This is a genomic window from Shewanella sp. KT0246, from assembly GCF_019654955.1.
Lineage (GTDB): Bacteria > Pseudomonadota > Gammaproteobacteria > Enterobacterales > Shewanellaceae > Shewanella > Shewanella goraebulensis.
In genome coordinates this window covers 1-115,343 of record NZ_BPEV01000003.1, presented here as the reverse complement: position 1 = coordinate 115,343, position 115,343 = coordinate 1, and the positions used below count along the sequence as shown (strand labels likewise).

Annotated in this window: 113 protein-coding genes, 4 tRNA genes and 1 pseudogene (1 of these 118 running past the window's edge); 36 read left to right on the top strand and 82 right to left on the bottom strand. The window is 41.0% G+C overall.

Going from position 1 to position 115,343, the window contains the following annotated elements:
• Positions 1–701, bottom strand: the 5' end (the start) of a protein-coding gene (locus tag K5Q58_RS02620; protein WP_220752235.1) for a GMC family oxidoreductase. It extends 889 nt beyond the left edge of the window; 701 of the gene's 1,590 nt are visible here — the first part of the coding sequence; its start codon is at positions 699–701; its stop codon lies off the left edge, out of view.
• Positions 702–742: 41 nt separating this feature from the next.
• Complete coding sequence (locus tag K5Q58_RS02615) at positions 743–1,243, bottom strand: TAT leader-containing periplasmic protein (protein WP_220752233.1); 501 nt, start codon at positions 1,241–1,243, stop codon at positions 743–745.
• Between the two features lie 154 nt (positions 1,244–1,397).
• Between K5Q58_RS02615 and K5Q58_RS02610 the strand changes: the two genes are divergently transcribed.
• The 3 genes from K5Q58_RS02610 (at position 1,398) to K5Q58_RS02600 (ending at position 3,664) form a co-directional block, all read left to right on the top strand.
• On the top strand, positions 1,398–2,360 hold the full coding sequence (locus K5Q58_RS02610) for a hydrolase (RefSeq protein WP_220752231.1): 963 nt from the start codon (positions 1,398–1,400) through the stop codon (positions 2,358–2,360).
• A gap of 18 nt (positions 2,361–2,378) precedes the next feature.
• Entirely contained in the window at positions 2,379–2,633 is a 255-nt protein-coding gene (locus K5Q58_RS02605; RefSeq protein ID WP_220752230.1) for a YheU family protein, read from the top strand.
• Positions 2,634–2,788: 155 nt separating this feature from the next.
• On the top strand, positions 2,789–3,664 hold the full coding sequence (locus tag K5Q58_RS02600; RefSeq protein ID WP_220752228.1) for a phosphoribulokinase: 876 nt from the start codon (positions 2,789–2,791) through the stop codon (positions 3,662–3,664).
• A 296-nt stretch (positions 3,665–3,960) separates the two neighbouring features.
• On the opposite strand, the gene K5Q58_RS02595 is transcribed toward K5Q58_RS02600, so the two are convergent.
• Both K5Q58_RS02595 and K5Q58_RS02590 read right to left on the bottom strand, forming a co-directional pair.
• Entirely contained in the window at positions 3,961–4,380 is a 420-nt protein-coding gene (locus K5Q58_RS02595; RefSeq protein ID WP_220752226.1) for a hypothetical protein, read from the bottom strand.
• A 250-nt stretch (positions 4,381–4,630) separates the two neighbouring features.
• On the bottom strand, positions 4,631–5,422 hold the full coding sequence (locus K5Q58_RS02590; RefSeq protein WP_374758471.1) for a sel1 repeat family protein: 792 nt from the start codon (positions 5,420–5,422) through the stop codon (positions 4,631–4,633).
• A gap of 376 nt (positions 5,423–5,798) precedes the next feature.
• On the opposite strand from K5Q58_RS02590, the gene crp reads away from it, so the two are divergent.
• The 4 genes from crp to K5Q58_RS02570 all read left to right on the top strand — a co-directional run bounded on the left by crp (position 5,799) and on the right by K5Q58_RS02570 (position 8,887).
• Entirely contained in the window at positions 5,799–6,434 is a 636-nt protein-coding gene (crp, locus tag K5Q58_RS02585; RefSeq protein ID WP_055024942.1) for a cAMP-activated global transcriptional regulator CRP, read from the top strand.
• Between the two features lie 86 nt (positions 6,435–6,520).
• Complete coding sequence (locus K5Q58_RS02580) at positions 6,521–6,865, top strand: PepSY domain-containing protein (protein ID WP_220752224.1); 345 nt, start codon at positions 6,521–6,523, stop codon at positions 6,863–6,865.
• Positions 6,846–7,520 (top strand): response regulator transcription factor, encoded by a 675-nt coding sequence (locus K5Q58_RS02575; RefSeq protein WP_102529218.1) that lies wholly within the window; start codon positions 6,846–6,848, stop codon positions 7,518–7,520. Before K5Q58_RS02580 ends, K5Q58_RS02575 begins: the two co-directional genes overlap by 20 nt.
• Positions 7,517–8,887: an ATP-binding protein gene (locus tag K5Q58_RS02570; RefSeq protein ID WP_220752223.1), complete on the top strand. Its 1,371-nt coding sequence runs from the start codon at positions 7,517–7,519 to the stop codon at positions 8,885–8,887. The genes K5Q58_RS02575 and K5Q58_RS02570 overlap by 4 nt, the downstream gene beginning before the upstream one ends.
• A 161-nt stretch (positions 8,888–9,048) precedes the next feature.
• On the opposite strand, the gene K5Q58_RS02565 is transcribed toward K5Q58_RS02570, so the two are convergent.
• The 7 genes from K5Q58_RS02565 to K5Q58_RS02535 all read right to left on the bottom strand — a co-directional run bounded on the left by K5Q58_RS02565 (position 9,049) and on the right by K5Q58_RS02535 (position 18,591).
• Positions 9,049–9,849 (bottom strand): DUF1338 domain-containing protein, encoded by an 801-nt coding sequence (locus K5Q58_RS02565; protein WP_220752221.1) that lies wholly within the window; start codon positions 9,847–9,849, stop codon positions 9,049–9,051.
• A 65-nt stretch (positions 9,850–9,914) separates the two neighbouring features.
• A complete protein-coding gene (gene astD / locus K5Q58_RS02560) occupies positions 9,915–11,375 on the bottom strand; it encodes a succinylglutamate-semialdehyde dehydrogenase (protein ID WP_220752220.1) in 1,461 nt (486 codons plus the stop codon).
• Between the two features lie 10 nt (positions 11,376–11,385).
• Positions 11,386–12,405, bottom strand: coding sequence for an arginine N-succinyltransferase (gene astA / locus K5Q58_RS02555; RefSeq protein WP_220752218.1), 1,020 nt, complete (start codon positions 12,403–12,405; stop codon positions 11,386–11,388).
• Between the two features lie 120 nt (positions 12,406–12,525).
• On the bottom strand, positions 12,526–13,743 hold the full coding sequence (locus tag K5Q58_RS02550; protein ID WP_220752216.1) for an aspartate aminotransferase family protein: 1,218 nt from the start codon (positions 13,741–13,743) through the stop codon (positions 12,526–12,528).
• A gap of 336 nt (positions 13,744–14,079) precedes the next feature.
• The gene (locus K5Q58_RS02545; protein ID WP_220752214.1) at positions 14,080–15,222 is read right to left on the bottom strand and encodes an HDOD domain-containing protein; all 1,143 of its coding nucleotides are present in this window, start codon (positions 15,220–15,222) and stop codon (positions 14,080–14,082) included.
• Between the two features lie 170 nt (positions 15,223–15,392).
• On the bottom strand, positions 15,393–17,876 hold the full coding sequence (locus K5Q58_RS02540) for a prolyl oligopeptidase family serine peptidase (RefSeq protein ID WP_220752212.1): 2,484 nt from the start codon (positions 17,874–17,876) through the stop codon (positions 15,393–15,395).
• A 142-nt stretch (positions 17,877–18,018) separates the two neighbouring features.
• Positions 18,019–18,591: an aminodeoxychorismate/anthranilate synthase component II gene (locus K5Q58_RS02535; RefSeq protein ID WP_220752210.1), complete on the bottom strand. Its 573-nt coding sequence runs from the start codon at positions 18,589–18,591 to the stop codon at positions 18,019–18,021.
• A 271-nt stretch (positions 18,592–18,862) separates the two neighbouring features.
• Between K5Q58_RS02535 and K5Q58_RS02530 the strand changes: the two genes are divergently transcribed.
• A complete protein-coding gene (locus K5Q58_RS02530) occupies positions 18,863–20,143 on the top strand; it encodes a hypothetical protein (protein WP_220752208.1) in 1,281 nt (426 codons plus the stop codon).
• 206 nt (positions 20,144–20,349) lie between these two features.
• On the opposite strand, the gene K5Q58_RS02525 is transcribed toward K5Q58_RS02530, so the two are convergent.
• The 19 genes from K5Q58_RS02525 to orn form a co-directional block, all read right to left on the bottom strand.
• Positions 20,350–20,823 carry a ClpXP protease specificity-enhancing factor gene (locus K5Q58_RS02525; RefSeq protein WP_220752206.1) on the bottom strand — a complete coding sequence of 158 codons (474 nt, stop codon included), beginning with the start codon at positions 20,821–20,823 and terminating at the stop codon, positions 20,350–20,352.
• Complete coding sequence (sspA, locus tag K5Q58_RS02520; protein ID WP_220752204.1) at positions 20,823–21,452, bottom strand: stringent starvation protein SspA; 630 nt, start codon at positions 21,450–21,452, stop codon at positions 20,823–20,825. Before sspA ends, K5Q58_RS02525 begins: the two co-directional genes overlap by 1 nt.
• A gap of 96 nt (positions 21,453–21,548) precedes the next feature.
• Entirely contained in the window at positions 21,549–22,247 is a 699-nt protein-coding gene (locus tag K5Q58_RS02515) for a cytochrome c1 (protein WP_220752202.1), read from the bottom strand.
• Complete coding sequence (locus tag K5Q58_RS02510; RefSeq protein ID WP_220752200.1) at positions 22,247–23,461, bottom strand: cytochrome bc complex cytochrome b subunit; 1,215 nt, start codon at positions 23,459–23,461, stop codon at positions 22,247–22,249. The genes K5Q58_RS02515 and K5Q58_RS02510 overlap by 1 nt, the downstream gene beginning before the upstream one ends.
• Positions 23,461–24,051: a ubiquinol-cytochrome c reductase iron-sulfur subunit gene (gene petA, locus K5Q58_RS02505; RefSeq protein WP_220752198.1), complete on the bottom strand. Its 591-nt coding sequence runs from the start codon at positions 24,049–24,051 to the stop codon at positions 23,461–23,463. Before petA ends, K5Q58_RS02510 begins: the two co-directional genes overlap by 1 nt.
• A gap of 398 nt (positions 24,052–24,449) precedes the next feature.
• Positions 24,450–25,340, bottom strand: a complete 891-nt coding sequence (hflC, locus tag K5Q58_RS02500; protein WP_220752196.1) for a protease modulator HflC — start codon at positions 25,338–25,340, stop codon at positions 24,450–24,452.
• Between the two features lie 3 nt (positions 25,341–25,343).
• Positions 25,344–26,501 (bottom strand): FtsH protease activity modulator HflK, encoded by a 1,158-nt coding sequence (gene hflK, locus K5Q58_RS02495; RefSeq protein WP_220752193.1) that lies wholly within the window; start codon positions 26,499–26,501, stop codon positions 25,344–25,346.
• 33 nt (positions 26,502–26,534) lie between these two features.
• On the bottom strand, positions 26,535–27,854 hold the full coding sequence (hflX, locus tag K5Q58_RS02490; RefSeq protein ID WP_220752191.1) for a ribosome rescue GTPase HflX: 1,320 nt from the start codon (positions 27,852–27,854) through the stop codon (positions 26,535–26,537).
• Between the two features lie 19 nt (positions 27,855–27,873).
• Complete coding sequence (gene hfq / locus K5Q58_RS02485; RefSeq protein WP_220752189.1) at positions 27,874–28,134, bottom strand: RNA chaperone Hfq; 261 nt, start codon at positions 28,132–28,134, stop codon at positions 27,874–27,876.
• 88 nt (positions 28,135–28,222) lie between these two features.
• A complete protein-coding gene (miaA, locus tag K5Q58_RS02480) occupies positions 28,223–29,149 on the bottom strand; it encodes a tRNA (adenosine(37)-N6)-dimethylallyltransferase MiaA (protein WP_220752187.1) in 927 nt (308 codons plus the stop codon).
• Between the two features lies 1 nt (position 29,150).
• The gene (gene mutL, locus K5Q58_RS02475; RefSeq protein WP_220752185.1) at positions 29,151–31,085 is read right to left on the bottom strand and encodes a DNA mismatch repair endonuclease MutL; all 1,935 of its coding nucleotides are present in this window, start codon (positions 31,083–31,085) and stop codon (positions 29,151–29,153) included.
• A 3-nt stretch (positions 31,086–31,088) separates the two neighbouring features.
• Positions 31,089–32,396: an N-acetylmuramoyl-L-alanine amidase gene (locus K5Q58_RS02470; RefSeq protein WP_220752183.1), complete on the bottom strand. Its 1,308-nt coding sequence runs from the start codon at positions 32,394–32,396 to the stop codon at positions 31,089–31,091.
• Positions 32,397–32,413: 17 nt separating this feature from the next.
• A complete protein-coding gene (tsaE, locus tag K5Q58_RS02465; RefSeq protein WP_220752182.1) occupies positions 32,414–32,872 on the bottom strand; it encodes a tRNA (adenosine(37)-N6)-threonylcarbamoyltransferase complex ATPase subunit type 1 TsaE in 459 nt (152 codons plus the stop codon).
• 172 nt (positions 32,873–33,044) lie between these two features.
• Positions 33,045–33,500 carry a hypothetical protein gene (locus K5Q58_RS02460; RefSeq protein WP_220752319.1) on the bottom strand — a complete coding sequence of 152 codons (456 nt, stop codon included), beginning with the start codon at positions 33,498–33,500 and terminating at the stop codon, positions 33,045–33,047.
• A gap of 389 nt (positions 33,501–33,889) precedes the next feature.
• Positions 33,890–33,965, bottom strand: a tRNA-Gly gene (locus K5Q58_RS02455).
• Positions 33,966–33,988: 23 nt separating this feature from the next.
• Positions 33,989–34,064 (bottom strand) — tRNA-Gly (locus K5Q58_RS02450).
• A gap of 92 nt (positions 34,065–34,156) precedes the next feature.
• Positions 34,157–34,232 (bottom strand) — tRNA-Gly (locus tag K5Q58_RS02445).
• Positions 34,233–34,323: 91 nt separating this feature from the next.
• Positions 34,324–34,399 (bottom strand) — tRNA-Gly (locus K5Q58_RS02440).
• Positions 34,400–34,526: 127 nt separating this feature from the next.
• A complete protein-coding gene (orn, locus tag K5Q58_RS02435) occupies positions 34,527–35,072 on the bottom strand; it encodes an oligoribonuclease (RefSeq protein ID WP_220752180.1) in 546 nt (181 codons plus the stop codon).
• A 113-nt stretch (positions 35,073–35,185) separates the two neighbouring features.
• Here orn and rsgA point away from each other — a divergent pair, with 113 nt between their 5' ends.
• From rsgA to K5Q58_RS02410, 5 genes are all read left to right on the top strand, one after another.
• Positions 35,186–36,241, top strand: coding sequence for a small ribosomal subunit biogenesis GTPase RsgA (gene rsgA, locus K5Q58_RS02430; protein WP_220752178.1), 1,056 nt, complete (start codon positions 35,186–35,188; stop codon positions 36,239–36,241).
• A 66-nt stretch (positions 36,242–36,307) separates the two neighbouring features.
• Positions 36,308–37,168, top strand: coding sequence for an archaetidylserine decarboxylase (gene asd / locus K5Q58_RS02425; RefSeq protein ID WP_220752176.1), 861 nt, complete (start codon positions 36,308–36,310; stop codon positions 37,166–37,168).
• A 9-nt stretch (positions 37,169–37,177) separates the two neighbouring features.
• Entirely contained in the window at positions 37,178–38,077 is a 900-nt protein-coding gene (locus tag K5Q58_RS02420) for a DMT family transporter (protein WP_220752174.1), read from the top strand.
• A gap of 51 nt (positions 38,078–38,128) precedes the next feature.
• Positions 38,129–41,332: a mechanosensitive ion channel domain-containing protein gene (locus K5Q58_RS02415; RefSeq protein ID WP_220752172.1), complete on the top strand. Its 3,204-nt coding sequence runs from the start codon at positions 38,129–38,131 to the stop codon at positions 41,330–41,332.
• A gap of 4 nt (positions 41,333–41,336) precedes the next feature.
• On the top strand, positions 41,337–42,062 hold the full coding sequence (locus K5Q58_RS02410; RefSeq protein WP_220752170.1) for a glycerophosphodiester phosphodiesterase: 726 nt from the start codon (positions 41,337–41,339) through the stop codon (positions 42,060–42,062).
• Between the two features lie 80 nt (positions 42,063–42,142).
• Here the strand turns inward: K5Q58_RS02410 and K5Q58_RS02405 are convergent, their stop codons facing one another.
• Entirely contained in the window at positions 42,143–42,475 is a 333-nt protein-coding gene (locus tag K5Q58_RS02405; protein ID WP_220752169.1) for a DUF3392 domain-containing protein, read from the bottom strand.
• Between the two features lie 36 nt (positions 42,476–42,511).
• Here K5Q58_RS02405 and K5Q58_RS02400 point away from each other — a divergent pair, with 36 nt between their 5' ends.
• Positions 42,512–43,438 (top strand): D-2-hydroxyacid dehydrogenase, encoded by a 927-nt coding sequence (locus tag K5Q58_RS02400; RefSeq protein ID WP_220752167.1) that lies wholly within the window; start codon positions 42,512–42,514, stop codon positions 43,436–43,438.
• Positions 43,439–43,665: 227 nt separating this feature from the next.
• Complete coding sequence (locus K5Q58_RS02395; protein ID WP_055023428.1) at positions 43,666–43,860, top strand: bacterioferritin-associated ferredoxin; 195 nt, start codon at positions 43,666–43,668, stop codon at positions 43,858–43,860.
• Between the two features lie 96 nt (positions 43,861–43,956).
• Here K5Q58_RS02395 and parC read toward each other — a convergent pair whose 3' ends face one another.
• From parC to nudF, 7 genes are all read right to left on the bottom strand, one after another.
• The gene (gene parC / locus K5Q58_RS02390; protein WP_220752165.1) at positions 43,957–46,251 is read right to left on the bottom strand and encodes a DNA topoisomerase IV subunit A; all 2,295 of its coding nucleotides are present in this window, start codon (positions 46,249–46,251) and stop codon (positions 43,957–43,959) included.
• Entirely contained in the window at positions 46,251–47,384 is a 1,134-nt protein-coding gene (locus tag K5Q58_RS02385; RefSeq protein WP_220752317.1) for a sorbosone dehydrogenase family protein, read from the bottom strand. The genes parC and K5Q58_RS02385 overlap by 1 nt, the downstream gene beginning before the upstream one ends.
• Positions 47,385–47,473: 89 nt before the next feature.
• A complete protein-coding gene (gene parE / locus K5Q58_RS02380; protein ID WP_220752163.1) occupies positions 47,474–49,360 on the bottom strand; it encodes a DNA topoisomerase IV subunit B in 1,887 nt (628 codons plus the stop codon).
• Between the two features lie 56 nt (positions 49,361–49,416).
• Complete coding sequence (locus tag K5Q58_RS02375; protein WP_220752161.1) at positions 49,417–49,992, bottom strand: YqiA/YcfP family alpha/beta fold hydrolase; 576 nt, start codon at positions 49,990–49,992, stop codon at positions 49,417–49,419.
• A 72-nt stretch (positions 49,993–50,064) separates the two neighbouring features.
• On the bottom strand, positions 50,065–50,904 hold the full coding sequence (cpdA, locus tag K5Q58_RS02370) for a 3',5'-cyclic-AMP phosphodiesterase (protein WP_220752159.1): 840 nt from the start codon (positions 50,902–50,904) through the stop codon (positions 50,065–50,067).
• Between the two features lie 32 nt (positions 50,905–50,936).
• A complete protein-coding gene (locus K5Q58_RS02365) occupies positions 50,937–51,395 on the bottom strand; it encodes a DUF1249 domain-containing protein (RefSeq protein ID WP_220752315.1) in 459 nt (152 codons plus the stop codon).
• A gap of 119 nt (positions 51,396–51,514) precedes the next feature.
• Positions 51,515–52,141, bottom strand: a complete 627-nt coding sequence (gene nudF, locus K5Q58_RS02360; RefSeq protein WP_220752156.1) for an ADP-ribose diphosphatase — start codon at positions 52,139–52,141, stop codon at positions 51,515–51,517.
• A 283-nt stretch (positions 52,142–52,424) separates the two neighbouring features.
• Between nudF and tolC the strand changes: the two genes are divergently transcribed.
• The gene (gene tolC / locus K5Q58_RS02355; RefSeq protein WP_220752154.1) at positions 52,425–53,732 is read left to right on the top strand and encodes an outer membrane channel protein TolC; all 1,308 of its coding nucleotides are present in this window, start codon (positions 52,425–52,427) and stop codon (positions 53,730–53,732) included.
• Positions 53,733–53,828: 96 nt separating this feature from the next.
• Here the strand turns inward: tolC and K5Q58_RS02350 are convergent, their stop codons facing one another.
• From K5Q58_RS02350 to K5Q58_RS02340, 3 genes are read right to left on the bottom strand one after another with little or no spacing between them, the layout of a single operon-like run.
• Positions 53,829–54,566, bottom strand: coding sequence for a TIGR04219 family outer membrane beta-barrel protein (locus K5Q58_RS02350; protein WP_220752153.1), 738 nt, complete (start codon positions 54,564–54,566; stop codon positions 53,829–53,831).
• 2 nt (positions 54,567–54,568) lie between these two features.
• Positions 54,569–55,540 carry a DUF2333 family protein gene (locus K5Q58_RS02345; protein WP_220752151.1) on the bottom strand — a complete coding sequence of 324 codons (972 nt, stop codon included), beginning with the start codon at positions 55,538–55,540 and terminating at the stop codon, positions 54,569–54,571.
• A 12-nt stretch (positions 55,541–55,552) separates the two neighbouring features.
• A complete protein-coding gene (locus tag K5Q58_RS02340; RefSeq protein ID WP_220752149.1) occupies positions 55,553–56,038 on the bottom strand; it encodes a copper chaperone PCu(A)C in 486 nt (161 codons plus the stop codon).
• Between the two features lie 35 nt (positions 56,039–56,073).
• On the opposite strand from K5Q58_RS02340, the gene K5Q58_RS02335 reads away from it, so the two are divergent.
• On the top strand, positions 56,074–56,811 hold the full coding sequence (locus tag K5Q58_RS02335; RefSeq protein WP_220752147.1) for an enoyl-CoA hydratase-related protein: 738 nt from the start codon (positions 56,074–56,076) through the stop codon (positions 56,809–56,811).
• A gap of 137 nt (positions 56,812–56,948) precedes the next feature.
• Here the strand turns inward: K5Q58_RS02335 and K5Q58_RS02330 are convergent, their stop codons facing one another.
• The 7 genes from K5Q58_RS02330 to dnaB all read right to left on the bottom strand — a co-directional run bounded on the left by K5Q58_RS02330 (position 56,949) and on the right by dnaB (position 63,165).
• A complete protein-coding gene (locus K5Q58_RS02330) occupies positions 56,949–57,155 on the bottom strand; it encodes a PspC domain-containing protein (RefSeq protein ID WP_220752145.1) in 207 nt (68 codons plus the stop codon).
• Positions 57,152–57,319, bottom strand: a complete 168-nt coding sequence (locus tag K5Q58_RS02325) for a hypothetical protein (protein ID WP_220752143.1) — start codon at positions 57,317–57,319, stop codon at positions 57,152–57,154. The genes K5Q58_RS02330 and K5Q58_RS02325 overlap by 4 nt, the downstream gene beginning before the upstream one ends.
• Positions 57,320–57,334: 15 nt before the next feature.
• The gene (locus K5Q58_RS02320) at positions 57,335–57,682 is read right to left on the bottom strand and encodes a hypothetical protein (RefSeq protein WP_220752141.1); all 348 of its coding nucleotides are present in this window, start codon (positions 57,680–57,682) and stop codon (positions 57,335–57,337) included.
• Positions 57,683–57,989: 307 nt separating this feature from the next.
• Positions 57,990–59,009 carry a tRNA dihydrouridine(20/20a) synthase DusA gene (gene dusA, locus K5Q58_RS02315; RefSeq protein ID WP_220752139.1) on the bottom strand — a complete coding sequence of 340 codons (1,020 nt, stop codon included), beginning with the start codon at positions 59,007–59,009 and terminating at the stop codon, positions 57,990–57,992.
• A gap of 168 nt (positions 59,010–59,177) precedes the next feature.
• Positions 59,178–60,503, bottom strand: coding sequence for an outer membrane protein assembly factor (locus K5Q58_RS02310; protein WP_220752137.1), 1,326 nt, complete (start codon positions 60,501–60,503; stop codon positions 59,178–59,180).
• A 38-nt stretch (positions 60,504–60,541) separates the two neighbouring features.
• Positions 60,542–61,621, bottom strand: coding sequence for an alanine racemase (gene alr, locus K5Q58_RS02305; RefSeq protein WP_220752135.1), 1,080 nt, complete (start codon positions 61,619–61,621; stop codon positions 60,542–60,544).
• A 134-nt stretch (positions 61,622–61,755) separates the two neighbouring features.
• Entirely contained in the window at positions 61,756–63,165 is a 1,410-nt protein-coding gene (dnaB, locus tag K5Q58_RS02300) for a replicative DNA helicase (RefSeq protein ID WP_220752133.1), read from the bottom strand.
• A 130-nt stretch (positions 63,166–63,295) separates the two neighbouring features.
• On the opposite strand from dnaB, the gene K5Q58_RS02295 reads away from it, so the two are divergent.
• Positions 63,296–65,494 (top strand): S46 family peptidase, encoded by a 2,199-nt coding sequence (locus K5Q58_RS02295; RefSeq protein ID WP_220752131.1) that lies wholly within the window; start codon positions 63,296–63,298, stop codon positions 65,492–65,494.
• A 143-nt stretch (positions 65,495–65,637) separates the two neighbouring features.
• Here the strand turns inward: K5Q58_RS02295 and rplI are convergent, their stop codons facing one another.
• From rplI to rpsF, 4 genes are read right to left on the bottom strand one after another with little or no spacing between them, the layout of a single operon-like run.
• The gene (gene rplI, locus K5Q58_RS02290; protein ID WP_220752128.1) at positions 65,638–66,090 is read right to left on the bottom strand and encodes a 50S ribosomal protein L9; all 453 of its coding nucleotides are present in this window, start codon (positions 66,088–66,090) and stop codon (positions 65,638–65,640) included.
• 28 nt (positions 66,091–66,118) lie between these two features.
• A complete protein-coding gene (gene rpsR / locus K5Q58_RS02285) occupies positions 66,119–66,346 on the bottom strand; it encodes a 30S ribosomal protein S18 (RefSeq protein WP_055023454.1) in 228 nt (75 codons plus the stop codon).
• A 12-nt stretch (positions 66,347–66,358) separates the two neighbouring features.
• The gene (gene priB, locus K5Q58_RS02280; RefSeq protein ID WP_102528004.1) at positions 66,359–66,661 is read right to left on the bottom strand and encodes a primosomal replication protein N; all 303 of its coding nucleotides are present in this window, start codon (positions 66,659–66,661) and stop codon (positions 66,359–66,361) included.
• A gap of 7 nt (positions 66,662–66,668) precedes the next feature.
• Positions 66,669–67,073, bottom strand: coding sequence for a 30S ribosomal protein S6 (rpsF, locus tag K5Q58_RS02275; RefSeq protein WP_220752126.1), 405 nt, complete (start codon positions 67,071–67,073; stop codon positions 66,669–66,671).
• Positions 67,074–67,412: 339 nt separating this feature from the next.
• Between rpsF and K5Q58_RS02270 the strand changes: the two genes are divergently transcribed.
• A complete protein-coding gene (locus K5Q58_RS02270) occupies positions 67,413–68,156 on the top strand; it encodes a YdiY family protein (RefSeq protein ID WP_220752124.1) in 744 nt (247 codons plus the stop codon).
• A 90-nt stretch (positions 68,157–68,246) separates the two neighbouring features.
• On the opposite strand, the gene rlmB is transcribed toward K5Q58_RS02270, so the two are convergent.
• From rlmB to zapE, 8 genes are all read right to left on the bottom strand, one after another.
• Positions 68,247–68,993, bottom strand: coding sequence for a 23S rRNA (guanosine(2251)-2'-O)-methyltransferase RlmB (gene rlmB, locus K5Q58_RS02265; RefSeq protein ID WP_220752122.1), 747 nt, complete (start codon positions 68,991–68,993; stop codon positions 68,247–68,249).
• Between the two features lie 4 nt (positions 68,994–68,997).
• Positions 68,998–71,493, bottom strand: a complete 2,496-nt coding sequence (gene rnr / locus K5Q58_RS02260) for a ribonuclease R (RefSeq protein WP_220752120.1) — start codon at positions 71,491–71,493, stop codon at positions 68,998–69,000.
• A 42-nt stretch (positions 71,494–71,535) separates the two neighbouring features.
• Entirely contained in the window at positions 71,536–72,147 is a 612-nt protein-coding gene (locus K5Q58_RS02255; RefSeq protein ID WP_220752118.1) for a tetratricopeptide repeat protein, read from the bottom strand.
• A gap of 239 nt (positions 72,148–72,386) precedes the next feature.
• Positions 72,387–73,682, bottom strand: a complete 1,296-nt coding sequence (locus tag K5Q58_RS02250; RefSeq protein ID WP_220752116.1) for an adenylosuccinate synthase — start codon at positions 73,680–73,682, stop codon at positions 72,387–72,389.
• Between the two features lie 67 nt (positions 73,683–73,749).
• Positions 73,750–73,938, bottom strand: a complete 189-nt coding sequence (locus K5Q58_RS02245) for a DUF2065 family protein (RefSeq protein WP_220752114.1) — start codon at positions 73,936–73,938, stop codon at positions 73,750–73,752.
• 157 nt (positions 73,939–74,095) lie between these two features.
• Positions 74,096–74,488 carry a 30S ribosomal protein S9 gene (gene rpsI / locus K5Q58_RS02240; RefSeq protein ID WP_102528011.1) on the bottom strand — a complete coding sequence of 131 codons (393 nt, stop codon included), beginning with the start codon at positions 74,486–74,488 and terminating at the stop codon, positions 74,096–74,098.
• 15 nt (positions 74,489–74,503) lie between these two features.
• Positions 74,504–74,935, bottom strand: coding sequence for a 50S ribosomal protein L13 (gene rplM / locus K5Q58_RS02235; RefSeq protein ID WP_055023464.1), 432 nt, complete (start codon positions 74,933–74,935; stop codon positions 74,504–74,506).
• Positions 74,936–75,285: 350 nt separating this feature from the next.
• Positions 75,286–76,398, bottom strand: coding sequence for a cell division protein ZapE (gene zapE / locus K5Q58_RS02230; protein WP_220752113.1), 1,113 nt, complete (start codon positions 76,396–76,398; stop codon positions 75,286–75,288).
• A gap of 236 nt (positions 76,399–76,634) precedes the next feature.
• On the opposite strand from zapE, the gene K5Q58_RS02225 reads away from it, so the two are divergent.
• Together K5Q58_RS02225 and degS are read left to right on the top strand one after the other, a co-directional pair.
• Complete coding sequence (locus K5Q58_RS02225; RefSeq protein ID WP_220752111.1) at positions 76,635–77,987, top strand: DegQ family serine endoprotease; 1,353 nt, start codon at positions 76,635–76,637, stop codon at positions 77,985–77,987.
• Positions 77,988–78,105: 118 nt separating this feature from the next.
• Positions 78,106–79,188, top strand: coding sequence for an outer membrane-stress sensor serine endopeptidase DegS (gene degS, locus K5Q58_RS02220; RefSeq protein WP_220752110.1), 1,083 nt, complete (start codon positions 78,106–78,108; stop codon positions 79,186–79,188).
• Between the two features lie 383 nt (positions 79,189–79,571).
• Here the strand turns inward: degS and K5Q58_RS02215 are convergent, their stop codons facing one another.
• From K5Q58_RS02215 to K5Q58_RS02170, 10 genes are all read right to left on the bottom strand, one after another.
• Positions 79,572–81,215, bottom strand: a complete 1,644-nt coding sequence (locus K5Q58_RS02215) for an Ig-like domain-containing protein (protein ID WP_220752108.1) — start codon at positions 81,213–81,215, stop codon at positions 79,572–79,574.
• A gap of 191 nt (positions 81,216–81,406) precedes the next feature.
• Positions 81,407–82,039, bottom strand: a complete 633-nt coding sequence (locus K5Q58_RS02210) for a response regulator (RefSeq protein WP_220752107.1) — start codon at positions 82,037–82,039, stop codon at positions 81,407–81,409.
• The gene (locus tag K5Q58_RS02205; RefSeq protein WP_220752106.1) at positions 82,032–83,435 is read right to left on the bottom strand and encodes a sensor histidine kinase; all 1,404 of its coding nucleotides are present in this window, start codon (positions 83,433–83,435) and stop codon (positions 82,032–82,034) included. The genes K5Q58_RS02210 and K5Q58_RS02205 overlap by 8 nt, the downstream gene beginning before the upstream one ends.
• A gap of 156 nt (positions 83,436–83,591) precedes the next feature.
• Positions 83,592–84,851 (bottom strand): UDP-N-acetylglucosamine 1-carboxyvinyltransferase, encoded by a 1,260-nt coding sequence (gene murA, locus K5Q58_RS02200; protein ID WP_220752105.1) that lies wholly within the window; start codon positions 84,849–84,851, stop codon positions 83,592–83,594.
• A gap of 14 nt (positions 84,852–84,865) precedes the next feature.
• Positions 84,866–85,117, bottom strand: a complete 252-nt coding sequence (locus K5Q58_RS02195) for a BolA family protein (RefSeq protein WP_153915444.1) — start codon at positions 85,115–85,117, stop codon at positions 84,866–84,868.
• Positions 85,118–85,142: 25 nt separating this feature from the next.
• The gene (locus K5Q58_RS02190; RefSeq protein ID WP_220752104.1) at positions 85,143–85,439 is read right to left on the bottom strand and encodes a lipid asymmetry maintenance protein MlaB; all 297 of its coding nucleotides are present in this window, start codon (positions 85,437–85,439) and stop codon (positions 85,143–85,145) included.
• The gene (locus K5Q58_RS02185; protein WP_220752103.1) at positions 85,436–86,101 is read right to left on the bottom strand and encodes a phospholipid-binding protein MlaC; all 666 of its coding nucleotides are present in this window, start codon (positions 86,099–86,101) and stop codon (positions 85,436–85,438) included. Before K5Q58_RS02185 ends, K5Q58_RS02190 begins: the two co-directional genes overlap by 4 nt.
• A 12-nt stretch (positions 86,102–86,113) precedes the next feature.
• A complete protein-coding gene (gene mlaD / locus K5Q58_RS02180) occupies positions 86,114–86,584 on the bottom strand; it encodes an outer membrane lipid asymmetry maintenance protein MlaD (protein ID WP_220752102.1) in 471 nt (156 codons plus the stop codon).
• A gap of 37 nt (positions 86,585–86,621) precedes the next feature.
• Positions 86,622–87,407: a lipid asymmetry maintenance ABC transporter permease subunit MlaE gene (mlaE, locus tag K5Q58_RS02175; protein WP_220752101.1), complete on the bottom strand. Its 786-nt coding sequence runs from the start codon at positions 87,405–87,407 to the stop codon at positions 86,622–86,624.
• Complete coding sequence (locus K5Q58_RS02170; RefSeq protein ID WP_220752100.1) at positions 87,394–88,221, bottom strand: ATP-binding cassette domain-containing protein; 828 nt, start codon at positions 88,219–88,221, stop codon at positions 87,394–87,396. The genes mlaE and K5Q58_RS02170 overlap by 14 nt, the downstream gene beginning before the upstream one ends.
• A gap of 177 nt (positions 88,222–88,398) precedes the next feature.
• Between K5Q58_RS02170 and K5Q58_RS02165 the strand changes: the two genes are divergently transcribed.
• From K5Q58_RS02165 to K5Q58_RS02105, 13 genes and pseudogenes are all read left to right on the top strand, one after another.
• Positions 88,399–89,361 (top strand): calcium/sodium antiporter, encoded by a 963-nt coding sequence (locus K5Q58_RS02165; RefSeq protein WP_220752099.1) that lies wholly within the window; start codon positions 88,399–88,401, stop codon positions 89,359–89,361.
• Positions 89,362–89,429: 68 nt separating this feature from the next.
• Positions 89,430–90,407 carry a KpsF/GutQ family sugar-phosphate isomerase gene (locus tag K5Q58_RS02160; RefSeq protein ID WP_220752098.1) on the top strand — a complete coding sequence of 326 codons (978 nt, stop codon included), beginning with the start codon at positions 89,430–89,432 and terminating at the stop codon, positions 90,405–90,407.
• Position 90,408: 1 nt separating this feature from the next.
• Positions 90,409–90,972, top strand: coding sequence for a 3-deoxy-manno-octulosonate-8-phosphatase KdsC (gene kdsC / locus K5Q58_RS02155; protein WP_220752097.1), 564 nt, complete (start codon positions 90,409–90,411; stop codon positions 90,970–90,972).
• On the top strand, positions 90,969–91,529 hold the full coding sequence (gene lptC / locus K5Q58_RS02150) for an LPS export ABC transporter periplasmic protein LptC (protein ID WP_220752096.1): 561 nt from the start codon (positions 90,969–90,971) through the stop codon (positions 91,527–91,529). Before kdsC ends, lptC begins: the two co-directional genes overlap by 4 nt.
• A 34-nt stretch (positions 91,530–91,563) precedes the next feature.
• Positions 91,564–92,046: pseudogene (gene lptA, locus K5Q58_RS21070) on the top strand (lipopolysaccharide transport periplasmic protein LptA); the annotation flags it as partial.
• Positions 92,047–92,360: 314 nt separating this feature from the next.
• Complete coding sequence (gene lptB / locus K5Q58_RS02140; protein ID WP_153915579.1) at positions 92,361–93,092, top strand: LPS export ABC transporter ATP-binding protein; 732 nt, start codon at positions 92,361–92,363, stop codon at positions 93,090–93,092.
• 203 nt (positions 93,093–93,295) lie between these two features.
• Entirely contained in the window at positions 93,296–94,780 is a 1,485-nt protein-coding gene (locus tag K5Q58_RS02135; RefSeq protein WP_220752094.1) for an RNA polymerase factor sigma-54, read from the top strand.
• 23 nt (positions 94,781–94,803) lie between these two features.
• A complete protein-coding gene (gene hpf / locus K5Q58_RS02130) occupies positions 94,804–95,091 on the top strand; it encodes a ribosome hibernation promoting factor (protein WP_102528030.1) in 288 nt (95 codons plus the stop codon).
• Positions 95,092–95,093: 2 nt separating this feature from the next.
• A complete protein-coding gene (gene ptsN, locus K5Q58_RS02125) occupies positions 95,094–95,537 on the top strand; it encodes a PTS IIA-like nitrogen regulatory protein PtsN (RefSeq protein ID WP_220752093.1) in 444 nt (147 codons plus the stop codon).
• Positions 95,534–96,379: an RNase adapter RapZ gene (gene rapZ / locus K5Q58_RS02120; protein WP_220752092.1), complete on the top strand. Its 846-nt coding sequence runs from the start codon at positions 95,534–95,536 to the stop codon at positions 96,377–96,379. Before ptsN ends, rapZ begins: the two co-directional genes overlap by 4 nt.
• An 8-nt stretch (positions 96,380–96,387) precedes the next feature.
• Positions 96,388–96,660, top strand: a complete 273-nt coding sequence (locus K5Q58_RS02115) for an HPr family phosphocarrier protein (RefSeq protein ID WP_220752313.1) — start codon at positions 96,388–96,390, stop codon at positions 96,658–96,660.
• 382 nt (positions 96,661–97,042) lie between these two features.
• The gene (gene mgtE, locus K5Q58_RS02110) at positions 97,043–98,404 is read left to right on the top strand and encodes a magnesium transporter (protein WP_220752091.1); all 1,362 of its coding nucleotides are present in this window, start codon (positions 97,043–97,045) and stop codon (positions 98,402–98,404) included.
• 777 nt (positions 98,405–99,181) lie between these two features.
• Complete coding sequence (locus K5Q58_RS02105) at positions 99,182–99,439, top strand: transposase (RefSeq protein WP_220752090.1); 258 nt, start codon at positions 99,182–99,184, stop codon at positions 99,437–99,439.
• A gap of 1,025 nt (positions 99,440–100,464) precedes the next feature.
• Here the strand turns inward: K5Q58_RS02105 and K5Q58_RS02100 are convergent.
• Positions 100,465–101,181, bottom strand: a complete 717-nt coding sequence (locus K5Q58_RS02100; RefSeq protein WP_220752089.1) for a hypothetical protein — start codon at positions 101,179–101,181, stop codon at positions 100,465–100,467.
• Positions 101,182–101,424: 243 nt separating this feature from the next.
• Between K5Q58_RS02100 and ubiD the strand changes: the two genes are divergently transcribed.
• Both ubiD and fre read left to right on the top strand, forming a co-directional pair.
• Positions 101,425–102,906, top strand: a complete 1,482-nt coding sequence (gene ubiD, locus K5Q58_RS02095) for a 4-hydroxy-3-polyprenylbenzoate decarboxylase (RefSeq protein WP_220752088.1) — start codon at positions 101,425–101,427, stop codon at positions 102,904–102,906.
• Between the two features lie 86 nt (positions 102,907–102,992).
• Complete coding sequence (gene fre, locus K5Q58_RS02090) at positions 102,993–103,691, top strand: NAD(P)H-flavin reductase (RefSeq protein ID WP_220752086.1); 699 nt, start codon at positions 102,993–102,995, stop codon at positions 103,689–103,691.
• Positions 103,692–103,816: 125 nt separating this feature from the next.
• Here the strand turns inward: fre and K5Q58_RS02085 are convergent, their stop codons facing one another.
• The 11 genes from K5Q58_RS02085 to K5Q58_RS02035 form a co-directional block, all read right to left on the bottom strand.
• Positions 103,817–105,106, bottom strand: coding sequence for a winged helix-turn-helix domain-containing protein (locus K5Q58_RS02085; protein ID WP_220752085.1), 1,290 nt, complete (start codon positions 105,104–105,106; stop codon positions 103,817–103,819).
• Between the two features lie 240 nt (positions 105,107–105,346).
• Positions 105,347–106,168 carry an ABC transporter permease gene (locus tag K5Q58_RS02080; RefSeq protein ID WP_220752083.1) on the bottom strand — a complete coding sequence of 274 codons (822 nt, stop codon included), beginning with the start codon at positions 106,166–106,168 and terminating at the stop codon, positions 105,347–105,349.
• 9 nt (positions 106,169–106,177) lie between these two features.
• Positions 106,178–107,080: an ABC transporter ATP-binding protein gene (locus K5Q58_RS02075; protein ID WP_220752081.1), complete on the bottom strand. Its 903-nt coding sequence runs from the start codon at positions 107,078–107,080 to the stop codon at positions 106,178–106,180.
• 6 nt (positions 107,081–107,086) lie between these two features.
• Positions 107,087–108,454 carry a nitrous oxide reductase family maturation protein NosD gene (nosD, locus tag K5Q58_RS02070; RefSeq protein WP_259651205.1) on the bottom strand — a complete coding sequence of 456 codons (1,368 nt, stop codon included), beginning with the start codon at positions 108,452–108,454 and terminating at the stop codon, positions 107,087–107,089.
• Positions 108,455–108,550: 96 nt separating this feature from the next.
• Positions 108,551–109,054 carry a nitrous oxide reductase accessory protein NosL gene (locus K5Q58_RS02065; protein ID WP_220752079.1) on the bottom strand — a complete coding sequence of 168 codons (504 nt, stop codon included), beginning with the start codon at positions 109,052–109,054 and terminating at the stop codon, positions 108,551–108,553.
• A 105-nt stretch (positions 109,055–109,159) separates the two neighbouring features.
• A complete protein-coding gene (gene nrfD, locus K5Q58_RS02060; RefSeq protein ID WP_220752077.1) occupies positions 109,160–110,107 on the bottom strand; it encodes an NrfD/PsrC family molybdoenzyme membrane anchor subunit in 948 nt (315 codons plus the stop codon).
• Between the two features lies 1 nt (position 110,108).
• Positions 110,109–110,816, bottom strand: coding sequence for a 4Fe-4S dicluster domain-containing protein (locus K5Q58_RS02055; RefSeq protein WP_220752075.1), 708 nt, complete (start codon positions 110,814–110,816; stop codon positions 110,109–110,111).
• A gap of 75 nt (positions 110,817–110,891) precedes the next feature.
• Complete coding sequence (locus K5Q58_RS02050) at positions 110,892–111,623, bottom strand: nitrite reductase (RefSeq protein ID WP_220752072.1); 732 nt, start codon at positions 111,621–111,623, stop codon at positions 110,892–110,894.
• An 86-nt stretch (positions 111,624–111,709) separates the two neighbouring features.
• The gene (locus K5Q58_RS02045) at positions 111,710–112,483 is read right to left on the bottom strand and encodes an FKBP-type peptidyl-prolyl cis-trans isomerase (RefSeq protein ID WP_220752070.1); all 774 of its coding nucleotides are present in this window, start codon (positions 112,481–112,483) and stop codon (positions 111,710–111,712) included.
• A 73-nt stretch (positions 112,484–112,556) separates the two neighbouring features.
• Positions 112,557–112,988: a rhodanese-like domain-containing protein gene (locus K5Q58_RS02040; RefSeq protein WP_220752068.1), complete on the bottom strand. Its 432-nt coding sequence runs from the start codon at positions 112,986–112,988 to the stop codon at positions 112,557–112,559.
• Positions 112,989–113,073: 85 nt separating this feature from the next.
• On the bottom strand, positions 113,074–115,098 hold the full coding sequence (locus tag K5Q58_RS02035; RefSeq protein WP_220752066.1) for a multiheme c-type cytochrome: 2,025 nt from the start codon (positions 115,096–115,098) through the stop codon (positions 113,074–113,076).
• Positions 115,099–115,343: the final 245 nt, after the last annotated feature.

The following is a 115,343-nucleotide window of genomic DNA, read 5'->3' as shown; positions in this document are numbered from 1 at the left end:
TTATGTTTTAAATCAATCACTTTGGCATTCGAGATTAAGGTTGCACCTTGCTCTAACGCACTGGGGATTGTGGTCACTAACATTGACTGTTTAGCATTTACCGGGCACCCCATACCGCAGTAGCCAGTATTCCAACAGCCTTTCACATTGCGCTTAATGACAGTGTAATCCCAACCCAGTTTCTCACAGCCTTCCTTTAAAGCGGCATTATTCAAATTAGGCTGAAACTGCCATTCACTAATATTAAGTCTGGTTTCCATTTTTTCAAACCAAGGCTTTAATGACTCGGCAGATAGTCCTGTTACAGACTTTTCTTTTTCCCAAAAATCTAATGCGTTACTTGGCGTTCTGATTGAAGTCGTCCAGTTAACAGTCGTTGACCCACCAACACTTCTACCTTGAAATATGCCAATACCTTTATCTGAAGTTTTCATTGCTGCAGCTTGTTGGTATAAATCAGGATAAGCTTTTCGTTCTTCCATATTAAAGTCACTAGAAGATTTCAATGGTCCACCTTCAACCATAATGACACTGAGTCCAGCTTCAGTGAGGATTTCAGCAGCTGTGCCGCCGCCAGCCCCTGTGCCAACTATCACTACATCAGCTTCAAAGTGTTGATTCTCAGTGAGTTGATTAGCATCTATGTGCTGCCAACCCGCAGCTAAACCAGTGGTAATCGGATCAATGATATTTGCAGCCATTTGTTACTCCAGAATTAATATTTTTTGAAAATACAAACAGCTTAGGCATCTAAAAAAGTAGGCTTAGCGTAATGAAGGCGTCCCCAATGCTCGGGGCAAGCGTAATAACTAGATATGATGAGTTCTCGCAGACCTATATACGCAGTTTGCATCATCTCAAGAAAATGATGTCGCCAATGTTCTAACATTTCATTTAACTGCTCAGGCGTTCTTAACATCAGCGGTGTAATACTACTGGTGAGGATCAGCAAGCCAAACCTTGACTCAAGCATCGTCAGTAATTGCTCTAACTCTTGCTTTTGGTGCTCAGGCAATACACTGATGGTTTGATTGATCGCGTTTATGGTTCTATTAAGAAATGCTTCGCGGTAGTTAGCAACCTCAGGTAGCGCACCATCCATAAAAACGGGTATTAGCACACCAAATAATAGACGGTGGGTATCATCAGGACTGTCAGTCACTTCAGGGGTATATAAACTCACCCCTAATGCGAGCGCAGCTGTACCAGTAAACGCACCGGTTAAAAAGGTTCTTCTTTTCATTGTTATCCCTTTTCTATTATTGATTTCCGTTAGTGCAAAGCAAAACTCAAAATGCCGCATTTGTTGCCATAAAAGCATCTATGGTAAAGTGAACTCAACCAACATTTAAACACACGTTTGAATATTAACAAACTATTGCATATAAAATACCCATATGAAAAAGCTTTTCTCTCCACCATGGTGGGCTGCAAGTGCCCATATTCAAACGATTTTACCCGTATTTTTCAAAGTGGACAAACCAGCAGTTTCTAGACAGCGACAAGAGCTACCTGATGGTGATTTCATTGATTTAGATTGGGTAGGAGAAGCTATTAACGGTCAAGCGATTCTAGTCATTTTGCATGGTCTTGAAGGTAGTAGTGACTCTCACTATGTTCGTCGAATGCTACAAACTGCCAAAGATAATAGCCTATGCGCTGTGGTACATCATCATCGTAGTTGCTCTGGCGAACCTAATCGACTAGCACGTAGTTATCATAGCGGCGATACCCAAGATATTCACTTCACCCTCACCCAGTTAAAGCAACAATATCCCGATTCACCATTATATGCAGTTGGTTATAGTCTCGGCGGTAATGTCTTAGCTAAATATCAAGGTGAACAAGGAAGCAACAGCCTGTTAGAAAAAACCATAATCGTGTCTGCGCCGTTATGTCTAGCTGCTTGCGCTAAAAAGTTAGAAAACGGCTTCTCAACCGTGTATCAACAGCATTTAATTAAACAGCTACAAGGTAAAATGCAGGCAAAAGTGGCTGAAGCGCAATTAACGAGCGACATGCCTGTTACTGCCAAAGAAATTGATAACTTAACAACCTTTCATCTATTTGATGATAAAGTAACAGCCCCGCTGCATGGATTTAGTGATGTTTTTGATTACTATACACGGGCAAGTGGTAAACCATTTTTAAAGCATGTTAAGAAGTCGACATTAGTCATTCATGCTCAGGACGATCCCTTTATGACTGATGCAGTTATCCCGTCGAACGCAGAATTATCTGAACATGTTCAATATGAGCTTCATAAAAATGGTGGGCATGTAGGCTTTATCTCAGGTGGCGTACCTTGGAAACCAACTTTTTACCTAGAATCCCGCATCATTCAATTTATTAAAAGTTAAGTTATTAAGAGTTAATTTATGCTAATTCCATACGAAGCACTGCTGCAATTGCCACAAGAAACCCTCAACAACCTGATTAAAGAGTACTTATTAACTCAGGTAGAAGACGGCTCCTTTGGCCAATTAGACGATCATCAGATTGAAGCAGCTATTGAGAAATGTAAACAATCTCTCAAACAAGGTGAACTCAAAGTTGAATTCAGCGAGGAAGACGAATCAATTGCTATAAGACATAAAGATCAAATCATTTACCCGACGGTAGAGGCCGATTAACATTGTAAGATTGACCTCAATCGATTCACCCCGTATAAATAGAGTCTGTTTTTCTTCAAGTTTAATCATGAAAGTGTTAACGATGAGCAGAACGATAAAACACTGAACTGTCTCAGTTATTTAGCTAATTTTCACGTTTGATCTAGGTAGGATAAATGTCAACAAAACATCCCATAATTGCTGTTACTGGTTCCTCTGGAGCTGGCACAACAACAACGACAACTGCATTTACTCATATCTTTCGTCAACTCGGCATCAATGCTGCCTTTATCGAAGGTGATAGTTTTCACAACTTCACCCGTGCAGAAATGGAAGTTTTGATCCGTAAGTCTCAAGCTGAAAATCGTAATATTAGCTATTTTGGCCCAGAGGCCAATAACTTTGTCAAACTTGAAGAGTGCTTTCAAAGTTACTCAGACACGGGCCAGGGCCAAACCCGCAGCTATTTACATACCTTTGATGAAGCAGTGCCATTTAACCAAATGCCTGGGACTTTTACCCAATGGCACCCACTGCCAGAAAACACCGATATGCTTTATTATGAAGGTTTGCATGGCGGCGTTGTCACCGAAGATGCTAATGTCGCTAAGCATGTTGATTTGCTTATTGGCATGGTACCGATTGTCAATTTAGAATGGATTCAAAAGATCATTCGAGATACTTCCGATAGAGGCCATAGCCGCGAAAAGGTGATGGGCTCAATTGTTCGCAGCATGGATGATTATATTAAACATATGACACCGCAATTTTCGCGAACGCACATCAACTTCCAGCGCGTACCGACAGTTGATACTTCTAACCCATTTAGCGCCAAAGATATTCCTAGTCTAGATGAAAGCTTCGTTGTTATTCGTTTTCGCGACATTAATAATGTCGACTTCCCGTATTACCTCAGCATGATTGAAGGTTCATTCATGTCCCGAGTAAACACCTTAGTGGTTCCTGGCGGAAAGATGTCATTAGCAATGGAGTTAATCTTAACCCCATTAATTAAAGAACTCATGCATAAAAAAGCCGCGGAAAACGCCTAAATAAATGATTATGCTTATGTATTAGGACAGAAAAGAGCGCTATTATCAGCATTAGAACGAGGTGCATATTTACGGTAAATAAGTTGTTACTGTTTAAGCTTGGTTTAAGCCATGGCCTATATCATTCTCGTTATCGGGACTTCAGGCGAAAGAACGATAGTTGATGTGCTCATGGGTGTTAATTCCCCCATCTTTATCTGTTAGCGCACTTGGGCATATCAGCAAACCCCTTTTTAATCCCCTTAGCAATTTAAAACGTTGTAAATCAAGCTTAACATCGTTAAGTTCACTCACCGCTAGTTGAGTGATACTAACAACAGCTTTATATCAGCCCGAACGATATCCACCTGTTCTATAATTTCATTTGCAGCTATTTCATTTTCAGCCATATCTTGCCACTGATTTGACCACACTTGAGTTAATTGCTTTGACGACTTAATAACAGATACTCCTGTCAAACTACTTAAGTCCTCAATCAAGCCGACCTTCACCCATCCGACTCTTGGACTGCCTAGTTTTAGGTCTTGATCATAGTGAGCGGTATAAACCAATTGTTGCAGCTGCGCCAACTCCAATAGCATTTCAAAACAGGCCGTTCTCACATTACTATTATGTTCGGTAATTTCCATCCGCCACACATTGTACGAAAAGCCCATAAGCGAAAATAATAAGCTGAAGATAACGGTTAGTTGATATAGTTTTAGTCTTTGATTCATCCTATACCCCTATAAGCGAAATGAACCACAAGCATAAATTCGGTGTAGAGTTCATCCTTAATCTCTATCAAGCATAGGCAACAAATGCGTGATCGGGAAAATCTGTTAAGAAATAATATAGATAAGCTGAATTTGGGTTAGATAAATAGAAAGGTTATTGCGGTTACAAAAGCAAAAAACGGCCAAGTGGCCGTTTGATGATTAATACTAAGTAGCCAATTAATATTAGCTAATAAGATCAAACTTACGCTTAATTCATTAACGGAATAATTTCACGATATGCTTGACCTTGACGGTATTGTTCAAGACGCATATTAAATTCGTCACTGAGGGCAACTTCAGGATCTTGCTTCAGTGCCTCAATCGCTTTTTGCTGCGTATCAACAGCTAATTCAAACTCACCCATTTCGGCATAACCAGCCGCTAGGTTGTCTAAATTGGTAGGGTCATTAGAATCACGCTCAAGTAATTTTAACGCTAACTCTACAGCTCTTGAACCATCTCGATACTGTGCTTCTGGGCAAGTGGCTAAAATCCAAGCCACATTACCTAGTGCAATAGTGTCACCTACTTGGTTGAACTGCTCTAATGCCTTGCCACAATTACGCTCAACACCATCGCCACCAGCTGAATAAATAAAACCTAAACGAAAATGTGCCCGTTGGTCACCATGCTGAGCCAAGGTTTGATACCACTGCTCAGCAACTTCTAAGTTTCTTGGTAATAACTTACCCTCGAATGATAAGTCTGCAATGGTTTGCTGGGCTTTAATATGATCTTGCAGTGCAGCTTGTTCGACCCAATAAAGGCCTTGTTCAGTATCTTGTTCGACAAATCTACCAGCCAAATTCATTAACCCTAATAAAAACTGGGCATCAGCATTGCCATCAGCGGCTCTTAACTGAATATGAACCAGTTTGGATTCTGCTTGAGATTCTACTGAGGCAGGGATAGAAAAAGCATGAGCAGGCTGAGTAGCACTACCAAGCATAAATAATGAGCATGCAAGCCCTACATTTAATAGCTTTTGAGAATATTTCAAATCAACCCCTACGACTTTACTTCACTTTGATAATCGAATTAACAATAACTATCAATTGGCCCTTTTACAATAATTGAAACCAGTTTAAATCTGCAAATTAATGTAAATTAACCCATCTAAAGCACAAAAAACACACAAAATATGTATTTTTTAGTAGCTTAAGTACTTGCCAAATAATTTAACAGCCACTAAATTAGATTGACATAGTTACCTAAAGTAGCAAAAATAAATCTTTAATTTAATAAGTTAATAGTGCCTTTGTAGCATTTTTCATAATGTTAAACTCGATCTTCATCAAGGTTTTGCTGCTACAAGTCAAGTACAATTACTTTATTAGATAGTCCTTACTTTCATTTTATCAATCGAGGAAATAAACATGGCTCTGATTGGCAAGCCTAAACCTGATCCAACTTTGGAGTGGTTTCTTTCACACTGTCACATCCATAAATACCCAGCGAAAAGCACCTTGATACATGCAGGTGAAGAGTCTGATACGCTTTACTACATAGTAAAGGGTTCAGTCGCTGTATTGATTAAAGATGAAGAAGGTAAAGAGATGATCCTTTCTTACCTTAATCAAGGTGATTTCATCGGTGAACTTGGTTTATTCGAAGAGCAAGCAGAACGTACTGCTTGGGTTCGAGCAAAACAACCATGTGAAATTGCAGAAATTTCTTACAAAAAATTCAAGCAACTGATTCAGGTTAACCCTGAAATCCTAATGAAGCTTACTGCTCAAATGGCTTACCGCTTGCAAAGCACTAGCCAAAAAGTAGGTGATTTAGCATTCTTAGACGTTGCTGGAAGAATTGCGCAAACATTATTACATCTAGCAAAACAGCCTGATGCAATGACTCACCCTGATGGCATGCAAATTAAGATCACTCGTCAAGAGATTGGTCAGATTGTAGGTTGTTCGCGTGAAACCGTTGGCCGTATTTTAAAAATGCTTGAAGAACAGAACCTTATTCAAGCACACGGTAAAACTATAGTCGTATATGGAACGCGTTAAGTTAAGCTTCAGCTTGATTTAAGAGTAATTAATTAAAGTGATAATTAGTCAATCTAATTATCACTTTTTTTATGGGAGTCGTTCCAATGAGGCTGCTGCCAGCGTTTTGTTTCAGTTTATTTGCATTTACTCTCACTCCAGTATCAAATGCAATAACAAACGAGCTTCAACATGATGAAGTTCAGCGCTTGGTCACATCTGGTAGCATTCGGTCACTTGATTATTCCCTTACTTTACTTGCACAATACTGTCATGGTGAATTAATTGATGCCAGCCTCTATCAAGAGGATGATAAATGGCGTTATGATTTACAATTGAAGTTAAAAAAAGGGCATGTTGTCCATTTAAATATCGATGCAACAAATGGAATGCCAGAGTCTATTGACCAACTACCAAGTGAATGCCGAATAAATGAAACTGTTACTCGTTGAAGATAATACCCTTTTAGTTGCTGAACTTGAAAAACAACTTAAACAAGCAGGCTACGTCACCGACGTGACTGATAAAGCTGTTGAAGCAGACTATCTGATTAAAGAAACCCAATACGACTGTGTTATTTTAGACATTGGCTTGCCTGATGGTAATGGCTTAACGCTAGTACAATCTTGGCGTGAAAAAGGCATTGATACACCGGTTATCATGCTGACAGCTCGTAGCCAGTGGCATGAGAAAGTTGAAGGTTTCAATGCTGGCGCTGATGACTACCTTGGCAAACCTTTCCACGCTCAAGAGTTATTAGCCCGAGTTCAAGCCCTTATACACCGTGCCCATGGCCGGTTAAATACCTCTTCGAAGCAATTGAGCTATGGTGGTATTACGTTAGATGAAGCTGAACAAAGAGTACATATTGGTGAGAACCATTTTGAGCTCACGGCAATGGAATTCAGATTATTGAAAATCTTCCTAATGTCGCCTAAAAAGTTACTCTCAAAAGCCCAACTGACTGACAAGCTATACCAATTTGATGATGAAAAAGAGTCAAATGTCGTTGAAGTCTACGTTACTCATTTACGTAAGAAGCTCGGTAAAACGGCTATTGAAACTCGTCGTGGTCAAGGATATATCTTTCACGGCATAGTGGAATGATATCAATCCGCAGTAAACTAAGCTTATGGCTTAGTGCGCTCATTATTATTGCAACCGTCATTGGGCTCATATTGTTTGAGTCCATGCTGCGTCAAGCCTTCCACGACTCCATTATTAATCGCCTTGAAGAAGATTTAGAACACATCATTTTGGCCAGTCATATTAATGCTGGTGAAATCATCATCGACCAGAATGAGCTTTCAAGCTTTTATAAACCCGCATATTCCGGGCGCTACTTTCAATTTAACTCAGAAAGCCAAGTTATTCGCTCTCGCTCCCTCTGGGATGTCCAACTCGATATTGAACTACTTCAGCAAAACCAAACTCGAGTGTGGCAAGCTAAAGGGCCTAAAAATAATGACATGCAGTTATTATCCATAGGTATAGGTTCCACTAGCGGTGAAAAAATCGCAACCCTAACCGTTGCACAAGATTTGAGTATTGGTAGGCGAGTGTTCAGCGAGGTGTTTGGCACTAAACTAGCAATAAATATTGCCATGTTACTGGCAATGATTTGCGGTATTTTTATCATCATCAGACAATCATTTAAACCAGTTAAGTCTATTCAAGACTCTTTGGCCAAACTGCGACAAGGTGAAATTAACTCTCTGGAAATTAATCAAATTCCAGTAGAAATAAAACCCTTAGCAGAAACCTATAACGAGTTATTAGATTATACAGCCAATCAAATTGAGCGAAGCCGCAATAATCTCGGCAATTTAAGTCATGGCTTAAAAACTCCACTTGCAGTCATGCAGCAACAAGTTGAAGTATTAGGGTTATCAAACCCTGAAACCGCCGAAGCGATGCAACAGCAGCTCGACCAAATCCGTAATATGATTGAACGAAAACTCGCAGCAGCAAGAATTACTGGCGACATGCTCCCAGCGGCACAAATGGTCATTCCGAGAGACTTTGAAGCACTCATCAGTACCTTGGACAAGGTACATCATCATAAGCGGATTGACTGTGCAGTGAACATTCTTGCTGATATCAGCCGTCTGCCCATTCATCGAGAAGATGGTATGGAATTATTTGGTAACTTACTTGATAACGCTTATAAATGGGCTGAATCGAGCATTTATGTCGATATCAACGTGTCTGATATTAGTCATCGCCAAACACTCAATCTCACTATCGAAGATGACGGCCCTGGTGTAAATGATGATCAACTCAGCCAGTTAACAAACCGAGGAAAACGATTAGATGAGGCTGTAGTAGGCCATGGGCTTGGCTTATCCATCGTAAAAGAGATTATTGAGCAGTATGGTTACAATTTGACATTTAACCGTTCTGAACGCTTAGGCGGCCTTAGAGTGACGATTGAATTTACTAATCCCAAAGTAAAAACTAACGTAGTTAGCTAATCTAGAGCGACTTCAAACTAAAAAAACCTGAACAACTCATATATCATGAGTTGTTCAGGTTTTTTTGATCATCACATTAGGTGGCTTTAACTTTAATAAAGCTGACTAGTATTTTTAACGTTAATGGAACACCAGTAATACCGAAGCCCTATCAACTTGATTTAGCCAGCCGCGTTGGTGCTTTCAAAAATCTTATCGGCAGAAGCAGCAACAAAACCGGTATACAAATTGCCATCAGCCATTGGATAACGACGAGCAAACTCATAGAAGCAAGTCGGAATTTCTAATTCACCATCTTCAAAGCTCACCATCATTCTGTCAGCCATTGTTGAAGACTGCTCAAGTAACACTTCAGCAGACCCTTTCACTTCACCGCCCGAGGTATTCAATTTAAAGCCAGCGCCTTTTAGGGCATCATTTACCGCTTCAATTTGCTCAAATTCAGGCAAGGCATTAATCGAAACAGTGAAGTGGTTGGCACGATAACCAATAGCGGCAACCCAAGCAGCATATTCACTTTCAGCTAACAGCGTTTTATAGTCCGCTAGGTTTACGTTCCAGTGACGGCCTGAATAAAGGAAGTTATCCGCTTTCGTAGCAGCAACTTCAACTTGCTCAATCAAACCATGGATAATAGCTTGAGCTTCTGCACTAAACTCTTCAACTAACAACTCAGAAATAAACACTTTAGGTTGATTCGCATCAGGATGCTCAAAGTGTTTTGCAATGAGCTTCTTTTGTTCAAAGTTGTAATCACCACAAGCCACATAACCAATAGATTCAAAATGTTCAGCTAACACTGACAAGTTCACTTTAGCAATATTGAACGTTCTCAAAGCAATATGATCGTTTATGATCGGCTCACCTTTGCTAAGTAACTGATGTATGCTGTCTGCTGATGGTGTCATATTGATGTAGTCTTGCCATAAAGCAGCAAATAAAGCATTTACGTCGGTATGCATAATAAAATCCTTCTTTATAAAAAAGGCAATGACTGAGTCATTGCCTTTGCAGAGTCATGGTTATGTTAGATTGAAAGCCCTGGGCTTAAGTTAGCTGGTAAACTCACACTGTCAGCTTCAACAGAAGCAACAGGATAAGCACAGTAATCAGCAGCATAGAATGCACTTGCGCGATGATTACCTGAAGCGCCAACACCACCAAACGGCGCTGAACCAGAAGCACCAGTAATCTGCTTATTCCAGTTAACAATACCGGCGCGAATACGTGCTAAGAAGTAATCATAATCTTCACGACTATCGGCTAAAATACCAGCAGACAAGCCATAACGAGTGTTATTGGCCATATCAATGGCTTGATCGAATTCTTGATATCTCACTAACTGCAACAATGGGCCAAAGTATTCTTCATCTGGCAACTCTGCAATTTCAGTCACATCAATTAACCCAGGAGAAACTAGGCCTGTTCCCGCTTCAACATGAGTTAACTCAACTAAAGATTGTCCGCCAAGGGCTTGTAGCTCAGCTTGAGCTGCAACCATGCCTTTCGCAGCGCCTTCTGAAATCATGGAGCCCATAAATGGTTGCGGTTGAGCATTCCAGCTTCCTACTTTAATTTGCTTAATCGCAGCAATTAACTGCTCAATTAAAGCATCACCAGCAGCGCCTTGTTCGATATAAAGACGACGAGCACAAGTACAACGTTGACCAGAAGAAATATATGCCGACTGAATAATGTCGTGAACAGCCGCTTTTGTATCTTTAACATCTTTAATGATTAATGGGTTATTACCACCCATTTCAAGCGCTAAGATTTTACCTGGGTGCCCTGCATATTGTTGATGCAGCAAATGACCAGTACGAGAACTACCAGTAAAAAACAAACCATCAATTTGCGGATGAGAAGCCAGCGCCTTACCCGTTTCTAGTTCGCCTTGAACAAGGTTAATTACCCCTTGTGGTAAACCAGCTTTATCCCAAAGTTTTAGCATTTCTTCGGCAACTTTTGGGGTCAACTCTGATGGCTTAAATACAACCGTGTTACCCGCAAGCAGTGCAGGAACAATATGACCATTAGGCAAATGACCTGGGAAGTTATAAGGGCCAAATACAGCAACAACACCATGTGGTTTATGACGTAATACCGCACGCCCAGCCGGAATATCGTTAGTTTCAGTACCAGTACGCTTATCGTGAGCAGCAGCAGATAGTCCGATTTTACCAATCATTGCACCAACTTCAGTAGCAGTTTCCCACTGCGGCTTACCCGTTTCTTGAGCAATCACTTCAGCAAGTTCAGCTTTGTTTGCTTCAAGCTCACTGCGGTAAGCTTCAACAATAGCTAAACGAGCATCATAACCCAGCATGAACCAATCAAATTGCGCTGCACGAGCAGCATCTATTGCCGTATTAACCTGTGCTGCAGTAGCTGTTTTACCACTCCAGATAACCTCACCGTTAGCTGGATTAACTGATGTTACTTCATGACCTTCGCCATTAGACCATTGGCCTTTAATAAATTGTGTCATTTGTGCTGTCCTAAAGTTCTAGTACGCGAATTTTGTCGCCATTTGCCACTTTCAATGCTTCTGCCAACTCTGGGCTTAGCGTGACTTTGTCATGCTTATCTGACACCTTTATTTTTGCTGCTGTCGCGCGGTAATCCGCGAGCAATGTATTGGCAACAATGTACTGGTGATCTGCATGTGGCATTTTTCCGATAGTCACCGTGAGTTCTCTGCTTTGCTGAACAGAACGAATATCGTTCAGTGCACACTCAACTGTTGGACCACCGTCAAAAATATCAACGTAATTTCTAAATTTAAAGCCTTCTGCTTGAAGCAGTTTCAATGCTGGTTTGGTGTTGCGATGAACTTCACCAATCACCTTCTGCGCTTTTTTAGGCAGTAGGCAAACATGAATTGGGCTTCGCGGCATCATTTCAGCCATAAAAGCTTTTTTGCCAAGACCTGATAAATAATCAGCTTCAACAAAGTCGATACCGAGGAAATGATCTTGTAACCATTCATAAAAAGGCGAATCGCCCTTTTCATCACTCACACCGCGCATTTCTGCAATAACAGTGCTACCGAAACGTTGTGCATGTTGCGCTAAAAACAAAAAGCGAGAACGTGACAGCATGCGGCCGTTATAACCGCGGCGGTATTCTTTGTTCAAAAATAAAGTGCACAATTCTGCTGCGCCAGTGTAGTCATGGCACAGGGTCAGAGTTTCTACTTCATTACGAACTGAGATTTGCTTTGAATGATAAACTTCAGTACCTAAACGGTAATGATAAAAGGCATCTTCCATTCCAACAGCCGCTTCAATACCACAGGTACCGACAACTTCATTGGTTTTCAGATCTTCAAGCACCATCAAATAACCTTCATCGAAAGGTTTTTCAACTTGCTTGGAAAAAGAGGCTTCTGCACGAGCGATTTTCGATCGCAATAGCTCTTCATTGACTGGCAAGGAAGTAAATCCATGTCCAGACTCAACAGCTACCTTGTATAGAGCATCGTAATCACTGGCTCGAATTGGTCGAATGATTAGCATCAAACTCTCCTAAATAACACCATATAAAATCAAGCATTCAACCCACTAGGTTCAAACACTTAACTCCATTGGTTACCCAAACAAAAAAGCGCAACCATAATAGCTGCGCAATCTTATCAATTAACCTGCTACTACTTTAGCTACAGCACGTTCAAAACGCGCTAAACCTTCAGCGATATCAGCTTCTGGGATCACAAGAGAAGGAGCAAAACGTACAACGTTAGCACCAGCAATCAGACTCATTAAACCTTCTGCAACGGATGCAACTAGGAAGTCACGGCTACGACCAGCGTATTGCTCGTTTAATACTGCGCCAAGTAACATACCTTGACCACGTACTTCTTCAAATACATTATATTTTGCGTTAATAGCAGCTAAACCATCACGGAATAACTGTTCACGATGCTTAACGCCATTAAGTACTTCTGGCGTGTTAACCACATCCATTACAGCATTACCAATAGCACAAGCTAGTGGGTTACCACCGTATGTAGAACCGTGAGTACCAATTTTTAAATGTGTTGCAATTTTTGCAGTCGTTAGCATTGCTGCAATTGGGAATCCACCGCCTAACGCTTTAGCGCTAGTTAAAATATCAGGAACGATATCTGTACCCATGTAAGCAAATAACTCACCAGTACGACCAACACCTGTTTGTACTTCATCGAAGATAACTAACGCGTCATGCTTGTCAGCTAAAGCACGTACCGCTTTTAGGAATTCTGGATCACCATTGATGATACCGCCTTCACCTTGAAGAGGTTCAAGCATGATGGCGCATGTGTTGTCAGAGATTACTGCTTCTAATGCAGCAATATCGTTAAAAGGTACATGAGTAACACTTTGTGGTTTAGGGCCGAAACCGTCAGAGTAAGCCGCTTGGCCACCAACAGTTACAGTGAAGAAAGTACGGCCGTGGAATGCTTTATCAAATGCAATGATTTGATCTTTTTGCGGGCCATGGTTTTCAAGTGCGTAACGACGGGCAAGCTTTAGTGCAGCTTCGTTAGCTTCTGCACCTGAGTTTGCAAAATATACACGTTCTGCAAATGTTGCATTAACTAACTTTGTAGCCAACTCTAATGCTGGTTCATTAGTCATAACATTTGAAAGATGCCAAAGTTTTTCACCCTGCTCTTTAAGCGCGCCAACTAATGCTGGGTGACAATGACCTAAACAGTTCACCGCAATACCACCAGCAAAGTCAATAAACTCGTTGCCTTGTTGATCCCATACTCGGCTACCTTCACCGCGAACAGGAATTACTGCTGCAGGCGCATAATTAGGCACCATGACTTCATCAAATTGGGCACGTGTTAAGTTCATTTCAACGCTCATTACTTTTCGTCCTTTGGTTATTAAGTGATTTTAAAATCACTCTATTCCGCTGTCTGTATTGATTTTGATTTAGTATCGCAGCGGTTGCTTGTCTAACTTGAAGGACATTATTAGCTAAAATGTGATCAAAATACCAGTTTTTAGCTGTTAACTATTCATTACTTAAATGATTAGTGAATAAAGAGTGAGAAAAATGCGCATACAAAGTGCTTATATTGCTAATTCACAGCATAAATAGTCATAAAAAAAGTTATTTGAGCTCAATATAGTTAGCTATTCAGCAAAAGTGCATAATTACACAAGATAATTAAGCCTGAGATGAACAGCTAACCATAGTTAAACTAGATCTAACTTACGATAGTTTTGAGCTTTCAGCCTAATAAGTTCTTGCTCGGTAAATTCATAGTAATCGAACATCAGACGCTTCTCTTGTGGCTCGATTAGGCGAGACTCTTCAAGTAAAAGCACTTTAACAAAGCAACTGGCTTTAGCCACGATAGCGCTTTCCACTGAAAACTCACTGAAGTGATAGTTGAAATCGAGCTCTTTTAATAGTTTGGTGAGCTTACTGTTTTCAAATTCAAGTAAGTCGAGCATTTGCCAGTTTAATTGCTCACCGTGAGCCATCACTTTTTCAAACACTTCATTGGCAGGAAATTCTGATGCCATCACTGCGTCATAAAGATTTTTATCCCCTTTCGCGCTTGTTTCTCGAAGCCAAGAGCCCCAAGTTTTTTCAAATTCGCGCGCGCTGGCATTCAATATGGTTGCGCTACCAAGCTGTTTCATTAATGAAGCGCTATATACCAGGGCTTCATCTTTTTCATGTAAAACTGCCAATGATTTTGCCGCTATAGCCGTCATCATGCTATATCGCCATAACTTTCTGGTGGTCCACACTAAATTAGCATTTCCAGCAGGTAACCAATTGCGCAAGCAAAAATAAGGGACAAGTGCTTGCAGGTTTTCGATACCAATATAATTGAGTACCAACTTAATATCTGTCACCTTAACTTCTGAACGTTGAGGTCTTCTATGGCTTGATGCCGGACTATTTATTAAATTAACTAAGTCGGTATACAACCAAGAGATATTTTGGACTAAAGGGCGGATACGACGTAAATCAGGGTCTTTGTTCAAAAGTAAATCGAGCAATAGAACCTGTGGCTCTGTTAATCCGGATTGTTCAAGCATTTGTTTAGGGGAACTTAATTGATGCTCTAAACTGTTCATAACTGTTAAAGTTAGCTGCTCTGAAATCCGCTTAAGCACCTGTTGCGCTTTAGCTTGCTCTTCCATCCGCGCTTTAATCGCTTGGCGCTCAACTTCTAACTTATTCGCATCGTCTTCGAGTTGTTTGTCACGATCATCAAACTGTTGGGTTAGTTTTTCCTTCCCAACAATCAGTTGTTTATATAAGCGGTTTTCAACTTCTATGACTTTACCTGGCCTAACTCCACCAGCTACTGATACTGCCACTACGATTTGCCCTAACCCTGTTACATTTATTATTGATAATAAAGGATATCGGCCAATTTATGTAACAATTGATAGTATTAAACTAAAAAGAAATAGATAAAAAAGGCTTCCAATAGGAAGCCTTCATTCAGTTGAGCTTGTGCATGTATTCTATGATGCTAATACTCTAATTATTTAAGCTCTTGTTCAAATAATTTGTAAATACGACGATATTCATCTAGCCAGCTTGATGGTTGTCTAAATCCATGTGGCTCAACTGGGTAAATCGCAGTTTCAAACATCGGTTTTTCAAGTTCAATCAAACGCTGCACAAGACGCACACTGTCTTGGAAGAACACGTTGTCATCCAGTACACCACTCATAATCAGTAAAGGTTTCTCTAACCCTTGAGCATGCTCTATTGGTGAACTACGTTCGTAAGCTATTGGGTCTACATCAGGCGTATTAAGAATGTTTGACGTGTATGGGGCATTGTAGTGCGCCCAATCCGTTACCGGTCTTAACGCTGCACCAGCTTGGAATAATTCAGGTTCATTAAAGAGAGCCATAAAGGTTAAGAAACCACCATAAGAGCCACCGTAAGTCCCAACTTTAGCCGCATCAACATGGGTATTCTTCGCCATCCAATTAACACCATCTTTTAAATCTTCGACTTCTGGGTGTCCCATATTACGGTATACCGCGGTGCGCCAATCACGGCCGTAGCCTTTTGAACCTCGGTAATCCATATCCATTACCACATAACCTTGTTGTGTTAGTAGGTTATGGAACATGAATTCACGGAAGTAACCAGAAAAACCATTATGGGCGTTTTGTAAGTAACCCGCACCGTGGTTGAAGATAACCGCAGGATACTTATCGGCATTAGCAGCGTCATAACCTTGTGGTAAGTATACTCTTGCATAGATGTCTTTAGCACCATGGCTAGAAGGAACTTTTACCACTTGAGGTGCTTGCCACGCATAATTGCTAAATGCTTTGCTGGTATATTGGGTTAATTGCTTAAGCTCACCGCCGATTGCTTGCACATAAAGTTCATTAGGGTTAATAGCTGTTGAAGCGGTTAACAATAACGATTGACCGTCAGGACTTAGTTCGTAATCTAAAGTACCATTCCACTGAGTTAACTGCTCAGTTTTACCTGTCGCAACTTCCACACGATAAACATTATAAGTTCCAGGGTGGTCTTTATTGGCGCGGTAATATAAATGGCTTGCATCAGGTGATAATGTCACTTGATCAACGACATATTCGCCATTAGTTAACGCCATCGTTTTGCCGTTAGATTTAAGGTATAGCTGAGAAAAGCCTGACTCTTCAGATAAGTAATAGAATTTATCAGTGCCAGTCACCCAACCAAATTGGTTGAAAGTGTAATTAATCCAAGCATCATCATGTAAACGATGCTCTGTGGTCAGTTTGCCATTTTCAAGATCAACACTAGCGATCCAGCGATCTTTATTATCAACCGCTTCCATCATCACTAATAATTTATTTTCAGTGTCGTGCCAGCGAATTGCGCTTTGGTTCCAACCCCAGTCTTGCATTAATTGCAGTAAGCGTGGCTCTGGCTTGCTTTTATAGCTGTTACCTTGTGCTGTTGCATTCTCAGCTTTTACCGAAGCTAAAACATCTTCATCAAAGCCTGTTAGACCTTCAATGGTAATATCTTTTTTCACATGTTCAGCCAAATCAAGCAAAACTAACCTTTCACCCGGATAGCTATCTTCAGCAACTCTGGCTCTAGCTGGCACAGCGTCGACATAGCCATCTTTACCGAGATAGTTAGGCATAATGTCATGCTCTGCTCGCCAGCTATAATTCTTATCTGACAACGCTACAACTAAGTAACGGCCATCAGCAGATAGACTCATTTCATTGACTTTTTCACTGTCACCTAAATACCAAGTTTTCGCGGCAAAGGTAGGGTCTTGGGCTGCAAGTTCTTCTGCATATTCTGCACGTGTTTTACTCTTATCATGTTGCAGCGCAACATAAGCAATTAAACGATGCTGTTGCTTAGCAATGTAAGATTCAGGATCTTTGACACCTTTTGGTGCTTTTGCCATTTGTATATCAGCAAGTTGCTCGGTCATGCCCGACTTTAAGTGTAATTTAAAAACACTGTTGCCTTGCATGTAGGCGATATCACCTGAAGTTAAGAACTTTACTTCGTCAATCGGGGTGTTTTGGCGGGTAAACTGTTTAACTTCACCTGAATCAAGCTGTTTTACAAAAATATTGCCTTTGTATAAGTAGGCCTTTTGGGTCTTATCAGTATTGAATACACCATGCTTTTGATCTGCTAAGTGCAACTGATTGAGTTTAATGATGCTGGCTTGGGTTTGATTAATCTCTTGATGGTAAACATCTGCTATCGGGGATTGATGCTCTTGGCGACTAAAGTAGATCGACTGACTATCGTCTGACCAATAGGCGTTCTTGGCTAGTAACCCCATCCAATCAGGATTTGCCATAATTTGATTAAGAGTCAGTGGTTGCTCAGCTTGCGGTGGCATAGCTAACGGAACCATTATGCTAGCTGATTGATTAGTTACCGTTGAAGTATCACTGTTGCTTGCTGTAGCGCTGCAACCTGAAATAATTGCGAGAGAAAGCGCGCTCAGTGCGGCATTTCGCAGTAGCCTGGTCATATTAAATCCCTTGTCATCAAAGATGAATGATATTTTCTCGCCTAAACGTTAAATAGTTTGGCAAGTGCTTTTATTATTGGCCTTTTATATCACAAAAAATGACAATGTTTGTGGGGATTTATCGCTTAAGTTGTAACAGAAGTTAGCTGTGAGTAAGAAAATTATTGAGAAGCTCGTGACCTTGTTCAGTCAAAATCGCTTCTGGGTGAAATTGTACCCCATAAATCGGCAAGGTTTTGTGGCTCATAGCCATAATTTCACGACCATGAATAGGGTCGTCGTACCATGCATCTAGCTGGAAGTTATCAGGCAATGACTCAACTAATAATGAATGGTAACGGGTAACTGTAAGTGGTTGGTTCAATTCTTTAAACAACCCCTCTTCCCTATGGGTTATCGCACTAGTTTTGCCATGCATGACACGTTTAGCTTTTATCACTTTTGCGCCAAACACCTGAGCAATTGCTTGATGCCCTAAACAAACACCTAATAGAGGCAGCTTTCCAGCAAAATGGGCAATGGCATCGAGTGAGATCCCTGACTCATTTGGTGAACAAGGACCTGGAGAGATAATGAGGTGAGTTGGATTTAGCGCTTCTATTTCGCTGATTGTAATCTGATCATTTCTTTTAACCATGATCTCATAACCCAAGCGCTGAAAATACTGCACTAAATTAAAGGTAAATGAATCATAGTTATCAATCATTAACAGCATTAAACATCCCAGCTTTAATATGGATTTCTGCAGTAGCAAAATATTTTGAAACCGATAAGTATTTTGAAACCGATGTTCGAAGCAGCGAAAAACTCAAATAGCTCATCAAAATATATCGCTTCAATCTTACAAGTGCTCTAAATCGCGGATAATAACATAGCTTAGTCTGTCACTTAAATAATTAGCGCTTGATATGAATTTTACAGCTGTAACGATTGCTTGCTAGGTTATAATCACTACCTCATTACTTCTTTACCACCTAGGTTTGATCATGCACAGCCACATACAAAAAATCGACAATACCAGCTTATATTTTATCGGAGACGTCTATGGTCGATTAGACAAGTTGCATGATTTGCTTACTGAAATAGATTTTGATGTTGATGATCCTGAATCAAGTATCCAATTTGTAAAATTGGTTTTTTGCGGCAACTTAATTGCATCCACTGAAGGTAAAAATATTGAGCACATTGCACTTCTGACTTTAGTGAAAGACATGGTTGATAAAGGCCATGCATATTGTTTGCTTGGCAGCAATGAGTTTGAAGTGATTGGTTGGAGTAAGCATCACCCGATCACTGACGCACCTTATTTACCAGTGAATTTAACCGTTGAAGTAAACAACACAAAACCGAAATTTCTATCTCAGTTCGCCCAAGGTGATGAAACACTATTCCAGTGGGTTGATTGGTTTATGGCGCTGCCACTTTATTTAGATTTCGAACACATTCGAGCAATTCACGCTTGTTGGGATAATAAAGTCATCAATGAGTTGAATCCATATTTAAACTTAACAAATCAAAAAACTGAAGATAGTCCTAACGGTATAAGTAGTAGTTTAACTGCCGTGATGACCAATGCTTTGGCACAACAGTTTTGGCCTGCAGCATTTGATACTAAGCATCCATTATCAACATTGATGAACTCGTGTTTAAACTACCCCCAATTTGAGATTAATGACTCACATCCGCACCAGCAATTAACGACGCCCGTCGTTATCGGTCATTATCCACAAGATAGTTTTCCTGATATTCACAACGAGCACTTAGTTTGCGTTAATTACAACGCTGGGGTTGATGATTATCCTTTAGTCAGTTTTGCTTGGCATCAGGGGCGTAAAAAGTCGATTGAGGTGAACGCCTCTGAGAATGCCAAATTAAGCTTAGGTGAGTTTTGTTTCATCGAACAGCCCACCGCAGAAGAGCATATTGCAGAAGGCGTAGAAAGTTTATTGGCGCGACTTATAACGGTGTTACCTCAACCAACAATCGCACAATCCGCACTGGATCAATTTCAGTCTCAAGTAGCAGAGTGCCTTTGTAATGATTGGGATCCATTAGAACTTAACCAACAAATGCATAGTCGTCACCCCTATGGCGAATTTATAGAGCTCATATCATTACTGGCATTATCTCAAGACTCTGAGCAACTTAGCGCTTACCTCGCAATTGTTGCCCGTTATCAGCTCGAAACTGAAAACGACAATTTGGAGAATCGCAGTTTAAAAGTCGCGTTTAAGCTGACCAGATTAGCGAAAGCTTATCAGGAGTGATTAGAAATAGTCTGATAATTTTTATGTAAACTAAATCCTGATTATTTAGCATTTTTACTGCTCAAAACTTTCAGTAATCGCCAAAAATGAAAAAACCAGTCATTTTTCAATGACTGGTTTTCTTATGAATCGAACATCCACATTACACAGTTTCTTAGCGAAAGTTTCTTAGCGATAGATAATTAACGACTATTGCTTAACGACTTTTACTTAACGACTGTTAAATGTGCACGTCCTTTTGGTTTTTCAGAATTGCTCGTAGGCTTTTCTTCTGTCACTTCAGTTTTTTCTGTTGTTTCAACTGCAGAGAAAGAGCGTGGCGCTGGAGATAAGTCTTCAGACTCTTCTTCAGGCATATAAGCATCTTCCATATCAAACACAGTTCCAGCACCGTTTTCGCGCGCATAAATCGCAACGATTGCAGCCATAGGTAAAACAACTTGCTGAGGTACACCACCAAATCGAGCGTTAAACTCGACAAATTCATTGGTCATTTGTAAATTGCCTACAGCACCGCCAGCAATATTAAGTACGATTTGACCGTCCTTAACAAACTCTTGAGGTACTTGAGTGCCTTTTACAAATGCATCCACAACAACATGTGGGGTAAAGTGATTATCCATCAACCACTCGTAGTAAGCCCGCAACAAATATGGACGGTTAGGTGTAATCGCTTTCATTACATACCCATGCGCATTTCGCGCTCAACCTCAGTTAACGATGCTTTAAATGATTCACGCTCAAAAATGCGTGTCATGTAAGCATGGATATCTTTAGATGTACGAACATCTAAGTTGATTCCTAACTCAGGTAAACGCCATAATAACGGACCTAAGTAGCAATCAGCTAAGCCGAATTCTTCACTCATGAAGTATGGCATTTCAGCAAATACTGGCGCTAAAGCAACTAAGCTTTCAGTCAACTCTTTACGAGCAGCGTCAGCTTTTTCACCTTTACGGATACGGTCAACTAGTACATACCAGTCAGTATCAATACGGTGCATCATTAGACGGCTTTGGCCACGAGCAACCGGATATACTGGCATCAATGGAGGATGAGGAAAACGCTCATCTAAATATTCCATAATGATACGAGATTCATACAGCACTAATTCACGATCAACTAGAGTCGGTACTGAGTTATATGGATTTACATCCAATAGCTCTTGAGGTCTCTCACTAGGTTCTACCTGCAATACATCAACAGTTACACCTTTTTCAGCCAAGACGATACGTACTTGGTGGCTATATAAATCATCGGCACCAGAAAAAAGTGTCATGATAGAGCGTTTGTTGGCAGCTACAGCCATTGTTACCCTCCAGAAAAACGGAAAAAACAAAACAAACGAGGGGCAAAGCCCCTCGTTTAAAGTATGCGAATAATGTATTTTACCCGTTATTCGTGTCTAGTGCACATCTTTCCAGTATTCTTTCTTCAACAAATAAGCAACGATGAAGAAAATAAACAAGAATCCGAGTACCCACCAACCTAAAGCTTCACGCTCTAACTTCACTGGATCTGCAGAATATGCAAGGAAACCAGTGATATCGCGAACAGCTTGGTCATACTCTTCAGCGTTCATAGAACCGCCAGTTGTCACAAACGTACCATCTTCTTGTTTAACAGGAATACCCTGTAAATCTTCAAGAACATGCGGCATACCCACTAATGGGAATACTGTATTATTGACACCAAATGGACGGCTTTCATCTTTATAAAAGCCTTTAAGGTATGAATACACCCAATCTTGTCCACGAACACGTGCTACTAGCGTTAAGTCAGGAGCTGCTGCGCCAAACCACTTTGCAGCATCTGCAGGTGGAATCGCATTTTCCATCAACTCACCAATCTTAGCGTCAGTGAAAATGTACTTTTGACGCATATCGTCTACTGAGATATCTAAATCTTCAGCAACACGACCATATCGTTGGTACTGAGTACTGTGACAGCCAGAGCAATATTGTTGGAATAAATTCAAACCACGCTCTAAAGACTCTTTATCATGAAAGTCTACATTGGCACTTTCTAAATGAACATTGCTGCCACCTGCTGCAATAGCAAGTGATGGTAACAATGTAACTAATGCAATTAATAACTTTTTCATTAGTGTGTCACCCTCGTAGGAACCGTTTTTGTCTTTTCATTTTTACTGTAAACCCACAGCGCAACAAAGAAGCCAAAATAAGTAAGTGTAAAGATACGAGCCGCAATAGTTAATGTTGGTGTTGCTGGAACAGCACCTAAGTAACCAAGGATTAAGAAAGACACAGTGAATTGTGCAATATTAATCTTGTGGATCAAGCCACGGTAACGGATAGATTTCACTTTACAACGATCTAGCCAAGGTAGTACGAACAATACAGCAATCGCAAGACCCATACCCACAACACCTAATAACTTGTCAGGAATCGCACGTAAGATTGCGTAGAATGGTGTGAAGTACCAAACTGGAGCAATATGTTCAGGAGTCTTCATTGGGTTAGCCGCTTCAAAGTTCGGCTTCTCAAGGAAGTAACCGCCACCTTCAGGCATAAAGAACAACACATAACAGAACACGATTAAGAAACCGGCCACGCCCATGATGTCTTTCACTGTGTAATAAGGGTGGAAAGGAATAGCATCTACTGGCCATCCGTTTTCATCTTTATTCTTCTTAACTTCAACACCGTCTGGGTTATTTGAACCCACTTCGTGTAATGCAATTAAGTGAAGGAAAACAAGTACAACAAGTACAAGTGGCAAAGCAATAACATGCAATGCAAAGAAGCGGTTTAGTGTAGCACCAGAAACAACATAGTCACCACGGATCCACAATGTAAGGTCATCACCAATAAACGGTATTGCCCCGAACAAAGAGATAATTACCTGTGCGCCCCAGTAAGACATTTGTCCCCAAGGTAGCAAGTAACCCATAAAGGCTTCTGCCATTAGTACTAGGAAAATCAACATACCGAACAACCAAAGTAATTCTCTTGGCTTTTGGTAAGAACCGTAGATAAGACCACGGAACATATGAAGATAGACCACCACAAAGAATGCGGAAGCACCTGTGGAATGCATATAGCGGAGTAACCAACCGTATTCAACATCACGCATGATGTATTCAACTGAAGCGAATGCACCTTCAGCTGTTGGCACGTAATTCATGGTTAGCCAAATACCAGTCAGTAATTGGTTAACTAAAACAAGTAGTGCTAATGAACCAAAGAAATACCAGAAGTTGAAGTTCTTTGGAGTTGGATATTGACCAACGTGGCGGTTATACGTCGCCGTCATTGGGATGCGAGCATCAATCCAATCAACAATATTCTTAACCATTATGCAGCTCCTGTGTCTACACCGATGAGTACCGTGCCGTCATCTACATATTGATGTGGCGGTACAACAAGGTTTAATGGTGCAGGTACACCCTGGAATACACGACCAGCCATATCAAATTTAGAACCATGACATGGACAGAAAAAACCAGCAGTCACACCTTCTACTTGCTCACCAAATGAATCTGGTAAGTAAGTTGGTGAACAACCTAGGTGAGTACAAATACCTACAGCAATGAAGAATTCAGGCTTGATTGAACGCGCAGGGTTAGCTGCATAATCAGGCTGTTGTAACTCTTCAGAGGCAGGATCGCGTAATTGACCATCTAACGAAGACAGTTCGCTCAGAATTGCATCTGTACGACGTACAACCCATACAGGTTTGCCACGCCATTCAACACGAATTAATTGACCTGGCTCTACTTTACTAATATTAACTTCAACCGGTGCACCTGCAGCTTTCGCTTTAGCGCTCGGATTCCATGACTTGATAAAAGGCACCGCTACAGCGACGGCACCAGCTCCACCTACTACGGCGGTTGCGGCTGTCAGGAATCTGCGGCGTCCGGTATCGACTGGCGCATTGCTCATCCACTTATCTCCCAGAGGGTGTTGGAATTCTTATATTTTAATAACTTAGCAACATTAGAATCACTAATCGCTAAATCTATACTTTGAGGCGGGGCTCATTATAGCGAAAAATTAGAACCAGATCATAGTAAAACACACAACTAAGTTGCGGGATTTGTATGTTTTTTTTATAGCGCACAAAAAACAACCAAGCCATTTCACCTATTTACAACAATATGCCTAGAAGTGAAATTTATAAGCTATTGTAAATAAATAATATTTAATGAAATACTCTTAATCTAAATTAGTCATGACTGAATAATTAGTCCAAAGGAGAGAAATTCAATTTATTTGAATAAAAAAGCCCAGGCATAAAAAAACCCGGTATAAACCGGGTTTTTATTCAAGCAAATTAGAATTTACTTACCATCAATTGACTTCATGTACTTGAAGAAATCACTATCAGGTTCTAAAACCATCACATCACTGTTGCCAGCAAAACTTTCTTTGTAAGCTTCTAAGCTACGCAAAAAACCATAGAATTCAGGATCTTTATTGTATGCATCTGCATAAATCTTAGCAGATAATGCATCACCTTCACCTCGAACTGTTAAGGCTTTACGTTCAGCTTCAGCAACTTTAACCGTTACATCAGCATCGATCGTTGCACGAATGATTTCAGATTGCTCTTTACCTTGTGCACGATGCTCTTTCGCAACAGCTTGACGCTCTGCTCGCATACGTTGGAAAATACTGCTACTCACGTTTGCTGGTAAGTTGATTTGTTTAACACGAACGTCAACCACTTCAATACCAAGGTCTTGTGAACTTTCAGCTGCATTTTCTAGTGCATCATTTTGCAGTTCATCACGTTTACCAGAAACAATTTCTTTAATGGTGCGACGACCGAACTCTGTACGTAAATCATTGTTGATTTTACGTTGTAGTAAGTCTTCTGCAGTCACGATGTTACCGCCACCTGTTGAAAGGTAGAAAGTTTCAAAGTCATTAATACGCCATTTAACGTAAGAATCAACCATCAAATCTTTCTTTTCAGAAGTCACGAAACGGTCAGCTGCGCCATCTAGAGTTTGAATACGTGCATCAAGATATTTAACCTTATCGATAGCAGGTATTTTAAAATGGATTCCCGGTGCAAGCACACGAGTAACAGCTTCGCCGTTAACATCATCTTTTAAAATCTCACCAAAACGAGAAACAATGGCACGTTCACCTTCATTTACTACCATCAAAGATGAAAAACCAACCCCTAACAGGATGACTACAATAATTAGTCCAAATCTACCCATGAGTTAGTCCCTCCCTTGGCGAGAACGAGACTCGCGTGTTTGGCGGCCATCAAGCGGCATTGACGAATCAAACAAGTTATTTGAAGGTGTATTGATATGCGTTTCCACAACAGGCTCAACCACTTTACGTTTAGTTTGATTATCCATCATTTTATCTAAAGGCAAATACATTAAGTTACCACTGTTTTTGGTATCTATAAGTACCTTGTTGGTGTCAGCCATGACTTCTTGCATTGCATCTAAATAAAGACGCTTACGAGTCACTTCTGGTGCCATTTCATATTCAGGTAATAACTGCTCAAATCGTGCAACTTTACCTTGGGCTTCTAATACTTCACGCTGTTTATAAGCACTAGCATCTTGGGCCATACGTTCAACTTGACCACGAGCTTTAGGTTCAATTTCACGTGCGTAAGCTTCAGCTTCACGAATAAAACGTTGTTCATCTTCTTGTGCAGAAATTGCATCATCAAAAGCATCTTTCACTTCTTCAGGTGGACGAGCAGGCAAGAAGTTGACGTCTTGAATTGATAAACCCAATTTGTATGGTTCAAGAATACGTTCGAGTTCAGACCAAGTATCACGACGAATTGCATCACGACCAGTTGTCAGGATGTCATCCATAGTGTTATGTCCAATCACATAACGTAAAGCACTATCAGTTGCTTCTCTTAAACTTGCATTGGCATCAACAGCGCTGAACAAATACAAATAGGCATCGTCTACACGATATTGAACATCTAGCTCAACTTTAACCAAGTTTTCGTCAGATGTTAGCATGCTGCCAGAAGATGGAATTGATCGAACCGCTTTAATATTTACAGGGAAAACCTCATCGACAAATGTCGCTTTCCAATGCAAACCAGGTCCAACTTCGCCTGAGTGCTGACCGAAACGTAATGTCACCCCACGCTCAGCTTCTTTAATGGTATAAAAACCTGAAGCGCCCCACACCAACAAGCCAATAACTAACACAACAATAATGCTGGTTGAGTTAAATGAAGGACTTGACGATCCACCAGAACCACCTTTACCACCGCCAAAGCGCTTTGAAAGATTACGAAATACTTCGTCTAGATCTGGTGGGCCTTTATCGTTACCGTTTTTGTTTCCCCAAGGGTCTTTATCTTTTCCCTTGTTACCGGGCTCATTCCAAGCCATTTAGCACTCCATAAGTGGATGAAATAAATGTTATTAGCAAGTAACGTCTACTTCTGAGTCTTCAATTGAATCCTCACAAATAAACGTCTCTAATTCGCCTTGACTCTGTTTTGTTAATCGACGCCAATTGGCTTCCGATAAACGAACAGACAAAATACAGTTCCCCAGATCGTCATACTCTTTCTGCTGTATCGCGTCCAGTCCATAAAACTGACCAAGATAATGCCCAGCCGTCGCTGGTATTTTCAATGTTTGCTCCACAATGACTTCACCGATTAACTCGTTGATAGCCTGTAATAGCAATTCAAATCCAATTTGTTTTTGTGCAGATACCCAAACTCGTTCAGGCATCCCCTCATCGTCGTAATCGATGCGAGGTACAAAGTCTTCCAGTAAGTCGATTTTATTACAAACAACTAGTTGTGGAATAGTATCTGCGTCAATTTCTTCAAGTACATTTTGAACTTGCTCGAAATTTTCCGTCATATTTTCATCAGCACAATCGATAGCATGCAATAACAAGTCAGCTTGACGAGTTTCTTGCAGTGTAGCTTTGAAGGCTGCGACTAAATCATGAGGTAGATGACGAATAAACCCAACAGTATCCGCTAAAATAACGGCCCCATCAGGTAAATTTAGCTTGCGCAGTGTTGGATCCAGTGTGGCGAACAACTGATCCGCTGCATACACTTCAGAAGCGGTTAACGCATTAAACAACGTTGACTTACCTGCATTGGTATAACCCACCAATGACACAGTGGACAAGTCACTGCGTTTACGCGAACGACGACTCTGTTCACGTTGCTTGTCTACTTTATCAAGTCGACGATTAATACTTTTAATTCGTCCACGCAGTAAACGTCTATCGGTTTCGAGCTGGGTTTCCCCAGGCCCTCGCATACCAATACCACCTTTTTGTCTCTCCAAGTGAGTCCAACCACGAATAAGGCGAGTCGACATGTGGCGCAATTGCGCTAGCTCCACTTGCAACTTACCTTCGTGTGTTCTCGCTCGTTGAGCAAAAATATCTAAAATCAGTGCTGTCCGGTCTAAAACTCGGCATTCACAAATTTGTTCTAAGTTTCTTTCTTGAGCAGGACTTAACGCGTGATTAAAAATCACGACATTTGCTTCAGTAGCAGCCACCATAGCGGCTAACTCTTCTACTTTACCTGTCCCTACAAAAAACTTTCGATCAGGTGAACGTCGACTTCCGGTAATAACACCAACAGAGCGAGCACCTGCTGATTCGACTAATAATTGTAACTCTGTAATGTCTTCTCTTCGGTCGTCATCAGAAAAGTCAATGTGTACAAGAACTGCGGTTTCACCCGCTTCATAGCGATCAAACAAGTAACAAACTCCTTAAAGATTATTCAGATGCTGGTGCTTCATCATGCGTTGTATGAGTAGTTTGAGCAGTCACATTAAATGGACGAGCTGGAACTACAGTCGAAATAGCATGCTTGTAAACCATTTGGCTTACTGTATTTTTCAACAAAATAACGAATTGGTCGAATGACTCAACTTGTCCTTGCAACTTAATACCGTTCACTAAATAGATTGAAACTGGTACACGTTCACGACGCAGCGCGTTCAAAAATGGGTCTTGTAAAGATTGCCCCTTAGCCATTTCGATTTCCTTTTTTTATTTTCAAAACAAATTTTTTGAATAATGTTTTATTGTTTAGTTTGAGTATTATACAGCAACGGCGAATAATCTAGCTCGAATGTCGTATAAGTGTAACTAAATTTCCTTCGGCTCCACTTTCAAGCCAATTTAAATCAGGCCAACTTCTCAACCATGTTAATTGACGTTTTGCCAATTGCCTAGTAGCAGCAGTCGCTTTTTCTACCAAAGTATCACAGTCAAACTCTTCATCTAAGTATTGCCAGCACTGTCTGTAACCAACACAGCGCATTGAAGGCATATCTAAATGCAAATCACCTCGGTCTTTTAATCGCTGAACTTCTTCGATAAAACCTTGTTCCATCATCAGTTTAAATCTTTTTGCGATTAATTCATGTAATACTTTTCTATCAAGTGGCGCAATGGCAAATTGCACCACATCATAAGGCAATGCTTCTGACTTTGTTGCAGTCAATTCAGTCATTGTCTTACCTGTTATTTTAAATACTTCTAAAGCACGCGATAATCGCTGAGGATCATTAGGGTGAATTCGCTCACCTGCAACAGGGTCAATTTCACACAGTTGCTGATGTAATGCATCCCAGCCTAGCATTTCTGCTTGTTTATTTATCTCAGCTCTGACGTTTTCGTCAGCTGCAGGAAGTGGCGATAAGCCTTCAAGCAATGCTTTAAAATACATCATGGTTCCGCCCACCAATAATGGTGTTTTACCACGAGCAATAATTTGTTCTATTTCATTAAGTGCATCGCGTCTAAAATCTGCTGCCGAGTAACTTTCACTCGGATCTAATATATCAATTAAGCGATGCGGAGCTAATGCTAACTCATCAGCATTAGGTTTAGCTGAACCAATGTCCATTTGACGATAAATCAGCGCAGAATCAACTGAAATAATTTCACAGTTGTGTTTTTGTGCCATTTCAATAGCTAAAGATGTTTTACCAGAAGCTGTAGGCCCCATTAAAAACAATACTTTAGGTTGTTTAAGTTGGTTCACATTAATTCTCTTCTAACCATGTTTTCCACGGTAACGACTTCGCTTGAGACTCTAGACTCGACTTCTGTTCGTTATCTAATTGACAGTATTTAAACCAAATATCAGATGCTGCAGCAAACGATTGCGTTTGATGTTTAGCTATCCACAGTGATAATGCTTCATCTGAAGGGGTTTCTAATTTAATCCAGTTTAATAATTCTGGAATTAATACCGCTAACTGGCTATCTCTCAGATATGGGGGCACATTCTTAATTATCAACTGTTGGTAGCGAATAGATAAGGTTAAACCCAGTCTGCGCAGCAATATATCTCGTTCCTCCAGCAATGCTTTCCAATCTACATCTGCTTGAATTGAAACCGGCATTAGCAAAGGTTGCCCTACCAAACCGGTTTTAATTTTAGCCAAAATTTCATTTTTGGTAACAATAACTGACACTTGTGAAATATCTAATAGTTGTAATTGACTATCTTTTACTAGCACCCAGTATTGGCCATCTAACAAAGGCGGCATGGTATTCAATGCTACTACATTTACTTCATTAACTTGTGTTAATGAAGTATTTTCACTATGAGTTTGCAACAGTTGGCCATAATTGGCGATTGCTGCCGGTGTTACTTCTGCAGAATCCACCGCTCTACTATTACCGCCTTGTGAACTGCCATACTGATGACCTTGGGCAGGTACAGACATATTGCCGAATCGATTACGGCTCACTTCCCTTGGCTGATATTCTCTGCTGCTATCTGTATGGCTAGCAGTAATTTGAGATAGGTACGAATTAGCTTGAGCCCCCTCTCCAGCGTATAAATCACCTGAGTGACCTTGATTATTTGGCTGACTTGCAACTTGCGGCTGGTTTTGTCGATGAGACGAAGAATCCTGAAGAGGCTGATGGTAGCTATCTTCATGTCCATGTTGCCCATTGGGATCTAATACTAACTCAGAAATTTGCTCTAAAACCGATTGCAGTGCCTGCAAAATAAAGTCATGGACCAACCGACTTTGATGAAACCGAACTTCATGCTTAGCAGGATGAACATTTACATCCACTTGATGAGGGTCGATCTCAAGCATCAACACATAACCGGGTTGATGTTGAATATTAAAGCGCCCAAAAGCTTGCTTAACGGCGTGATTAACTAAGCGGTCACGCACTAAGCGACCATTAACATAAAAATAGCAGCTATCCGTAACATGAGTATCACTAGGTGATTGTAAATAGCCTGATAAGGTTAGCCCATCATGCTCACATGCTAAATGTAATGCTTGCTCAGCAAAGCCACGGCCACAAATTTGACCTAGGCGTTGTTTATATTGAATTTCAGTATTAGCAGGGCGATATTGGCGAACTAATTTGCCATTATGGGTTAGAGTAAAATGCACATCTGTTCTAGCGATAGCAATGCGCTTAAGCCATTCGTCTATATGAGTAAATTCAGTTTTATCACTCTTTAGAAAGCGTCGTCTTGCTGGAGTATTAAAGAACAAATCCACCACATCGATGGTTGAGCCTTTTGGGTGAGCTGCAGGCGTAATTTTTACATCCATTTGTGAGCCAGCAGCGTTAGCCTGCCACGCTTCTGATTGCTCAGCAGGTTTAGAGGTTAAGCTAAGTCTTGCCACAGAACTAATACTTGCAAGGGCTTCACCACGAAAACCAAAGCTTAAAATAGCCTCTAAGTCATCTAGTGAATGAACTTTGGATGTTGCATGGCGCGATAACGCTAAGGCTAGCTCTTCTTTTGCAATGCCTTTACCATTATCACGGATGCGAATGAGCTTACTGCCGCCTTTGTCGATCTCTATATCAACCCGCGTTGCGCCAGCATCCAAGCTGTTTTCAACCAACTCTTTAACAACTGAGGCTGGTCTTTCAACAACTTCACCAGCCGCGATTTGGTTAGCAAGTTGTGGCGGTAAAATTTGAATCGCCATAAATTATGCCCTCGGAATGATCAGCTTTTGGCCTATTCGTAATACATCGGACTTTAAGTTATTACTTTTTTTAATATTGGCAACACTGACTTTATAGCGCTGAGCAATAACCGATAATGACTCACCGCTTCTAACCGTATGCTTAACGTTACTTTGCTTGGCAAAAGAGGTTCCAGATGGCGGATTAGACTCAAAATAATTCACAACGCCTTTATGAATAGCATTGGCTAATTTTTGTTGATGATTGCCATTAAGCAACAGTTTCTCTTCTTTAGGATTAGAGATGAAACCGGTTTCAATCAAAATAGAAGGGATATCGGTTGATTTTAAAACCGCAAAGCTCGCTGATTCAGGTTTATTCTTATGCAGTTTAGTGACTTTACCTAAACCAGAAAGAATGTCTGTTGCGATGCTGTGGCTTTCAGCCATTGAATGATCCATCGACATATCAATTAATGTCATCACCAAGTACTGTTCACTATCAGTATTTTGGATAATGTCACCAACACCGCCTAACAGCTCCGAGTGCTTTTCTTTATCTTCAAATACTCGACCAATTTCGGTATTAGCACGGCGTTTAGACAATACCCAAACTGAAGCACCTTTTGGATGCGGCGTAGTAAATGCGTCAGCGTGTATCGATAACAATAAATCTGCACGGCTATTTCTGGCTAATTCTGAACGCTGATTTAAGTTGACAAAATAATCGCCACTACGAGTCATTACCGCCTTCATACCTGGGGTTTCATTTATCTTACGCTCGAGTCTTTTTGATATTGCTAATACAACTTTCTTTTCAAAGGTGCCTTTCGGCCCAATAGAACCAGGATCTTCTCCACCATGGCCTGCATCAATAGCAACAATCACATCTGTCGAACGTTTACTGGTTTGCACGACTTGCTTTTTTGCTGTCGATTTATTGGTTGAATTGTCTAAATCAACGACTAAGCGATTGCCATATGGTGCTGTCGGTGAAAGCGAAAACAGATTTGCTTTAACTGGGGTGGCTAATTCTAGTACTAATCTTAAAGTGCCCTTTTTTGGCGGAGAACTGAGCCTAACTTTACTAATTAATTTGCTGCTTTTCGCTAAGTTTTCAAACTTAACCTTGGTTGAGGCATCTTTTAAATCAATGACCAGACGCTGGGGATTAGTTAACGAAAAATAACTATAGTCAGGCGCTTTAGATAGATCTAAAACAACTCGTGTCGAATCTGGTGCATCCCAAATTCTAACGCTATCTAATTTGTTCGCAGCTTCAACAATAAAACTGAAGCTAAGCAGAAATATAAAAGTAAAAATTCGAGTCATTTTATCTTAAGTCATTATTATTTTAATTTATCGACGATCAGCTGTCCTGAAGGTGTCAGCCCACTTAATTCAACTTGTCTTTGCTCACCTTGATACCTTAAATGTATTGCTAGATCAGCATCAGGTAGCAAACCGTGGCCTCTATCTGGCCACTCAATAATACTGATGCTTTTATCAGTAAAGTAATCACGGATCCCCATGTACTCAAGTTCTTCAGGGTCGAGTAAACGGTATAAGTCAAAATGAAACACATCCATATTTTTCAATTCATACGGCTCAACAAGCGTATAGGTTGGGCTTTTTACGTTACCTGCATGACCCAATCCCTGAATTAACCCGCGGCTTAAAGTCGTTTTTCCTGCACCTAAATCACCCGTTAGGTAAATAACCAGAGGTGCTGAAACCCATAACGACAAGGTTACGCCTAATTCTATTGTAGCTTGTTCATCTTGAAGATTTTTTGTTATTGAAGTCATGTTAACTTACCAGCACTTGAGGGATTAATCATATAAAAAGTGCAACTTTACAGAGATAAATAGCACCTCCAGTAATATTACTCGATTTAGATAGCAGAAAAAAATAGAGCCAGCTTAAAAAGCTGACTCTATTTTAAATATTAACATAAAATCGAAACGGCCAAAATATCTGTTAGATGTCGTCCATTCTCAGTGCGCTATGGACAAGCCTTTTTTGCTGAGTACGCTCAACCCGAACCAGATCCATTAAAGCCTCTTTAATTTCGGTCACTGCTGTGCTATTTGCCGTTTTCTCAATTAAACCAATAAGGCGATTTTCAAGATCTAAATGCAGCTCTAGTACATCGTCTTCAGTCATATTGGCCGCTAAAGCAGATTCATTACAGCGCTTTTTAAAATCTTCAAATGTGATGTCTTTATACCAAGTATCAAGCATTCGTGTCGGTGCTTCATCAATATAATTTTCAATGCTGTCATGCACATGCTGTTGATGTTGCTGCAAGTACTCCAACATCATTTTCACTCGAGTCGAATCAGCATTACGATGCAATCGACTATAAAGTTGTTTCATGTCTAATCGCGATGTTGCTATAAATTCAAGCAATTCACTTAGTTGTTGAATACGTATCATAAACACTCCACCAGTATCTGCACTCTCATGCAGCCAATAAATTAGTTTGTAAAAGCTTGTGTTTATTATGGTTCATAATTCGCAACTAATATTTGAGCAAGCTCATATTTTACATATAAAAGACAGGTAAATTAGTCAATATGAAATAAACCTAGCAAAACAGAAGAATTACTATGTCACAAGCGTAACTGAACTAATGATCTATTATTTAATGGTTTACTTAAGCTAAAACAGAGAGAAAGTTTGGAGCAACCTATTATTTTCAACAAGAATGGTTCGAACTGATGACCAATACCTTGGCAACAAAAAAGGTATCACTATGCTAAAAACGCAACTGAGCTATTGTTTATTTGGAAATTTTGCTTGGAATATACAGAGGGAAAGTTTGGAGCGACATATCAGGTTCGAACTGATGACCTATACCTTGGCAAGGTATCGCTCTACCAACTGAGCTAATGTCGCCTTACAAAACTTGCTATTGAAATTGGAGCGACATATCAGGTTCGAACTGATGACCTATACCTTGGCAAGGTATCGCTCTACCAACTGAGCTAATGTCGCATCTTGTTACGTTATCAACACATTTGGCAAGGTATCGTTTGAACCAAAGCCAACTGAGAAAATGTCGTATCTACATTTCAATTTTTAAAATTTGGAGCGACATATCAGGTTCGAACTGATGACCTATACCTTGGCAAGGTATCGCTCTACCAACTGAGCTAATGTCGCATCTTGTTGCGTTATCAACACATTTGGCAAGGTATCGTTTAAACCAAAACCAACTGAGCTAATGTCACATTTCAAATTTTATATTGAAAATTGGAGCGACATATCAGGTTCGAACTGATGACCTATACCTTGGCAAGGTATCGCTCTACCAACTGAGCTAATGTCGCATCTTGGTGCTGCAATTTTCAATTTTCAACTACATTCAGCAAGAGTCTTGCTGTAAAAAGTTGAGGCCGCATTATATGTAATATTCACTACACTGCAACCCCTAATTTGAAAAAAAAGTTTGTTTGCTTAAATTTTAAATACTTCTTGGCGATAAAACTGCAATTCAGCAATAGACTCTTTAATATCTTCTAATGCTTGATGGGTATTCTTTTTACTAAAGCCTTGCATGATTTCTGGCTTCCAGCGGTTCGTTAGCTCTTTAATCGTGCTGACATCAATATTGCGGTAATGAAAGAAGTTTTCTAATTCGAGCATATATTTATTCAAAAATCGGCGATCTTGCCCAATGCTATTGCCACACATTGGTGAAGCACCTTTAGGCACGTATTGCTCTAAAAACTCAATCGTTGCTTTTATAACATCTTCTTCAGAATGTTGACTGCTTTTAACGCGATCAATTAATCCAGACTCGCCATGATGTTTTTGGTTCCAGTCGTCCATACCTGCTAACACTTCATCAGATTGATGAACCGCCATAACAGGGCCTTGGGCAATAATATTCAATTCTTGGTCAGTCACAATCGTCGCAATTTCAATAATACGATCGATACTGGGCTCTAAACCAGTCATTTCCAAATCAACCCAAATCAGATTGCTCGAGTTTACAGCCATAATATCTGCCTTATTCTGTCAAAAGCCCTAAATTCAGGCTTTTTTATTAAAGAGGGTGTATCATACTGTTTTTTTATACGACAAAAAAACACCTAATTAATGAAGATTTGCCTGTGAGTAAAAAGAAACCACTTAGCCAAGGTCAAAAGCGCAGAATGCGCGACAACCAAAGTAAACGCCTAAAGCGTAAAGATAATCCAGATCAAGCCAACGATCTACAGGATAGTCTACTGGGACCAGAACAACAGGGAATCGTTATTTCACGTTTCGGCCAGCACGCAGACATCGAAACCGAAGACGGTACTGTGGCGCGTTGTAATATTCGCCGCAATATCACCAGTCTCGTAACCGGTGACAAAGTTCTTGTTCGCTTAGCCACTGAGACCGACCGTGGTATTGGCGGAATCGTTGAAGCAGTCCACCCACGTAAGTCTTCCCTCACCCGTCCAGATTTATATGACGGCGTAAAAATTATTGCTGCCAATATTGATCAGATTTTAATTGTCTCGTCAATTTTGCCAAGTTTTACCACGCAAATTATCGACCGATATTTAGTGGCCGCAGAAGATACCTCAATTCCACCGGTTATCATCCTTAATAAAATGGATTTATTAACCGATGAAAATCGTGAAGAAGTCGAAGTGGCTTTAGAGCGTTATCGCCAAATTGGTTACCCTGTTTATATGGTCAGCAGTCACACAGGTGAAGGTGTTGAACAAATAAAATCATTACTTTCTGATAGCATTAGTGTATTTGCGGGTCAGTCAGGTGTGGGTAAGTCATCATTGATCAATGCATTAATGCCCGAAGCAGACCTTCAGATTGGTGATGTATCTGGAAACTCTGGCTTAGGACAACACACCACCACAACCGCAAAATTATTGCACTTCGAAAGCGGTGGAGACTTAATCGATTCTCCGGGTGTTCGTGAATTTGCTTTATGGCATTTACCTGCGCCCCGCGTAGGTGAATGCTTTATTGAATTCAGAGAATACATCGGCACTTGTAAGTTCAGAGATTGTAAACACGGTAATGATCCGGGATGCGCCTTGCAAGCAGCACTCGCGGATGGGAAAATAACCGAAGATAGATTTAATAATTATCATCGAATTATTGCCAGTCTTGATGAACAACGTCATGCTCGACACTTCAGAGCTTTAGACGAATAAGCTAACAAATTTAGTTTTAAAAATATCAAGATAAGCACCAAATAAATAACTAAAAAGGGTACTCAATTGGATTCTGTTAAAATTGCTTTGCAATATATCTTACCTAAACATTTGCTATCACGCCTTGTAGGTAAGCTTGCAGCAGCGGAAGCTGGCGCGATAACAACTGCTGGTATTAAATGGTTTATCAAACAATATAAAATTGATATGTCAGAAGCGGCGCAGAGCGAACCAGAAACGTACAAAACATTTAATGCATTCTTTACTCGTGCTTTAAAACCAGGCCTTCGCCCTATTGTTGATGACGCTAAAACTATGGCTCATCCTGTCGATGGCGCTGTGAGTCAATGCGGCCCTATTGAAGCGGGTAAGATTGTCCAAGCCAAAAACCATGATTACACCACATTGGCTTTATTAGGCGGACAACAAAAAGATGCCGAGCGCTTTAATGGCGGTGATTTCGCTACTATTTATTTAGCACCAAAAGACTACCATCGTATCCACATGCCTATCACTGGTACCTTATCAAAAATGACCTACGTGCCAGGCGAGTTATTTTCAGTGAACCCGCTGACAGCGCAAAACGTACCTGGTTTATTCGCACGTAATGAACGTGTTGTAGCCATTTTTGAGACTGAAGTAGGTCCCATGGCTATGGTATTAGTAGGCGCAACAATTGTGGCAAGCATTGAAACCATATGGGCTGGTACAGTGACCCCACCATGTGGCAAGCAGGTCTTCACTTGGGACTACCCAACTGAAGGCACTGACGCTTTAACCCTTGAAAAAGGCGCTGAAATGGGCCGTTTTAAATTAGGTTCAACAGTTGTTATGTTATTTGGTCAAGATGCGATTGATACGTTTGCAGAAGGCGTAGAACCAACTGAGACGACTCGAATGGGTCAACCTTTCGCTCATTTAAAATAGATTTTTATAATGCCACTCGGCATAATTAGATCTGGACGCCCTGATTTATCTAATACATCAGGGTTAATTCAGCTTCATATTGCTGTGTTACTGTTTGGTGGCACGGCACTATTTTCAAAAATCATTCCTCTTAATGCGCTAGATATTACCGTTCTTCGCTGCGCTGTCGCTTTCTTTGTGCTCGCTTGTATCGTAAAGATAAATCGCCAAGCATTACTGCTATCAAAGCCAAAGCATTATTTAATCGCTGTTGGTTTAGGGCTTTTAGTGAGCTTACATTGGGTTACTTACTTTGCCTCAATGCAGTTATCATCGGTAGCCGTTGGCATGATTGCTTTTTTTACCTATCCAGTCATGACAGTGTTAATTGAACCCTTAGTCAATAAAACCCGCTTAAGGTTAATTGACTTACTCTCTGGTATCGCTGTGTTAACAGGGGTTTTTCTGCTCATTCCTGAGCCTAACCTAGATAATGATGTCACTTTAGGTATCGCAATTGGCGTACTTTCTGCCGCGTTATTTACTGCTCGTAACATATTGCATAAAAAATATTTTTCGGAATATAGCGGCCCCCAAGCGATGTTTTATCAAACCTTAGTCGCTGTCATTGTGTTAAGCCCTTTCTTAGAGGTAGAACTGAGCACTATTAGTATTGATATCTGGCTAACAATTGCTGTTTTAGGTGTATTATTTACCGCTGCCCCGCACGCATTATTCGCCTCATCATTGCGGCAACTGAGCGCGAAAACTGTCGGATTAGTGTCTTGCTTACAACCTTTTTACGGTACAGTGCTAGCGTTATTATTACTCAATGAACACGTCAACTTGAATACAGTGATTGGAGGGTTGATTATTTTAGCCACAGCAATATTCGAAACTCAGCAAAATCAGAAAAAAAATAAAGCGTAAACTCAGGTTTTTGTTACCATTGTATTAGTCTCTCACTAGCAATCATTCCCTATGTTACGTATTGCGTTTTTTATACTGTGCTTTATTCCTTTTTTTGCATCGGCAAACTCACCTCTGCAGCTTGATAAACGCCTGGGCCTTTCTCAAGGCAGCAATTCATCGCAAATCACAGATTTACAGACACAAATTGAAAACGTGAAAACCAGTATCGAAAAACTCGATATGGAAGAAAAAAGCTATCTTGAGCTTGAGAGAAATAGTGAAGTGATTATCCAAAAAATCACGACCGAGATTAATAAACCCACTGCCGAAATCTCTATCAGCACGGATGTAGATGAAGGACAGCAAGCTTCGATGGCCTACTATCACTTATCTGAACTCAAGCAATCAGAAAATGATTTAAGTGAACAATTAGTCAACTTAACCAAAAGGCAGCAACAATTGCCTAGTTTATTAAGACAGGCAAAAGACGCTTCAACTCAGTATCAAAGAACCCAACTAGCCCCTGCTGACACACCTTTAGGGCAACTTCATCGCTTGCAAGGCGAATTACTCGTACAACACATTGATACTTTGACCTCTGAGTTATCGAGCAGCCCCAAACAAAAACGAATCACCCAATTACAGTTACAGCTATTGCGTATTGAGCATGCGCAACAAGAAAAGTTAATTGAAACATTAAATAAGAAAAATAATCAGAACCGCCAACAGCAAGCAGCTAATACCATTGCTAATAATATTATTGATGAGCAACAGTTAGCCGATACCGTTTCGCAGCAAATAAGTCAGCAAAATCAGCAATACGCCCAAGAACTTATTCGAATAACCGACGGCATCACCCGCGTAATAACCCTGCAAGAAAAGACAGAAAAACAATATCAATCCTATGCCCTACAATTAACCAATGTGGAAGAACAAATCACTTGGGTTGAAACTAACTCAGCCTTCGGCGATAGATTCTTGCAAATGCTGCAATCTTTACCTAAGCCGCCAAATCAAGATCTGTTACTGTCTGAAATTGCCGACTCTCGCTTAAAGCGCTATCAAGCTGAGCAACAAAAAGCGTTAAATAAGCAACAAATCACCAATGAAGACTTTCTGAATCATACTCAAGTAAAGCTGCTTGAATCACAGCAAAGCTTAATTGAACAGTTGGTGCAAAACTACGATGTTTACCTCAATGAACAAGCTAAATTACGTAATAGTAATGAACAATTAAATCGCATTTATTTACGCTTAAAAAATACTCTCAATGAGCACTTATTTTGGGTACCAAACGCAGCCAGCATTTCAGGTTTATGGTTAATCGATTTAAAAAATGCCACTGTTTGGTTAACTCAAGCTCCTCAAAGAGAAAAGTTAAAACAAGCTTGGCAGGCTCAAAATATTTATTGGGCTTGGTGGGTAATTATTTTAATCCTCTGCTTAATGGCGCAAGATTTATTAACTCCTAAGTTTAGTCGAGCGATTGAAGATTATGGTCAAAATGTCGGTAACGTAACCCAAGATAAGTTCATCTATACAGCCAAGACACTCGGGTTGTCTTTGCTTTATTCGTTAGTAAAGCCTCTTCCTTTACTGCTTGCGGGTTTTATCTTTTTTTCCTCAGAACTCAATTTTGTTCACTCAATTGGTGTTGGAATACTGTCAATTGGCTGCGCTTATTGGGTGTATCGATTCTTCGCCTTATTGTCATTAGACAATGGTATTCTCATTAGTCACTTCAGACGCCCACAGCCTTTAGTTAAACGCCTACAAGAAAAAACCTTAAGATTTATTTTTGTGAGTTGGCCACTTATCGGCATTATGGGTTTCAGCGAGGCAATTGACGCATCTTTGATCCGTAATAGTATTGGCCGAGGTGCATTTTTAGTTTTCACTATCACCTTGCTTATTCTTTATCGTGATATGTACACGTTTATTAATGACTTTCGTGCGAATGCCAATGATGGCAAGAACATGAAACTATTAAACAAGCTCATGTGGGCATTCCTTATTGCCGTGCCTAGTGGTTGTATAGTTTTAGCTATTATTGGCTATTACTTTAGTGCCTTCCAAGTGTTATTACAGCTACAATTATCTTTACTACTCGGCTTAGGCTTTTTGCTGCTATATCAATTGATAAAACGTTGGATGTTAATCGAAAGACGGCTAATTGCTTTCGACCGCGCCAAAGCACGCCGAGCAGAGCGCCTTGCACAGCGTGAACGTGGTGACCTTAATAACGCTGCTGATGTTAACGATAACTATGAAGAGCCGATTGTTGACCTAGAAACTATTGCCAGCCAATCGTTAGGTTTAGTGCGGTCGCTATTAATATTGGCTTTCTTTGGTAGTTTACTGGCATTAGTATCTCAAACCCATACCGCATTATTTTCCTTTTTAGATGGCATCACCTTGTGGAATACTAACTCAGTAGTGAATGGGATTGAGCAGCAAATTCCAATCACACTTAAATCAATCCTGTTTTCATTTACTGTCGTCGGTTTCTCGGTAATGATTGCCAAGAATTTGCCTGGTTTGCTGGAGCTGACCATTTTGCAACGACTTGAATTACCCCCTGGTACGGGCTTTGCGATTACCACAGTGAGTAGTTACTTAGTCATATTGCTTGGCTTGTTAGTCGGGTTCTCAACCATCGGAGTTGAATGGTCGAAATTACAGTGGTTAGTTGCCGCTCTATCTGTCGGCTTAGGCTTTGGTATGCAAGAGATTTTTGCCAACTTTATTTCTGGTTTAATCATCTTATTCGAAAAGCCTATTCGTATTGGCGATACCGTCACAATCCGCGATTTAACCGGTACTGTAAGCAAAATTGAAATTCGGGCCACTACTATTGTCGACTGGGACAGAAAAGAAATCATTGTGCCCAACAAAGCCTTTATTACCGAACAACTCGTTAACTGGTCTCTATCAGATCCAATCACACGTGTAATCGTTAGCGTATCGGTTCAGCGTGATGCAGACCCATCAAAAGTTGAAGCGTTACTTCATCAAGCTGTAAGAGAATGCGATTTATCATTGACCTTCCCTGAACCAGAAGTTTGGTTTGCAGGCTTTGGCCAGCACACCCAAGATTATGAAGTGAGATCTTATGCTAAAGACATGAGTGATCGTTGGCCATTAAGACACAATTTACATAAGCGTATCTGTAAAAAACTAAAAGATAATCACGTTGAGTTGGCCTATCCACAAATGGAAATCCATATTAATAATGGTCAGTCTCGTGATATTAACCAAATTATTAAAGGCTAGATAAATGCTGATTTTTGCACACCGTGGCGCAAGTGGTTATGAAGTAGAAAACACCTTAGCAGCTATGGAGAAGGCACTTGCACTGAATGTGCAAGCTATTGAACTTGATGTTTATAACATTGAAGGTGAGCTCTATGTATTTCATGATCGCCGACTTGAACTCAAAACTTCAGGCTTCGGCTTAACTCACCTAAAATCGAAACAAGAAATCAATAACGTCACTATAAAGCAACATCCAATACCAACTCTGTGGCAAGTGATGGAGTTAATTAATGGTCGTTGTATTGTGAATATCGAATTAAAGGGCTATCGCACCGCTGAGCCTTTAATAGCTATTTATCCTAAGCTAATCAGTGAGCTAAACTTTACCGATGAGCAATTATTGGTTTCATCGTTTAATCAACCACATCTAAACCTTGTTAAACAACATTTTCCAAATGCCAGAGTTGCTCCAATTCTTGCTGGAGTACCACTGCATTACGCAGAATCAGTCACTGCATTAAATGCCTACTCTATTCATGTCGACATACATTTTGTTACCCATGAAATGGTAAAAGATGCTCACCAACGAGGTGCAAAGATTTATGTTTATACCGTCGATAATCCTGAAGACATTTGCGCACTTAAGGGCTTAGGTGTTGATGGTATTTTCAGTAACTATCCAGATAAAGCCGCAGCTGCGTTAATCGAATGCAATACTGATAATAGCCATAAACAGTGGTTTGAATAAGTTTTACCTATTCAGCTTTAGCAAATTAACTTCATCAATTCACGGTTGTTAGCCTGAGTCAGCAAGTCAAAGCAACTGCTTTATACCTGCCTGTTTCGTTGGGCCCAAGCACCGATGCCGAAAAATATCGCAATAACAATAAGTAACATCCATTGAGATGGTATCGCCCTTAGCTGACTTGCAAGCCATGGGCTGATACTTACAATCGCTAAACCATAACCAAACGCATTCACCAAAACAAATGCACAGGTTCTGATAAAAAAACCACTTCCTGATAATGCTCTTCTCAATACTCGATTTATATCGGTCGCAAAAATAACAATCGTACAGGCCACTAAAGCGGTGGCAATTTCAGTCATCCATGGATGTAACATAGCGCCTAATTTCGATAAAAATGCTATGATTTGATTCATTAACCTTCCTTTGTGATTTTGAAAAATGGAATATTTATGGCGCATAAATTACTGCTATTAACCCAAGAAAATGATAAATATCGCGAGTTATTAACTAGCTATAACTTACCAGATCTTATTATTTTAGGGGATGATCCTAGCAGTATTTGTGAAGCTAATATTTGGTTTGCAGAGCCCCAACTTGCGGCCCCGCTGCTAAACTTAGGCACTGAGCTTAAATGGTTACAGTCAACATTTGCCGGTGTTGATAAAATCACAGGTTCACGCCAACGCCGCGATTATAACCTAACAAATATCAAAGGTATTTTTGGTCCGTTAATGAGTGAATACTTGTTTGGCTATTTGCTTGCTCATCAGCGTGAGCATGCCAAATATAAGCAGCAACAACAGCAACAGCAATGGGCGCCTGGTAACTTCCGCACGCTTCAAGGTCAACAATTATTACTGCTTGGTACTGGTTCCATTGCACAGCATATTGCCCAAACCGCCAAACATTTCGGCATGAAAGTCACTGGATTAAGTAAAACCGGAACCAGCAAACCATTTTTTGATCATGTGGATACGATTGCTCATTTAGCAGAGTACTTACCTAAAGCTCACGCTGTAGCCAGTATTTTGCCTAGTACTTTAGACACTGAAAACATGCTCAATGAAACCATGTTAACACTACTACCTGCGGAATCAGTTTTGTTTAATCTAGGACGAGGAAATGTCCTAGATTTAGATGCCCTCGCTAAGCAGTTGCAGCAACAACCGCAGCAATATGCAGTATTAGATGTATTCAACCAAGAACCACTTCAAAGTGACCACGCAATTTGGCAATGCCCTAATGCCATTATTACACCTCACATTGCCGCACCAAGTTTTCCTGAACAAGTCGCTGAAGTCTTCGTCGAAAACTTCCATTTATGGAATAAACAGCAACCCCTCAATCACCAAGTTGATTTTATTAAAGGCTATTAGCTTGCCATCAAAAAGCACACTTCAGAGCTCGTTATTGCTGATTTCGTGAGCCAGTTTGCAGTTTGTAATAACCATTGCTTTTCGTTAATTGTCCGTTTTGTTTAAAAAGTTATTAGCAATGAGAACTGTTTTCATTTACAATTGCATTATTGTTGATTAGCTAGCATATTTAATTCGATTCATTCTTTTAAGCTTAAATATGTCATCAAACTTTACGAAGAGGCTTTATGTACGTTTGTCTTTGTCACGGAATTACTGATACCCAAATCAGAGAAGCAGTAAGCAAGCATGGCGACAGCTCTTTAGCTGACGTTAAAAAACGCTTAGGTGTTGCTGATCAGTGTGGTAAGTGTTCACGTATGGCGACTAACATCATTAAAGCGCAAGTCGATGTCGAGCCTAACTTCTACGAAGTCGCGTAATTTATCTTTATCGTTAATTCTTCAAAACCCATTCATAAAAAATGCTGCCCTTAGGCAGCATTTTTGTTTTAAAGCTTTTGGCCAGTAATTGTCACATTATTCAGAAGGTTCATCTGATTCAAGTTCGGTGGCTTGTGAGCCCTGCTCAATCTGCACGCTATCAACCCGCTGTAGACCTCTAGGCAGTTTGGCACCACGACGGCCTCTCTCACCACGATAATGCTCTAAGTCAGATGGTTTCAAGGTTAACTTACGTTTACCTGCCCATAAGGTCACTGAGGCGTCTTCAGGGATAATATCAAGATGGATAAGTAACTCTTCACGGCTCTTAGCACGATCCGTTGGAATACCAATGATCTTATTACCCTTACCTTTAGATAATTGCGGCAGTGCATCCACATCAAATATCAGCATGCGGCCTTCATTAGTAATCGCAATAATTGACTGTGTCACGCCCTTATTCACAAGCTTAGGCATTAACGATTGTGCATTAGCAGGTAAGCTGAGTAAGGCTTTACCCGCTTTATTACGACTTATCATATCGGCATAGGAACCAATAAAGCCATAACCTGCATCACTAGCAAGTAAATAGCATTGACTATCCACCCCCAATAATACGTGACGCATTACCGCGCCCGGTGATAAATTAAAGCGAGTTGTTATTGGTTCACCCTGACTTCTAGCTGAAGGTAAAGTATGGGTATCCGTTGCAAAAGCCCGCCCTGTAGAGTCAATAAATACCGTTGGCTGGTTACTCTTACCACTGGCACTACAAAGGAAAGCATCCCCCGCTTTATAGTTTAGCCCTTCGCCATCAACATCATGCCCCTTGGCGCAGCGAACCCAACCTTTATCTGACAGTACAACCGTCACAGATTCCGCTGGCGTAAGCTCTTGCTCTGTTAATGCTTTAGATTCTAAACGTTCAATAATTGGTGAGCGTCTGTCATCGCCAAATGTTTCACCATCTTGAATCAACTCTTTCTTAACTAAGGTTTTTAAACGACGTTCTGAACCTAAGATTAACTCAAGCTTGTCACGCTCAGCAGCCAACTCTTCCTGCTCGCCTTTAATTTTGAATTCTTCAAGCTTGGCTAAATGACGTAGTTTTAAGTCTAAAATAGCTTCTGCTTGCTTCTCAGATAACTCAAAACGCGCCATTAACTCAGCTTTTGGTTCATCATGGAAGCGGATAATTTCAATCACTTCATCAATATTCAAGAATGCGATCATTAACGCATCAAGAATATGAAGTCGCGCCAGCACTTTATCTAGTCGGAACTGTAAACGGCGAGTCACTGTTGAAATGCGGTAGGTCAGCCATTCAGTTAATAGCTCTTTTAGTCCTTTCACTTTAGGGCGGCCATCAAGACCTAAGACGTTTAAATTAACGCGAAAGCTCTTTTCTAAATCTGTAGTGGCAAATAAGTGCGCCATCAGTTGATCGCAATCAACGCGATTTGAACGAGGCACAACCACTAGACGAACTGGGTTTTCGTGATCAGATTCGTCACGTAAATCAGCCACCATTGGTAGCTTTTTGGCCTGCATTTGATTAGCGATTTGTTCAAGAATTTTGCCGCTACCCGCTTGATGCGGCAAAGCTGTAATAACCACTTCACCGTTATCAATATCGTAAACCGCGCGCATTTTGATTGAGCCACGTCCAGTTTCGTATATCTTAGCGATATCTTTACTTGGGGTAATGATCTCTGCGTAAGTTGGATAATCGGGGCCGGGGACAAACTCCATCAGACGTGCTAAGTCAGCCTTAGGGTTTTCGAGTAACTCAACACATGCTGATACTAATTCACGCACGTTATGCGGCGGAATATCAGTTGCCATACCAACAGCAATACCAGTAATACCATTAAGTAAAATATGTGGTAAGCGAGCAGGTAATGACTTTGGCTCTTTCATGGTACCGTCAAAGTTAACGCCCCAATCAACTGTGCCTTGGCCAAGCTCAGACAATAGTACTTCAGAAAATTTTGAAAGTTTTGCTTCGGTATAACGCATCGCAGCGAAAGATTTAGGATCGTCTGGAGCACCCCAGTTTCCTTGACCGTCTACCAAAGGGTAACGATATGAAAATGGCTGCGCCATTAATACCATGGCTTCGTAACACGCGCTATCACCGTGCGGATGGTACTTACCTAATACATCACCAACGGTACGGGCTGACTTCTTATGCTTTGACTGGGCTGATAAGCCAAGTTCGCTCATTGCATAAATAATACGACGTTGAACAGGTTTTAAACCATCGCCAATATGTGGCAATGCACGGTCCATAATCACGTACATTGAATAGTTTAAATAAGCCTCTTCAGTAAAACGGCGTAGAGGCATTTGCTCAACGCCATCAAGGCTTAATTCAATCGCATCACTCATTAGTTCTTATCCTGTGATTGTTCTGTCGCTTTGTAATACAAGCGGTATATATTGCCTTTTAAGTCATCAGAGATGAACATTGCGCCATCTGGTGCATTTATCAGGTCATAAGGTCTGGCGACGGGAAATTCTCCGTCTAAAAAGCTTACCACTCTTTCACGTTCAGTAATTTGGTCACCATCAAGAGTTAGCATGACAACTTGATAACCGATCTTACTTGAACGATTCCAAGAACCATTTTCGGCAACAAAAAGTTGATTGTGGTAACGCTTGGGAAATCGCTTACCTTCATAAAAAAGCAAACTTGTCGGCTTAACGTGAGCAGGAAGCTCAAATTCTGGTGCAGCTATATTTAACGTGTCTGGTTTATTAAATGCAGGCTCTTTGACGTCGGTTCCGTGAATATACGGAAAACCAAAATGGCTACCTTTAACATCAATCCGATTGATTTCATCAGCAGGCATATTATCACCCATCCAATTTCGGCCTTGGTCGGCAAACCATAATTTATCTGTAGACGGTGACCAATCAAAACCAATTACGCGACGAAGGCCAGAAGCCACTTGTTCGGTATCACCGGACTCAATATCAATAGCCAATAAGCTGCCAAAAGGTGCCGGCGCTTCACACACATTACAAGGCGAGCCTATAGACAAATATAAACGTCCATCAGGGCCAAACTCCATTCCTCTGGCGTGTTTTCTATCTATGCTCGGTAAGCCTGAGTAAACCTCTTTCGGCCTACCAGGTCTGCGTAAACGGTTTTCAACATCTTGATAGCGCAATATGCGATCGTCTTCAGCGACATATAAATCACCATCATGAAACGCAATTGCTTCTGGATACTCTAGACCTTTGCCAATCAAATAGCGTTTATTTACTTGGCCGTCGTTATCAGAATCCACTAATGCGTAGATGGTGCCACTCTTTCTTGAACCTACAAACAAAGTTCCTTGACTACCTATCGCCATCTGCTTGGAGTCGCCCAAGTCTGAAGCATATAAAGTGAGTCCAAATCCTTTTGTTACGGTAATCATCATAGGATCGGCAGCAAATGCCTTAACTGCAGCAAGCTGAGCTAAAGCTATGACAGACAGTGTTTTTAACGCTGTTGAAATTTGCTTGATATCCATTTTAATTATTATTCTCGACATTATATTTATTCTTTGCCTTTATCTTTTTGGGCAATGCACAAGGTTTCCATACGTATCTAACTACCGTGTTAGATCTCTGCTAAGTCGCCCTTTGACTCTAGCCAAACTTTTCGATCTGGTGAGCGCTTTTTAGCTAAAAGCATATCCATTAATGCCATCGTATCGTCATTATCATCAATCGTTAACTGGACTAATCGACGTGTATTCGGATCCATGGTGGTTTCACGTAACTGTAATGGATTCATTTCACCCAATCCCTTAAATCGAGTGACCTGCACTTTACCTTTTTTCTTTTCCGCAACAATTCTATCTAATATACCGTTTTTTTCGCCTTCATCTAGGGCATAAAATACTTCTTTGCCTAAATCGATTCGGAATAACGGCGGCATTGCGATATAAACATGGCCTTTTTCTACTAGGACGCGATAGTGCTTCATAAACAAAGCACATAGTAAGGTTGCAATATGCAATCCATCAGAATCGGCATCCGCTAAAATACAGATTTTGCCATAACGCAACTCTGAGATATCTTCGCTGTCAGGATCGCAACCTATGGCCACTGAAATATCATGAACCTCTTGTGAGGCCAGCACTTGAGATGCATCCACTTCCCAAGTATTTAAGATTTTACCACGTAGTGGCATAATCGCCTGAAACTCTCTATCACGAGCTTGTTTTGCACTACCGCCCGCTGAGTCACCCTCCACAAGGAATAACTCACCACGCATTGGGTCTTGACCACTACAGTCTGTTAACTTCCCTGGTAAAGCAGGGCCAGAGGTGACTTTTTTACGTGCCACTTTTTTAGCTGCTTTTAAGCGGCGTTGGGCATTACTAATGCATAACTCAGCTAATTGTTCAGCTTGTTCGGTATTCGAGTTTAACCAAAGCGCAAATGCATCACGAACAATCCCAGATACAAACGCCGAGCTTTGACGGCTCGATAACTTCTCTTTTGTTTGACCAGAAAACTGCGGGTCTTGCATCTTAATCGATAAGATAAACGATGCTTTATCCCAAATATCTTCAGGTGATAGCTTAATACCACGAGGTACTAGGTTTCTGAATTCACAGAACTCACGCATCGATTCCAACAACCCCTGTCTAAAACCATTGACATGGGTTCCGCCTAACGGCGTCGGGATCAAGTTAACGTAACTCTCATAAATACTGTTCCCACCATCAGGAAGCCAAGTAATAGCCCATTCAGCTGCGTCCGTTTTACCTGAAAACTCACCAATAAATGGCTCTTCTGGTAAAAGAACGGATCCTTTCACAGCTTCTTTCAAATAATCTGTCAAACCACTTTCGTAATACCATTCATTCACTTCACCACTTTGCTTATTAGTGAACTTAATACGTAAACCTGGACATAACACAGCTTTTGCACGTAATTGGTATAACAGTTTGGAAATTGAAAAATTACCCGAGTCAAAGTAGCTTGCATCAGGCCAAAAGTGCACACGAGTACCCGTGTTCCGCCTGCCACAAGTTCCTGTTACATGCAGGTCTTCTACTTTCTCACCATCCTCAAAGGCAATTTCATAAACTTGCGCATCTCGACGAACGCTGATTTCAACCCGTTTAGATAGCGCGTTGACAACTGAAATTCCCACACCATGTAAACCACCAGAAAATTGGTAACTATCATTTGAGAACTTACCACCAGCATGCAGTTTGGTCAGGATTAATTCGACACCAGGTATCCCTTCTTCAGGGTGAATGTCTACTGGCATACCTCGGCCATCATCGATCACTTCTAATGAATTATCCGCATGAAGTACCACATCAATTTTAGTTGCATGACCAGCTAAAGCTTCATCGACACTGTTATCGATGACTTCTTGACCTAAATGGTTAGGTCGAGTGGTATCGGTGTACATACCTGGACGGCGTTTTACTGGATCGAGTCCGTTAAGAACCTCGATGGCATCAGAAGTGTATTGATTGGTCATAGTCCACACATTTGGTCAATTGTCAGCCCACAATATTGGGCCATAATAAAAACTGATTAAGAAATCTTTAAAAATTCACATATCTTATCTAGCTGATTTTTATAGCCAATAAAACTGTGATCACCATTGGGCTCTAAATGCAGCTCACAACAATGATACTTAGATAACGCTTGACGATAATCTAACACTTCATCGCCAGTTTGCAAAAATACTAAGAAACGGTCAGGACGATATATCACTTCAGTATTGAATTCGGCCACATCTAATTTATGTTGCGGCAATACTTGATAATGCTCGTCGGTATACGGGTTATATTGAGGGCCGAGAAACTCATCAAATAACTCAAATGGTTTCACCGCAGGATTGACCAGAACGGCTTTTCCGCCATAGGTTTCAGCTAAATAGCTGGCAAAATACCCACCTAAAGAAGACCCAATAAACCTTAAAGGCTCACCTTTCGCTTTCTCGCGCTCTACAATACCACATAATAATGCCATCGCTTCTTTTGGCGATGAGGGTAATTGAGGTTGGATGAAGGGTAAATTGGGAAAACGGTGTTGAATGTACTGCGCCGTTTCTACTGCTTTATCTGATTGAGGAGAACTATTAAATCCATGTATATAGAGAAGCATGTTTCCTCTCGCATTAATTAGCCTAAAATGCCTAAGCATCTAAAAATCAGGCCAACACATGAAAATTAGCGTTTAGTATCCGCTAGCATCATTGTCTGGAGAGAACTTTTCACCAGGCACCCGATAAACATTAGTTTGAATGCTACCATTGCTAGCTAACTCCAGCAAACGATAGCCGGGTTGAAGTCCATCTAACGCAAAATATGATGATTTTGGTTTGAATTGTATGCAAGTAGAAGGCGTCGCCATTAAATGAATGCCAGCTTCTGCAGTTGGATAAACGGTATCTATGGTTTGATGAACATGTCCCCAAAGTGCGCCCTTTACCTGTGGGTATTGACTCACACGCTTTAAAAAGTCTTCACCATTACTCATACAGTGTTGATCAAGCCAGCTACACTCTACCAAAATAGGGTTGTGGTGCATAACGAGCAAGACATGCTTATTAGGATGAGCTTTTATAGCTGCATCAATTAGGGAAAATTGCTGTTCAGCCATATAACCACCAGGTTTACCCCGTACGGTAGAATCCAACATCAAAATTAACCACTTACCCGCAATAATCTGCTGCTGACCAAATAAATGGCTTCCTTGCATATGCAAGCTCATTAACCTAGGGTCATCATGGTTGCCAGGAAGATAATGACAAGGAAGGTTTAATTCAGCAATTGTGCTGGAAAAGTGTTGGTAAGACTGAGGGGAGTAATCTTGGCTAATATCACCCGTTGCTAAAATCATGTCAGCTGGGTATTCAGTCGCAAGAAAAGTATTTAACACTGCCTGAAAACTGGCAGCCGTATTTACACCTAATAGCTTAGCTTCAGGATCAGCAAATAAATGCGGGTCAGTAACTTGAATAAGTCGCACGACATCCGTTTCAGCAATTGAATAAGACACAGGCTCTTTAAGCACTAATTAATCCCAAAATAAATTAATTCAATGTTTCAGACTGATGAAGAACAGACTTGCACAGGGCGACATCCAATCTTTAACAACTCTTCTAGAAATGCATTAACTTGATACTTCTCATCCGTTTGATGCATATGTACATTTGGATAATCATACACTGCTTTTAACCGATAAATCTGTTGGCTAGTTAACACTTCTGCTAATTGGGCATCATGATAGACTCGCACACAAGCTTTAGGTGTGATAAGGAAATCACTACTGGGTAAATGACGTGTTATTTCAATTAATTGAGTATACTTTGTGTTCTCTAATATTGTGACATCTAACAGACCGAACTGCCCTTCTACAGTCCAAGAATCATTGACTTCTGCAACTTCTGGTAACCACTTTAGAATCAACGCATAATTACGTCCGCACAGGGCTAAGAACGCACTGACGTTAGGTTGGTATTTATCTTTAGTGTTTGGTTGCTTCAAACTTGATTGCTTCACAATTGTCTCACTTGCATACTTCTGTAATTGAACTATTGATTGAATTATTGATTGTTATTTCTGGCTAAATCACCGCTAGATGTAGCTCAATGTTAGTCGTTTCTCAATAGCAATAGTCAACTCTACTTACCATGTCTAACTTTAGCTAAGTTAAGCGCTAACCATTGTAAGCCCATAATGGTTGATGCGTTGTCTATTCGACCTGAGTTAACCATTTCCATTGCAGCATCAAAACCAACAACATGCACTTTAATATCTTCATGTTCATAATCTAAGCCGTGAATACCTTCAGCTTTGCGGGCATCAACTTTTGCCCAATAAAAATGAAAACGCTCAGAAGAACCACCCGGTGTAGCTAAATAACTATTAACAAAGTGCACTTCACTGGCAATCAAGCCAGTTTCTTCCAATAATTCACGTTCTGCCACTTCAGCAGGCACTTCATCGTTAGCAATCATACCTGCCACAAGTTCAAGAAGCCAAACAGAATTAGTGGTTGCTAATGCAGGTAGTCTAATTTGCTCAATCAAAACCACTTGATGTGTCGCCGGATCATAAGGCAATACGACCACTGCATTTCCCCGCTCAAACACTTCACGTGTGACAACCTCACTCCAACCACCAGAAAATAACTTATGCTTGAATTTATATTCGTCTAATTGAAAGAAACCTTTATATAGGGTTTTAGTAGAAATGACCTCAACATCGCTTATCGCGTTAAATTGTTCTATTAATTCACTATCTTTCATATTTTTTCTTACAGTTTGTAAGCCCTTTGAAATATTTAATGCATTATTATATTAGCTAAGCATTTAAGCATGAGTGTTTAAAAAAGTCTGTTACAACTTGAAAGTTGATATTTAGCTTAAAGATGATAGTCTTTTTATCATACACACTAGATACATAGCGGGATTGCAGAAAGTTTTAGCGGGTTCACAATAATGCTAAAGCGATCTTGCTTATAAATTTAAATCGTGAACAAACAAGATTATCTTACCTCCCAAGTGGAGACTATGTCTAAAAGGGCAGCAAATGAAATTTAAAATACGTTCTTTATACGCAGCACTAACACTAGCTGTTGCTGCACCTGCAGCTAACGCTGACGATTTATTGCAAATTTATCAGCAAGCACTGACTAGTGACACCATTGTCCTTCAAGCTCAGTCTCAACGTGATGCATTATACGAAACGATTGAAGAAAACCGTGCTCCCCTACTGCCAACTATTAGTGCAAATGTCGGTTATTCAAAAGCATGGAATGATTCTGAAGGTTCTCCGACAGAAAAACCTGAAGGCTTTACTGGTGGCTTAAGCTTAAACCAAGTTATTTATGACCATAGTGCATGGGTTGGACTAGACCTTGCTGAAATGGCAGCGTCTCAAGCAGACTCAGCTTATGCATCTGCCCTGCAAGCACTTATCATTCGTGTAACTACTGCTTACTTTGATGTATTAACCGCAAAAGATAACTTTGAATTCCAAGGCGCAGAAAAACGCGCTATTGAACGTCAGTTAGAGCAAACTAAACAACGATTCGCTGTAGGTCTAACGGCAATTACCGATGTTCATGAAGCGCAAGCACAATACGATTTAGCGTCAGCAACAGAGATTCTTGCTGAAAACACATTAGCAAACAGCTATGAAGCATTACGTGAAATCACAGGTATTGATCATAAAACCATTAATACACTCGATACTAACCGCTTCTCAGCTGGTGCGCCTAGCCCAACCACTTCATCTGAATGGTTAAAAATTGCTGAAACCAATAGCATCGATTTAATGACGCAACGTATTGGTCGTGATATCGCCAGCGAAACCATCACACTTTACAAAGCTGGCCACATGCCTTCGCTTAACTTAGGTGCTGGTTACACTAAAGGTTTTGACCAAAGCCCTGGCGCTGACTATGACAATGCCAACATTGCAGTGACATTGAGTGTACCTTTATTCGAAGGTTTCAAAGTCACCTCGCAAGTTAAACAAGCTCAGTTCCAGTATGTTGAAGCAAGTGAAAAACTTGAACAAGTTCATCGTGGTGTTGTTAAAGATGTACGTAATAACTTTAACAACGTAGGCGCATCAATCAGTTCAATCCGCGCATATGAACAATCAGTGGTTTCTTCAGAAAGTGCGTTAAAAGCCACTCAAGCAGGTTTTGAAGTCGGTACTCGTACTATCGTTGACGTACTAAACCGTACACGTGACTTATATGATTCAAAGCGTCAGTTATCAGATGCACGTTATGGTTACATCAACTCAATCCTAGCGCTTAAGCAAGCTGCTGGCACCTTGAGTGAAGATGACATCATCTCAATCAATAATGGCTTAATTGCCCAGTAAGTCTGCTAATGTTAGGCTGATTAAGTCGGCAGATAGCTGAAAGTAAGACATAAAAAAACCGCCAATTGGCGGTTTTTTATGTCGATAACTTACTGATTAGAAAGTCAGTTCAACACCAGCAAATGCGCCTTTAAAGGTCATATTCTGCGTAGTGCTAGAGAAGTCATCAACGTCAAAGTTGAATTCACGATAACCAACGCGAACTGCCGTATCTAAAGCTGTGCCATCAAACTTCCAACCAAGGCCCGCGTTGTAGTCGTATACACTAGTTTCATCTACACCTAACATCACGTCAGCAAATGCATATAAACCTAAACCAGGTACACCTACTTCTGCACTGGCGTAAACCATAACAATACCGCTATCTACGTCAACTTCTTCTGGGTGACCAGGATCTTGAACACGTAGAGAACCGTGCATTTGCTTGTAAGCCGCACCTAAGTCCAATGCCACTAAATCGTTATCTAGAATTTCGTAATATAGAACAAAGTCAGTATTACTTAGGTCGTTATATACAGTTGTGTCAGATTCAAACTGATGACCATTGAACATAAAGTTTGAGCCAACTTGACTGCCCTTACCTTCTAAGCGGTTTTCACGAATTTTAATGTTTGGCACTAATGGAATTGGATGTTCAATGGCAATCCATAAGCTACCTTGAGATTTAGACTCGTAGTTATAAGTTTGTGCTACACCATCATCGCTGTTGAATGAACCACTGGTATCTGCATCCCAGTAATCACCACCAACTTTAAAACCAACAACAGTAGCTGCATGAGCAGAAGAAACGCTCAACATACCTAATAAGGCAGTGGCAAGAAGTGTCTTTTTCATCATTATCCCTGAGAGAGTAAGTTAGTTAAATCAATCACCGCGGCATTCGCGCGGGATATATAGTTAGCCATCACCAATGAGTGATTAGCGACTAATCCAAATCCATCTCCGTTAAGAACCATTGGGCTCCAAACGGTTTGCTGAGTCGCTTCAAGTTCACGAATGATTTGACGTAAACTGACTTCAGCATTTTTCTTTTCTAACACGTCGGCAAAATCAACTTCGATGGCTTTCATGAAATTCAATAACGCCCAAGCAGAACCTCGGCTTTCATAAAGTACATCATCAATTTTCCACCAACTCGTCTTAATTTCAGCACTGGCAAGTGAAGGGGTTGACTGCCTTGCTGTTGAATCACCTGCTAAATCAGTGTTTAACCTGTCTTGACCAACACTGGCCGATAAACGTTGAGACATGCTACCTAAACGTTTTTGAACTTCTTTTAGCCATTCATTCAAGTTATCTGCACGGGCATAAAACTGGGCATTGCTGTTATTAGTATCGCTAATTTTTGCGCGATATAATTTCAGCAATTTGATTGCTTCGCGGTACTCGCCCTCTGCACTTGGTACTAACCAACTGGTATGTTCAATATTTAACTTTGAATGCGCGGCAAGTAAATCGCCATCGGCGGTTGATTGCGATTGCGAGCGACTGAACTCCTTACGCATTATCAAGGCTAAGTCACGAGATTGCTCAAGTGCACCAAATTCAAATGCCGGCATATTATCCATCATCACTGATGGTGGCATAATATCATTTGATAACCACCCACCTGGTTTGTCCAATAGGGTTTCCATGGTTGAAATAAGTGAAGATGTGGTCGCATAACCTACAATGTTCTCGCCACTTTCATTTTGCAGTACTTCAGGCTCGAGAATATCAGGCTCAATACTCCACCAAACCGCAATGAAATAACCAATTAATAAGATTATTCCTACGACGCCAAATACTTTATTCCTTGTCATTTGCATCAATACAACTCCTTAATGATGATGGTGGTGATGGCTCTCTTGAGTTTCGTTAGTCGATCTTTTCTCAACAGCCAATTCAATAGTGAGTGTTTTGCCATCTTTGAATGTCAAAACCAATGGGACAGTATCACCCATCGTTAGTGGTGCAGTTAATGATAGCAGCATAATATGATCACCTGAGGGCTGCAGCGTTAACGTGCTATGAGATGGAATATCAAAACCTTCAACTTGACGCATTTTAACCATGCCATTTTCTTCAACCAAGGTATGTAATTGCGCTTCTTTAGCTGCTGGCGTAGTCACAGAAACTAAAGTCACATCCTCATCAGAATGATTCATCAAGGTTAAATAAGCTGCGGTGTTTGGCACGCTCGCAGGCATTGCTCGTACATGTCCTTCACTCAGCATTATTCCGGCTGAAGCAGAAAAAGAAAATATGCTTAATGCTAAAAAACTAAACAGTTGTTTGAATATTGCTTTCAATGTCATAAACTCCATTTACACCCTACTCGTGTCCATAAGGAAAACAACGAATGAGTCAGATTCAGGTTAAGGATGATCAAGGCGTACGTATTATCAGTTTTAATCGTCCTGAAAAACGCAATGCATTTAATCTTAAAATGTACCAACAGGTTACAGAATACCTGATCCAAGGTGAAGCCGACAACGACATTCGTACCTTTATGTTACGAGGTGAAGATAACTGCTTCACTTCAGGTAACGATATCGCAGACTTCCTTGCCAGTGGTGAGTTAAACGACACTCACCCAACGGTACAATTTCTTCATTGTTTGCTTAACCTCAAAAAGCCGATCGTTGCTGCTGTATCTGGTGCCGCCGTGGGCATCGGTACCACAATGCTGCTGCACTGTGACTTAGTTTATGCAGATAACAGCGCTAAATTTCAGCTGCCCTTCGTTAACCTAGCATTAGTACCAGAAGCGGCCTCAAGTTTACTATTACCACTTATAGTCGGCCAACAAAAAGCCGCTGAATTAATACTTCTAGCCGAAAGCTTTAACGCGGAAACAGCTTGCGAACTTAACATTATCAATAACGTCATTGAGCAATCTGAACTTGATGCATTTGTTCTTAGCCAAGCCAAAAAGCTGGCAGCTCAGCCGCCACTTGCACTACAAGCATCTAAAAAGTTACTACGTTATAACCAAGCAGAGGTTAAGGCACAAATGCTGGCTGAATTAGAGGTGTTTGGCGAAAGGCTAAAAAGTGATGAAGCTAAAGCACGCTTCCAGGCCTTTTTAAAAAGATAATAGTCTCAGCAAAAGCGAGTAAAGAGGCTGATTAATAACGCTTTGAAAATTTAGTTTATTAATATTGCTTAAAGGCGGTAATACACTCTGCTTTACGTATCCATGATGTTAGGGGGAAGTTTATTTACACCCTAACATCAGTATTTTGTTTTTTGCTGGCTCACAACGATTGCAGTTACAAAATAAGCAATCAACCCCATAGTTGGGTTTAAACAAATAGCTAATAACGATAATACTCGTGTCCACATAACTGACCAGCCAAACTGTTTTGATACTGAGTTAGTTGCGCCGCATATAATGCTTTTATCAGCTTTTAAAAACTTTTCCACATCAGACATGTTCATTTTCTTTCTCCAGCGAAATCTAAACTTGTCATCTCTTTAGAAATCGCATCAACACTTTTAAATTGGTACCACTGCAACCCGCATATCAGTAATGAACAAACAATAAAGCTAACAACGGGAAGCAGAAGTAATGAAATTAATGGATCTGCTAAATGAAGTATCATCATTAAATCCATGAATTAGTCCTCATTGCTGGCTAAAACAGAATCAGTTGTTGCTTCTTGCTTCGTTTCAGCTAACTCCAGTGAGTTGTTTAACTCAAACACTTGCTCTGCAATTTGGCTATGCAGCGACAGGACAATTTCTTGTTTTGCTGTTTGCAGCATTTCAGTTGCAGTTTCACTAATGCGTGTTTCTAACACATCAATCATATCGGCACTATTTAAGTCATTTGCTTGAGCGCCCATACTTGCTGTTGCAAATAATGCGACTAAAGCCACTTTTTTCAATACACTTTTAGCTGATGAATTTGCGTTAGTGTTAGTAGTAGAAATTAAACCAGTTGTATTAGTTGTTGAGTTAAACATGATGTCTTCCTTTTCAATTATTGGGTACACCATGGTTATTACAAGCTACGTGCCAAGTTTTAAAAAATGTTTTTAAACACTGAATTTAAAGAGTTTTTTCGGCAAACAACATTTTTCAACCACAAAACCATATTGAGTGATTTTTAAACTATTAGCATTTTTAACCACTAAAATAGTGAATTTAGCTAAAACTTAATTAGCCAAATAAAACCCACAAAAAAAGCGCCATCAAAAGGCGCTTTTTAAAACTAAAAAATCATCCAGTAATTAGTATCGTTACACTGTTAGACCACGTTAGTTTAATTAATTAAACATTATTATTGGGGTAAAAAGTGACATCAGCTGGCGGGCGACTCTGCTCCATTCTCGCAACCGCATCCCAAATAACTGAAACACCCGCTCCAGCTTTATGGGCGTTCTCACTTAAATGTCTACGCCAACCTCTTGAACCTGGTAATCCTTGGAATAATCCAATCATGTGACGAGTTATATGGTTTAGTCTGCCACCGTCTTTTAAATGTAGTTCAATATACGGCATCATTTGCTCAATCACTTGCTCACGAGTGATAACGGGCTTGTCTTCCTTATATATCAATTGATCCACTTTCGCTAACAGATATGGATTCTGGTAAGCCTCACGCCCAATCATCACACCATCTATTTGCTCTAGGTGCGTTAACGAATCTTCTAAGGTTTTTACACCGCCGTTAATACTGATATTCAAATCGGCATAATCACGCTTTAACTGGTACACACGCTCATAATTAAGCTCAGGTATTTCACGGTTCTCTTTCGGGCTTAACCCTTGAAGCCACGCTTTTCTGGCATGCACAATAAAGGTATCACAGCCAACTGCTTTTACCGTATCAACAAAATCCGTTAAAAATTGATAACTGTCTTGCTCATCGATACCGATTCGAGTTTTAACCGTTACAGGGATATCAGCAACTTGCTTCATCGCATCAACACACTCAGCCACAAGTTGTGGCTCGCCCATTAAACAGGCACCAAAACGGCCATTTTGCACTCGATCAGATGGACAACCCACATTGAGGTTAATCTCATCATAGCCGCGCTCAAACGCTAACTTGGCGCACATAGCTAAGTCTTTTGGATTTGAACCGCCCAATTGAAGCGCGACAGGATGCTCTTCTTGGTTATAAGCTAGATAATCGCCTTGCCCATGAATAATTGCACCTGTGGTGACCATTTCGGTATACAGCACAGTATTTGCCGACATTAATCTCGCAAAATAGCGATAATGTCTATCAGTCCAATCAAGCATTGGGGCGATGGAAAGCGCTCTATTCAGTGTTGTTGAAGCCAAAAAAATTTACCTTATCGATGATAATCAGCGACTTAATGAACTTAACTTGCACTGACAATTAATTAAAATTGCCAGTCAAAATTGCAGCCGCACATTATATCACTATGCAGCTTTTAATAAATATTGTTTATGATTAATTTCTAATCTTCAGCGGAAAAACAAAACAGGTTAAAAAGGTTGATTAACCATCACCCAAAACTGACTTTCATCGCCGCCTGTGACAAAGTCACCACGAATAACGATATCTTCAACTTCAAAGCGTACACTAGCGCCATATGAGGTTTTCATGTCTTGATGCAAAGCACTCATACTAAACTCATCACTGACATTACCAGCCTCGAGCAATAATGCCCATTGCCACCAAGGTACATCATAGAGATTGAATACTGGCAGATTTTGTAATGGCTGCCAGCGAGGGGTAACACGGTACTCTAAGGCGTAATTAACTGCGCTTCGGCCAGTAAACTGCTTCGAGTCATAACCTCTTAAACGATCAAAGCCACCTAGAGATACCCCCGCAAAGCTTGGCGGACGCTTATAATCTTGGGCGTCACCATCAAAACTATCCCAGCTAGGGGTATCAGCTATATAAACATTTGCTGCTAATACTTGCTCTTCAAACCATGCATTACTACCTAAAGATAAAAATGCACTTTGCTCGAATTCCCACATGAACCAATTGGGGTCATCGTTAATTTCACTTCCGCGGGTTAATGTCAGATTCGTCTGACCACCTTGAGTCGTATTATTGGCAGAGTCTCGATTATCCCAATCAAGCGCAAACTCAAAGCCCCTAGCTTCGTCTGGCAAGTAGTCTAACGCTTCTAATTCACGGTATTTATTAAATGGCGTAAGCGTCACAGAGGTTACACCGGACTCTAATGGGTTCCAGTTAACTGCATTTTTCTTGCGAGCAAGTGATGCTGCAGCGCCATTGGCACCGCCGCCAATTGGCAGTACATATTTGATATGCAGTTTTGAAAAGCCTTCGTCACCGACACTGATAATTCGGTCAGTTTGTTGATCCTTTACTGACTGAGGTAAATAATAAATCCCTTGCTCATAATGACCACGAAATAATTCAGCACTAAACAGCCATTGATCTAATGTAGGGAGTTGATAATTATAAAAGCCTGCGTAGGTTAACCAGCTATCATTCGCCGAATATAGCCCTATCCCTAGCGCCACGGCTTGAGCCTGGCCAGCATGTTTAATCAAGCCAGCGCCGCCAAAAGTAGTACTCAGCGTTTCCGTTGAAAAAACAATGGGTACGGCAACAAATTCGGCATCATATTGTGGCATCGCTTTCGAATCGGCTTCATCAGTATTATCGCCTGATAGCTTTTGGCTTGGATCTGCCGATTCTTCCACTGGCAGTTCTACTGAAACAGCAGTGCCTTCTGTAGCAATTTGTTGAATGGTATTTGTCTGAGCAAGACTGTCTAAACTGAATAACACGCAATAAATCATTACGACTGATTTATACAACTGCACCTAAGGTTCCTTTTAACATTTCTTAGCAAATGACAATGTCATTCTTGTAGATCGACGACTACTCTTGGGGTTAGCTTAGTCACCAACTCATAGGCAATTGTACCTATGTGTTCTGCTACTTCTTCTACCGCTAATGCTTTGCCCCATAGCTGAACGAGATCGCCCACTTTGTCTGTAGCTTGAGCGCCTAAATCGACAGTTAACATATCCATCGACACACGACCAACTACAGGAACTCGACGTCCATTTAACCAAACTGGTGTGCCTTCTGGTGCATTGCGCGGGTAACCATCACCATAACCAATAGCCACGACACCAAGCTTAGTATCTTTTGTTGCAGTCCAATGCGCCCCATACCCAACGCTTTGACCCGCCTTGTGTTCGCGTACGGCAATTAAATTAGATACTAACTCCATTGCAGGAACTAAACCGTGATGAGTGCCTTTATCTCCATAAACAGGCGAAACACCATAAAGTGCAATACCCGGCCTTATCCAGTCACATTGGCTTTGAGGCCAAAACAATGTACCCGCAGAGTTAGCTAAAGTACGATCGCCAGGAAGATCTTCAATCAGTTGATTAAAAGCATCCATCTGCTGCAGAGTAAGGCTATTGTCAGGTTCATCAGCACAAGCAAAGTGAGTCATTAAATGAATAGGCTGCTTTACATTCGGACATGATTTTAAACGTTGATAGACATTTTGGAATTGCTCAATCCCAAAGCCCAGTCGATGCATACCTGAATCGACTTTAAGCCAAACAGTGATTGGCGCAGTTAAATTAGACAGCTCAAGCATTTCGAGCTGAGACTCATGATGGACGACAGTATCGATTTGATGTTGTACCAACAAAGGTAAATCAGATTGACGAAAACAGCCTTCAAGTAGCAATAACTTTGCCGTCACTCCGCCTTCACGGAGCTGTAATGCTTCTTCTAGTCTTGCTAATCCAAACCCGTCGGCATTGTCCACACATTGAGCTACATTGAGTAAACCATGGCCGTAACCATTAGCTTTAACCACAGCCATCACTTTACTATTAGGTGCAATCTCTCTAAGCCTTGTAAGGTTATCTTGCAGGGCTTGACGACTAATTTCAGCACGGGGAAATGGTTTCAAATAATTGACCTTATTTGGCAAACTAACTCAGGTAGTATCACCTGAAAGACTAAAAAATGAGCCTCTGTTTTAACAACAGAGGCTTGTTTTGATCATAGCAACTTACTGACGCATTTTAGCTTTGTGAAGCAGGATTAATCTTCATCAAATATTTGCGTACCAGAATAATTATCAAAGCGAGAGAATTGCCCCTGGAAGGTTAACGGCACACGACCAATTGGGCCGTTACGCTGTTTACCAATAATAATCTCTGCCACACCTTTTTGTTCAGAATCATCGTTATACACTTCATCACGATAAATAAACATGATCAAATCGGCATCTTGCTCAATCGAACCAGATTCACGCAAATCCGAGTTAACAGGACGTTTATCAGCACGTTGCTCTAGCGATCGGTTAAGCTGTGACAATGCGATAACTGGGATTTCTAGCTCTTTAGCTAACGATTTAAGTGAGCGTGAAATTTCTGCAATTTCTAAGGTACGGTTATCTTTTAACGATGGTACCTGCATTAACTGCAAGTAATCGATCATAATCATAGACAAACCACCATACTCACGCGCAATACGTCGAGCACGACTTCGAACTTCCGTCGGGGTTAATCCTGAGCCATCATCAATGTACATCTTGCCTTGTTCAAGCATAATACCCATAGTCGATGAAACACGCGCCCAATCTTCATCATCTAATTGACCCGTACGGATCTTAGTTTGATCCACTCGGCCAAGAGAGGCCAGCATACGCATCATGATTTGTTCTGACGGCATCTCCAAGCTGAAAATAAGCACTGGCTTGTCTTCATTCATGGCGGCTTGTTCACACAAGTTCATCGCAAAGGTGGTTTTACCCATTGATGGACGAGCGGCCACAATGACTAAATCGCCAGACTGAAAACCTGCAGTCATTTTATCTAAATCACTAAATCCGCTGGATACCCCAGTAACACCGTTATGAGGGTTATTATATAACTGCTCGATTTTATCGACGGTTTTTTCGAGAATTGATTTAATTCCTTCAGGGCCTTCGTTGGCATTGGCACGGGATTCAGCAATTTTAAACACTTTGGTTTCGGCTAAATCGAGTAAGTCACCCGAGTTTCGCCCTTCAGGGTTATAACCTGCATCGGCAATTTCATGTGCCACACCAATCATGTCGCGAACAACAGCGCGCTCACGTACAATGTCGGCATAAGATAAAATGTTACCCGCGCTTGGGGTGTTTTTAGCAATTTCCCCTAAATAAGCAAATCCACCGGCATCTTCAAGCTGATCTTCAACTTCTAAGCGTTCAGATACGGTGATCAAATCGATCGGTTGCCCCGTTTCGACTAAACGGCTCATGGCGGCATAAATCATTCGGTGTGAACGAGAATAGAAGTCATCTGCCACGATAGCTTCAGAAACTCTGTCCCAAGCTTCAGCATCAAGCATCAAGCCACCTAAAACAGATTGCTCAGCTTCAATAGAATGAGGCGGTAATTTAAGCGCATCGACTTGAGCGTCTTTTAACCTTTCCTTTGCCTTAAAAACACCTTTTTGTGACATTAAAACTCCCAATTCCCAACCTGTTTGTAAAATATGGTATAACACGTGGTCATGCAAACATGTTGCGCAACAAATGGCGCAACATTAACCGCTGATGCGGACTAACAATAATAATATTTAAGGAAAGAACATGCGTATTGCACTCGTTGCAGCCCTTGTGCTGTCTTCCGGGCTAGCCCAAGCCGATGAAGGCCAATGGCAACCCTATCAAATGCCTTCTATCGCAGATAAATTAGCACAACGCGGCATCGAAATTCCTGCAAAACAACTTGCAGACTTAACCCAATATCCAATGAATGCTGTTGTCGGTCTCGGCTATTGTACCGCCAGTTTCGTTTCGCCCCAAGGGCTAGTTGTTACCAATCATCATTGTGCCTATCGAGCAATACAATATAACAGCAAAACTGAGCATAATTACCTAGAAGAAGGCTTTCTTGCTAATACCAAAGCTGAAGAACCTTCAGCCGGCCCTAACGAGCGATTATACATCACTGAAGCTGTTACTGATGTAACTAAAAGCGTTAATGCCAATTTAAGCGAAGAACCATTGGCACGTTATGAAGATATCCAATCGAATCGCAAAGCATTAATTAAAGAATGTGAAACCGATGACAACTACCGCTGTTCAGTGAGTAGCTTTCACAACGGTTTAGAGTATTACTTAATTAAGCAGCTTATTATTCGTGATGTACGTTTAGTGTATGCACCACCAGAAAGCGTAGGTGCTTTTGGTGGTGATATTGATAATTATGAATATCCACGTCATTCAGGCGATTTTACCTTCCTACGCGCTTATGTTGGCAAAGATGGAAAACCTGCTGGATACGCTGAAGATAATGTCCCTTTCGAGCCTAAAAGTTACTTAAAAATTAATGCCGATGGTGTTAAAGCTGGCGACGGTGTATTTGCCGCAGGCTACCCTGGTTCAACAAGCCGTTATCGTCTCACCAGTGAATTAGAGTTTGCCAGTGATTGGATGTACCCAACTTACGCCAAACGCTACCAACTGCAAATCGACACCATCAATCAAATGGCCGCCGACAATAATACTATTGCGATTAAATATGCTGGCAGCTTAGCGTCAATGGCTAACCGCATGAAAAAGCTCAATGGATTATTAGACGGTTTTAAAGCCACTGACATTGTGGGTATCAAACAAGCACGCGAGAATGATTTCTTAGCTTGGCTTAAAAAAGATACTCAAGCGAATCAAAACTTAATCACTGAACTTGAAGCGCTACTTGCTAAGCAGCAAAATCAAATTCAAACGGATTACTTTTTTAATAACGCCCAATCTAGTTCGCTACTTTCTGCTGCGAAAAAACTGTATCGCTTAGCTAAAGAGAAGCAATTACCTGACGCTAAACGTGAGCAAGGTTTCCAAGAACGCGACATGAAGATGTTTGCGGCTAACCTTAAACGCTTAGAGCGCAGCTTTGATGTATCAGTGGATAAAACCTTGTGGCTTCAAGACTTGAATGCTTACATGGCGCAAAATCAGCGAGTGGCTATTTTAGATGAAGCACTCAATAAAATTTCAGACGCTGAGGCTTTATCTGCAAAACTTGATGGGTATTATGCGTTAACCAACCTAACCGATAAAGAACAGCGTTTAGCTTGGATGGATAAAGATGCCCAAGCATTTGAAACCAGTTCAGATCCGTTTATTCGTTTAGCCGTTGCCCTGCACGATACCAATATGGCGCAAGAGAAAACGGAAAAATCTTTAAAAGGACAGCTTTCAACAGCGCGTCCAGAGTATATGAAAGCCATTATTGCTTATTACAAAGCAAACGACTGGCCTGTATACCCGGACGCTAACCGCACCTTACGCATTACTTACGGCATGGTAGATGGATATCAATCTCGTGATGCGCTTTACAAACAACCATTCACTCGCCTTGAAGGAATTGTAGGTAAGCATACGGGTGAAGAACCATATAATGCCCCTAAGAAGCTGTTAGATGCTATCGCGACTAAAGACTATGGCAAACATACGGTTGCTTCTGTTTATCAAGACCCACGCTCATGGATTTGCAGCTTATTCTCATGCTTAGACAAACCTGAAGAGTTTAACTCTGTACCAGTTAATTTTTTATCAAGCGTAGACACGACTGGCGGTAACTCTGGCTCTCCAGTATTTAATGGAAAAGGTGAATTGGTTGGTTTGAATTTCGACTCAACTTACGAAGCAATTACCAAAGACTGGTTCTTTAATCCAACCATTACCCGTGCAGTTCATGTCGACTTCCGCTACATTCTGTGGATGATGGATAAAGTAGACCATGCAGATAATTTAATCCAAGAGTTGGATTTAGTAAGAAACTAATAACTCGCTAATACACAGTTCAACAGCCTCGATTAAGTGGTTAATCGGGGCTTTTTTATGTTTGAATCTTTAATACCAGACATAAATTTCAGGCATAAAAAAACACCGCCAATTGGCGGTGTTTTCTTTAAAGCAATTTGCTATTAGTCTTCTGCAACAACAGAAACTTTAACAACAGCTTTAACTTCAGTGTGAAGCTGAACTTCAACTTCGAAGTCACCTAAAGTGCGTAAAGCACCTAAAGGTAGACGTACTTCAGCTTTAGCAAGCTCAACGCCAGCAGCAGTAACTGCATCAGCGATGTCGCGAGTACCAACTGAACCGAATAGTTTACCTTCGTCACCAGCTTTAGAAGCGATAACAACTGCGTCTAATGCAGCAAGCTTTTCAGCTCGTGCAGCACAAACACCTAATTCAGCAGCTAATTTAGCTTCTAATTCAGCGCGACGTGCTTCGAAAACTTTAACGTTTTCGTCATTAGCAACAACAGCTTTGCCTTGTGGCAAAAGGAAGTTACGTGCGTAACCGGCTTTAACTGAAACTTGGTCACCTAGGTTTCCAAGGTTAGCGATTTTATCAAGCAGAATAACGTTCATTATCTAATTCCTCTGATTAATACTGCGATTACTGATGTAAATCAGTGTATGGCAGTAGAGAAAGATAACGAGCACGCTTAATCGCGCGAGCTAGTTGGCGTTGATATTTAGCACTAGTACCAGTGATACGGCTAGGAACAATCTTACCGCTTTCTGTTACGTAGTTTTTTAAAGTAACGATATCTTTGTAATCAATTTCTGCAACACCTTCAGAGGTGAAACGACAGAACTTGCGACGACGGAAATAACGTGCCATGTTGACAGTCTCCTAAGTTTTCAATTCGACATTTTCGGCATGCATAACCAATTTATTTTGGCCATTTCGTCCTTGCTGCATAGAGATAAACCCTTCAACTTGGACCTGCACGCCTGCTTTTAATTCTTCTGTAACGCTATTAAAACGTTGGCCACTTAATATGACTTGGATGAGGCAATAAACGTTTCTCAACATCTGGCCTTCATATCGCTGCGCTTTGTGCTCTAACGTGATTACCTTATGTGGAATCCCGCTCGGACTATCAAACCGCTTAGAACGAGTTATCGTTCCCGACAATACTAAGTGATTAACCACAGATTAATTATTCAGCAGATTCTTCAGCGCTTGCTTCAACTTCTTTTTCAGCAGCTGGTGCAGCAGTAGGAGCACGACGTGAATCACGCTCATCTTTTGCTTTAGCCATTGGAGAAGCTTCAGTAACAGCAGTTTTAGTGCGCATTACCATGTTACGCAGAACAGCGTCATTGAAACGGAAAGCTGTTTCTAACTCTTCGATAGACTCTGCAGTTGCTTCTACGTTCATAAGAACATAGTGAGCTTTATGTAGGTCTTGAATTGGGTAAGCCAATTGACGACGACCCCAATCTTCTAGACGGCTGATAGTACCGTTAGCATCAGTGATTAGACTGCTGTAACGCTCGATCATACCTGGGACTTGTTCACTTTGATCTGGGTGAACCATAAATACGATTTCATAATGACGCATTTATTGCTCCTTACGGTTAATTAGCCTCACGTGTGGCTCAGTCAGACCAAGTTGGAGGCAAGGAACGAAATTAAATGACTGATTTGAGCGCGACATAGTACATAAACACAACACCAAACTCAAGTAATACTTTACCCACAAGCTTATTAGTTATTAATCCCCTGACTCTTCATATGCCTTTTAAATTAACAGCGCAAAAATACACTATAAAAGTGAACGCCTTAAGGCTTACACCAAGGGATTTAATGATGCTTTGCTTTGCAGCAAACTCGAATACAGGTATTATGTCGCTTCATCCGTATTTCAGGCGTTCCTCATAACAATTCATAGAAAAGCGTAATGAAAAAAGTCATCATTTTTACTTCTACTTTGCTCGCCTCATCTTCTGCATGGGCATTAGTGCCACCAGACTACAAAGAGCCTCCAAGTGACTTTAATGCTGAAATTGAAGCTGGTATGCAACTCAATACCGGTAACAACCAATCGCAAAACTTCAATGGCCGTACATATTTAAAGTACGATACCGACAAAGCAGTGCAAGAGTTTACCTTTAAGGTTTACTATGCCGCTGATGATGAGTCGACAACCGCTGAAAAGTACGATGTCTATGCTCAGTCTAGTTACAAGCTTGAAAGTGGCTACATTTTTGGCCGTGGGGAATTCACTTGGGATGACTTTGGTAGTTATACCAAATTATCTACTTTATCTACTGGTTATGGTTTCGATATCATTTCTAACTACCAAACTAAGCTCAGTTTGGAAGTCGGCCCCGGTTATCGTTATGACTTACCGAAAGCGACGGACTCAGATTTAAACCCTGACGCTAACCAAGATATCATCCTACGTACAGCTGCCAAGTATTCCGTCAAGCTGCAAGAATACACTACACTAAATGCGGACTTAACCTCTGAAGTCGGTGAAGACAACAACACCCTGACATTGGATTTAAGCTACAAAAATACCTTCTTGCAAGATTGGGCATTTAAAATTGGCGTTAATGTTAAGTATACCGCCGTAGTGCCAGAGGACAGTTTTAAAACCGATACGATTACTACCTTTAATTTACTTTATACCTTCCAGTAATCATTAGTTTTCAAACCTCATAAAACAAAAAACGGGCTCTAGGCCCGTTTTTAATATAGATAAAATACCTATTTAATATCGCATTACACTTTAGGCTTTAACCTGGCGCTGACGAACCGCTTCGAACAAACAAATACCAGTCGCAACTGATACGTTTAAACTTGAAACACTACCTGCCATTGGGATAGATACGATTGAATCGCAGCTTTCGCGGGTTAAACGGCGTAAACCTTTGTCTTCTGCGCCCATTGCTATCGCAAGTGGCCCTTTTAAGTCTGCCTGATATAGCTCACAATCAGCTTCACCCGCTGCACCAATTATCCACACACCTTTTTGCTGAATGTGACGCATAGTACGTGCAAGGTTTGTTACTTGAAACAATGGAATGCTTTCTGCAGCGCCGCAAGCAACTTTACTAACAGTTGCGGTTAATCCAACAGAGTTATCTTTTGGTACGATAATCCCTTGAACACCTGCGGCATCAGCATTACGTAAGCATGCGCCTAAATTATGGGGATCTGTCACGCCATCAAGAATAAGCAGAAACGGCTGCTCTGTTTTTTCAAGCAAGACGTCTAAATCATTTTCAGTCAGTACTTTGGCTGGTTTCACTCGTGCCACAATACCTTGATGTTGGCTACTTGCTGATTTGTCATCAAGAACTTTACGGCCTGAGCGCTGCACTGAAACGCCGTATTGGTTGGCAGTATTGATTAATGGCAATACACGTTCATCTTCACGCCCCTGTACTACCCATAACTCAATCACACGCTCAGGTGAATTTCGTAGCAAAGCTTCAACAGCATGGATGCCAAAAATGATATCTTGTTTTTTCATTTACTTATTTTCTCTTACGCTTTGCTTTAGATGGTTTGTTTGCAGCAGTTGCTGCTGAACTTTTTACTGGTTTTTTAGATGACTTACTCGTGCTCTTTTTCTTAGCACTGGTTTTTGAGCGAGGCTTTTTACTACTAGAGCCACGCTTAGCAGCTGAGCGTTTTAAGCCTGAATTAGCACCGCCTTTTTCATCTTTACTATCACCACTTGATTGATTCTTATCACCAGACTTGCTTGCACCTGCTTTGGCGCCTTCAAGATTAGCTCGTTCACGAGCAGTCAAAGGCTTACGATTCGGCTTTTTACGACTCTTACCGTGATCGCCCAGCATAATAAGATCTATTTGACGATCGTCCAAATTAACCGCAGCAACTTTAACGCTAACTTCGTCACCAACTTGATAAATATTCTTAGTGTTTTCACCAATCAAACGCTGACGCATCGGGTCAAATTGATAGTAGTCACTGACTAGACTTGAAATGTGTACTAAGCCATCGATGTAAAGATCTTTTAATCTCACAAACAAACCAAAGCTGGTAACAGAGGCAATAACGGCTTCAAAGTCGTCACCAACATGATCTTGCATGTATTCACATTTAAGCCAGTCTGCTACATCACGAGTGGCTTCATCGGCGCGGCGCTCAGTAGTTGAACACTCTTCGCCTAACTTATCCAACTCTTCAAGGTCGTAGTGATAACCACCTTCTGGGGTCCATTTATCCTTAATATTGCCCTCTTGCGCTGCTAATAAATAGCGGATCACACGGTGCAATACCAAGTCAGGATAGCGGCGAATTGGCGATGTGAAATGCGAATACTCGGTTAATGCTAAACCAAAGTGACCATCATCATCAGGGCTATAAACCGCTTGACGCATTGAACGCAGCAACATGATTTGAATCAGCTCTGCATCAGGTCTGTCAGCAATTTTCAGCATGACATCTTGGTAGTCTGATGGAGTCGGTTCATCACCGCCATTCATTGATAAACCACGTTCAGCTAAAAACTCTTTAAAGTTAGCTAGTTTGGTTTCTGATGGGGCTTCATGAACTCGATACAGCACTTCACCTTTATGCTTTTTAACAAATTTAGCCGAAGCTACGTTTGCTAAAATCATGCACTCTTCAATGATTTTATGGGCTTGATTACGACTTCTTGGCACAATAGCTTCAATCTTTCGCTGCTCATTAAAAATGAACTGTGTTTCAACAGTTTCAAATGCAATTGCACCACGCTCGGCTCGGCGCTCGTTCAAAGTTAAATACAAAGATTGTAAACATTGAAGATGCGGAAATAAGTTTTCATGTTCAGCAGCGATTTCGCCACCTTCAAGCATTGCTGCGACTTGGGTATAGGTAAACCTAGCATGTGAATGCATCACCGCAGGGTAAAACTTATAACCAGATAATTTACCCGCTGCTGAAATCGTCATTTCCGCCACCATACATAAACGGTCAACATGCGGGTTTAACGAACATAAGCCGTTCGAAATTTTCTCAGGCAGCATTGGGATAACTTGCGATGGAAAGTACACCGAGTTACCTCGAGCGCGCGCTTCTTCATCTAAAGCAGAATCGGTGCGAACATAATGGCTCACATCAGCAATAGCCACCCATAAACGCCAGCCACCACTTGGTTTTGTTTCTGCATATACAGCGTCATCAAAATCTCGGGCATCTTCGCCATCAATGGTTACCAAAGGTAAGTGCCTTAAATCTACTCGGCCTTGCTTATCTGACTCGGGTACTTCATCAGGTATACGTTTAAGTTTTTTCTCAATCACTGAAGACCATTTATGCGGTAAATCGTAATTGCGAAGTGCAATTTCGATTTCCATGCCAGGTGCCATTGTTTTACCAAGCACTTCTGTCACTTTAGCGGCAGCCTTAACAAAACGGCCAGGCCTACGAGTTAACTCAACCACCACCACATCACCAGCGCGAGCGCCATTAGCATCTTCTTTCGCAATTAATATTTCTTGGGTAATACGTCTATCGTCAGCAATGACAAAAGCCATACCCGCATCAACATGATAGCGGCCAACTAATGGGGCTGCTCGTTGCTGCACTAATCTGACAATACGCGCTTCACGACGACCACGACGATCTGAGCCCGCTTTTTGTGCTAAGACTTTGTCTCCATGAAAATACATCTGCATATCACGGTTATTGATAAATAAATCGTCACCACCTTCGTCAGATTTAAAAAATCCGAATCCGTCACGGTGACCAATCACGCTACCTGAAAGTAAATCCATCTTTTCAGGTAAGCCATAGCTATGGCCGCGGGTATAAACCAGTTGTCCATCACGTTCCATTGCACGCAAACGTCTTCTTAACGCCTCAAGATGATCTTCATCGACCATTTTTAATGCTGTTGCAATGTGTTCTCTGGTGACAGGTGATTTCTGAGCGCGTAAATACTCTAAGATATATTCACGGCTAGGGATTGGGTTTTCGTACTTGTCTTGCTCTCTCTCAAAATGAGGATCGTTGATCATTCAATTTCCAAATAATTTACTCCAATGTCGGAGTATTAGCGCTTAGTGCAGCTGCGGCTGTTGTGCTCGCGCGACAATACTTGCGGGCATCTTAGCGGCTAATTTCTGCAATAATGAAGTCGCTTTTTTCTGTGTTGCTTCATCATTAAATACGCTGTTATATAACCAATGGTAACCTAATTTGTAATCTACAGGGCTACCATAACCTTCGCCAAAAAGACGAACTAACATTAATCGCGCCGGTACATCACCATTAGCAGCAGCAGGCATCACATACTGCACTGCACGATTCTTATCTTTGACCACCAAATTGCCGTGGTAGTAATATTCGGCCAGTTTTAGCATCGCCTCGGCGCTACCTTGCTCTGCAGCAATTTGTACTTGTTTCATGCCTCTTGATGCGTGCTGAGGCACACAAACACCATGGTTAAGCATTTCACCCCATAAAAACTGATACATGGGCTGCTTTAACACTTCAGCTCTTGCTTCGATATCTTGCACTAGCTGGCAGTCATCGGTTTTAACTTGTTGTAAATATTGATTCGTTCGGATCAATTTAAGTAACTGCTCATCATTATAAATGTCTACTGAAGCCATTTCAGCTACAGCAACATAGGGGATAAAGCACAATACTAATAAACTTAAACGCAGCATAACGATTCTCAATGACACTTTAGTTACTCAATGCATCGGCATTATAGCTCAATTCTTGAGTATTAACTGCACAAACTGCAATTAATCAACACAATAGAAAATGCTGGCATACGTATTAGATAGGAGAAAAATGACGAAGGTAACTGGAGGAAAGCAGTGAATGTTCGATTTAAATTTTCAATCTGAAAACGGTTTAACTACACAATAAAAAGGCCGCTAAGTTAGCGGCCTTAATTGTGTTAGTTAAATGGATTAACTAATACGATTGTTTCGTTTCTGTCAGGACCCGTTGAAATAACATCAACAGGAGCTTCAAGTAACTCTTCAATGCGTTTAATGTAATTTAGCGCTGCTTGTGGCAGTTGCTCAATTGACGTCGCACCGAATGTCGTCTCGCTCCAACCTGGCATAGTTTCGAAAACAGGTGTTACCTGCTCGTAACCTTCAGCCGCCAAAGGAGTGACTGTTTCAACAGTCCCATCTGGGTACTGGTAACCAACACAAATCTTAACTTCTTCTAGGCCATCTAGAACGTCAAGTTTGGTTAGACAGAAGCCGCTTACACTGTTGATTTGAACTGCACGGCGCATTGCCACAGCATCCAACCAACCTGGACGACGTTTACGACCAGTGGTAGCACCAAACTCTTGGCCTTTATGACCTAAGTAGTCACCAATCTCATTCTCAAGTTCAGTTGGGAATGGACCTGCACCTACGCGAGTGGTGTAAGCTTTCATGATACCTAACACATAATCCAAGTGACGAGGACCAAAACCAGAACCAGTAGCTACGCCACCTGCTGTAGTATTTGATGAAGTCACATATGGGTATGTACCATGGTCGATATCAAGTAATGTACCTTGAGCACCTTCAAACAAGATAGGCTCACCCGCTTTACGGGCAGTATCAAGTAATTCAGTAACATCAGTACACATGCTCTTAAGATAATCAGCAATTGCTAACGCATCTTCAAGTGTCTTTTGATAATCAACTGCTTCACAGTCATAGTATTCAGTAAGCATGAAGTTGTGATATTTCATCACTTCTTTAAGCTTAACAGCGAAAAGTTCAGCATTGAACAAATCACCTACGCGAAGACCACGACGAGAAATTTTATCTTCATAAGCTGGACCAATACCACGACCCGTTGTACCGATAGCTTGATTGCCGCGCGCTTTTTCGCGAGCTACATCAAGAGCACAATGGAAAGGTAGAATTAGAGGACATGCTTCTGAAATAAGAAGACGCTCTTCGACAGGAACACCACGCTCTTTAAGCATGTTGATCTCTTTCATCAAAGCATCGGGAGCGAGCACTACACCATTACCGATAATGCATTTCACATTGTCGCGTAAGATCCCTGATGGAATCAAATGAAGTACTGTTTTATCGCCGTCGATAACAAGAGTATGACCAGCATTGTGGCCGCCTTGGTAACGAACTACATATTTTGCCTGTTCTGTTAGAAGGTCGACAATCTTACCTTTTCCTTCGTCACCCCATTGAGTGCCGAGTACTACTACGTTTTTGCCCATCGTCTGCTGCAAGGTTGCGGTATAAAGGCGAATTTTAACAGATTTTTGGGGGTATATTGCAAGTATTTTATGCGAAAATTATTAATAGTACTACGCCCGCAGACACCAAAGATCCACCTAACCTCCTGAGAACATTCTTATTTTGCGTAGAAATATCAGCTAAATATTTTTTCCATTGCTCGGGAAATAATAACGGTCCAACACCTTCTAAAACCAAAACCAAACCAATAGCAAACATCAATACTTGAAAATTCATCATTCATCCCACAATTTTGTATTAGCTCAACAACAGAACAATGATGCCACCCAACAAAAACAACACCGTTATCATTTTGTATCATAGCTGTATTTGATAAAAAAAAGGCAATAAAAAACCCAGCATATAGCTGGGTTTTTTGAACTCTGAAAACGAATTAACGTTTTGAGAATTGTGGCTTACGACGTGCTTTACGTAGACCAACTTTCTTACGCTCAACTTTACGAGCATCACGGGTAACGAAACCAGCGCCGCGTAAAGAAGGACGTAGAGCTTCGTCTAACTGAAGCAATGCACGAGTAATACCGTGACGAATTGCACCTGCTTGGCCAGTGGTTCCACCGCCTTTAACAGTTACATAGATGTCAAGTTTGTCAGTCATTTCAACAAGCTCTAGTGGTTGACGAACAACCATACGAGCAGTTTCACGACCAAAATATACATCAAGTGGACGTTGGTTAACAACGATTTGGCCACTACCTGCTTTAGCGAATACGCGAGCAGTTGATGTTTTACGACGGCCAGTGCCGTAGTACTGAGTTGCAGACATTAGCTTACTCCCGTATTAGATATCAAGAACTTGAGGTTGTTGTGCAGCATGGTTATGTTCAGTGCCAGCGTAAACTTTAAGTTTACGGAACATAGCACGGCCCAAAGGACCTTTTGGCAACATACCTTTAACTGCTTTCTCGATAATCATTTCAGGCTTATGATCTTGCAGCTTCTCAAAAGTAATCTGCTTAATACCACCGATGAAACCTGAATGTGAGTAGTAAACTTTGCCTTTAGCTTTGTTACCAGTCACAGCAACTTTTTCAGCGTTAATAACGATGATGTAGTCGCCAGTATCAACATGAGGAGTATACTCTGGCTTATGCTTACCGCGTAAACGAGTAGCAATTTCAGTAGCGATACGACCTAAAGTCTTACCTTCGGCGTCAACGACGAACCAGTCACGTGTGACTGTTTCTGGTGTAGCAGTAAATGTAGTCTTCATTTTACAAAAACCCAATGTTTAAAATTCTGTCTCAATGCTGACTGCACATGCAATCAACACAATGACCATTTCAAAGCCCCTTCGAGCTGAAATTGGTTTAAATCGTCCACCCAAATTCGGTGGAGTAACGAGGGCAGGTGGCGGATTATAGACAAAGCTGAGTTAAAAATCACCTAATTTTTTCATTATTATAAAAAAATCACCTCTGCGGGTGATTTGTTTATTTATCGCTGATTTTAGACTCATATATAAGTACAAGTTGATTAGAAAATATTCAGCTTAATTTACCAAGCGTTATATCTACCTTATATATGTACAAGCGTTTTTTATAAGGACGTTAAGCCCATCCTTTAAGGTAAATGCTCTAAGGTTAAATAATCATGGGACTGCATTTCAATCAACCTTGAACGACAACGCCTGAATTCAAAATTTAATAAACCATCGGTATATATATCTTCCAGCGATACTTCGGCTGAGATAATCAGTTTAACGTTACGCTCGTAAAACTCATCAACCATTGCCAGAAAACGTCTCGCAATATCATCACCTGTAGTAGAAGACCCCATTTGTTCAAGCCCGCTAACTAATACAGTGTGGTATAACCTAGCCACTTCCATATAGTCACGTTGTGAGCGCGGCCCATCGCATAGATCCCTAAAATTAGCTAACAATACCCCTTGAGATTGCTGACGAATGCCGATTTCACGCCCTTCTATCTCAATAGAGCTGGTTAATACCTCTGACTCTGGCGCTAATTGGCCAAAGTAAGTCAGTAGATTAGTATCTGCCTGTTCATCTAAAGGAAAATGATAAATCTCGGCTTGCTCAAGTGTGCGCAAACGATAATCAATGCCTGAATCGACATTTAGAATTTCACAGTTTTCATTGATTAATTTAATGGCAGGTAAAAAACGGGCTCGCTGTAGACCATTTTTATATAAATCGTCAGGGATGATGTTTGAAGTCGCGACTAAAGCAACGCCTTCTTTAAATAAGTACTGGAACAAGGTACCCAGTAACATCGCATCAGTGATATCAGAGACAAAAAACTCATCAAAACAGATAATTTTATATTGCTGTGCCATTTTCTTAGCAATACTGATTAAAGGGTCTTGAACCCCTTCCATTTCCCCGAGGTCATGATGCAGTTGATGCATAAAACGATGAAAGTGGGCACGTAATTTTTTATCTGTAGGCAGCGCATCATAAAAGGTGTCCATGAGATAGGTTTTACCGCGCCCTACTCCGCCCCACAAATACAAACCTTGCACTGTCGATGTCGATTTTTTAAAGCCTACCGCGCCAAGAAATTTGTTAAAACCAGTAGGCTGAATATCAGCAGCTATGATTTCTTCATATACACGTTGTAGTGATTTTACTGCTTGCTCTTGAGCCAAGTCGTGAGAAAAACCATCACGGGTTAAATCTTGTTGATAATGCTGCCAAGGGCTTAACTGCGACACGGATTCGACTCTCTTATACTGCTGAAAATTCGATGCAATCATAGCATGCAGCTACAATAGAGGTAACGCTTATAACCACAAAAAATTAACCTTTGTTAATAAACGCTGAACTTATTGAAACTTCATCGACTCCGAGGTTATATATTTAGTGTAAGTTTATTTGATTAATCTCATCTAAGGCGGCCGTTCAAGCGTATTGCCAGAGATATGAGTTAATTTTCAAGGAGCAAGAATTAATGAAACCAAAATTAACATTACTCTCAGCAGCTATTTTATCAGCCTCACTCTCTTTAATGCCGGCTTTATCTCAAGCAGCTATTCCCCATGCTGTTGACGGGCAAGCATTACCAAGCCTTGCACCTATGCTTGAAAGAACCACTCCTGCAGTCGTGTCAGTAGCAGTGAGTGGCACCCAAGTTTCTAAGCAACAAATCCCAGACGTATTTAAGTATTTTTTTGGTCCCAATGCACCGCAAGAGCAAGTGCAAGAGCGTCCATTTCGCGGTTTAGGATCAGGGGTGATTATTGACGCTAAAGAAGGGTATATCGTTACCAATAATCACGTCATTAATGGTGCTGACGAAATCAAGATTGGCTTACATGACGGCCGTGAAATCGAAGCCAAATTGATTGGTTCTGATCCTGAATCTGATATTGCTTTATTACAAATCGAAGCAAAAAACCTGACGGCAATTAAACAAACTAACTCAGATGATATTCGAGTGGGTGACTTTGCTGTGGCTATTGGCAACCCATTTGGCCTTGGACAAACCGTAACTTCAGGAATTGTTAGTGCACTAGGTCGCAGCGGCCTTGGCATTGAAATGCTGGAAAACTTTATTCAAACCGACGCTGCGATTAATAGTGGTAATTCTGGTGGCGCACTCGTTAATTTAAATGGTGAGCTTATAGGTATCAATACTGCAATCGTTGCTCCAAGTGGCGGTAACGTCGGGATTGGTTTTGCTATTCCTGCCAATATGGTCAATAACCTGATTAATCAAATTATTGAGCACGGTGAAGTTAAACGCGGTGTATTAGGAGTAACTGGACGTGATTTAGATAATGAACTCGCAAAGGCATTTGGTTTAGAAACCCAACACGGTGGCTTTATCAGTGAAGTCATGCCAGATAGCGCTGCAGATAAAGCAGGTATCGAAGCTGGCGACATTATTGTAAGCGTTAATGGTAAAAAGATTAAAAACTTCCAAGAGCTCAGAGCAAAAGTTGCCACGATGGGCGCTGGAGCAAAAGTTAAAATAGGCATCATCCGTGACGGTGATGAAGAGACCGCTAACGTAGTATTGGGGGAATCAACCTCTAGTAGCGGCGCAGGTGACGATGCGCTTCATCCAATGCTTGAAGGTGCGAAGCTTAACGATACCCGTAAAGGAATCGAAATTACTGACGTTGCTCAGGGTTCTCCAGCAGCAAGAAATGGACTTGAGAAAGGCGATTTAATCGTCGGTTTAAACCGCAGTAAAGTGAAAAGTCTAAAAACATTAAAAGAAGCACTTAAGAACCCACAGGGCGCTGTGGCGTTAAAGGTGTTGCGTGATAACAAACTGATGTACTTAGTACTGAGATAACACGCTAATAACCCTCTAGTTATCAAACTGTAATTAAGCATCGTGGTGTGTAGCCACGATGCTTAATTTTTTTAATCATGATAATATATTTGATTAACTTTCCTAATGTAGTCGACCCATGAATCTCAAAGACACTATTCTCTATCTAAGTAAGGCTGTGGTATTTGGTTTGGTGATGGCTGCGGCATTCTTATTCGTTAATTCAATCACTAACAACAATAGTTTCAATAATAGCCTCACTACCACTCAACATAACAACGAGTTGTCATTTGCTAGTGCTGTTAGACGAGCAGCACCTGCTGTTGTGAATATTTACAGTCTTAGTTTAGATCAAAATTCTCCACTTAACTCAAGCTCACTTCAAGGCCTTGGCTCTGGGGTTATTATGAGTAAAGAGGGCTACATTTTAACCAACTACCATGTGATCAAAAAAGCTGATGAAATTGTTATCGCTTTGCAAGATGGTAGAAAGTTTACCTCAGAAGTTGTCGGTTCAGATCAAATCACCGATTTAGCCGTACTTAAAATCGAGATTGATGGGGATAATGTCCCTATTGTACCAATAAACCTAAATAACCCAGCCCAAGTAGGTGATGTCGTGTTAGCGATTGGCAACCCATATAATTTAGGCCAAACCATTACCCAAGGCATCATTAGTGCTACAGGCCGTAATGGTTTAAGTTCAGGTTATCTCGACTTTTTACAAACCGATGCTGCTATTAATGCGGGTAACTCAGGCGGCGCCTTAATTGATACAGGTGGAGAGCTTATTGGTATTAATACCGCAGCTTTCCAAATTGGTGCTGAAGGTGGTGGTCACGGAATTAACTTTGCCATTCCAATCAAACTTGCCCATAGCATTATGGGTAAATTAATTACTAATGGCCGCGTTATCCGCGGTGCCCTAGGTATTTCGGGTGAGCCGCTCAGCCCTGTTATGGCGCAGATCTTAAACCTGCCCGATCTTAAAGGTGTGTTAGTCACAGGAGTTGATCCTAATGGTCCAGCTTCTAAAGCGACACTGCGCCCTCGAGATGTAATTATTCAATATGCTGAAGAAAGCGTACCTGGCGTTGAAATGTTGATGGATAGAATCGCTGAAACGACTCCTGGTAACAAAGTAAATATCACTATTATTCGTGAAGGTAAACCCATTGAACTTCCGGTAGTTATCGGCGAAAAGCTACCAGAAAATATCTAAATAGAGGCGACTTCACTCAAGAATGAAGTCGCTGTAAACTACCTTAAGCAAGAGCCTAAACCTATTATCACTCTATTAGCGACAAGCTGAATGAATCAAATCGTACTTACCCAACCTTATCTCCTAAAGCTAAACCTTCACTTCTAAGCTAATAAACTAAAACCTCGACCACATGATGTAACCATCAATAGTGGTTCTATGATGGCAACAAGAGCCTTAGCACAAACTGTTTACTCATAGCTCAAGTGAATACCTTTAATAAAATGAACTGCATAGCAGATAGAAGTAATAGCTATATCTAAAACAAAAAAAGCCCTACAGGGTAGGGCTTTACGGGGAGTTGGAGTCATGTTCTATAGTAAAGTTAATGCGATATGAACTAACTAGTTTTTATGCATTTTGCCACCATAGTTATTTTGTAAACTGTCTAACTTAGAACCTTGTGTATGACACTCTCCACATGCAAAACCATCTTGAAGATAAGGGTACATAAAGGTGTCTTTAGCTTCAGCATCTTGGAATTGGCCTTTCTCGTTATACAAGTCGATAGCGAAAGTATGAATCCGAATGTCGCCTACTTTGTTTCCTTGATCATTTGTAAATGACACCGCATTTTTCACTACATCAGGCATATGACAGTCGATACACTCTTTAGCAAAGTAACCATCAGGGCCATGTCCGGCATTCATTTCTACTTTATCAGCATGACAAGTAGCACAGTCCATTTTTATCGCCCCCATGTGCTCAGGTTCATCTTGATAAACAGCTGATTTATGGCTGTCATGACAGGTACTACAAGTCATACCTGCATTATATTTAGCACTCATAATGTCACCATTATCTGGATCTATTCCCATAAACTCATCATGGCCTTGGTGATGACGTGGTAAGCCACTTCTTACAGCAACTCTAGCACCAAACTCTGGGCCTTCAGGAAATGCTTTATTAAATCCACTAGTGTAATCATTACCTGCATTTCGGTCGCCATCACGGGTATGACACTCAGCACAGTGCATGGCTTCACCATAACCCATAGTGTCAGACTTTAATGAAGCGGTTGTTCGCGGTGTCGCTTTACGAACGATATCACTTGGGTTACCAGTATTTGAATGAGTTAAACCTGCACCATGACAAGCTTCACATTGAACCCCGGCCTCAAAGAATGTGCCATGTACTCCTGGTAAATCATCCTGCTTTTGCGCATATAAACCTTCTGAATATGGTTTCCAACCTGTGTTATGACAATTACCACAGGTATAGGGTTTATCAACTGAGCCACCGTTATAGTTGACCATGACTTGATCATCTAACCCTAAGTCCTCCGCATGAATATTAAATTGTGCTTCACTACCAGTTAGAATATAGCCATCTTTGTCTAACCAACGATACTTCCAAGCAAAACCACCTGAGGTGTATGTGACATCGGCATAGGATTCAGGTTTACCTAACGTATTATCAGTTGACTCAGAAGAAGCGAGCAGTTTATCAATGGCACCATCAACACTAGAGTATGGGAAGGCAGGCGTTTCATCATTAGCAATTTTACTTATCTTAAAGTTATGGCCATGAAGTTGATGACTAGAAATATCATTAAATGGACTGCCTTCACCATGACAATCTAAACAACGTTGAGTACCTACATACATCGCCTCGTTAGCAGTAACGATGATTTCGGCAGTGGCTTCATCAATGCCATCTGTCACGGTATAGGTAATAGTAATCTCACCCGCTTGAAACTCAGGATTAATTTGAATCAAGTTGTCATCGAGTAAGCTGAGTTCTCCTTTATCCGCGATCGCAGATACCAAACTAAGTACATCCCCTTCATCTGCATCAGAGGCATGTAGCATAGGATTAATGATCAACGTACGGTTAGCATCTGTAATTCGCAGTGCATTTTCTGCTACTGGCGGAGTATTATTGGGTGGTGTGACAGGTTTATCATCTGAATCGTCACTACCACAAGCACATAGCATGGTAACCATGCTTGCTAGCAACAGTGTTTTACTTGGAATATGTGTATTCATTATTCATCCTCTAAATGGTATCTCGATTGCGTCGCATAGAGCTGCAATTGATATGTCTCTTTGGACATACGCGAAGTATTCGCTTAATACTCATAAAGGGATAGATAACTGAATTTCACAGGCACATCATTCTTGTGAACTTTTATTATCAAAAATAAATTAACACTATGAATTTATTAACTTATAAACAGTTAAGATAAGTTGTGATTTTGTAGAACAAACTGACCTGTATTTGTCAAAATGTAGACCTTGTTCTCATTTTGTGTAACCAAACCCGCCTTTTTTAGCTGCCGTAAATGAAAATTAAATTTAGTATGATCTTCAACTCCGACCAAACGACACAAATCCATAAACTTAAGTTTTTTATGGCTCCCAAGCTGCTTTAATGTCTCTCTTCTTAGGCTGTTTGCTAGTGCTGAATACACACTGTCGGGATCAATATCACTGGTGCTTTTAAGCAATTGCTTTTCTTGAATACTTCGCTTGATAGTGACGACCAATTCCACACTATTAAACGGTTTGGTTATAACGCTATCGGCACCTTTTTTCATCGCATCAACTGCAGTATCGACAGTGGCATACGCTGTCACGATAACAACAGCCATAAAAGCATTTAACTGACGTAAATTAGATATCGCCTCAACACCCGTCATGCCTGACATCACTAAGTCCAGTAGCGCAATATCATAGCTTTGCTGCTCACAGGCAATAATGGCAGCTTCAGCGCTGTCGACATCTGTGACTTGATAACCTTCAAACTCAAGAATATCCACCATATTTCTACGAAGTTCATGATCGTCTTCAGCAATCAGTATTCTAATCATTGGTGTTACTCCTTGAAGGAAACTCTATTAGCACTCTTGTGCCGACGTCTTTAGCACTCATAAACTTCATCCAGCCATGGTGGTTATTCACAATTTGCTCACAAATGGCCAAGCCAAGTCCGGTTCCTTTACCTATGGGCTTTGTTGAATAAAAGAGTTCAGTCGCTCTTTTCAACGTAGATTCATCCATTCCTTCACCATAGTCTCTGACTTCTATAACGACTCCAGACTCGTCAGCCACGACCCTAATATCGATGCTTCCAGAATGCCCGCTCGCGTCCATCGCGTTATTCAGCAAGTTTATAAGTAACTCTTCTAATTTTACTTTCTGGCCAATAACCACTGCTTTTGAATCACAATGAACCGACAACGAGTAACCTGACAGTTTGTGGCTCAATAACTGTTTCGCACCTGTAATCACATCACAAATAAAAACCTTACGAGTATCAGTTAAATCTGAACGAGCATAAGTCAGTAGTTCTTTACTAATGATTGATGCTCTATCAATACCTAGTCGAGCCCGTTGGATGTAATCAGATAAATCTGATTGTGGCTGAGGCATTTTTCTTTCAAGTAAATCTAGCGCCAACATCGATGAAGCTAATGGGTTATTAATTTCATGCGCTACCCCCATTGCTAAATGACCGATAGCTTTATATTTATCAGCTTCTATAGCGCGTTTTAATTTCGCCTCTGTGGCAGCTTCTTTTTCAATATCAAAAATTTTAAGTGCTTTATACAAAGTCACTAACACAAGGCCTGCTGCTATTGTTCTAAATATGGGTACACTTGAATGAAAACTTGTAGGAATAAGTCCTGCAAGAACACCGTAAAGAAATAAGCCAAAGCCAGTAGCAATAAAATATTGCCCATATTCGTGGTTGTCTTGACGTAATTGATAGCCGTAAATTGCAATACCAATACCTGCGAGAGTGGCGCTTCCAAAGCCTAGCAGTACTCTTGTATAACTGGCGACTTCTGAAAAGGTATCTGCAAGTATTGATGTTCCTTGGTAAAAGAACAGCATGACCAGTGTGTATGTAATGACTATTAACCCAATAAGTAGCTGACCGAACTTTGAATAAGGTTTAGGAATAATTCGAAATAACAACCAAGCAAAGATCATTAAACCAGCAAAAGACAGGGATAATTTTATCAGCCTCAACCATTGCACAATATATTGGTATTGAGCGGGTAAATCATCCTGAAACAAAATGACATAAAGTTCAGACCACTCATGGAAGGCATGAGAAAAACCAAACAAGGCTAAAGCCCAAAGTGTTGAAGAAATTGACAACTGGCTATATTTAAAATGACGAAATACCACTACGCAGCCAATCGCAAAAAATACGAGACCGTAAAAGAGGTAAATATTAAAAGTGATAAATGTTGCCATGACAGCACAGTAGCAGTTATACCAAACAGAATAAGTGATCAGGCTGGCAATAGAATGAGCCTAAGACATAATTTATTGTGAACTTTTGAGCAACTTCAAACATAAAAAAGCCGTGCTAAAAAGCACGGCTTTATAAATTGGTCATTAAGCCTCAGTTTAACTCACACGAACAACTTTGCCGCCTAAGCCTGCAAACTTATCTTCGATATGTTCGTAGCCGCGGTCTAAATGATAAATACGATCTACAGTTGTGATCCCATCAGCCATTAAACCTGCGATAACTAGACTCGCAGAAGCGCGTAAATCAGTCGCCATCACTTGGGCACCATTCATGCGTTCAATACCTTTGATGATGCAGGTATTACCTTCAAGTTCCATATCAGCGCCCATGCGGCTTAGCTCAGGTACATGCATAAAACGATTTTCGAAAATCGTTTCGGTCACATGACTTGTACCTTCTGCTAGCACATTTAGCACGCAAAACTGAGCTTGCATATCAGTTGGGAATGCTGGATACGGCGCTGTTTTAATATTGACAGCTTTTGGACGTTTACCCTGCATATCAAGCTCAATCCAATCTTTACCTGTGGTGATTTTCGCCCCTGCATCTTCAAGCTTAGCTAGGACAGCTTCAAGTGAAGAAGGGTCTGCATCAACACAACGAATACTTCCACGAGTAACTGCTGCAGCAACTAAAAAAGAGCCTGTTTCGATGCGGTCAGGCATCACTCTGTGCTCACAACCCGATAAACGCTCAACACCTTCGATGTGCAAGGTTGCTGTGCCAACACCAGAAATTTTCGCGCCCATGGCAATTAAGCAATGCGCGAGATCATTAATTTCAGGCTCACGCGCTGCATTTTCAATAATGGTGACGCCATCAGCAAGAGTTGCAGCCATCAGTAAGTTTTCAGTCGCACCGACGCTGACCATATCCATAAAGATATGAGCGCCTTTAAGACGGCCATCAACTCGAGCTTTGATGTAACCTTCTTTCACTTCAATCTTAGCGCCCATTTGCTCTAAGCCTTGTAAGTGAAGGTTCACTGGACGTGCGCCAATAGCACAACCGCCAGGTAATGATACATCTGCAGTGCCAAATCTAGCTAATAACGGGCCTAAGATTAAAATAGAGGCACGCATGGTTTTAACTAAATCATAAGGAGCACAAAACTCATTTAAGTTTTGAGTCGAAATGCAATATTTGCTATCGCCTAACTCGGTGACTTCTGCGCCCAAACAACGTAATAACTTACACGTTGTGTTGACGTCACGAAGGCTCGGTACGTTAGATACGACAAAGTCAGTCTCAGCGAGCACACCAGCAAATAAAATTGGCAATGCAGCATTTTTTGCGCCAGAAATGGTGACATCTCCAGCAAGGGGCTGACTGGCTTGAATTGTTAATTTATCCACACTTACTCTCTGAATTACATATTAAATAGTTTTTCACGCTTCCACTGAGTCGGCGTAAAAGTTTTGATCGTCAGCGCGTGCAACTCACCACTAGCAATGTGCTCATTCAATGGTGCGTAAATCGTTTGTTGTTGCTTTACTTTGCTCATGCCGTCAAAACATTCGCCTACGGCAACGACCTTATAATGACTACCATCTGAAGTGACGTGTACTTCGTCAATGGTTAATGCGTCTGATAAAATTTGCTCGATTACTTTGCAATCCATGGAATTTGCTACCTTAAATTCAATGCTAGTTTTCTAGAAAAAAGGATTCTAAATCATATAACTCAATGAGTCTTTTTAGATGTTGACTCGGATTTGCCAATGTCCTTGGCTGAGTGGTGCTTTTACTGCAATTACCTAAGCATATTAGCTCAAGTAAAAATGCGACGCCTGCGCTGTCGGCATACTCTAAAGCAGACAAGTCTAACACTTGGGTGCTATCAGTAAACAACTGTTGTCGTTTTGGCCATAAATCGATGACCTCTGTTTGCCTTAATTGCCCTTTAATTTCACAAGTGTCACCTTGTTGTAAAAACTCAATCACGCAGCATTTTCCTTATCCTGTTTGTAATTGATTTCTTGCTGGGTTCGCTCAATCAACAAATCAATCACTGAATCCACTCCTTGTTGGCGAATCAAGTTCGAGATTTCTGATTGCTTTGACGCTAACAAACTAACTCCTTCAGCCACTAAATCGAAAGCTTTCCAACTGTCATCTTTAAGGCGTCTTGCTTTAAACATCACTTTAATTGGTGGGCGACCTTCTTCGATAATTTGCACATTTACATCTACAAATTTTTCATCAGTGAAATCACTGGGCGGCGAAAATTGGACTTTTTGATTGGTATATTCGGTAAAGGCTTGGGCATATGTTGCAACGAGGTATCCTTCGAAAGCTTCAACAAAACGTTTTCGCTGCTCTGGGGTAGTATCACGTAAATACTGCCCCATCACCTTATATGCTGCATATTTATAATCGACATAAGGCATTAGCTCTTCGCGAACAATGACTTTTAAATAACCTAAATCGGCATCAATCAAGGCTTTATCCGCGGTAAAACGATCGAAGGTTTTATTAGAGACTTGCTGAACAAGTTTAAAAGGATCATGAGTATCAATCTCTTCAGCCGCCACTGCAACCAAAGCAAATAGACTTGCAGAGATAAAAATAACACTTCGTATAAACGGTTTTAATAATTGGCTCATTTGACTCTCCTACTAATCCTTTGAAGAAACGCTATAAAGTAACTGCCCAATCAAATCCTCTAAAATAAGAGCTGAACGTGTGTCATGCACCCTGTCACCGTCACTGAGCATTTCAATGTCATCATCCATAAAACCAGGCGTCAGCCCTAAAAATTGCTCACCCAATAAACCTGAAGTCAAAATCGATAAACTGCTGGTTTCAGGAAATTGATCATATCGCTTATTCATCGTCAACGTGACCACAGGTACTAACTTTTTGGTGTCTAAGGTAATATCTGTAACTCGACCAACAACAACGCCTCCCACCTTAACAGGCGAGCGAACTTTTAATCCGCCGATATTGTTAAACTCAGCTCTTAAAGTATAGGTCGCTTGATTGGGTTTGAGCTCAACATTGGCAACGTTAAACACCAGCACACAAAAAGCTACCAAACCCGATAGCAAAAACAACCCAACTAATAATTCTACTTTCCTTGTCAACATACGCTTCAACCACTTAATTAATGAATGCGAAAAAACCTTACTGACCAAACATAATTGCTGTCAGCAAAAAGTCGAGTGCGAGTACAGCTAAGCTTGCTTGAACAACTGTCGAAGTTGTCGCTTTACTAATCCCTTCTGGGTTTGGGGCAACTTCATAACCTCGATATAAGGCAATCCAAGTCACAACCACACCAAATAGGACACTTTTGATTAAACAATTCACAATATCTTGGCGCCACTCAATAGACGCTTGTAGGATTGACCAAAAAGACCCGCTATCGATGCCTTTCCATTCAACGCCCACTAGATGCCCACCCAATATTCCTACCAGACAAAACATCATGGTAAGTAAAGGAACACTTATCACTCCTGCCCAAAAGCGCGGAGCAATCACTTGTCTTAAAGGATCAACTGCCATCATTTCTAAGCTAGACAATTGCTCGGTTGATTTCATCAAACCTATTTCTGCAGTCAGCGCTGAACCAGCCCGCCCTGCAAACAACAATGCAGTGACCACTGGGCCTAATTCCCGCAACAAGCTTAGCGCGACCATAGGCCCTAAGCTTTCAACTGTGCCGAAATCTGCTAATACCGTATAACCTTGAAGCGCCAATACCATGCCGATAAAAAGACCCGACACAATAATAATCACCATCGAACGGACACCAAGCACATACATTTGCTTAGTCAGTAACGGCAAGCCTTTGGCGATATTAGGCACATTCATAATCGCGCCCCAAAGCATCAAACCCGCACGACCTAATCCAGCTATAACATCTAGTGCATAACGACCAATATTGGCAATATTATTAACGATTCCCACTTAGCATCTCCTGTTGATAGTCTTCAGCTGGGAAATGAAATGGAACTGGGCCATCTGGTCGACCATTTATAAACTGTTCAATTTGTGGGTTATTTGATCCACGTAACTCATCTGGCGTTCCTGAGGCAATCACTTTCTTTTCAGCGATGACATAAACGTAATCGGCAATGCTGAGTACCGCATCTACGTCATGGGAAACCACTACAGAGGTTAATTTTAAGGTACTAGAAAGCTCGCTGATGAGTTTAACCAACATGCCCATTGAAATCGGGTCTTGACCGGCAAAGGGTTCATCATAAAGAATCATTTCTGGCTCAAGAGCTATAGCACGGGCTAATGCAGCTCGCCTTTGCATGCCACCAGATAATTCATTGGGGTTCATGTGAGCAGCGCCTCGCAAACCAACCGCTTGCAGCTTCATCATCACCACTTTACGAATAATGCTTTCAGATAAACCTGAGTGTTCTCGCAGCGCAAATGCAACGTTATCAAACACATCCATATCAGTGAATAAAGCGCCGCTTTGAAATAACATGCTCATGCGTTTACGCAGCTCAAATAATTGCTGACGTTTGAGTTGGTGAATATTTTCACCACTAAATAACACTTCACCACTGTCCGGTGTTAATTGGCCGCCAATCAACTTAAGCAGAGTCGTTTTACCGATACCACTAGGGCCCATAATTGCGGTCACTTTCCCTTTGGGAATGCTCAAGCAAATATCATCAAAAATGACACGTGAACCACGACTGAATTTCATATGACGAATTTCAACCAAAGGTGGAGATATGTTTAATAAACTAGGATCTGACATAGAGGAAATAATAGCCTTCCTGGCCCGTTAGATGTAGATCTGAATTGTACGAAATTGTGTAAGAACCTACAACAAATCAATCACCATGAGTTACAATCCACAACAATTATCGCATCAGCTCATATTTTTGTTAAAATTCTACTTAAATATCGCTATCAACACATTTTTTGGAAAAACATGCTTTTTAATATCTTGATGCTAATCGCTGGTTTAGGCGTTTTAGTTTGGAGCGCTGACCGCTTCGTATATGGCGCTGCCGCGTTTGCTCGAAACCTTGGTTTGCCGCCAATGCTAATTGGTTTAACAATTGTGGCAATGGGAAGCTCTGCTCCCGAAATGTTTGTTGCTGCAACAGCATCAATGGAAGGCATGAGCAATACCGCAGTTGGTAATGTCCTTGGCTCTAACGTTGCTAACATCACTCTTATTCTTGGTATTACTGCATTACTTGGCGCCATATCTGTTAGTTCGCAGACCCTAAAACGCGAAATACCATTAATGTTGGCAGCAACCGTTTTAGCTGGCTATCTCATCCATGACGGCATGTTAACGCGATTAGAAGGCGGGATATTATTGGTCGCCTTTTTCGCCTTAATGGGCTATTTCATTTGGCAAGCCATGAGAAATAAACAAATTGATCCATTATCTGACGAATCTGATGCAGAGATCCCTAAAAATGTACCCACATTACATGCTATTATCTGGATAATTGTAGGCATGATACTGTTACCGCTTTCAGCTGACTGGATGGTGACTGGCGCTGTCGGCATTGCCAAAACATTTGGATTGTCGGATTTAGTCATTGGTTTAACCATTATTGCTGTCGGCACTAGCTTGCCTGAACTTGCTGCATGTATAGCTGGGGTACTTAAAAAAGAAGATGATTTAGCAATAGGTAATATTGTTGGGTCAAACTTATTTAATATTTTAGCAGTATTGGCAATACCAGGACTTATCGCACCTGGTGAAATTGATGCTCATGCCAGCAGCCGAGATTTTTATATGGTGCTGGGTACCAGTACCGCATTAGCTGTTCTAGTTTTATCCAGTGGCGCCAAAAAGCAGCTTACTCGCTGGCATGGCGCCATTTTATTAGTCGTCTTTATTGCGTACCAGATTGTCTTATTTCAATCTCAATAACGGGGCATAAAGATTTTTATCTCACCAATGCTAATGTTCGATTAGCATTGGAACAGAGCGAGAGACCTATGATAGATCAGAAACAATTGCGTCAATGGGGCCGTCAGGTCATCGATATCGAGAAAACGGCTTTAGATAATCTATATCAGTACGTTGATTCCGATGCTTTTGGACAAGCTTGTGAACTAATTTTGCAGTGCAAAGGCAAAGTTATTGTTATGGGTATGGGCAAATCTGGCCATATCGGCAATAAGATTTCAGCGACTCTTGCCAGTACTGGCACTCCTGCGTTTTTTGTTCACCCAGGTGAAGCAAGCCATGGTGATTTAGGCGCTCTCGCTAAAAACGATATTATTCTCGCCATCTCAAACTCTGGCGAATCAAGTGAGATCCTCACTTTACTGCCTGTTATTCAACGTATGGGCGTACCGGTTATTGCAATAACCGGTAAACCAGATTCGAATATGGCGCGTTTATCAAAACTGCACCTTTGTATTGAAGTACCGGAAGAGGCTTGTCCACTTGGGCTTGCACCTACATCAAGCACTACTGCAACATTAGTTATGGGCGATGCGTTAGCGGTCGCATTACTGCAAGCTAAAGGGTTTACCCGTGACGACTTTGCTTTATCGCACCCAGGTGGTTCTTTAGGGCGAAAACTGCTGTTGAAAGTGTCAGATGTCATGCATCAAGGTAATGATGTTCCTCAAGTTAACAGTCATGTGTGTATCACTGAATCTTTATACGAAATCTCAAATAAAGGTTTAGGCATGACAGCTGTCACCGATGATGACGGTAAACTTGTGGGTATTTTTACTGACGGAGATTTACGCCGAGTGATTGATGCAGAAAAGAATTTACGTACAACCGCCATTGCCGACGTTATGACGCCAAACTGCATTACAATTAGTGCAGATATTTTAGCAGCGCAAGCCCTACAGGTAATGGATGAAAAAAGCATAAACGGCTTAATCGTTGTTGACAGCAATCAGCACCCTGTCGGCGCACTTAACATGCTAGACATGGTCAAAGCAGGAGTCATTTAATATGTCAGAGACACAAGTTCATCAAGGTTTATATGGCCCTGTTAGTGATGACATTTGGCAACGCGCTAAAAAAATCAAACTACTCATCTGCGATGTTGATGGTGTATTTTCCGACGGCCGAATTTATTTAAGTAATGCCGGTGAAGAACTCAAAGCTTTTCATACTCGCGATGGTTATGGCGTTCGTTCAATTTTAACCAGTGGCATTAATGTTGCCGTTATTACGGGGCGTAAATCGGCCATTGTTGAAAATCGCATGACTGCTTTAGGTGTCAGCCACATTTATCAAGGTGTCGACGATAAACTCACTCCGTTTAAAGACTTACTGAGTATTTATAATGTTAAACCTGACGAGGTCGCTTATATCGGTGACGACATGGTCGACTTACCTGTCATGAAAGAAGTCGGATTAGCGGTATGTGTGGCTGATGGACACCCATATGTAAAACGTCATTGCCAAATGATTACTAGTATCAATGGTGGTAACGGAGCACTACGAGAATTAACCGATTTACTGTTAGTGAGCCAAGATAAATTCGAAACTGCCCATGGAATGAGTATATGAGCCGCACCACACTGGCCATACTAGCCTTTTTTGGCGCTGCACTAATTTTATATTGGCAAGTCCAAGTAAAACGCAGTGCCATGGAAGCCACTAAGCTGCCAGATCCTGCTCGTCCAGAATTTATCGCTAACGATTTACGCAGTACTGAATTTAACGAGCAAGGCTTAGTCCAAAGTCGCGTTTCAGCTAAACACATGGAACATTTTCAGCAGACAAATGAAACCTTGTTCACTGAACCTGTTTATCTTGTATATCCAGAAAATGGTGAAGCTGAGTGGCAATTAACTGCTGATTTAGGCAAGCTTAATAAAGAGACTGGCAAAGTAGTCCTACAAAATAATGTTATTATTGATGCAATAAACATCAATGAACCAGTACAATCGCTGACAACGAGTATGTTGGCGTTGGATTTGAACACCATGATCATGACGTCTGATCGACAAATTTATGTCTCAGGCCAAGACTTTAATATACAAGGCTTAGGCCTTTACGCTGATTTAAATGCCGAAGAATTAGAGCTTTTAAGTCAAGTAGAAGGAACGTATGAAGCAAAGTAAAAACCTTACTGTCTCAATGCATAATTTTGTAAAGATGAGTCTAGTTGGAATAAGCCTAGTTGGGGCCACTAGCGTAAGCGCTAAAGAAGGTGACTTACAGCAAGAACTAAAAGTCGCTGCAGTGAGCCAGAAAGCCGACATTAAAAATAACCAAGTTATTTTCTTTGGTCCTGTCACAGTCACCCAAGGTACAATAAACATTAATGCCGATGAATTACGGGCATTCAGTGCTGAAACCGGTGGCAAAAAAACCATGATCGCCACAGGTAACCCAGCAACCTTTTCCCAAGAATTAGATGACGGTCGTATTGGTACTGCAAGTGCGAATGAAATCAAATATGAACTCGCTACTAGTATTTTGACCCTAAAAGGCAACGCTAAACTTGATCAAGCTGGCAGCCAAGTTACTGGTAACTTGATTAGCTATAATATTGATAAGCAACAATTGATTGCTGAAAGTACTGGTGATGGTAAAGATCGCGTTATTACGATTTTCCAACCAGAGAACTATCCAGATTTAAATGACTCAACAGATAATTCAGAGCCGCCTGAATTAGAATCACCAAAAGCAGAAGAGTCAGAAAAGCTCATTGAGAATCAAGCTACATCTATCAGTGAAGAGAAAACAGAAGCCAATAATGCTGAAATAACTTCTACAGACATAACAACTACTGAAGAAACTGATACTCACAAGAATAGTTCTGAATCGGCAATGCCCGTCATCGAAGTACCTGAAGCAAATATAGAGACTTCAATTGAAGGCCAACAAGTTAAAGATAAGCCAAATACAGATTCATTACCTGAAGCACCAGCGCTAGAGCAAACTCAATAATGACACAAATAACGTTAACAGCTGAAAACTTGGCGAAAAGTTACAAAAGCCGCCAAGTAGTTAAAAATGTCAGCCTGACAGTTAAAACTGGGCAAATTGTGGGGCTATTAGGGCCAAATGGCGCAGGTAAAACCACCACCTTTTATATGGTGGTTGGTTTAGTTAAAAGCGATAAAGGCCGGATATTAATTGATTCTGACGATCTCACTGCAGATCCAATGCATCTCCGCGCTCGCAAAGGCATTGGTTATTTACCACAAGAAGCCAGTATTTTTCGAAAGCTGACCGTACACGATAACATTATGGCTGTGTTACAAACCCGCAAGAGTTTAACCACAGAGCAGCGCATTGAAGAATTAGAACACTTATTAGAAGAGTTCAATATCACTCATATTCGCGATAGCCAAGGCATGGCATTATCGGGTGGTGAACGTCGCCGGGTAGAAATCGCACGCGCATTGGCAGCCAATCCTAAGTTCATTTTATTGGATGAGCCTTTCGCAGGTGTTGATCCTATCTCTGTGATAGATATCAAGAAAATTATTCAACAATTAAAAAGTCGTGGTTTAGGTGTGTTAATTACAGACCATAATGTTCGTGAAACACTTGATGTGTGTGAGCGCGCGTATATTGTCAGCCACGGTGATTTAATTGCAGAAGGCACGCCTGCTGAAATCTTAGACAATCAGCAAGTCAGGTCAGTATACTTAGGTGAGCAATTCAAGCTATAGTTAGCATTCTTTAGTGCACAATATGGCATTTCGCGACCAGTATCAGTCCCACTTTTTAGTGCTATGTTCTAGACTCAACTTATCGTTGAACTAAATGCTTAACCAAAGCATTGTTTAACGTCAGTCTAGAAAACGATAAAAAGGTGCTAGACCCACACAATTGTTAGTCGCGATGATGAAATTCAATTAGGGATAAGCGGTAAATGAAAGCCTCACTCCAACTCAAAATGGGTCAACACCTGACGATGACCCCTCAGTTGCAACAAGCCATACGCTTATTGCAACTTTCCTCATTGGAGCTACAGCAAGAAATTCAACAAGCACTTGACTCAAACCCTCTCCTTGAGCTCGAAGATGAGTTTGCTAAAGCCAAAGAACCCGTAAAAGAAAACGCCCAGCAAACCGACACTGATTTTAGCGATAATAGCCAAGTTACCGTTGAAAAAGACACCTCTACCGTTGATACCACGGAATCATTAACCAAAGAGTCGATGCCAGAAGATCTCCCGATGGATACTACATGGGATGAAGTCTATACCGCATCGCCTAGTTCAGGCTCTGGGGCCGTCGCTCGTGATGACGATATGCCTTTTCAAGGTGAAACCACCGAAGGCTTATATGAACACCTTGAGTGGCAAAAAAACCTGACTCCTTTTTCTGAAAACGATCTTGTTATTGCCACAGCTATTATCGACGCCGTTGATGAACGCGGTTACTTAACCCAATCAACTGAGGACATATTGCAGGCCTTAGGTCTTGAAGATATAGAACTCGACGAAGTTGAAGCTGTACTTAAACGCGTGCAACATTTTGACCCTGTAGGAGTGGCAGCGAGAGACTTAAGTGAATGTCTCATGATTCAACTTGGTCAATATCCAGATGAAATCCCCTGCATCGACAATGTAAAATTGCTCATTAGTGAACACCTTGATTTAATTGCTGGCCGCGACTTTCGCTTATTAATGCGTAAAACCAAGCTTAAAGAAGATGATTTACGCGAAGCGATTCAATTTATTCAAACCTTGAATCCGCGTCCAGGTTTACAAATAACACCGATTAAAGACGAATATGTCATACCTGATGTGACTGTATTTAAGAAAAGTGGCCGCTGGGTCGTAGAGCTCAATCCAGATAACATGCCCAAAATTGGTGTGAATCAGCAATACGCAGCCATGGCAAAAGGGTCTGCAAGTCAGTCTGATAGCCAATTTATTCGTGGTCACTTACAAGAAGCAAAATGGTTTATCAAGAGTATTGAGAGTCGCAATGAAACCCTGTTAAAAGTGGCCAATTGTATTGTGCAATTTCAGCAAGGATTTTTTGAGTTTGGTGAAGAAGCCATGAAACCGATGGTGCTTAATGATATTGCTGAAGCAGTTGAAATGCATGAGTCGACGATTTCTCGTGTGACGACTCAAAAATATATGCACACCCCTCGCGGACTTTTTGAACTAAAATATTTCTTCTCTAGCCACGTTAGTACTGATGATGGCGGAGAATGTTCTTCTACTGCAATTCGTGCCTTTATTAAGAAGCTTGTTGCAGCGGAAAACCAGAAAAAGCCACTTAGCGATAGTAAAATGGCGACGCTATTGGCTGAACAAGGGATTAATGTTGCTCGGCGTACGATCGCCAAATATCGTGAAGCAATGCTCATCCCTCCCTCAAACCAACGCAAGAGCTTATAAGCCTTTGTAATGGAGGATGATCTATGCAAATTAATCTGACTGGGCACCATGTAGAAATCACGCAATCTTTACGTGAGTATGTACAAACTAAGTTTTCAAAGCTTGAACGACACTTCGAACAGATCAATAATGTTCACGTTGTGCTCAATGTTCAGAAGCTGCAACAAATTGCTGAAGCAAAATTACACCTCAAAGGAGGTGAAGTTTTTGCCGTATCTCAAAACGCAGATATGTATGTCGCAATTGACGCCCTGATAGACAAATTAGACCGTCAGGTAATTAAACATAAAGAGAAGTTAATTAAACACTAACAATGGAACTTCGCACCATTCTGCAACCGGCGTGCACCACCTGCGCCACGCCGGGCAGTAAGAAAAAAGTACTGGAACTCATCAGCGATTTAATGGCTGCCCAGTACCCAACCCTATCATCACAGGCTATTTTTGAAAGTTTAATAGCACGTGAAAAAATGGGTAGTACAGGTATTGGAAATGGCATAGCTATTCCCCATGGTCGATTAAATGATATCGAACACCCGATAGCCATTTTGATCAAGTGTGAAGAAGGCATTGAGTTTGATGCTATCGACAAGAAACCCGTGGATATATTATTTGCACTGCTAGTTCCTTCAGATCAATGCCAACAGCATTTAAGTACGCTGTCTACCATGGCTGAAAAACTGAGTGATAAATTAATCCTTAAGCGACTTCGAAAGAGTCATGACGCTACAGAACTATATCAGGTTATAACTGCATGAAACTTGTCATCGTATCAGGACGATCAGGCTCAGGTAAATCAGTTGCACTTAGGGTATTAGAAGATTTAGGTTATTACTGTGTTGATAACCTGCCTCTACCACTTATTGGCAGTTTGCTTGAGCAGCTCAAGGGAAATAACGAACTTGTCGCCATCAGTGTCGATGTTCGAAATATTGAAGAGCAAGGCAAGGTTCTAGAAGAGCAAATAGCCTTATTATCTGATGATACGACTATCATTAGTTTATTTCTAAACTCAAATGATCAGGTTCTACTTAAACGCTACAGTGAAACCCGTCGATTACATCCTCTATCTAAAAACCAAATTTCGCTACAAGAAGCTATTCAGCTAGAAGGTCGTTTACTCGAACCGATTGCTAAAATGGTCGATCACTACATTGATACCTCTCAATTGACCATTTATGATCTCAGCGATCAAGTCAGACAAATATTAATGGGCAGTATCGATAAAGAGTTAGTGATTCATTTTGAGTCATTTGGCTTCAAGCATGGTATGCCAGCTGAAGCAGACTTTATGTTTGATGTGCGCTTCTTACCCAATCCGCATTGGGAAACAGAGCTAAGACCGCTAACTGGCTTAGACCAGCCAGTACAAGAATTTTTAGGCAGACAACCTTTAGTCAATAAATTCATTTGGCAAATTGAAAACCTATTTGAAACGTGGATGCCGCACCTTGAACGCAATAATCGCAGCTACTTAACCATAGCCATCGGTTGCACAGGCGGTCAACACCGCTCGGTCTACATTGCCGACCAACTAACAAAGCGCTTTAGTAATAGTAAGCACCAAGTCAGCGCCCGTCACAGAGAGCTCGACTTGTGACAACCACAATGAGTATTTCAAAAGAAATTACAATCAGTAACAAACTCGGGCTCCATGCTAGAGCAGCCACCAAGCTGGCTATTTTAGCCACCGAGTTTGAAGCGAGCATCACGCTTATCCAAGGCGAAAAACAAGCCAGCGCAGCCAGTGTGTTAGGGCTATTAATGCTAGAAAGTGGCATTGGTAAGATCATAACCGTTGAGGCAACAGGTATTGATGCGCAGCAAGCCTTAGATGCGGTGTGCAAATTGATTAATGATAAGTTTGACGAAGAAAGCTAAGTTTTCTCACTCTAAACCCCATAGTTCAACCTAACTACTAAGCTCTTCTTTCACACTCAGATTTTTAACCAACTTTATGATAAGCGAGTACCTTTGGCTTGGTTACTAGGTTAATAGTGCCAACTCCCCTCTGAACCTTTCGCTTAAATAGGTTCTGTTATCAATAAAGCAACATAAAAAACTAACAAATAACTCCAGCAATACGACGACTTTAGCAGTTAATTCTCTTTATATTTGTTTTGTTCGCTATACTCATTAAAGTCTAACAAAAATCAATAAAGCGCTTAATTTTTATGCAGTAACTTAGCTAGAAATAGAAACTGCTTCTCCCTTTCCACCCTGTTAAGTTAATATTGGCAATCGAAATTTTGAGGAGTGGCGAATGGGTATCGAAGTAATCGACAGCGAGCTTACTGAACAGCGCCTAAATCAGCTGACTCAAGCTTTGGGCAGCGGCATGTTTGTCCACGTTAGAAATATGCTCCATGATATGGCAGCGTCCGATGTCGCCCTCATTCTTGAATCTTCACCCCCCAAAACTCGCCAAGTCCTATGGCAACTCATTGACCAAGAGCAAGCGGGTGAGATCCTTGAAGAATTAGGTGAAGAACTTAAAGATTCCTTGATCAGTGGTATGTCACCTGAAAAAGTGGCTCAAGCAACTTCGGGCATGGATACCGATGATCTAGCCTACATTTTAAGAAGTCTCCCTGACGCCGTTTATAAAAAAGTACTGCAATCAATGAGCAGTCAAGATCGCCATCGTGTCGAACAAGCATTATCTTACCCAGATGATACTGCTGGCAGTATCATGAACACAGATACCGTCACGTTACGCCCTGACGTCAATATTGATGTGGTACTGCGCTACCTTCGTCAACGTGGCAACTTACCCGATACAACGGACACCTTGTATGTGGTTGATAGAAACGATCATGTACTTGGTGGCGTTCGGCTAGCAGATTTACTCACCTGTAACCCAAGTGAAACTATCCGGACCATCATGGATCCGGAGCTTGAAAGTATCCCGGTTGATATGCCTGACAATGAAGTCGCTCAGTTATTCGAACGTCATGATTGGATCTCAGCTCCTGTCGTAGATGAAGAACAAAAGCTGCTAGGTCGTATCACCATTGATGATGTCGTCGATGTTATTCGTGAAGATGCCGAACACTCCATGATGGGGATGGCAGGTATGGATGATGATGAAGATACCTTCGGCCCCGTCATGAAAAGCACCTTAAGACGCTCTCTATGGCTCACCATCAACTTATTTGCCGCATTACTTGCTGCATCAGTCAGCAACATGTTTGAAGGCACATTAGAGCAGTTTGCTACGATTGCGATCTTAATGACTATTGTGCCCAGTATGGGCGGTGTGGCAGGTAACCAAACTCTCGCATTGGTTATCCGTGGTATCGCATTAGGTCATATTGGTCAAAGTAACTCTCGCTGGCTTATTGGTAAAGAATTAGCCATTGGCTTCCTAAATGGGATCATGTGGTCAGTACTGGTATTTTTCGCGGTATGGCTTTGGAAAGATGACATTGCTTTAGGCGGCTTGATTGGTGGCGCGATGCTAATCAACATGACCGTAGCAGGCTTAGCTGGGGCGAGTATTCCATTGTTTCTTAAAAAGCTAAACATTGACCCAGCACTCGCTGGCGGAATGGTACTTACCACAGTCACAGATGTCATTGGCTTATTCGCATTCTTAGGATTGGCAACAATATTCTTAATGTAATTATGTAGCCGTTGATATTACATAGTTAAAACAAAAATATTGAATACATAGCACTAAATTAAATCCATGTAACTTAAGCAACTCTAAGTGTAGCTAAAGGGGCATGGATTTTTTGTGTCCACAGTTCAAGCATTTAACCCTATTGAATAGATATTAATAACCAGCGAATACAATTCATGATATTCCACTCTCAGCTCTCAGCTCTCAGCTCTCAGCTCTCAGCTTTATAATACTTTCATGCCTATATTCAGGTTCAAATTTCTGACACAAAGTTAGGTTACTATCATAGCCCAAATCTATGGTTAATTTACTTTACCAATTAATCTTAACTTTGCACCAAAAAAGAACTATCGCACCACCTTGGAGCATAACCACATTTTAGAGTTAACACTTTAAAAATATAAACACTTGTTTTTAAACGAATAAATATTTAATTTAAAATTGGCACAAGTATTCCATATAGATATATACCACCTAAGAGGTAGGTTGATAATTGACCAATTTTGCGTAAGTAGGACTCATTTTATAACAGCAACTTTAGAACATAGAGAAATATAAAGGAGAACAACATGGATCATTTAAAAGCTATTTTCGAGCAATGCCAGTATCAATGGAACTTCTTCAATCACCTAGGTTTTAGCTGCTGGGATGTTGAAAACAACATCAACAATAAATAGCACTTAGCGAACAGATTAATTTATCCACCTAGATTGGTGAATTCGGTTAAGAAAGTGGAACAGACAATAGCATCGACAAGTTAGAGCAGTAGGTAGCGTTATGACAACATTAAATAGAATCTATTCAAACGAGCTTAAACAACAAGTGATCGTAGAAGTTCAGCAACATAATCGATTAATTTCGGATGTAGCAAAGCAATACAGTGTGTCAGCTAAAACCATCTACCAGTGGGTAAGAAAAAAAGATAATAAACTTGTATCGAATATGAAAAAAAGTGCCATTACAGCTGAAATTGCAAACTTACAACGTAAGCTAACGCAACTAAATCAACAGCTAGTTGCAATTAATGGCAATTAACTTGTTTAAACGATGAATATAATTAGCATATTGGTTCATTAGCGGTTCAGGCAAGATAAGTGGCTTTGACTTTCGTCCCCCAGCGACAGTTAGATAGATACAGTTACTTTTCTTGTCAATTTTATAGTGACAGTTCGAGCAGATTGTTTGATCAATTTGCCTCTGAACATCATTAGCAGTTCAGGCAAGATAAGTGGCTTTAACTTTCGTCCCCCAGCGACAGTTAGATAGATACAGTTACTTTTCTTGTCAATTTTATAGTGACAGCTCGAGCAAATTATTTGATCAATTTGCCTCGAGTCATCATTAGCGGTTCAGGCAAGATAAGTGGCTTTGACTCTCGTCCCCCAGCGACAGTTAGATAGATACAGTCATTTTTCTTGTCAATTTTACAGTGACAGCTCGAGCAAATTGTTTGATTAGTTTGCCTCGAGTCATCATTAGCGGTTCAGGCAAGATAAGTGGCTTTGACTCTCGTCCCCCAGCGACAGTTAGATAGATACAGTCATTTTTCTTGTCAATTTTACAGTGACATTTGACCACTAAGTTAAGCGAGTTGGTTTAAAAGTCATTAGCAGTTTCGGCAAGATAGGTTGTTTTGATATTAATTTTCGGTCCCCAGCGAAAATTAATGAAATCACAACTCTTCTTGTCAACTTATTAAGCTGAACTTAATGGTATAGGCATTAAGTTCATGCTTAACGTGTTACGACAAACTTACTTAACTTCTCATCGGTGCAAAGCGTTTGGGAAGGGATAATAAAAATATAATTACAAGTAAGTTTGTCAGTTCATTCTTAATAATTGCTGTTGTTACCCCCATAAAACAACAGCGGCTATTTTGAAGTACGTTACAGGGAATAAAAACAACAATATGTAACGATAAAATGTCGCAAGACAATGCAACACAAAAGCCCTAATGAAATGGATTCATTAGGGCTTTTACCTTTCTAGACAAGTGTTTGTTAATCTGATGGTTATTAAAGAAATCAAAGATAATCTACAATAATCTTAGTTCGATTCAATTACTGTCGCTGTGTTTCCAACACTACATAACGCTCTGTAGACCAATCAAAGTAATATTCTTTACCATCCCACTCATAAAAAGTTTGGCCATCACGCTGAATAACACGGGCGTTTTCAGGTAAATGGGTTAACCCTTTAGCATATTGAATACTGGTCGTCGTTCTTTTAGGTGGCTCAATTTGGGTCACAGGCTCAACATAATTAGATCTTGGCGCTGAATTATTCATATATTGATTGCGATAGTGACGATCATAATAGTCGTATCGATAAGGATAACGCCAGCCATTCCCCCATCTTCCCCCCCAACCATTATAGCCCCAGCGGTTATGCCAGCGATTGTTCCAACCACTGCTCCAACCAATGCCGACACTGGGCCCCCAATAATTGTTATAACCTACGCCCCACCTGACCGATGAACCTGAATGCCGAGAATAACGATCGCTAGAATGTCGACCAGTAGAATATGAACCTTGATGCTCTGAGTTAGCTTCAGCAGTCAGCTTTGATAATTGCTGCGTATTATAAACCTCAGCGTTGATCCCAGTAGCGTAAACAGTTAACACAACAGTTAGGATTAAAAATAATGCCTGATAAAGATGACGAGATTGGCTGCCAACGCCCGCTCTACTGGCCTCGATAAAGTTCGACGTAAACCAGCCAATTAAACCATGCATTATTTGAGGCTGAAAAGGATGTCGATAAGCTAATGTTGTCATAGAATCGCTCCTTGGCTGTATCTTTACCTATAAAGCTAAAGTCCCTAACTAACCTGAATTCTAGTTAATTAGCCTTGTAATGCCTGAGCCATACTCCAAAGAATAAGACTAAAACAATGAACAAACTTGATTCATTTCAGTTTACCTTAAAAAGGCGCTTAACCAATAATCTTGGCTTAACCCAATATTATAAAAATGCTATAGTGCGCCTCAAAGCGCTATTAATAAACGAGTGAATAAGCCATGAGTTTTAAGGATTTACGTAGCTTCATCGATCACCTCGAAACTAACGGTGAACTTAAACGTATTAGTTACCCTGTTGATCCCAATCTGGAAATGACTGAAATTGCCGATCGCGTATTGCGCTCAGGTGGTCCAGCTCTACTTTTTGAAAACCCAACAGATAACAGCATGCCAGTGTTAGTTAATCTATTTGGTACTCCTAAACGTGTCGCTATGGCACTGGGCAAAGAAGATCCATTAGCGCTGCGTGAAGTCGGTGAATTGCTTGCCTTCCTTAAAGAGCCAGAGCCTCCAAGTGGTTTTAAAGACGCTATCGCAAAAATCCCTAAATTCAAGCAAGCCTTGAATATGCCACCTAAAACCGTGCGTAACCCACCTTGTCAGGAAGTGGTTATAACCGGTGATGATGTTGATTTAACCCAATTACCTGTCCAGCATTGCTGGCCTGGCGATGTGGCACCATTAGTGACTTGGGGACTGACCATCACTAAAGGTCCTCGCCAGAAACGTCAAAACCTAGGCATTTATCGCCAGCAATTGCTGGGTAAAAATAAGCTGATTATGCGCTGGCTTGACCACCGCGGCGGCGCATTAGACTTTAAAGATTTTAAAGAGAAGCATCCAGGTGAACGCTACCCTGTTGTTGTGGCTTTGGGCGCAGATCCAGTCACTATTTTAGGCGCGGTCACTCCTGTTCCTGATTCTATGAGTGAGTACGCATTTGCAGGGCTACTGCGCGGCGAACGCACTGAAGTGTGCAAAGCATTAAGCTGTGATTTAGAAGTTCCGGCCACCAGCGAAATCATTTTAGAAGGTTATATAGACCCAGAAGAAATGGCAGAAGAAGGCCCTTATGGTGACCATACTGGTTACTATAACGAGACAGACAAGTTCCCTGTGTTTACCGTTACCCACATGACACAGCGTAAAGATGCCATATATCACAGCACCTACACTGGCCGTCCACCTGATGAGCCAGCCATGCTAGGTGTTGCACTTAACGAAGTCTTTGTGCCTATTCTACGTAAGCAATACCCTGAAATAATCGACTTTTACCTGCCGCCTGAAGGCTGTTCGTACCGTATGGCTGTAATTTCAATTCGTAAGCAATACGCAGGTCATGCTAAACGCGTGATGATGGGAGCGTGGTCGTTCTTACGCCAGTTTATGTATACCAAGTTCATCATCATTGTCGATGAAGATGTCAATTGCCGCGATTGGCAAGATGTTATTTGGGCCATAACCACCCGTATGGATCCGACTCGTGACACTGTCATGGTGGATAATACCCCCATTGATTATTTAGACTTTGCCTCACCTGTGGCAGGCTTAGGTTCAAAAATGGGCTTAGATGCTACCAATAAGTGGCCTGGTGAAACTGACAGAGAATGGGGTACACCAATAGTGATGGACCCTAAAGTGAAAGAAAAGATTGATCATATTTGGGAAGAATTAGGTATTGATGACACTCCAACGCTATAATGGTGATCTATATCACACTAGCTTGACCTAGAACCCACATATAAAAAGAAATTACCCTTCAAAGAAAGGGTCACAAAGGACGTTAGATGAACACCATTCGCTGTAAAGTAGAAAAAGTCACCGCGTTTAATGACGCTGTTTTTCAGGTATTTCTTAAGCCTGAAGTGACTTTTGAGTTTCAAGCTGGGCAATATTTATCGATCGTGATGGGAGAGAAAGACAAACGTCCTTTCTCAATAGCATCGGCTCCAAATGCTGAACTGCTTGAGCTACATATTGGCGCCGCAGTATCTGAAAGCTACCCAATGCAAGTGGTTGAGCGTTTAACAACACAAGAGTTCATTGATATTGAAGCGCCGGCTGGTAATGCTTTTTTACGTTCAGACAGCAAACGTCCGCGTATCATGGTGGCAGGCGGTACAGGATTTTCTTACATCAAAAGTATCATTGAGCAACAAATTGCTTTAGGTCAAACAACTCCAACCCAATTTTATTGGGGTTGCCGTACTGAAGATGCTATGTACTATCAAGCCATTGCACGTCAATGGCACGCCGATAACAACTGGCTTGAATTTATTCCCGTTGTTGAAGAAGCACCAGCAGACTGGAATGGCAAACAAGCCAATCTACTTGAGCAGATTAAGCAAGACTATATCAGCTTAGTGGGTTATGACATCTACATTGCAGGCCGCTTTGATATGGTCGGTGCAGCGCGTGAAGTATTCCGTGAAATGGGTGTAGATGAAGCACACTTATTTGGTGATGCATTCGCATTTATCAAATAACGATTAGCTAATACTTACTTTAAGCAAATACATGCAAGCGTAAAACACTAAAAAGCCGACTTTTACAGTCGGCTTTTTGTTGTTTATTTAATTATTTTTGCTGTTATACAATCATCAATTGATCTCTAAAAATTCACTTTCTCATACTTAGACCAAGCTACTAGTCCGTCCATGAATGGGAAGATCCATACCGCAGTATTATCAGTTTGATGGACTCTAAAAAACACCATTTCCGTCTCTTGTATATCGACTCGGCGTATTTCACGATAAAAGCGCATGGCTGACGGCGTAACAAAATCTGGCTTTATAAACTCTTTCTGCTCAATTTTGGTATAAAACACATCAACATCGTACTCACCAATTTGCTGCTGATACTGATTAAATCTACCGCGAGTTTTCAATTTAATGGGTGTTGTAATGCAGTCTTCATCAGTAATACAGGTGGTGGTATAGATTTGGCCACTTTTATCTCCTTCGTAGACTAATGAAATACTGAAATCGCCGCGGATCAGTTTTTCCCCCGCAATAGGGAAATATACATCGGCGTGATAGTGATGCTCGGTAATATTGCCATCGCTATTATCTAAACTTGTTTGTGGAATAAGGACTCTGTTATAGCGAATGCGATCTTCCATGGTTTTACTGAGTGGCACAAACTGCTGCATGTTTAAACCAGCAGGCTCTGGTGATAGTGAGTTAATGTTTATAATGCCTTTACCATCACAATCATCTAGCGAGTAACCAGGGCATGACGCAAAAGAGTAATTACTGCCATTAGTTAACGCAAAAGCACTGAAACCTTTCAAGCCAGTCACAATATTACTTTCAGGCGCAAGATGCTTTTGCCATTTTGATTCATGCAGTTGATCTGTATCGTTTTTATACAGCAAAATAGCACTTTCTTTTACACCACCAATGTTCAGCTCAACTTGCTTATCACTTTTCCAAAGGGAAGTTTGCTTTAACACCTTATGATATTCGCACTGATACCAAGCCAAGATAAGTAACCCAATAGCAATCAGCGCTCCAGCAATTTTTACCATTACGCTGACATCTAAAAATGCTGCACGTATAGTGTGACTGTCTGTCAACGATACCATTTTTACATGGCTACGCTCATTAATGTGCAACTGGTAACCGCGTCTTGCAACGGCTTTTAAATGAATTTCTGAGAAAGGTTCTAGCTTACGGCGTAATGTACTAATGCATTGGGTTAATGATGTAGGCGCGACAACTCTATCTGGCCAACCTTCTGCAAGTAATTGCTCTTTGGTCCAAATTTCTTCGCTATCATCCAACAGTTTGATCAGTACAGCATTTTCAGAAAAAGTCAGTGGGATTTTCTCATCACTAAGATGATTAACCAGTTGCTTGGCCGAAGTATCAAGTGTTAGATATGAAGTTATTTTTAGCACTGTCTGCACCTAAAATTGTACTATGAACGAATGTTACACTGAGCGATCATAATACAATTAGTCCAAAAAATATGTGATTACCAACTCAGTCTTAGTATATTTTAAATCTTACAATACAGTTACTTAGATAGTTTGATTGTGACCTAGATAACAACGGAATATTTATCTCCGCTATTAGGCTAAAATCGCGGAATAAATGAAAACAATCACAGAATCCCTATCCTTTAATACCGACAAGCGCTATAAGCGCTTACGCTGAAAAAGCCACATAGAAAATAACATCATAGCGCCAACCCAAGCGATTAGTGCCCCATAAAGGCTTGATAATGGCCATTGAATGAGCGCTGCTATGCTATCAGCATTATTTAATTGCGGCGCCGCCACCAACATAACCCCACGAAAAATGTCGCTTGGGTTAAGTAAAATAAGCACTTGCAGTAATTCATTAGAGATACCTGCGGATTCTGCCACCATTAAGGTCAACAAAATAAGGTCGTAAACCAACACCACGGCAACCCAAATAAATAATAAAATCGCAATTGCTTTAGCTTTCTCGACCACTTGTAAACTCACGACATAGCCTATTAAAACAAAACACATGCTCAGTAAAATGCTACTGACAATTAAGTGACTAAATATCGACAATAGTAATAAAGCCGACGTACCAGTAAACAAATGAATAAGCACCGCAGTTAAGCCAAAAGAGAACACGATAGTGCATGTCAGCACTGCAATATGCCCAACCAACTTACCAAGTAAAATCTGATTACGACTCAATGGATAAGACAATAACAACAGTAAAGTGCCTGACTCTTCTTCGCCGATAAAACTGTCATAGCTAAGCAATATCGCTGTTAAAGGTAAAATAAATACCCCAATCGAGGTTAAACTTGCCATTAGCATGGGTAGCTCGGGGATGACTAACTGTCCGCTAACAACTGAGCCAGAAAAGGTAATTAATAGCGCTAAACTAGTGAGTATCAAACCAATAAACACAACCCAACGATTTCGAAAGTTGTCCTTAATTTCTTTATTGGCGATGGTCAAAATAGGTGTAAACATCACAATACCTTAAGCAGCGTTTTGCTGACGGTTATTCATGCAGTGATGGTAAATATCACTTAAGCCAGGTTCTTCAATAGAGAAGTTATAAACGCCACAATGCTGCGTGAGATACTTCATGACTCTTGGTTTATCTACTTGATGAATCAATAATTGATTATTCACAGCCAATGTATTTAAAAACTCATCCGCGACTATAGCTTGATTAATTTCCTCTCCTTTAAACAACACTTTTAAGTCGGTTGATTGGCGCAACGTCTCTAAACACCCAGAGGCTAACTCCTTGCCATCAGCCATGATAAAAGCACGATCAATATTATCTTCAACCACGGCCAACTCATGAGTACACACTACAATGGCGCACCCTTGGCGTTTTAATTCATCAATCTTTTGATACATAAATAATGAAGCCTGAGGATCAAGCCCCACAGTAGGTTCATCGAGCAATAAAATGTCAGGAGATGACAATATTGCTTGGGCAAAACCTAAACGCTGCTTCATCCCTTTTGAGTAGCTTTTAACCGGTTTATCTTGTGCGTGCCCAAGGCCGAATTCTTCGAGCACTTGCAGCACTTTAGATTTATCAATTCGCTTTAACGCGGCAAAATAATTGAGCACTTCTTTGCCAGTTAACTTTTCATATAAGCTGATATTTTCCGGCAGGTAACCTAGATTGATCTGACGGCGATCTTTTTCGTGCGTAACAGTTTTACCCATCATGCTAATACGACCTGATGTTGGTTTAACTATGCCTAACAGCATTTTTATCAGGCTAGACTTACCTGCGCCGTTATGGCCCAGCAATGCTAGCGTTTCCCCCGAATGCACCTGCAAGCTAATATCGCCGACTGCAGTAAATTCACCATACTGCTTAATGAGGTTCTGAACCTGAATAACTAAATTGCTTGGCATAAAAACCTACTTACTTAACGAATGCTCAGAAGACTGAGTTGTAGAAACCATGTTTGAATGACCAGATGGGTCATCTGCTAATTCAGCGGCATAACCAATATTGGAATTTGCAATTGGACTCATCATTGGATAACTGTCCATCACACCTGCCTCTGGCATTATTTGAAATTGCTGCTGAGTCCAGCGCAGTAACGAAGCCACCGGACTTTTCAATAAAAAGTGCGCTTCAGGATATAACCAATACAAACGATCTAAATGATCGCTTGGCTGATAAGCTTGCTCGCTAATCCCATCACCTGACTGATCCCAGCCGATAAAACCGCTCCAATAATTCCCTTGTTCTTTATGACTCCATTCAACAATCGTATCGCCGACGTACTTCACCTGAGCTTGGTTATTAATAAACTGGTTACGGTATATTTGATTACCTTCGCCACCCATCGCCATGTAAATACCTATTTCGCTATTGGCAAATTCATTGTCATAAACACGGTTATCACGGGCGCCATAAATGAACATGCTTTTACCTTCATCGCCCGTTGGCATTTTAGGTGTTGCATTAACGATATTATTCACTTGATTAGCATGTACGTCTGAGTCATTGGTCATGTTTAGCAACACACCAAATGTCGCTGCACCAATAACTTGATTATGATGCAGATTGATCCGCTTAGCGTTCATTAATGCGTAACCACCATCGACTTTTGTGGCTGCATTATTAAAGGCTTCATCATCTTCGGTATACATGTAATGAATACCGTATTGCTGCTTAGAAAATTGATTATTGGTAACTAAACTATGTTTACCTGACTCTAGATAAACGCCATCTCTTACATCTTTAATCACATTGCCATTGATAACGGCATGATCCACGCGTTTTAAATAGATGCCATCGCCCCTATCTAGCACAAACATTTGTGGATTCCCTTGGATGCGGTTTTGAGATATTTCAATGTGATGAGAGTTATCAGCCCTCACACCAAAACCATTACCTGTTAAGTTATTATCCAATATAGACACTTGAGTCACGCCGTCATTAAGTAAGACACCAGCGTTTAATTCATACTGATCTGCGCCCCAATTGACAATCGAGAGTTGTTTAATATTGACATGACTGCTGGCAACTGTAATGGCACTGCCAATGCCTTGAGCATCTATGACAGTATCAGTCTGACCGATTAATGTTAGGGGTTTATTGATGACGACATTGCCCTGATAAACCAGATTATCGAGTACTAAGGTATCGCGGGGCTTGGCCTGATCAATCAGATACTGAAGCTGTGTGCCATCATGTGTATAAATTTGCTCAGCAAAGGCAAAAGGCGTTAAGGCAACGCCCATCATTAGCCAAGAATGAAGAACAAATTTTTTCATCTCATTTCTCACTTTCGAACAAACTATAACGCTAACTTTCAAAAAACTGTGACGATAAAACTAATAATTTGAGCGTATATCCATATTCTCAATATTTTAGTTGTGGTCCATACCTTCGCCCAATAACTCAATGGTGATGTCATCAAATTCTAAAACTGCGCCACCATATTCATTAGCAAACTTTTCAGCAGCTTCTACTGTGCTAAATGATGCTACGGCTGGGCCCATAACAGCTTGACGACTGGTACCGTAAACATAGGTTGCGGTCTTACCATCAATGAAGTGCTCATCTTGAGGGTTTTCCCAAGAGGTAGCCGCCATATCATGCACCCAGACTTGGTTAACTTGGCGTGTATTTTCTGGCTGAAGCAAGAAACTAAACATATCTCTTGTTGAGCAAAAAGATGGGTTATTCTCTAAATTTCCTAACTGTAATTGACCTTTAGGACCTGGATATTTAGTGATCATCATGCCACACATATGACAGCGATCATGTTCATGTATACCATGGGCGTGACTATCAATCTCGGCCACTACATTTTCAGGACTACAAGCAAATAACAATGGCGCGAATAACAATATCGATAGTATTTTTTTCATTTCAACTTCCAACTAAAACACAGAATAAAACGTTAGCTTTAAAAAGAATCACCCTTAAAAATAACTAAGGGAAGTCATGTGGCTTAAGGGTGATTCTGGCAAACATTAAATCGCGTAGGTTTGTCCTGCGTACAGGATAAACAAACGTAAACACATCATGCCGCTAATGGCGCAAACACCTGATAAGTAAAAAGCTTTAGCTGAATGACTAAAGGTTTTACCTGTGGCGAAGTTAAGTAAGATAGGGCCTAAGAACCCAACACCTACAACACCAATCCAGAATAGATTTGCCCACACGCCAGATGTAAATGCTTCAAACGCTGATTGTGCGCCTGCATTACCTGTCGCAAGTGACATAGCAATCATGCAAATAAACAAAATTTCCGCAATCATGATTGGCCATTCAGCCCCATGAAGGATTTTAAGTTCACTGCTGTGCATATCTTCTTTGAACAAGAATACTGACAACATTTTTGACGCTGCAGCCCCCGCAGATACACCCGATGCAATAAATAAAGCAGGTAATACTGCTGTATTAATTAACGGGAAGCGGATTAACGCAGATATCAAGAAACCGGTATAAGCACATACAGCCGCTGCTAAAATTAATGCTGTCACTTCGCAAGGTTTGCGAACAGGTTTTAGCATATTAATGATTGGCAACAAGATGCTTAACGCCGGAATCGATTTGATTTCATCTTCAAATGCATACAAACACAGTACAGCGGTTAGCGGGATATACACACACAGTGCAATAACCCCAACAGACATCACTGATGTGAAGTTGTAAAACACAAGAATACGCCAGAAAAACAATGGATTAGTTAAATCTAATACTAGACATAACATCCCCAAAGCAATCGTCACGAATGAGATTAAACTCGCCGCTTTGTAAAGCGGAGTATTTGCGGTTTGCCCTTTAAAAAAGCGAATAGCTAACGCCACCACTAAAGAACCACCCGAAATACCGGCTAAGAAAAGGTAAACAGCAATTGGCCAAGGCCAAGCAACCCCTTCAGATAAGCCCATGGTAAATTCCATTGAACCGTCCATCTTATACCCCCAACTTAACAACTGGAATGTAACGAAGGCTTGGCTCAGTACCAAACTGCGGCTTCATGCGAACAGAGTCTTTTACCGCTAATAACTTATTAACGTATGACGTTGGATCATTGGCATCGCCAAAGATCAATGCGTCATATTTACACTGTTGTACGCATGCTGGTAACTCACCTTTTGCTAACTTAGTGTTTAAACAGAAATCACAGTTATCAGCTACATCAGTTTCTTCATTGATAAAACGTGCGTTGTATGGACAAGCGCCAATACAGTATTTACAACCCGCACACTTACTCGCATCCATGGTAACGATCCCTGTTTCTGGATCTTTATGTGCCGCACCCGTTGGGCATACGCTGACACATGGGGCGTTTTTACATTGCTGACAAGAAACGCGCACGAACTTACGTTCGCAGTTACATTTCTCTTTACCACAATGCGGACAAGCTAGTCCTTCAACACCACCCGATTGATGCTCCATCAACAATTTAGATTTGCCGTCAGGTAAGTTATTCGCGACATTACATGCCTCTTTACACTCACCACAACCGACACATTTATTTTGATCAAACACCATGACGTAATGAGGTTTGTTGGCATTTTTACTATCATCTTCAACAGAGGTACACCCCATAGGGCCCAATATTAAAGACGCTGCTCCCATGCCTTTTAGAAACCTCCGTCTTTCTATATTTTCACTCACAACATCCTCCCTAGTTCAGCATTAGCTGACTGGTTTCTTTTGGTTCGCTGCAAATTCAAATGACGAATTAACGACTCACTCATCCAATTTAAATTCTGCTTTCATAACTGCATTATTAATAGATTGTCTATTAAAAGGTTGTGTTTGATTGGTTAGTAGAATGCGCCAATGATCTATCGCAGTTGCATATTTACCGTTTAAGTAAGCATCCGTTGCCAGTATCATTCGGGTATTAAGCTCATCACGTTGCAAATTCAACGCGGTATCAATGACCGTCTGGGTTTCAGGTAAAAACCTGCGACCATCGCGGTAGTACATTGATGTAACTTGCATGCCTAATAACTCGGCATCAGCGCCAACTAATTCAATTAGCTCAGCTAACGTGTTCACAGAGTCAGCATATAAGCCTCCTTCTGCGTAAGCCTGCGCTAGCGACATTAATGCCATTTCATTTTGTGGTTGCTGAACCACTTGATCGCGGCCTTTAGTAATTTTTGCTGCGATCAAGTAATCTACCGATTCATCTACTTGACCTTCATTCCAACCTTGGAAATGTCCTCCACTGGCATATATAGATAACGAAAAGATCAATACAGCGACTGACATCCATAATGGATATTGGTAAGACTCCGTATTCTTGAATTCATCAGACTCAAGAGGACGCATTGCCATACCAGTTTCAGCTACTGTATTGGTTGTTTTCATCACTGCACTGCTCAAATTACGGTTATATGTACAGTGATGAATCCAGAAGAGTCCGATAAATATACTCAGGCATACTGCGATACCTAAGGCCAGAATATTCATAAGTGTCTCTTCCTTCTTAAAGTTGTTTTAAGCGCTATCAATAAACTCATCGCGATAACACTCAATGATGAATAATGTTCCAGGTGCTAGTGAGCACCCATCATGCCATCCATTCCCATACCGCTAAGCCCCATGCCTTTAGCGTTTTCACTTGGCTTTTCAGACTTGACCAATTCGACTTCAAAAATAAGTGCTGTGTCACCTGGGATCTCACCCGCACCATCTTCGCCATAAGCTAAATCTGATGGAATAGTGAAACGGAACGTTGAGCCTTCAGGCATTAAACGCAAACCTTCTTCCCAGCCAGAAATGGCGGTAAGCAATGCAAAACGAACAGGATCTGTAGTTTCATCAAAAACAGTCCCATCCACTAAGGTACCTTTGTATTTCACGGTCACCACATCTTCAGCGTTAGGTTTTACACCTTCACCCATAGTAATAACTTCGTATTGAAGCCCACTATCTGTGGTAGTCACACCATCTTTATCCTTGTTTTTAGCAAGATAAGCCTCACTGGCTTTTTTACTCTCAAGGGCAATTTTTTCCATTTTTTGAGTGCTTAATAAATTCAGCAATTCACTGCGTTCATTAAGGTATGTCAGTACTTCTTCATCTGACATTTTTTGCTCATTCTTAAGTGCATCAATGACACCATTAATGACTTGCTGCACTTCGATTTGAGCACCTAACTCTGACTGGCTATAAATTTGACTTGATAGGTAGTTACCAATAGAAGCACCCATGCTGTAAGACTGTTTTTCAACATCATTGTCAAAGTTCTCTGTAGCAAAACTGCCAGCAGATAAGACCAATGACATGCACGTTGCAACGGCTATGGTAGTTTTCTTTAATAGTTTCATTTGCCACTCTCTCTTCTAAAAAGGGTTACCTGCAGACGACGCATCTTCAGGCTTTAAATCAGTAATAAAATCGTTATGGTTGTTCAGTTGGTCTGCCAGACAAACGCCAGCCGTAAATTCCATCGGCCATATGTCTAACACCTGTGTAACCTAGTTTTACAGTCTCTCGTGCAGCCATCGCACTTGAGGTGCACAAGGTATTTGCACAGTAGAAAACCATCACGGCATCCTTATTTTTTGGAAGTAACTCTTTCCAGTTCTTCACATTGAAATACACAGCACCAGGGATATAACCTTCGGCCCATAATTCCATTGTGTTTACATCAAAAAAATAAACATCTTCATTGCCAACTAACGACTCAGCTTCGCGCATTGAAATCGGATTTAGCTGAATGTCATTTATTTGCACAGGAATTAAGTCTCCACCCGCTCCCGCAAATACTTGCGCTTGGACTGCGACAAACAACGATACTGAAATCAAAATTTTGCTAAGTAGTTTTTTCATGTTCTTCTCTCTAAATATCTCGGCACCGGCTGATGCCGAGCTATTAAAAAATGGCCACTAGCAAATGCCAGTAGCCATCAGGGCTTTACATTTTTTTACCATTAAGAATGGCTTGAGCTTGTGTCACGTAAGTTAATGCTGCATCAATACGTTTATGGGTATAACGCGCACCATGGACACCCCAAGAACCATCTTTTTCAAGTAAGGTCACTGCATCTTGTGCTTTATCTGCTAACAGAAGAACTTGTGATTTATCTTCAACAGATAACTTAGTCACTTCTAGTAGTTGGTCGATAGCTTCAAGTGCACCTACTACTTGAGCGTAGGTTTCTTTGATAGGTTTCTGGAACTTCATGACTTCACCGTAGATCTCTTGTTGATCTTCGTAGTGTAGGCTTGGGTCAAGTTCAGATTGGAACTGACTGTGACAACCTTTACCGTTAACAACGTTGTCGTCAGAGATAGCAGTACGAGCACATGACCACATTAAGTCTAAGTAGTTGTTTCCATCAGCGTTCTTAGCAACAGTCCAACCTTTCGTTGTTGCTTCACGTGGCTCACCTTCTGGTGGGTTCAGTGTTTTCTGAGTTGGGTCTACTTCGATTTTCCACATGTGTGACTTACGAACAGCATCGAAACCAGCTTGGTCAGGGAACTGCATCGCGGTGAAGTTTTCACAGCTACCCATGTTAGGCATATGACAGCTTGAACAACTTTGGTCGCTATGTGTTTTAGTGTTTGCTGCGATTTCTGCTTGCGCAGCATGACAGTCTGTACACTCTTTCTTCATTTTCGGTTTGGTATAACCAGACTTCCAATCGTTGCTTGTTACTTCATGTGGATCATGACAAGTAGCACAACGCATGCCTTTTTCGTAATGCTTAGAAGCAAACATTTGTGAACCTTCGGTACCACAAGAAGGACATGCAGACTTCATTTTCACGTTAAATGCATACTCTAGTTTGCCTTCGCCTTCTTCAGCTTCAGCTAACTCATCAACATAGTTGAAACGTTGGTGACAACGTTCACAGTTAGATGGCATTCCGCCGCCATTACCACCGTCTAAGTGACCACCTGCGCCATGACACTCTTCACAGGCAATACCTTTAGAAATGGTATGTTCACGTAGTTTTTCAGGATCGCCCAGTGCAGCTAAGTATTCATCTTTGCTCTGGAAGTCAAACTTAAAGCTATGACAAACTTCACAGTAAGAACTAGCTGGTTGGAACAACATTTCTTTTTCGTATTTCGCGCCGTATGAGCTCATGCCCACTTGATGAGAACCACTTAAACCAAATGCTTTACCTTCATTTGTTGCAGGAAAATCTGGGATAACAGCATTGATTTTGGCTGCCATTTCAGGGGTTAACCACTCAGCCCAACCACGAGAGAATTGGTTACCACCAGCAACCATTTTACCAGTGCCATCTTTTAGTAAACCATCGCGGATATGATATGTACCACGTACCATCCACGCATCAATGAAACCATATTTTGTACGAGGCGTACCAACAGTTGCATAAATCGCATCAGGGGTAATACCATCCGCTAAGATAGAAGTATCTTTAGTGTTGTACATGGTTTTGTTTAAATCGTTATCAACTTCTTCGTGCTCCCCAGGGAAACGAATAGTTTTAGCGTGACGAGAGCGGCTCCAAGCTTCATATTGCACCGCGTGACACTCACCACATTTTTCAGGTCCGACAAACTTGTTTGGATAATCAAGAATTGATTTCGCACCAAGACGATATTGAACCGCGCTTGGGCGTCCAACACGTTTACTGTATTTTTGGCTATTACCGGTATCTAAATATTCTTCACCACGGTCACTGATGTGGTAATCACCCACTAAGTTACCTTCTTCGTGATATTTAAATAAAGGGTGGTTTTGGAATAAATAATCAAAAAGTTCTTTTTCTTGAACAATATAATCTTGAAGCGTTTTAACACCTTTAGATTCTTCATCGCCATTTGAATTAGCAATAACTTTTTGAGCCGTCTTCCCCATCGCTGGTACGCTATCATATTTACCAGCGGCATTCGCATTGCCAACAATGCCAAGACAAACTAGCACACTCAGTGCAGCTATCTTGTATTTAGCCTGTTTCATTGTCCCACTCCTAATCATCATTACTTTATATTTTTGCCGTCGAACCTGGCAGTTCAGCGAACGATATAATTAATTTGAGCAAGACCTAGTTTAAGGATAAAAACATGGAAATTATTGAGCTAGATCACAGCATAAAACGCCTTAGAGCTAACAAAAAATAAAACCAATATTAACCTGCTTAAACAACAACTTATTTCAATTTTTATTTAATTTTTAATATAAAAAGGCGATTTTTTTATCTATAA

What these genes read in the sequence shown, in the direction of transcription:
- K5Q58_RS02115 (WP_220752313.1), top strand. Translation starts at nt 96,388, where the DNA reads ATGAGTATTTCAAAAGAAATTACAATCAGTAACAAACTCGGGCTCCAT.
- K5Q58_RS02255 (WP_220752118.1), bottom strand. Translation starts at nt 72,147, where the DNA reads ATGCTGCGTTTAAGTTTATTAGTATTGTGCTTTATCCCCTATGTTGCT.
- parC (WP_220752165.1), bottom strand. Translation starts at nt 46,251, where the DNA reads ATGAGTGATGCGATTGAATTAAGCCTTGATGGCGTTGAGCAAATGCCT.
- hfq (WP_220752189.1), bottom strand. Translation starts at nt 28,134, where the DNA reads ATGGCTAAGGGGCAATCTTTACAAGACCCATTTTTGAACGCGCTGCGT.
- tolC (WP_220752154.1), top strand. Translation starts at nt 52,425, where the DNA reads ATGAAATTTAAAATACGTTCTTTATACGCAGCACTAACACTAGCTGTT.
- hpf (WP_102528030.1), top strand. Translation starts at nt 94,804, where the DNA reads ATGCAAATTAATCTGACTGGGCACCATGTAGAAATCACGCAATCTTTA.
- nrfD (WP_220752077.1), bottom strand. Translation starts at nt 110,107, where the DNA reads ATGGACGGTTCAATGGAATTTACCATGGGCTTATCTGAAGGGGTTGCT.
- astA (WP_220752218.1), bottom strand. Translation starts at nt 12,405, where the DNA reads ATGCTAATCATTCGACCAATTCGAGCCAGTGATTACGATGCTCTATAC.
- K5Q58_RS02405 (WP_220752169.1), bottom strand. Translation starts at nt 42,475, where the DNA reads ATGAATCAAATCATAGCATTTTTATCGAAATTAGGCGCTATGTTACAT.
- K5Q58_RS02035 (WP_220752066.1), bottom strand. Translation starts at nt 115,098, where the DNA reads ATGAAACAGGCTAAATACAAGATAGCTGCACTGAGTGTGCTAGTTTGT.
- K5Q58_RS02605 (WP_220752230.1), top strand. Translation starts at nt 2,379, where the DNA reads ATGCTAATTCCATACGAAGCACTGCTGCAATTGCCACAAGAAACCCTC.
- K5Q58_RS02195 (WP_153915444.1), bottom strand. Translation starts at nt 85,117, where the DNA reads ATGGATTGCAAAGTAATCGAGCAAATTTTATCAGACGCATTAACCATT.
- rnr (WP_220752120.1), bottom strand. Translation starts at nt 71,493, where the DNA reads ATGATCAACGATCCTCATTTTGAGAGAGAGCAAGACAAGTACGAAAAC.
- K5Q58_RS02570 (WP_220752223.1), top strand. Translation starts at nt 7,517, where the DNA reads ATGATATCAATCCGCAGTAAACTAAGCTTATGGCTTAGTGCGCTCATT.
- K5Q58_RS02530 (WP_220752208.1), top strand. Translation starts at nt 18,863, where the DNA reads ATGCACAGCCACATACAAAAAATCGACAATACCAGCTTATATTTTATC.
- crp (WP_055024942.1), top strand. Translation starts at nt 5,799, where the DNA reads ATGGCTCTGATTGGCAAGCCTAAACCTGATCCAACTTTGGAGTGGTTT.
- rplI (WP_220752128.1), bottom strand. Translation starts at nt 66,090, where the DNA reads ATGAACGTTATTCTGCTTGATAAAATCGCTAACCTTGGAAACCTAGGT.
- K5Q58_RS02045 (WP_220752070.1), bottom strand. Translation starts at nt 112,483, where the DNA reads ATGAAACTATTAAAGAAAACTACCATAGCCGTTGCAACGTGCATGTCA.
- K5Q58_RS02395 (WP_055023428.1), top strand. Translation starts at nt 43,666, where the DNA reads ATGTACGTTTGTCTTTGTCACGGAATTACTGATACCCAAATCAGAGAA.
- K5Q58_RS02575 (WP_102529218.1), top strand. Translation starts at nt 6,846, where the DNA reads ATGAAACTGTTACTCGTTGAAGATAATACCCTTTTAGTTGCTGAACTT.
- K5Q58_RS02100 (WP_220752089.1), bottom strand. Translation starts at nt 101,181, where the DNA reads ATGACAACATTAGCTTATCGACATCCTTTTCAGCCTCAAATAATGCAT.
- K5Q58_RS02615 (WP_220752233.1), bottom strand. Translation starts at nt 1,243, where the DNA reads ATGAAAAGAAGAACCTTTTTAACCGGTGCGTTTACTGGTACAGCTGCG.
- K5Q58_RS02050 (WP_220752072.1), bottom strand. Translation starts at nt 111,623, where the DNA reads ATGAATATTCTGGCCTTAGGTATCGCAGTATGCCTGAGTATATTTATC.
- K5Q58_RS02400 (WP_220752167.1), top strand. Translation starts at nt 42,512, where the DNA reads ATGGCGCATAAATTACTGCTATTAACCCAAGAAAATGATAAATATCGC.
- ubiD (WP_220752088.1), top strand. Translation starts at nt 101,425, where the DNA reads ATGAGTTTTAAGGATTTACGTAGCTTCATCGATCACCTCGAAACTAAC.
- K5Q58_RS02550 (WP_220752216.1), bottom strand. Translation starts at nt 13,743, where the DNA reads ATGAGCGTTGAAATGAACTTAACACGTGCCCAATTTGATGAAGTCATG.
- K5Q58_RS02165 (WP_220752099.1), top strand. Translation starts at nt 88,399, where the DNA reads ATGCTTTTTAATATCTTGATGCTAATCGCTGGTTTAGGCGTTTTAGTT.
- tsaE (WP_220752182.1), bottom strand. Translation starts at nt 32,872, where the DNA reads ATGACTTCAATAACAAAAAATCTTCAAGATGAACAAGCTACAATAGAA.
- K5Q58_RS02185 (WP_220752103.1), bottom strand. Translation starts at nt 86,101, where the DNA reads ATGAGCCAATTATTAAAACCGTTTATACGAAGTGTTATTTTTATCTCT.
- orn (WP_220752180.1), bottom strand. Translation starts at nt 35,072, where the DNA reads ATGGCTGTAAACTCGAGCAATCTGATTTGGGTTGATTTGGAAATGACT.
- ptsN (WP_220752093.1), top strand. Translation starts at nt 95,094, where the DNA reads ATGGAACTTCGCACCATTCTGCAACCGGCGTGCACCACCTGCGCCACG.
- K5Q58_RS02610 (WP_220752231.1), top strand. Translation starts at nt 1,398, where the DNA reads ATGAAAAAGCTTTTCTCTCCACCATGGTGGGCTGCAAGTGCCCATATT.
- sspA (WP_220752204.1), bottom strand. Translation starts at nt 21,452, where the DNA reads ATGGCTGTAGCTGCCAACAAACGCTCTATCATGACACTTTTTTCTGGT.
- K5Q58_RS02420 (WP_220752174.1), top strand. Translation starts at nt 37,178, where the DNA reads ATGCCACTCGGCATAATTAGATCTGGACGCCCTGATTTATCTAATACA.
- K5Q58_RS02385 (WP_220752317.1), bottom strand. Translation starts at nt 47,384, where the DNA reads ATGGATATCAAGCAAATTTCAACAGCGTTAAAAACACTGTCTGTCATA.
- K5Q58_RS02535 (WP_220752210.1), bottom strand. Translation starts at nt 18,591, where the DNA reads ATGCTGTTAATGATTGATAACTATGATTCATTTACCTTTAATTTAGTG.
- K5Q58_RS02565 (WP_220752221.1), bottom strand. Translation starts at nt 9,849, where the DNA reads ATGCATACCGACGTAAATGCTTTATTTGCTGCTTTATGGCAAGACTAC.
- astD (WP_220752220.1), bottom strand. Translation starts at nt 11,375, where the DNA reads ATGACACAATTTATTAAAGGCCAATGGTCTAATGGCGAAGGTCATGAA.
- K5Q58_RS02270 (WP_220752124.1), top strand. Translation starts at nt 67,413, where the DNA reads ATGAAAAAAGTCATCATTTTTACTTCTACTTTGCTCGCCTCATCTTCT.
- rpsR (WP_055023454.1), bottom strand. Translation starts at nt 66,346, where the DNA reads ATGGCACGTTATTTCCGTCGTCGCAAGTTCTGTCGTTTCACCTCTGAA.
- K5Q58_RS02065 (WP_220752079.1), bottom strand. Translation starts at nt 109,054, where the DNA reads ATGAAAAAAATACTATCGATATTGTTATTCGCGCCATTGTTATTTGCT.
- K5Q58_RS02350 (WP_220752153.1), bottom strand. Translation starts at nt 54,566, where the DNA reads ATGAAAAAGACACTTCTTGCCACTGCCTTATTAGGTATGTTGAGCGTT.
- K5Q58_RS02210 (WP_220752107.1), bottom strand. Translation starts at nt 82,039, where the DNA reads ATGATTAGAATACTGATTGCTGAAGACGATCATGAACTTCGTAGAAAT.
- rplM (WP_055023464.1), bottom strand. Translation starts at nt 74,935, where the DNA reads ATGAAGACTACATTTACTGCTACACCAGAAACAGTCACACGTGACTGG.
- mlaD (WP_220752102.1), bottom strand. Translation starts at nt 86,584, where the DNA reads ATGTTGACAAGGAAAGTAGAATTATTAGTTGGGTTGTTTTTGCTATCG.
- K5Q58_RS02040 (WP_220752068.1), bottom strand. Translation starts at nt 112,988, where the DNA reads ATGAAAAAACTACTTAGCAAAATTTTGATTTCAGTATCGTTGTTTGTC.
- K5Q58_RS02540 (WP_220752212.1), bottom strand. Translation starts at nt 17,876, where the DNA reads ATGACCAGGCTACTGCGAAATGCCGCACTGAGCGCGCTTTCTCTCGCA.
- nudF (WP_220752156.1), bottom strand. Translation starts at nt 52,141, where the DNA reads ATGAAAGATAGTGAATTAATAGAACAATTTAACGCGATAAGCGATGTT.
- kdsC (WP_220752097.1), top strand. Translation starts at nt 90,409, where the DNA reads ATGTCAGAGACACAAGTTCATCAAGGTTTATATGGCCCTGTTAGTGAT.
- rlmB (WP_220752122.1), bottom strand. Translation starts at nt 68,993, where the DNA reads ATGAAAAAACAAGATATCATTTTTGGCATCCATGCTGTTGAAGCTTTG.
- rpsI (WP_102528011.1), bottom strand. Translation starts at nt 74,488, where the DNA reads ATGTCTGCAACTCAGTACTACGGCACTGGCCGTCGTAAAACATCAACT.
- K5Q58_RS02325 (WP_220752143.1), bottom strand. Translation starts at nt 57,319, where the DNA reads ATGATACTTCATTTAGCAGATCCATTAATTTCATTACTTCTGCTTCCC.
- fre (WP_220752086.1), top strand. Translation starts at nt 102,993, where the DNA reads ATGAACACCATTCGCTGTAAAGTAGAAAAAGTCACCGCGTTTAATGAC.
- K5Q58_RS02330 (WP_220752145.1), bottom strand. Translation starts at nt 57,155, where the DNA reads ATGAACATGTCTGATGTGGAAAAGTTTTTAAAAGCTGATAAAAGCATT.
- K5Q58_RS02075 (WP_220752081.1), bottom strand. Translation starts at nt 107,080, where the DNA reads ATGCCAAGCAATTTAGTTATTCAGGTTCAGAACCTCATTAAGCAGTAT.
- K5Q58_RS02170 (WP_220752100.1), bottom strand. Translation starts at nt 88,221, where the DNA reads ATGTCAGATCCTAGTTTATTAAACATATCTCCACCTTTGGTTGAAATT.
- K5Q58_RS02295 (WP_220752131.1), top strand. Translation starts at nt 63,296, where the DNA reads ATGCGTATTGCACTCGTTGCAGCCCTTGTGCTGTCTTCCGGGCTAGCC.
- K5Q58_RS02510 (WP_220752200.1), bottom strand. Translation starts at nt 23,461, where the DNA reads ATGGTTAAGAATATTGTTGATTGGATTGATGCTCGCATCCCAATGACG.
- petA (WP_220752198.1), bottom strand. Translation starts at nt 24,051, where the DNA reads ATGAGCAATGCGCCAGTCGATACCGGACGCCGCAGATTCCTGACAGCC.
- rapZ (WP_220752092.1), top strand. Translation starts at nt 95,534, where the DNA reads ATGAAACTTGTCATCGTATCAGGACGATCAGGCTCAGGTAAATCAGTT.
- K5Q58_RS02595 (WP_220752226.1), bottom strand. Translation starts at nt 4,380, where the DNA reads ATGAATCAAAGACTAAAACTATATCAACTAACCGTTATCTTCAGCTTA.
- mutL (WP_220752185.1), bottom strand. Translation starts at nt 31,085, where the DNA reads ATGGCGATTCAAATTTTACCGCCACAACTTGCTAACCAAATCGCGGCT.
- K5Q58_RS02080 (WP_220752083.1), bottom strand. Translation starts at nt 106,168, where the DNA reads ATGTTTACACCTATTTTGACCATCGCCAATAAAGAAATTAAGGACAAC.
- K5Q58_RS02105 (WP_220752090.1), top strand. Translation starts at nt 99,182, where the DNA reads ATGACAACATTAAATAGAATCTATTCAAACGAGCTTAAACAACAAGTG.
- nosD (WP_259651205.1), bottom strand. Translation starts at nt 108,454, where the DNA reads ATGAAAAAATTTGTTCTTCATTCTTGGCTAATGATGGGCGTTGCCTTA.
- K5Q58_RS02135 (WP_220752094.1), top strand. Translation starts at nt 93,296, where the DNA reads ATGAAAGCCTCACTCCAACTCAAAATGGGTCAACACCTGACGATGACC.
- K5Q58_RS02375 (WP_220752161.1), bottom strand. Translation starts at nt 49,992, where the DNA reads ATGCTTCTCTATATACATGGATTTAATAGTTCTCCTCAATCAGATAAA.
- hflC (WP_220752196.1), bottom strand. Translation starts at nt 25,340, where the DNA reads ATGGGTAGATTTGGACTAATTATTGTAGTCATCCTGTTAGGGGTTGGT.
- K5Q58_RS02525 (WP_220752206.1), bottom strand. Translation starts at nt 20,823, where the DNA reads ATGAAAGCGATTACACCTAACCGTCCATATTTGTTGCGGGCTTACTAC.
- K5Q58_RS02250 (WP_220752116.1), bottom strand. Translation starts at nt 73,682, where the DNA reads ATGGGCAAAAACGTAGTAGTACTCGGCACTCAATGGGGTGACGAAGGA.
- hflK (WP_220752193.1), bottom strand. Translation starts at nt 26,501, where the DNA reads ATGGCTTGGAATGAGCCCGGTAACAAGGGAAAAGATAAAGACCCTTGG.
- K5Q58_RS02470 (WP_220752183.1), bottom strand. Translation starts at nt 32,396, where the DNA reads ATGACTCGAATTTTTACTTTTATATTTCTGCTTAGCTTCAGTTTTATT.
- lptB (WP_153915579.1), top strand. Translation starts at nt 92,361, where the DNA reads ATGACACAAATAACGTTAACAGCTGAAAACTTGGCGAAAAGTTACAAA.
- K5Q58_RS02415 (WP_220752172.1), top strand. Translation starts at nt 38,129, where the DNA reads ATGTTACGTATTGCGTTTTTTATACTGTGCTTTATTCCTTTTTTTGCA.
- K5Q58_RS02320 (WP_220752141.1), bottom strand. Translation starts at nt 57,682, where the DNA reads ATGTTTAACTCAACAACTAATACAACTGGTTTAATTTCTACTACTAAC.
- K5Q58_RS02335 (WP_220752147.1), top strand. Translation starts at nt 56,074, where the DNA reads ATGAGTCAGATTCAGGTTAAGGATGATCAAGGCGTACGTATTATCAGT.
- K5Q58_RS02410 (WP_220752170.1), top strand. Translation starts at nt 41,337, where the DNA reads ATGCTGATTTTTGCACACCGTGGCGCAAGTGGTTATGAAGTAGAAAAC.
- rpsF (WP_220752126.1), bottom strand. Translation starts at nt 67,073, where the DNA reads ATGCGTCATTATGAAATCGTATTTATGGTTCACCCAGATCAAAGTGAA.
- dnaB (WP_220752133.1), bottom strand. Translation starts at nt 63,165, where the DNA reads ATGTCACAAAAAGGTGTTTTTAAGGCAAAGGAAAGGTTAAAAGACGCT.
- K5Q58_RS02245 (WP_220752114.1), bottom strand. Translation starts at nt 73,938, where the DNA reads ATGAATTTTCAAGTATTGATGTTTGCTATTGGTTTGGTTTTGGTTTTA.
- K5Q58_RS02340 (WP_220752149.1), bottom strand. Translation starts at nt 56,038, where the DNA reads ATGGAGTTTATGACATTGAAAGCAATATTCAAACAACTGTTTAGTTTT.
- K5Q58_RS02215 (WP_220752108.1), bottom strand. Translation starts at nt 81,215, where the DNA reads ATGAATACACATATTCCAAGTAAAACACTGTTGCTAGCAAGCATGGTT.
- K5Q58_RS02600 (WP_220752228.1), top strand. Translation starts at nt 2,789, where the DNA reads ATGTCAACAAAACATCCCATAATTGCTGTTACTGGTTCCTCTGGAGCT.
- parE (WP_220752163.1), bottom strand. Translation starts at nt 49,360, where the DNA reads ATGACCAATCAATACACTTCTGATGCCATCGAGGTTCTTAACGGACTC.
- lptC (WP_220752096.1), top strand. Translation starts at nt 90,969, where the DNA reads ATGAGCCGCACCACACTGGCCATACTAGCCTTTTTTGGCGCTGCACTA.
- degS (WP_220752110.1), top strand. Translation starts at nt 78,106, where the DNA reads ATGAATCTCAAAGACACTATTCTCTATCTAAGTAAGGCTGTGGTATTT.
- K5Q58_RS02580 (WP_220752224.1), top strand. Translation starts at nt 6,521, where the DNA reads ATGAGGCTGCTGCCAGCGTTTTGTTTCAGTTTATTTGCATTTACTCTC.
- K5Q58_RS02225 (WP_220752111.1), top strand. Translation starts at nt 76,635, where the DNA reads ATGAAACCAAAATTAACATTACTCTCAGCAGCTATTTTATCAGCCTCA.
- K5Q58_RS02205 (WP_220752106.1), bottom strand. Translation starts at nt 83,435, where the DNA reads ATGGCAACATTTATCACTTTTAATATTTACCTCTTTTACGGTCTCGTA.
- K5Q58_RS02345 (WP_220752151.1), bottom strand. Translation starts at nt 55,540, where the DNA reads ATGCAAATGACAAGGAATAAAGTATTTGGCGTCGTAGGAATAATCTTA.
- mgtE (WP_220752091.1), top strand. Translation starts at nt 97,043, where the DNA reads ATGGGTATCGAAGTAATCGACAGCGAGCTTACTGAACAGCGCCTAAAT.
- K5Q58_RS02160 (WP_220752098.1), top strand. Translation starts at nt 89,430, where the DNA reads ATGATAGATCAGAAACAATTGCGTCAATGGGGCCGTCAGGTCATCGAT.
- K5Q58_RS02515 (WP_220752202.1), bottom strand. Translation starts at nt 22,247, where the DNA reads ATGAAAAAGTTATTAATTGCATTAGTTACATTGTTACCATCACTTGCT.